The 113605-nt window shown below is 70.5% G+C and carries 93 protein-coding genes and 12 pseudogenes (2 of these 105 cut by a window edge); 55 read left to right on the forward strand and 50 right to left on the reverse strand.

The window, feature by feature from the left end:
- The 3 genes in view from lysS to ACHMXE_RS34630 are tightly spaced (at most 38 nt apart) and all read left to right on the forward strand, a layout consistent with a single transcriptional unit that may run on beyond the window.
- A protein-coding gene (gene lysS / locus ACHMXE_RS34620; protein WP_395348470.1) for a lysine--tRNA ligase crosses the window boundary here: on the forward strand, nt 1-1338 show its 3' portion. The gene continues 213 nt to the left of window position 1, outside the view; the window shows 1338 of its 1551 coding nt (coding positions 214-1551); its start codon lies beyond the left edge, outside the window; it ends in the stop codon at nt 1336-1338.
- Nucleotides 1335-2594, forward strand: a complete 1260-nt coding sequence (locus ACHMXE_RS34625; RefSeq protein WP_395348471.1) for an Hsp70 family protein — start codon at nt 1335-1337, stop codon at nt 2592-2594. Before lysS ends, ACHMXE_RS34625 begins: the two co-directional genes overlap by 4 nt.
- A 38-nt stretch (nt 2595-2632) precedes the next feature.
- A complete protein-coding gene (locus tag ACHMXE_RS34630; RefSeq protein WP_395348472.1) occupies nt 2633-3148 on the forward strand; it encodes a M48 family metallopeptidase in 516 nt (171 codons plus the stop codon).
- Nucleotides 3149-3175: 27 nt separating this feature from the next.
- Here the strand turns inward: ACHMXE_RS34630 and ACHMXE_RS34635 are convergent, their stop codons facing one another.
- The 13 genes and pseudogenes from ACHMXE_RS34635 to ACHMXE_RS34695 form a co-directional block, all read right to left on the reverse strand.
- On the reverse strand, nt 3176-3985 hold the full coding sequence (locus ACHMXE_RS34635; protein ID WP_395348473.1) for a galactosyltransferase-related protein: 810 nt from the start codon (nt 3983-3985) through the stop codon (nt 3176-3178).
- Between the two features lie 132 nt (nt 3986-4117).
- Nucleotides 4118-5473 (reverse strand): galactosyl transferase GMA12/MNN10 family protein, encoded by a 1356-nt coding sequence (locus ACHMXE_RS34640; RefSeq protein WP_395348474.1) that lies wholly within the window; start codon nt 5471-5473, stop codon nt 4118-4120.
- Nucleotides 5474-5512: 39 nt separating this feature from the next.
- Nucleotides 5513-6601, reverse strand: coding sequence for a beta-N-acetylhexosaminidase (gene nagZ / locus ACHMXE_RS34645; RefSeq protein WP_395348475.1), 1089 nt, complete (start codon nt 6599-6601; stop codon nt 5513-5515).
- Complete coding sequence (gene acpS, locus ACHMXE_RS34650; protein WP_057592281.1) at nt 6598-7005, reverse strand: holo-ACP synthase; 408 nt, start codon at nt 7003-7005, stop codon at nt 6598-6600. Before acpS ends, nagZ begins: the two co-directional genes overlap by 4 nt.
- The gene (locus ACHMXE_RS34655) at nt 7002-7778 is read right to left on the reverse strand and encodes a pyridoxine 5'-phosphate synthase (protein WP_395348476.1); all 777 of its coding nucleotides are present in this window, start codon (nt 7776-7778) and stop codon (nt 7002-7004) included. The genes acpS and ACHMXE_RS34655 overlap by 4 nt, the downstream gene beginning before the upstream one ends.
- Nucleotides 7775-8548 (reverse strand): DNA repair protein RecO, encoded by a 774-nt coding sequence (gene recO, locus ACHMXE_RS34660; protein ID WP_203204863.1) that lies wholly within the window; start codon nt 8546-8548, stop codon nt 7775-7777. The genes ACHMXE_RS34655 and recO overlap by 4 nt, the downstream gene beginning before the upstream one ends.
- A 1-nt stretch (nt 8549) precedes the next feature.
- Nucleotides 8550-9524, reverse strand: a complete 975-nt coding sequence (gene era, locus ACHMXE_RS34665; protein WP_395348477.1) for a GTPase Era — start codon at nt 9522-9524, stop codon at nt 8550-8552.
- A gap of 8 nt (nt 9525-9532) precedes the next feature.
- On the reverse strand, nt 9533-10219 hold the full coding sequence (gene rnc, locus ACHMXE_RS34670; protein ID WP_057592285.1) for a ribonuclease III: 687 nt from the start codon (nt 10217-10219) through the stop codon (nt 9533-9535).
- Between the two features lie 17 nt (nt 10220-10236).
- The gene (locus ACHMXE_RS34675) at nt 10237-10605 is read right to left on the reverse strand and encodes a DUF4845 domain-containing protein (RefSeq protein WP_057592286.1); all 369 of its coding nucleotides are present in this window, start codon (nt 10603-10605) and stop codon (nt 10237-10239) included.
- A 30-nt stretch (nt 10606-10635) separates the two neighbouring features.
- Nucleotides 10636-11601 carry a signal peptidase I gene (lepB, locus tag ACHMXE_RS34680; RefSeq protein WP_203204859.1) on the reverse strand — a complete coding sequence of 322 codons (966 nt, stop codon included), beginning with the start codon at nt 11599-11601 and terminating at the stop codon, nt 10636-10638.
- A gap of 5 nt (nt 11602-11606) precedes the next feature.
- Complete coding sequence (gene lepA, locus ACHMXE_RS34685; protein ID WP_093348681.1) at nt 11607-13418, reverse strand: translation elongation factor 4; 1812 nt, start codon at nt 13416-13418, stop codon at nt 11607-11609.
- Nucleotides 13419-13940: 522 nt separating this feature from the next.
- Nucleotides 13941-15417: pseudogene (locus ACHMXE_RS34690) on the reverse strand (DegQ family serine endoprotease).
- Between the two features lie 106 nt (nt 15418-15523).
- Complete coding sequence (locus tag ACHMXE_RS34695; protein WP_395348479.1) at nt 15524-16450, reverse strand: MucB/RseB C-terminal domain-containing protein; 927 nt, start codon at nt 16448-16450, stop codon at nt 15524-15526.
- On the opposite strand from ACHMXE_RS34695, the gene ACHMXE_RS34700 reads away from it, so the two are divergent.
- A complete protein-coding gene (locus ACHMXE_RS34700; RefSeq protein ID WP_395348480.1) occupies nt 16449-16592 on the forward strand; it encodes a hypothetical protein in 144 nt (47 codons plus the stop codon). The genes ACHMXE_RS34695 and ACHMXE_RS34700 overlap by 2 nt on opposite strands.
- A gap of 36 nt (nt 16593-16628) precedes the next feature.
- Here the strand turns inward: ACHMXE_RS34700 and ACHMXE_RS34705 are convergent, their stop codons facing one another.
- The 11 genes and pseudogenes from ACHMXE_RS34705 to ACHMXE_RS34755 all read right to left on the reverse strand — a co-directional run bounded on the left by ACHMXE_RS34705 (nt 16629) and on the right by ACHMXE_RS34755 (nt 25036).
- Nucleotides 16629-17285 (reverse strand): sigma-E factor negative regulatory protein, encoded by a 657-nt coding sequence (locus ACHMXE_RS34705; protein ID WP_395348481.1) that lies wholly within the window; start codon nt 17283-17285, stop codon nt 16629-16631.
- A 19-nt stretch (nt 17286-17304) separates the two neighbouring features.
- Entirely contained in the window at nt 17305-17976 is a 672-nt protein-coding gene (gene rpoE, locus ACHMXE_RS34710; protein ID WP_093348670.1) for an RNA polymerase sigma factor RpoE, read from the reverse strand.
- Between the two features lie 13 nt (nt 17977-17989).
- Entirely contained in the window at nt 17990-18469 is a 480-nt protein-coding gene (locus ACHMXE_RS34715; RefSeq protein WP_395348482.1) for a hypothetical protein, read from the reverse strand.
- A gap of 31 nt (nt 18470-18500) precedes the next feature.
- Nucleotides 18501-19744 (reverse strand): annotated as a pseudogene (gene fabF, locus ACHMXE_RS34720) (beta-ketoacyl-ACP synthase II).
- Nucleotides 19745-19843: 99 nt separating this feature from the next.
- Entirely contained in the window at nt 19844-20083 is a 240-nt protein-coding gene (acpP, locus tag ACHMXE_RS34725; protein WP_007830471.1) for an acyl carrier protein, read from the reverse strand.
- Between the two features lie 100 nt (nt 20084-20183).
- Nucleotides 20184-20926 (reverse strand): annotated as a pseudogene (fabG, locus tag ACHMXE_RS34730) (3-oxoacyl-ACP reductase FabG).
- A 32-nt stretch (nt 20927-20958) separates the two neighbouring features.
- A pseudogene (gene fabD, locus ACHMXE_RS34735) lies at nt 20959-21912 on the reverse strand (ACP S-malonyltransferase).
- A 62-nt stretch (nt 21913-21974) separates the two neighbouring features.
- A pseudogene (locus ACHMXE_RS34740) lies at nt 21975-22953 on the reverse strand (beta-ketoacyl-ACP synthase III).
- Nucleotides 22954-22965: 12 nt separating this feature from the next.
- Nucleotides 22966-24054 (reverse strand): phosphate acyltransferase PlsX, encoded by a 1089-nt coding sequence (gene plsX, locus ACHMXE_RS34745; RefSeq protein ID WP_395348483.1) that lies wholly within the window; start codon nt 24052-24054, stop codon nt 22966-22968.
- Between the two features lie 61 nt (nt 24055-24115).
- Nucleotides 24116-24298 carry a 50S ribosomal protein L32 gene (rpmF, locus tag ACHMXE_RS34750; RefSeq protein ID WP_057592299.1) on the reverse strand — a complete coding sequence of 61 codons (183 nt, stop codon included), beginning with the start codon at nt 24296-24298 and terminating at the stop codon, nt 24116-24118.
- Between the two features lie 177 nt (nt 24299-24475).
- The gene (locus tag ACHMXE_RS34755) at nt 24476-25036 is read right to left on the reverse strand and encodes a DUF177 domain-containing protein (RefSeq protein WP_203204851.1); all 561 of its coding nucleotides are present in this window, start codon (nt 25034-25036) and stop codon (nt 24476-24478) included.
- Nucleotides 25037-25119: 83 nt separating this feature from the next.
- On the opposite strand from ACHMXE_RS34755, the gene ACHMXE_RS34760 reads away from it, so the two are divergent.
- The 3 genes from ACHMXE_RS34760 to ACHMXE_RS34770 are packed head-to-tail and all read left to right on the forward strand — an operon-like array spanning nt 25120 to nt 27619.
- The gene (locus tag ACHMXE_RS34760; RefSeq protein ID WP_395348485.1) at nt 25120-25701 is read left to right on the forward strand and encodes a Maf family protein; all 582 of its coding nucleotides are present in this window, start codon (nt 25120-25122) and stop codon (nt 25699-25701) included.
- Nucleotides 25698-26462, forward strand: a complete 765-nt coding sequence (locus ACHMXE_RS34765; RefSeq protein ID WP_395348487.1) for an SAM-dependent methyltransferase — start codon at nt 25698-25700, stop codon at nt 26460-26462. The genes ACHMXE_RS34760 and ACHMXE_RS34765 overlap by 4 nt, the downstream gene beginning before the upstream one ends.
- Nucleotides 26463-26464: 2 nt before the next feature.
- A complete protein-coding gene (locus tag ACHMXE_RS34770) occupies nt 26465-27619 on the forward strand; it encodes an MFS transporter (protein WP_395348488.1) in 1155 nt (384 codons plus the stop codon).
- 13 nt (nt 27620-27632) lie between these two features.
- Here the strand turns inward: ACHMXE_RS34770 and ACHMXE_RS34775 are convergent, their stop codons facing one another.
- The 4 genes from ACHMXE_RS34775 to ACHMXE_RS34790 are packed head-to-tail and all read right to left on the reverse strand — an operon-like array spanning nt 27633 to nt 30841.
- Nucleotides 27633-28676 carry a S49 family peptidase gene (locus tag ACHMXE_RS34775; RefSeq protein WP_203204847.1) on the reverse strand — a complete coding sequence of 348 codons (1044 nt, stop codon included), beginning with the start codon at nt 28674-28676 and terminating at the stop codon, nt 27633-27635.
- A gap of 41 nt (nt 28677-28717) precedes the next feature.
- Complete coding sequence (locus tag ACHMXE_RS34780; RefSeq protein ID WP_395348489.1) at nt 28718-29086, reverse strand: Rieske (2Fe-2S) protein; 369 nt, start codon at nt 29084-29086, stop codon at nt 28718-28720.
- Between the two features lie 17 nt (nt 29087-29103).
- Nucleotides 29104-29784, reverse strand: coding sequence for an HAD family hydrolase (locus ACHMXE_RS34785; RefSeq protein ID WP_395348490.1), 681 nt, complete (start codon nt 29782-29784; stop codon nt 29104-29106).
- On the reverse strand, nt 29777-30841 hold the full coding sequence (locus ACHMXE_RS34790; protein ID WP_209541311.1) for an RluA family pseudouridine synthase: 1065 nt from the start codon (nt 30839-30841) through the stop codon (nt 29777-29779). Before ACHMXE_RS34790 ends, ACHMXE_RS34785 begins: the two co-directional genes overlap by 8 nt.
- Before the next feature lie 559 nt (nt 30842-31400).
- On the opposite strand from ACHMXE_RS34790, the pseudogene ACHMXE_RS34795 reads away from it, so the two are divergent.
- Nucleotides 31401-34656: pseudogene (locus ACHMXE_RS34795) on the forward strand (Rne/Rng family ribonuclease).
- A 46-nt stretch (nt 34657-34702) separates the two neighbouring features.
- On the opposite strand, the gene ACHMXE_RS34800 reads toward ACHMXE_RS34795, so the two are convergent.
- Nucleotides 34703-35551, reverse strand: coding sequence for a LysR family transcriptional regulator (locus tag ACHMXE_RS34800; protein WP_395348491.1), 849 nt, complete (start codon nt 35549-35551; stop codon nt 34703-34705).
- 144 nt (nt 35552-35695) lie between these two features.
- On the opposite strand from ACHMXE_RS34800, the gene ACHMXE_RS34805 reads away from it, so the two are divergent.
- Nucleotides 35696-37246 (forward strand): MFS transporter, encoded by a 1551-nt coding sequence (locus ACHMXE_RS34805; protein WP_395348492.1) that lies wholly within the window; start codon nt 35696-35698, stop codon nt 37244-37246.
- Nucleotides 37247-37273: 27 nt separating this feature from the next.
- On the opposite strand, the pseudogene ACHMXE_RS34810 reads toward ACHMXE_RS34805, so the two are convergent.
- The 4 genes and pseudogenes from ACHMXE_RS34810 to hemC all read right to left on the reverse strand — a co-directional run.
- Nucleotides 37274-38543: pseudogene (locus ACHMXE_RS34810) on the reverse strand (heme biosynthesis protein HemY); the annotation flags it as partial.
- 16 nt (nt 38544-38559) lie between these two features.
- Nucleotides 38560-39669, reverse strand: a complete 1110-nt coding sequence (locus ACHMXE_RS34815; RefSeq protein WP_395348493.1) for a uroporphyrinogen-III C-methyltransferase — start codon at nt 39667-39669, stop codon at nt 38560-38562.
- Nucleotides 39666-40442 (reverse strand): uroporphyrinogen-III synthase, encoded by a 777-nt coding sequence (locus ACHMXE_RS34820; protein ID WP_395348494.1) that lies wholly within the window; start codon nt 40440-40442, stop codon nt 39666-39668. The genes ACHMXE_RS34815 and ACHMXE_RS34820 overlap by 4 nt, the downstream gene beginning before the upstream one ends.
- 14 nt (nt 40443-40456) lie before the next feature.
- Complete coding sequence (hemC, locus tag ACHMXE_RS34825) at nt 40457-41383, reverse strand: hydroxymethylbilane synthase (protein WP_395348495.1); 927 nt, start codon at nt 41381-41383, stop codon at nt 40457-40459.
- Between the two features lie 95 nt (nt 41384-41478).
- Between hemC and ppc the strand changes: the two genes are divergently transcribed.
- The 3 genes from ppc (at nt 41479) to ACHMXE_RS34840 (ending at nt 46175) form a co-directional block, all read left to right on the forward strand.
- Nucleotides 41479-44325 carry a phosphoenolpyruvate carboxylase gene (gene ppc / locus ACHMXE_RS34830; protein ID WP_395348497.1) on the forward strand — a complete coding sequence of 949 codons (2847 nt, stop codon included), beginning with the start codon at nt 41479-41481 and terminating at the stop codon, nt 44323-44325.
- 10 nt (nt 44326-44335) lie between these two features.
- The gene (locus tag ACHMXE_RS34835; protein WP_093348620.1) at nt 44336-44740 is read left to right on the forward strand and encodes a GFA family protein; all 405 of its coding nucleotides are present in this window, start codon (nt 44336-44338) and stop codon (nt 44738-44740) included.
- Nucleotides 44741-44951: 211 nt separating this feature from the next.
- Nucleotides 44952-46175 (forward strand): MFS transporter, encoded by a 1224-nt coding sequence (locus tag ACHMXE_RS34840; RefSeq protein WP_208507499.1) that lies wholly within the window; start codon nt 44952-44954, stop codon nt 46173-46175.
- 15 nt (nt 46176-46190) lie between these two features.
- Here ACHMXE_RS34840 and ACHMXE_RS34845 read toward each other — a convergent pair whose 3' ends face one another.
- Nucleotides 46191-47156, reverse strand: coding sequence for a LysR family transcriptional regulator (locus ACHMXE_RS34845; RefSeq protein WP_395348498.1), 966 nt, complete (start codon nt 47154-47156; stop codon nt 46191-46193).
- A 48-nt stretch (nt 47157-47204) separates the two neighbouring features.
- Between ACHMXE_RS34845 and ACHMXE_RS34850 the strand changes: the two are divergent.
- Nucleotides 47205-47736, forward strand: a pseudogene (locus tag ACHMXE_RS34850) (GNAT family N-acetyltransferase).
- Nucleotides 47737-48069: 333 nt separating this feature from the next.
- Nucleotides 48070-48981 carry an MFS transporter gene (locus ACHMXE_RS34855; protein ID WP_395352925.1) on the forward strand — a complete coding sequence of 304 codons (912 nt, stop codon included), beginning with the start codon at nt 48070-48072 and terminating at the stop codon, nt 48979-48981.
- Between the two features lie 7 nt (nt 48982-48988).
- Here ACHMXE_RS34855 and ACHMXE_RS34860 read toward each other — a convergent pair whose 3' ends face one another.
- From ACHMXE_RS34860 to ACHMXE_RS34870, 3 genes are read right to left on the reverse strand one after another with little or no spacing between them, the layout of a single operon-like run.
- Complete coding sequence (locus ACHMXE_RS34860; protein WP_395348499.1) at nt 48989-50263, reverse strand: AI-2E family transporter; 1275 nt, start codon at nt 50261-50263, stop codon at nt 48989-48991.
- Entirely contained in the window at nt 50260-51000 is a 741-nt protein-coding gene (locus ACHMXE_RS34865; protein WP_203204831.1) for a LytTR family DNA-binding domain-containing protein, read from the reverse strand. The genes ACHMXE_RS34860 and ACHMXE_RS34865 overlap by 4 nt, the downstream gene beginning before the upstream one ends.
- Nucleotides 51001-51027: 27 nt before the next feature.
- Nucleotides 51028-52092, reverse strand: a complete 1065-nt coding sequence (locus tag ACHMXE_RS34870) for a sensor histidine kinase (RefSeq protein ID WP_395348500.1) — start codon at nt 52090-52092, stop codon at nt 51028-51030.
- Between the two features lie 50 nt (nt 52093-52142).
- Between ACHMXE_RS34870 and argH the strand changes: the two genes are divergently transcribed.
- Nucleotides 52143-53540, forward strand: a complete 1398-nt coding sequence (gene argH / locus ACHMXE_RS34875; protein ID WP_395348501.1) for an argininosuccinate lyase — start codon at nt 52143-52145, stop codon at nt 53538-53540.
- Nucleotides 53541-53573: 33 nt separating this feature from the next.
- A complete protein-coding gene (locus tag ACHMXE_RS34880; RefSeq protein ID WP_395348502.1) occupies nt 53574-55067 on the forward strand; it encodes a rhomboid family intramembrane serine protease in 1494 nt (497 codons plus the stop codon).
- Between the two features lie 248 nt (nt 55068-55315).
- Here the strand turns inward: ACHMXE_RS34880 and ACHMXE_RS34885 are convergent, their stop codons facing one another.
- Nucleotides 55316-55564, reverse strand: coding sequence for a hypothetical protein (locus ACHMXE_RS34885; protein WP_395348503.1), 249 nt, complete (start codon nt 55562-55564; stop codon nt 55316-55318).
- Nucleotides 55565-55597: 33 nt separating this feature from the next.
- A complete protein-coding gene (locus ACHMXE_RS34890; RefSeq protein ID WP_395348504.1) occupies nt 55598-55732 on the reverse strand; it encodes a hypothetical protein in 135 nt (44 codons plus the stop codon).
- A 113-nt stretch (nt 55733-55845) separates the two neighbouring features.
- Between ACHMXE_RS34890 and ACHMXE_RS34895 the strand changes: the two genes are divergently transcribed.
- From ACHMXE_RS34895 to ACHMXE_RS34905, 3 genes are read left to right on the forward strand one after another with little or no spacing between them, the layout of a single operon-like run.
- Nucleotides 55846-56538, forward strand: a complete 693-nt coding sequence (locus tag ACHMXE_RS34895; protein WP_395352927.1) for an efflux RND transporter periplasmic adaptor subunit — start codon at nt 55846-55848, stop codon at nt 56536-56538.
- 9 nt (nt 56539-56547) lie between these two features.
- Entirely contained in the window at nt 56548-59721 is a 3174-nt protein-coding gene (locus ACHMXE_RS34900; RefSeq protein WP_395348505.1) for an efflux RND transporter permease subunit, read from the forward strand.
- Nucleotides 59721-61172, forward strand: a complete 1452-nt coding sequence (locus ACHMXE_RS34905) for an efflux transporter outer membrane subunit (protein ID WP_395352930.1) — start codon at nt 59721-59723, stop codon at nt 61170-61172. Before ACHMXE_RS34900 ends, ACHMXE_RS34905 begins: the two co-directional genes overlap by 1 nt.
- 6 nt (nt 61173-61178) lie before the next feature.
- Here ACHMXE_RS34905 and ACHMXE_RS34910 read toward each other — a convergent pair.
- The 3 genes and pseudogenes from ACHMXE_RS34910 to ACHMXE_RS34920 form a co-directional block, all read right to left on the reverse strand.
- A pseudogene (locus tag ACHMXE_RS34910) lies at nt 61179-62517 on the reverse strand (hypothetical protein).
- 10 nt (nt 62518-62527) lie between these two features.
- Nucleotides 62528-63067, reverse strand: a complete 540-nt coding sequence (locus ACHMXE_RS34915; protein ID WP_203204823.1) for a hypothetical protein — start codon at nt 63065-63067, stop codon at nt 62528-62530.
- A gap of 161 nt (nt 63068-63228) precedes the next feature.
- Nucleotides 63229-63786, reverse strand: coding sequence for a DUF3455 domain-containing protein (locus ACHMXE_RS34920; protein ID WP_203204822.1), 558 nt, complete (start codon nt 63784-63786; stop codon nt 63229-63231).
- A 200-nt stretch (nt 63787-63986) separates the two neighbouring features.
- Here ACHMXE_RS34920 and ACHMXE_RS34925 point away from each other — a divergent pair, with 200 nt between their 5' ends.
- The 8 genes from ACHMXE_RS34925 to ACHMXE_RS34960 all read left to right on the forward strand — a co-directional run bounded on the left by ACHMXE_RS34925 (nt 63987) and on the right by ACHMXE_RS34960 (nt 71563).
- The gene (locus tag ACHMXE_RS34925; protein ID WP_281081170.1) at nt 63987-64562 is read left to right on the forward strand and encodes a sigma-70 family RNA polymerase sigma factor; all 576 of its coding nucleotides are present in this window, start codon (nt 63987-63989) and stop codon (nt 64560-64562) included.
- Between the two features lie 22 nt (nt 64563-64584).
- The gene (locus tag ACHMXE_RS34930; RefSeq protein ID WP_395348506.1) at nt 64585-65343 is read left to right on the forward strand and encodes an anti-sigma factor domain-containing protein; all 759 of its coding nucleotides are present in this window, start codon (nt 64585-64587) and stop codon (nt 65341-65343) included.
- Nucleotides 65344-65440: 97 nt separating this feature from the next.
- Nucleotides 65441-66313, forward strand: a complete 873-nt coding sequence (locus tag ACHMXE_RS34935) for an SGNH/GDSL hydrolase family protein (protein WP_395348507.1) — start codon at nt 65441-65443, stop codon at nt 66311-66313.
- Nucleotides 66314-66432: 119 nt separating this feature from the next.
- Nucleotides 66433-68658, forward strand: a complete 2226-nt coding sequence (locus ACHMXE_RS34940; RefSeq protein WP_395348508.1) for a type VI secretion system Vgr family protein — start codon at nt 66433-66435, stop codon at nt 68656-68658.
- Entirely contained in the window at nt 68651-69988 is a 1338-nt protein-coding gene (locus ACHMXE_RS34945; RefSeq protein ID WP_395348509.1) for a DUF2169 domain-containing protein, read from the forward strand. The genes ACHMXE_RS34940 and ACHMXE_RS34945 overlap by 8 nt, the downstream gene beginning before the upstream one ends.
- Nucleotides 69904-70161 carry a PAAR-like domain-containing protein gene (locus tag ACHMXE_RS34950; RefSeq protein WP_395348511.1) on the forward strand — a complete coding sequence of 86 codons (258 nt, stop codon included), beginning with the start codon at nt 69904-69906 and terminating at the stop codon, nt 70159-70161. The genes ACHMXE_RS34945 and ACHMXE_RS34950 overlap by 85 nt, the downstream gene beginning before the upstream one ends.
- Nucleotides 70161-71306 carry a hypothetical protein gene (locus ACHMXE_RS34955; protein WP_395348512.1) on the forward strand — a complete coding sequence of 382 codons (1146 nt, stop codon included), beginning with the start codon at nt 70161-70163 and terminating at the stop codon, nt 71304-71306. The genes ACHMXE_RS34950 and ACHMXE_RS34955 overlap by 1 nt, the downstream gene beginning before the upstream one ends.
- A complete protein-coding gene (locus ACHMXE_RS34960) occupies nt 71303-71563 on the forward strand; it encodes a hypothetical protein (RefSeq protein WP_209541334.1) in 261 nt (86 codons plus the stop codon). Before ACHMXE_RS34955 ends, ACHMXE_RS34960 begins: the two co-directional genes overlap by 4 nt.
- Nucleotides 71564-71587: 24 nt before the next feature.
- On the opposite strand, the gene opgC is transcribed toward ACHMXE_RS34960, so the two are convergent.
- Nucleotides 71588-72730 (reverse strand): OpgC domain-containing protein, encoded by a 1143-nt coding sequence (opgC, locus tag ACHMXE_RS34965; protein WP_203204816.1) that lies wholly within the window; start codon nt 72728-72730, stop codon nt 71588-71590.
- Between the two features lie 184 nt (nt 72731-72914).
- On the opposite strand from opgC, the gene ACHMXE_RS34970 reads away from it, so the two are divergent.
- From ACHMXE_RS34970 to ACHMXE_RS34980, 3 genes are all read left to right on the forward strand, one after another.
- Nucleotides 72915-78935, forward strand: coding sequence for an alpha-2-macroglobulin family protein (locus ACHMXE_RS34970; RefSeq protein ID WP_395348514.1), 6021 nt, complete (start codon nt 72915-72917; stop codon nt 78933-78935).
- Nucleotides 78936-79039: 104 nt separating this feature from the next.
- Nucleotides 79040-79798, forward strand: a complete 759-nt coding sequence (locus ACHMXE_RS34975; RefSeq protein WP_395348515.1) for a hypothetical protein — start codon at nt 79040-79042, stop codon at nt 79796-79798.
- 127 nt (nt 79799-79925) lie between these two features.
- Nucleotides 79926-80297: a nuclear transport factor 2 family protein gene (locus ACHMXE_RS34980; protein ID WP_281081167.1), complete on the forward strand. Its 372-nt coding sequence runs from the start codon at nt 79926-79928 to the stop codon at nt 80295-80297.
- Nucleotides 80298-80318: 21 nt separating this feature from the next.
- On the opposite strand, the gene ACHMXE_RS34985 is transcribed toward ACHMXE_RS34980, so the two are convergent.
- Nucleotides 80319-81347 (reverse strand): LacI family DNA-binding transcriptional regulator, encoded by a 1029-nt coding sequence (locus tag ACHMXE_RS34985; RefSeq protein WP_395348516.1) that lies wholly within the window; start codon nt 81345-81347, stop codon nt 80319-80321.
- 69 nt (nt 81348-81416) lie between these two features.
- Here ACHMXE_RS34985 and ACHMXE_RS34990 point away from each other — a divergent pair, with 69 nt between their 5' ends.
- The 14 genes and pseudogenes from ACHMXE_RS34990 to ACHMXE_RS35055 all read left to right on the forward strand — a co-directional run bounded on the left by ACHMXE_RS34990 (nt 81417) and on the right by ACHMXE_RS35055 (nt 95212).
- Nucleotides 81417-82238 carry an SDR family NAD(P)-dependent oxidoreductase gene (locus ACHMXE_RS34990; protein ID WP_395348517.1) on the forward strand — a complete coding sequence of 274 codons (822 nt, stop codon included), beginning with the start codon at nt 81417-81419 and terminating at the stop codon, nt 82236-82238.
- A gap of 36 nt (nt 82239-82274) precedes the next feature.
- Nucleotides 82275-83252, forward strand: a complete 978-nt coding sequence (locus tag ACHMXE_RS34995; RefSeq protein WP_395348518.1) for a tripartite tricarboxylate transporter substrate binding protein — start codon at nt 82275-82277, stop codon at nt 83250-83252.
- A gap of 4 nt (nt 83253-83256) precedes the next feature.
- A complete protein-coding gene (locus ACHMXE_RS35000) occupies nt 83257-84813 on the forward strand; it encodes a class I adenylate-forming enzyme family protein (RefSeq protein WP_395348519.1) in 1557 nt (518 codons plus the stop codon).
- Entirely contained in the window at nt 84810-85547 is a 738-nt protein-coding gene (locus ACHMXE_RS35005) for an SDR family oxidoreductase (RefSeq protein WP_395348520.1), read from the forward strand. The genes ACHMXE_RS35000 and ACHMXE_RS35005 overlap by 4 nt, the downstream gene beginning before the upstream one ends.
- 9 nt (nt 85548-85556) lie before the next feature.
- The gene (locus tag ACHMXE_RS35010; protein ID WP_395348521.1) at nt 85557-86342 is read left to right on the forward strand and encodes a citryl-CoA lyase; all 786 of its coding nucleotides are present in this window, start codon (nt 85557-85559) and stop codon (nt 86340-86342) included.
- Between the two features lie 92 nt (nt 86343-86434).
- A pseudogene (locus tag ACHMXE_RS35015) lies at nt 86435-87388 on the forward strand (serine hydrolase domain-containing protein); the annotation flags it as partial.
- 214 nt (nt 87389-87602) lie between these two features.
- A complete protein-coding gene (locus ACHMXE_RS35020; protein WP_395348523.1) occupies nt 87603-88520 on the forward strand; it encodes a LysR family transcriptional regulator in 918 nt (305 codons plus the stop codon).
- 144 nt (nt 88521-88664) lie between these two features.
- A complete protein-coding gene (locus ACHMXE_RS35025) occupies nt 88665-89348 on the forward strand; it encodes a hypothetical protein (protein WP_395348524.1) in 684 nt (227 codons plus the stop codon).
- Nucleotides 89349-89392: 44 nt separating this feature from the next.
- On the forward strand, nt 89393-90709 hold the full coding sequence (locus tag ACHMXE_RS35030) for an MFS transporter (RefSeq protein ID WP_395348525.1): 1317 nt from the start codon (nt 89393-89395) through the stop codon (nt 90707-90709).
- 4 nt (nt 90710-90713) lie between these two features.
- Nucleotides 90714-91436: a DUF2848 domain-containing protein gene (locus ACHMXE_RS35035; protein WP_395348527.1), complete on the forward strand. Its 723-nt coding sequence runs from the start codon at nt 90714-90716 to the stop codon at nt 91434-91436.
- Nucleotides 91437-91453: 17 nt separating this feature from the next.
- Nucleotides 91454-92800 carry an amidase gene (locus ACHMXE_RS35040; protein ID WP_395348528.1) on the forward strand — a complete coding sequence of 449 codons (1347 nt, stop codon included), beginning with the start codon at nt 91454-91456 and terminating at the stop codon, nt 92798-92800.
- A gap of 925 nt (nt 92801-93725) precedes the next feature.
- A complete protein-coding gene (locus ACHMXE_RS35045; RefSeq protein WP_395348529.1) occupies nt 93726-94004 on the forward strand; it encodes a DUF2277 domain-containing protein in 279 nt (92 codons plus the stop codon).
- Between the two features lie 148 nt (nt 94005-94152).
- On the forward strand, nt 94153-94554 hold the full coding sequence (locus tag ACHMXE_RS35050) for a GFA family protein (protein ID WP_395348530.1): 402 nt from the start codon (nt 94153-94155) through the stop codon (nt 94552-94554).
- A 31-nt stretch (nt 94555-94585) separates the two neighbouring features.
- Nucleotides 94586-95212: a LysE family translocator gene (locus tag ACHMXE_RS35055; RefSeq protein WP_203204800.1), complete on the forward strand. Its 627-nt coding sequence runs from the start codon at nt 94586-94588 to the stop codon at nt 95210-95212.
- A 13-nt stretch (nt 95213-95225) separates the two neighbouring features.
- On the opposite strand, the gene ACHMXE_RS35060 is transcribed toward ACHMXE_RS35055, so the two are convergent.
- Nucleotides 95226-95444, reverse strand: coding sequence for a hypothetical protein (locus ACHMXE_RS35060; protein ID WP_395348531.1), 219 nt, complete (start codon nt 95442-95444; stop codon nt 95226-95228).
- A gap of 410 nt (nt 95445-95854) precedes the next feature.
- Here ACHMXE_RS35060 and ACHMXE_RS35065 point away from each other — a divergent pair, with 410 nt between their 5' ends.
- From ACHMXE_RS35065 to ACHMXE_RS35090, 6 genes are all read left to right on the forward strand, one after another.
- Nucleotides 95855-98089 (forward strand): transglycosylase domain-containing protein, encoded by a 2235-nt coding sequence (locus tag ACHMXE_RS35065; RefSeq protein WP_395352932.1) that lies wholly within the window; start codon nt 95855-95857, stop codon nt 98087-98089.
- Entirely contained in the window at nt 98086-99585 is a 1500-nt protein-coding gene (locus ACHMXE_RS35070; RefSeq protein WP_395348532.1) for a TPM domain-containing protein, read from the forward strand. Before ACHMXE_RS35065 ends, ACHMXE_RS35070 begins: the two co-directional genes overlap by 4 nt.
- A 222-nt stretch (nt 99586-99807) precedes the next feature.
- Nucleotides 99808-100524, forward strand: coding sequence for a FadR/GntR family transcriptional regulator (locus tag ACHMXE_RS35075; protein ID WP_395348533.1), 717 nt, complete (start codon nt 99808-99810; stop codon nt 100522-100524).
- Nucleotides 100521-101828, forward strand: coding sequence for a CynX/NimT family MFS transporter (locus ACHMXE_RS35080; RefSeq protein ID WP_395348534.1), 1308 nt, complete (start codon nt 100521-100523; stop codon nt 101826-101828). Before ACHMXE_RS35075 ends, ACHMXE_RS35080 begins: the two co-directional genes overlap by 4 nt.
- A gap of 188 nt (nt 101829-102016) precedes the next feature.
- On the forward strand, nt 102017-102397 hold the full coding sequence (locus ACHMXE_RS35085) for a hypothetical protein (protein WP_203204794.1): 381 nt from the start codon (nt 102017-102019) through the stop codon (nt 102395-102397).
- A 128-nt stretch (nt 102398-102525) separates the two neighbouring features.
- The gene (locus ACHMXE_RS35090; RefSeq protein WP_203204793.1) at nt 102526-104520 is read left to right on the forward strand and encodes a bifunctional diguanylate cyclase/phosphodiesterase; all 1995 of its coding nucleotides are present in this window, start codon (nt 102526-102528) and stop codon (nt 104518-104520) included.
- A gap of 110 nt (nt 104521-104630) precedes the next feature.
- Here ACHMXE_RS35090 and ACHMXE_RS35095 read toward each other — a convergent pair whose 3' ends face one another.
- From ACHMXE_RS35095 to ACHMXE_RS35105, 3 genes are all read right to left on the reverse strand, one after another.
- Complete coding sequence (locus ACHMXE_RS35095) at nt 104631-105158, reverse strand: ATP-binding protein (RefSeq protein ID WP_395348535.1); 528 nt, start codon at nt 105156-105158, stop codon at nt 104631-104633.
- A 17-nt stretch (nt 105159-105175) separates the two neighbouring features.
- On the reverse strand, nt 105176-105463 hold the full coding sequence (locus ACHMXE_RS35100) for a hypothetical protein (protein ID WP_395348536.1): 288 nt from the start codon (nt 105461-105463) through the stop codon (nt 105176-105178).
- Between the two features lie 81 nt (nt 105464-105544).
- Nucleotides 105545-106699, reverse strand: coding sequence for a porin (locus tag ACHMXE_RS35105; protein ID WP_395348537.1), 1155 nt, complete (start codon nt 106697-106699; stop codon nt 105545-105547).
- A gap of 177 nt (nt 106700-106876) precedes the next feature.
- Between ACHMXE_RS35105 and ACHMXE_RS35110 the strand changes: the two genes are divergently transcribed.
- Genes ACHMXE_RS35110 through ACHMXE_RS35120 form a run of 3 tightly spaced genes read left to right on the forward strand, consistent with a single transcriptional unit; the run spans nt 106877 to nt 110703 of the window.
- On the forward strand, nt 106877-107563 hold the full coding sequence (locus tag ACHMXE_RS35110; protein WP_395348538.1) for a nuclease-related domain-containing protein: 687 nt from the start codon (nt 106877-106879) through the stop codon (nt 107561-107563).
- A gap of 51 nt (nt 107564-107614) precedes the next feature.
- Nucleotides 107615-110014 (forward strand): outer membrane protein assembly factor BamA, encoded by a 2400-nt coding sequence (gene bamA / locus ACHMXE_RS35115; RefSeq protein ID WP_395348539.1) that lies wholly within the window; start codon nt 107615-107617, stop codon nt 110012-110014.
- A 5-nt stretch (nt 110015-110019) separates the two neighbouring features.
- Nucleotides 110020-110703 (forward strand): response regulator, encoded by a 684-nt coding sequence (locus ACHMXE_RS35120; protein ID WP_203204787.1) that lies wholly within the window; start codon nt 110020-110022, stop codon nt 110701-110703.
- 3 nt (nt 110704-110706) lie between these two features.
- On the opposite strand, the gene ACHMXE_RS35125 is transcribed toward ACHMXE_RS35120, so the two are convergent.
- Together ACHMXE_RS35125 and ACHMXE_RS35130 are read right to left on the reverse strand one after the other, a co-directional pair.
- The gene (locus ACHMXE_RS35125; protein ID WP_395348540.1) at nt 110707-111018 is read right to left on the reverse strand and encodes a hypothetical protein; all 312 of its coding nucleotides are present in this window, start codon (nt 111016-111018) and stop codon (nt 110707-110709) included.
- Complete coding sequence (locus tag ACHMXE_RS35130) at nt 111015-111167, reverse strand: hypothetical protein (protein WP_395348541.1); 153 nt, start codon at nt 111165-111167, stop codon at nt 111015-111017. The genes ACHMXE_RS35125 and ACHMXE_RS35130 overlap by 4 nt, the downstream gene beginning before the upstream one ends.
- A 179-nt stretch (nt 111168-111346) precedes the next feature.
- Between ACHMXE_RS35130 and ACHMXE_RS35135 the strand changes: the two are divergent.
- Both ACHMXE_RS35135 and ACHMXE_RS35140 read left to right on the forward strand, forming a co-directional pair.
- A pseudogene (locus ACHMXE_RS35135) lies at nt 111347-112922 on the forward strand (ATP-binding protein).
- An 18-nt stretch (nt 112923-112940) separates the two neighbouring features.
- Nucleotides 112941-113605 (forward strand): annotated as a pseudogene (locus tag ACHMXE_RS35140) (response regulator) (it continues 45 nt past the right edge of the window).

A 113605-nucleotide genomic window follows, 5' to 3' on the forward strand; every position in this document is an offset into this window, starting at 1 on the left:
GAGGCGCAGAACGTCGCCGTGAGCGTGGGCGGCCGCATGATGCTCAAGCGCGTGATGGGCAAGGCCAGCTTCGCGACCCTGCAGGACGCCACCGGCCGCATCCAGCTCTACGTCACGCGCGACGCGGTCGGCGAAGAGGTCTATGCCGAGTTCAAGCGCTGGGACCTCGGCGACATCCTCGGTGCCGAAGGCACGCTGATGAAGACCAAGACCGGCGAGCTGTCGATCAAGGTCACCGCGCTGCGCCTGCTCACCAAGAGCCTGCGCCCGCTGCCCGACAAGTTCCACGGCATGGCCGACCAGGAACAGAAGTACCGCCAGCGCTACGTCGACCTGATCACCGACGAGTCGGCGCGCGTGCGCTTCACCGCGCGCAGCAAGGCCGTGAGCGCCTTGCGCGAATTCATGGTGGCCAACGAGTTCCTCGAGGTCGAGACGCCGATGCTGCACCCCATTCCGGGCGGCGCCAACGCCAAGCCCTTCAAGACGCACCACAACGCGCTCGACCAGGAGATGTTCCTGCGCATCGCGCCCGAGCTCTACCTCAAGCGCCTGATCGTCGGCGGCTTCGAGCGCGTGTTCGAGATCAACCGGAGCTACCGCAACGAGGGCATCTCGGTGCGGCACAACCCCGAGTTCACGATGATGGAGTTCTACGCGGCCTACTGGAACTACCGCGACCTGATGGACTTCACCGAGACGCTGATCCGCACCATCGCCGACAAGGCCGTGGGCACGCAGCAGCTCACCTACCAGGGCAAGCCCGTCGACCTGACGCAGCCCTTCGAGCGCCTGACGATCCGCGAGGCGATCCTCAAGCACACCGATGCGGGCGATGGCGTCGACGACAGCGCCTGGCTCGTCAATGCCCTGCGCAAGCTCGGCCTGAGCGAGGAGAAGGACAAGCTCTCGCAGCGCAGCCTGGCCAGCCTCCAGGTGATGTACTTCGAGGAGACCGTCGAAGAGAAGCTCTGGCAGCCGACCTTCATCATGGAGCACCCGACCGAGATCTCGCCGCTGGCGCGCGCCAACGACGAGCGCCCCGAGGTCACCGAGCGCTTCGAGCTCTACATCACGGGCCGCGAGTTCGGCAACGGCTTCAGCGAGCTCAACGACGCCGAGGACCAGGCCGCGCGCTTCAACGCGCAGGTGGCGGCCAAGGACGGCGGCGACGACGAGGCCATGTACTACGACCACGATTTCGTGCGCGCGCTCGAGTACGGCATGCCGCCCACCGGCGGCTGCGGCATCGGCATCGACCGGCTGATGATGCTGCTGACCGACTCGCCGAGCATCCGCGACGTGATCCTGTTCCCCGCGCTGCGCAGGGAATCTTGAGCACCGCGACCGCGAACGCCACCGCGATCGGCATCGACTTCGGAACCTCGAATTCGGCCGTCGCCTGCCGCATCGCGGGCGCCACCCGGCTGCTGCCGATCGAAGGCACGGCCACCACCCTGCCCACCGCGATCTTCTACAACGCCGAGGACCGCAGCACGCACTTCGGCCGCGACGCGATCGCGCTCTACCTGGCCGGCGTCGAAGGCCGGCTGATGCGCTCGCTCAAGAGCCTGCTGGGCAGTCCGCTGATGCAGGAGAAGACCGCGATCTTCGACGGCCTCGTGAGCTTCGAGGACATCATCGCGCGCTTCCTGCGCGAGATGGCCGAACGCGCCGCGCGCGAGATGGGCCGCCTGCCCGAGCGCGTGGTGATCGGCCGGCCGGTGCATTTCGTCGACGACGACAGCAAGCGCGACGAGCGCGCCGAGCAGAGCCTGCGCGCCGCCGCGCGCGCCGCGGGCTTCCGCGACATCGCCTTCCAGCTCGAGCCGATCGCGGCCGCCTTCGACTACGAGCAGCGCGTGCGCAAGGAATCGCTGGTGCTGATCGTCGACATCGGCGGCGGCACCTCCGACTTCACCGTGGTGCGCCTGGGCCCCGAGCGCGCCGCGCGCGAGGAGCGTGGCGACGACGTGCTGGCCACCACCGGCGTGCACATCGGCGGCACCGACTACGACCAGCGCCTCAACCTCGACCGCGTGATGCCGCTGCTGGGCTTCGGCCACCACGGACCGCAGGGCCGCGAGGTGCCGAGCAAGGTGTTCTTCGACCTCTCGTCGTGGCACCTGATCAACTGGCTGTACCTCGCCAAGGCCACCCGGCAGGCGCGCGAGCTGCGCACCAGCTATGCCGACACCCGGCTGCACGACCGGCTCATGGCGGTGCTCGACGAGCGCCATGGCCACCGCGTGCTCGGCGCGGTGGAGCAGGCCAAGATCGAAGCCTCGGTCAGCGACGCACCCGCCGTCATCGACCTCGACTGCGCCGAGCCCGGCCTCACGGCCAGCCTGTCGCCCGCCGACATGGCGCAGCAGCTCGCGGCGCAGTTCGAGGCGGTGATCGCCTGCGCCCATGCCTGCGTCAAGCGCGCCGGCCTGCGCAGCAACGAGCTCGACGCGATCTACCTCACCGGCGGCTCCTCGGCGCTGCGGCCCTTCCAGCAGGCGCTGCGCAAGAGCTTCGCGGGCGTGCCGCTGGTCGAGGGCGACCTGTTCGGCGGCGTGGCCTCGGGGCTGGCCTTCGCGGCGCGCTGAGCGCCGGGCCCTCCACGTCATCGGTCGCGCCATCGCGCATGAAGTACCTCTCGGCCTATCCGACGACGCTGCAGGCGCAGGTGCGCAAGCTGCTCGACGAGGAGCGCCTGGGCAGTTGGCTGCGCGAGCGCTACCCCGAGGGCGCGCACACCGTGCAGACCGACCAGGCGCTCTACCTCTACACGACCGGACTCAAGAACGAGTTCATGCGCAAGGCCGGGCCGCTGTCGAAGGTGGTCTTCGACAGCAAGCTGCACGTGATCCGCCATGCGCTGGGCACCCACACCACCGTGTCGCGCGTGCAGGGCAGCAAGCTCAAGACCAAGCAGGAGATCCGCGTCGCGAACCTGTTCAAGGCCGTGCCGGCGCCCTGGCTGCGCATGATCGTCGTGCACGAGCTCGCGCACATGAAGGAGCGCGACCACGACAAGGCCTTCTATGCGCTGTGCACGCACATGGAGCCGGACTACCACCAGCTGGAGTTCGACCTGCGGCTGTACCTGACGCACATCGACGCGGGCGGTGCGCGCCTGTGGGAAACCGCCGCGACCTGACCGGCGGCGGCCGCGGGCATCCTTCGCTCAGCGAAAGAAGGCCGACAGCTCGGCGGCCAGCGCTTCGACCTCCTGCTGCGACATGTCGGCGATCGCGTCCGGTGCGCGCGCGTTCTCGGTGCCGCGGATGCGCTCGACGTGCTCGCCGCGCGAGGCCGAGTCGTGGTGCAGGTGGAACATCGGCACGTTCATCGAGTGCCAGCGCACACCGAGCCGCGAGGCGCGGCGCAGCAGTTCGTCGTCCTCGCCGCCCCAGCCCTCGAGCCGCGCGTTGTAGCCGCCGACGCGGATGTACTCGTCGCGCTTGAACAGCACGATGCCGCCATTGGCATTGGGGTAGAGCACGATCGCGTCCTCGGGCAGCTGCTGCGGATCGATGGCGGCCAGGCGGCCATAGTCGGGGTCGGCCATGAAGTCCTGCTTGAGCGCGCCGGCGACGTTGATCACCGACCAGTAGGGGCACAACGCATCGCTGTCCTGCCCTTCCATCAGCGCGTCGACGCAGGCCCGCAGCGACTGCGGCTGGGCGATCGAGTCGGCATCGTGGAAGCAGACCACCGGACTGCGCGCGAGCCGCACGCCGGTGTTGTAGAGCATCGACTTGGGGAACGGGCCGTCGTGCGGAACGAAGACATGCCGGATGTTCGGATCGCCGAGCCGGCGCCAGTCGAAGCTCGGGGTGGCCGCGGCCTCGAGCAGCCACAGCCGGTAGTCGGTGTAGGTGTGCCGCAGGTGCGCGAGCACGGTGTAGAGGTTCTCGCGCCGCTCCTCGTTGGCCTCGCGGTACGACACGACGAGGTCGATGTCGCGCAGGGAGATCTTGTTCGCTTCGGCCATGGCGCTGCTGCTGCTCGCTGCTGTTCCGGGGCGTACGACTGCTACAGGAGCCCCCCTTGCGAGGCGGGCGCCGCGCTGTCAGGTACTGCACGGTTGCGCGGGCTTTGATCGCCCACGGCCCACGGCCCGCGGCTAGCGGCTCTTCTGCGAGGCGGCGTCCATGGCCGCCATGTACACCGACCGGTAGGGCTCGGACAGGCTCACGAAATGGACCAGCAGCGTGTCCTCGTCGGCCAGCGGCGGCGGCGTGTTGAGGCTCAGGTTGTCGAGCACGCTGTGCTCGCCGAGCAGGCCCTCCTCCTTCAGCACCTCGTTGGTGTAGTGCTGGTCGCCGAGGCTGCTGTAGACCTGGGACTTGTCGGCCACCTCGCCGATGCGCGCCCAGATGCGCTGCAGCAGCGCGAGGTTGGCCGGCGTGTTGCGAAAACCCATGACGCCCGAATTGAACTGCCAGGCGCCGACGTCCTTCGCCAGCAGCAGCTCGCGGCCTTCCAGCAGCGGCTCGATGGGGCGTGCCTGATTACGGAAGATCACGTCGGCATCGATCCAGATCACCCAGTCGTGCTGTTGCAGGTGCTGTTGCAGCAGCCAGGTGCGCACCCACGAGCCGTTGATGCCGGGCCCGATCGCCTCGGGCAGCGCGCGGTACACGTGGTACGCGTGGCCGTGGCGCTCGCAATAGCGACGCACGTTGTGCTCCGACACCCGTGCGTAGGTGGCGATGTGATGGGTGTAGAGAGTGACGAAGGCGACGCGCGCCTGCGGGTTGAGGCTCGTGAAGGCGTCGTCGGACAGCGCCGGATAGGCGGGCGGCTGCAGCACCGGCCGGCCCTGCATCAGGGCGCCGTTGACCTCGCGCACCAGCAGCGCCTGCAGGTTCAGGTCGTGCAGGATCTCGTCGCGCCAGCCGCCACCGGGCAGCGGCACCGGCAGCGCGGCGAGGTTCACCACGAAGACCCGCGCCTCGTGCCACTGCGAGACGCGCCACGAGACGTTGACGTAGGCCTCGGCCAGCACGCTGTTGCAGGGCAGCAGGCCCGCCGGCGCCAGGCGCGCGGTCTCGTCGAGGCGTGGCGATTCGAGCGCCACCACGTGGCCCGCGTCGACGATCAGCTGGTGCAGCAGCGCGCGGTTGCCCGGCGTGTTGCGCAGCACCAGCAGGTTGGTCATGGCCGGACCGGCGCGGTCGCCGGTCGACGGCCCCTCGAGCGCGACCAGGTCGCGCCCCTGCATCAGCGCCTCGACCGCGACCGGATGGAACACCACCGAATCGCCATCGAGGAACAGCAGCCAGTCACCCTCGGCCAGCGTGCGCAGGTGGCGCAGGATCTGGCTGTACCGGGCGCTCGCGCGCAGCGCCGGATGGGCGATGCGCTCGATGTCGACCCACTGGTGCGGATAGCCGAACAGGCGGCAGTAGTGCGCGTGGTTGCGCAGCACCGCCTCGTCCGCGCGCTGGAACAGGCTGAGGCACGGGGCATGGGTCACTCCGGGCGGCGGACCTCTGTGGGCGCCGATGATGTGGCGCTAGCTGTCGAGCAGGCGGCGCGCATCGAGGTACCCGCGCGAGCTCGTGAGCGCTTGCCAATCGATGGCCTCGCCCTGCGGCAGCAGGCCGCGGCGCCGTGCCTCGCTGGCGCGCGCCTCGGCACCGGGCTGCCAGCGGCCGGCGCGTTCGGCGGCCTCGAAGCCGTCGAGGAATTCGTCGAGCGGCCGGCCCTCGCCGATGCTCTGGTTGCACAGCAGCGCGAGGTCGCAGCCGGCGCCCAGCGCGGCCAGCGCCGCGTCGGCGAAGCTCAGCAGTTCGCCGTCGATGTAGCGGCCGGCCTCCATGCTGAGGTCGTCGCTGAAGATGGCGCCGTCGAAGCCGAAGCGGCCGCGCAGGATCTCGCGCAGCCAGCGCGGCGAGAAACCCGCGGGCCGGCTGTCGACCTTCGGATAGATCACGTGCGCCGGCATGACCGCCGCCAGCGCGCCGCCGAGCCAGTCGTAGGGCCGCGCGTCGTCGGCCAGGATCGCCTTGAGGCCGCGCTTGTCGACCGGGATCTCGACATGCGAATCGGCATTGACCCAGCCGTGCCCCGGAAAGTGCTTGCCGCAGTTGCGCATGCCCGCGAGCAGCATGCCGTGCATCAGGCTCTTGGCCAGCAGCGCGACCACGCGCGGATCGCGGTGGAAGCTGCGCGTGCCGATCACGGTGCTGCGGCCATGGTCGAGGTCGAGCACCGGCGCGAAGCTGAAGTCGACGCCGCAGGCGCGCAGTTCGCCGGCCAGCACCTGGCCCGCCGCGGTCGCGACCTGGGTCGCCTGCATGGCGTCGCGCATCCAGAGCTCGCCCAGCGACTGCATCGTCGGCAGGTGGGTGAAGCCGTCGCTGCGAAAGCGCTGCACCCGCCCGCCCTCGTGGTCGACGCAGATCAGCAGGTCGGGCCGGATCGCCTTGATCTCGGCATTGAGCGCGGTCATCTGCGCCCGGCTCTCCCAGTTGCGCGCGAAATGGATCACCCCGCCCACGCGCGGATGCGCGAGACGGCGGCGGTCGTCGTCGGTCAACGCCGTGCCGGCCACGTCGACGACCAGCGGCGAAAGAAGCAGTTCCTCGGTCTTCGCACTCATGGCGCGGGCCCATCCTTGCGTTCGACCACCACGAAGCTCGCGGCGTATTCGGTTTCGTCGGTGACGGTGACGTGGGCCGTGAGGTTCTGCGCCTCGAACCAGGTCTTGAGCTCGCCGTGCAGCACGATCACCGGCTTGCCGCTGCGCAGGTTGGCGATCTCGCACAGCCGCCAGCTCATCGGCATGCGCATGCCCATGCCGATGGCCTTGCTGAACGCCTCCTTGGCCGAGAAGCGGGTGGCGAGGTAGCTAAGGCCGCGCTTGGGCCAGCGCTCGCTGCGCGCCTTCCAGACCGCGAATTCGGCGTCGCTGAGCACCCGGCGCGCGAAGCGCTCGCCCTGGCGCTCGAAGGTCGCGGCGATGCGGCGGACGTCGCAGATGTCGGTGCCGATGCCGTAGATCATGCGGCGGCATGGGCCTCGGCGATGCAGCGCAGGTAGTCGCGCGTGGCGGCCTCGTAGCCGAGCTCGAGCGCGTCGGCCACGAAGGCATGGCCGATCGAGACCTCCTGCACGCCGGGCACCGCCGTCAGGAAGGGCGTGAGGTTGTCGCGGCTCAGGTCGTGGCCGGCATTCAGGCCCAGGCCGGCGGCGAGCGCGGCGCGCGCCGTGGCCGCGTAGCGCTCGAGCACGGCCTGCTCGTCGGGCGTGCCGCGCGAGGCCGCGAAGGATTCGGTGTAGAGCTCGACGCGGTCGGCACCGACGGCCTTGGCCGCGGCCATCATCTCGGGGATCGGGTCCATGAACAGGCTGACGCGCACGCCCAGCGCCCTGGCCTCCGCGATCAGCGGGCGCAGGCGCTCCGCGTCGTCGGGGAAGGTCCAGCCATGGTCGCTGGTCGACTGGGTCTCGCTGTCGGGCACGAAGGTGGCCTGGTGGGGGCGCAGCTCGCGCACGAAGTCCATCAGGTTCTGGAACGGGTTGCCCTCGATGTTGAACTCGATGCCGGGCCAGTCTTTCGCCAGCAGCGCCGACAGGTCGTGCACATCGTGCGTGCGGATGTGGCGCGCGTCGGGGCGCGGATGCACGGTGATGCCCTGGGCGCCGGCCTGCAGGCACAGGGTGGCGGCCCGCGTCACGCTCGGAATGCCGAGGTGGCGCGTGTTGCGCACCAGCGCGACCTTGTTGAGATTGACCGACAGCGCGGTGGTGCCGGCCGAGGCAGAGGAAGTGCTCATAGTGCTTGAATATCTCTCATCAACTGCCGCGTGCGCAGCGTGGACACGCCGCAATGGTAGTTGAGCAGCACGCGCAGCTGGTTGCGCAGCGCGCTGTTGCTGCCGTTGCTCAGGGTCGCGACCAGCCGCAGCGTGGCCGTGAACGGCGCGCGGTCGTCGAGCGCGGCCTGCAGCCGCTGCCAGTCGGTGCCGGCCAGCGCGGCTTCGTCGTCGGCCGCGGCGCGCAGGCCGGCCTCGGCGACCAGGGCGTAGCGGGTGCCGGCTTCGAGCGCCTCGAGCGTGAGGGTCTGCACGTCGAGCTGCGGCAGCAGGCCGACCTCGCGCAGCAGCAGCAACTCGAAGGCGCGCAGCGCGGCGGCCTGGGTGGCGGCCTGGGCACCGCCGTGGTCGCCGGCCAGCACCTGCACCACGCCGCCGTAGGCATCGAACAGGGCCTCGTGCGCGTCGTCGCGCGCCAAGAGGCGCAGCAGCAGCTCGTTGAGGTAGTAGCCCGACAACAGCGCGTCGCCGGTGGGCATGACGTGGCCGCCCATCCACTCGGCGCCCTTCAGGGTGCGGATCTCGGCGTCGCCGCCGTAGTTGATCTCCAGGGGCTGCAGCGGCAGCAGCACCGGGCGGAAGTTGGAGCTCGGCCGCTTCGCCCCCTTGGCCACGAGCGCGATGCGCCCGTGGTGGCGGGTGAAGACCTCGAGGATCAGGCTCGACTCGCTCCAGTCGTAGCGATGGAGCACATAGGCCGGTTCGTGCGAAACGCGGTGGGCGGCGGCCACTTCATTCGTAGCCGAACGAGCGCACGCGGGCCTCGTCGTCGGCCCAGCCCGAGCGCACCTTGACCCAGAGTTCGAGGAACACCTTGGCGTCGGCCAGCTTCTCGAGCTCGACGCGGGTTTCCATGCCGATGCGCTTGATGCGCTCGCCCTTGTCGCCGATCACCATCGCCTTGTGGCTGTCGCGCTCCACCACGATGGTGGCGGCGATGCGCAGCAGGCGCTTGTGGCCCTTCTTCTGCGGCGCTTCCTCCTCGAACTTGTCGATGACGACGGTCGAGGTGTAGGGCAGCTCGTCGCCGGTGAGGCGGAACAGCTTCTCGCGCACCAGCTCGCCGGCCAGGAACTTCTCGCTGCGGTCGGTGAGTTCGTCCTCGTCGTAGAACCAGGGCTGCTCTGGGAGGTACTTCTCGCAGATGCCGAACAGGCGCTCGACGTCCTTCGCGTTCTTGGCCGACATCGGCACGAACTCGGCGAACTCGTGCTTGGCCTGCATCTGCTGCAGCCAGGGCGCGATGTCGCCGCGGCGCCCGACGTTGTCGAGCTTGTTGGCCAGCAGGATCGTCGGGATGCCCTTGCCGAGCAGCTTGAGCACGCGCTCGTCGGCCGGCGTGAAGCTGCCGGCCTCGACCACGAACAGGATCAGGTCGACGTCGCCGACCGCGCCCTGCACGGTCTTGTTGAGCGACTTGTTCAGCGCGTTGCCATGCAGGGTCTGGAAACCCGGCGTGTCGACGAACACGAACTGCGTGGCGCCGAGCGTGCGCATGCCGGTGATGCGGTGCCGCGTGGTCTGCGCCTTGCGCGAGGTGATGCTGATCTTCTGGCCGACCAGCGCGTTGAGCAGCGTGGACTTGCCCACGTTGGGCTTGCCGACGATGGCCACCAGACCGCAGTGCTGCGGGCCCGTGGCTTCCGATGCTTTGGATTCGCCCGCCGGGTCCTGGGGTTGTGCTGCTGATTTGATAGCGTCGTTCATTTCGTGTGTCACGCGCCGCCGCGTGCCTTGAGGCGGATCAACATGGCGGCGGCTGCCGCCTGCTCGCCGGCGCGGCGCGAACCGCCGATGCCGCGTTCGCGAAGGCCCAGCTCGGGCACTTCGCACTCGACGTCGAAGGTCTGCTTGTGCGCTGCCCCCAGTGTCCCCGCGACGCGGTAGACGGGCAGCTTCATTTTGTGACCCTGCAGCCATTCCTGCAATTCGGTCTTCGGGTCCTTGCCCACCGCCTCCATGCGCGGATTGATCTCGACCGCTTCGTAGAGCCGGTGCACCAGCGCCTGCGCGGCCGCGAAGCCGGCATCGAGATAGACCGCGCCGATCAGCGCCTCGAGCGCGTCGGCCAGGATCGAGGGCCGGTTCGGGCCGCCCGAGCGCGCTTCGCCCTCGCCCAGCCGCAGCAGCGGCGAGAGCGCGAGGCCCACGGCCAGCCGGTGCAGCGTGTCCTGCTTCACGAGGTTGGCGCGCACGCGCGACAGGTCGCCTTCGGGCAGGGCCGCGAGGCGGGTGTAGAGCAGGTGCGAGACCGCCAGATTCAGCACCGAGTCGCCGAGGAACTCGAGGCGCTCGTTGTGGTCGGCGGAGAAACTGCGGTGCGTGAGCGCGAGCTGCAGCAGCCGCGGGTCGGCGAACGTGTACTTCAGGCGCGACTGGAGCGCCGTGAGGCCGCCATCCACCTTGCTTCCCTGGGCGTTCAGTTGGTCTCGCCCTTGTACTTGAGCACGAGGTAGGCGGGGCCGAACAACGGAATCTCGCGCTCGTACGAGAAGGCCACCACGACCTTGTCGTTGACCTTCTTGATGTCGAGGTCCTTGCCCGTGACCGACGTGAAGTCGTCGATGGCCTGGGCGCGGTCGAAGATGGCGCGGATCTCGGGCACGGTGCTGCCCTCCTTGGCCTTGTTGGCGGCCTTGTAGATCGCCTGGTACTCGATCAGCGTCGGGATGACCTGGGCGACGACGACGCCCACGCAGGCCAGCACGACGGCCACGAACACCAGCCCGATGAACGAGATGCCGCGCTGGCGCGCCGCACTGTTCCGGATCGACCGAACAGCTCTCATACCCTCATACCCCTCGAACGATTTGCTGACTTATTGGAATGGACCGATGCGTCCCAGGTCGCCGAAGTTCATCCAGACGAAGAAGGCCCTGCCCACGATGTTCTTGTCCGGCACGAAGCCCCAGAAACGGGAGTCGGCCGAATTATCGCGGTTGTCGCCCATCATGAAGTAGTTGCCGGCCGGCACCTTGCAGGTGACGCCTTCGACCGAATAGCGGCAGTTCTCGCGGAACGGGAAGTCGCTGGCGCCGGGCACGAAGGCCGGGCCGGCGTCGTCGTTGAGGATCTTGTGCTGCCTGCCCGCGAGGTTCTCGTCGAACTGCTTGAGCAGGCGCATCGACTCGCCGTCGAGGTAGTCGGGCGCGGCCTCCTTCGAGACCGGCTGGCCGTTGATGGTCAGCTTCTTGTTCAGGTAGGCCACCTCGTCGCCGGGAATGCCGACCACGCGCTTGATGTAGTCCTGGCTCGGCTTGGGCGGGTAGCGGAACACCACCACGTCGCCGCGCGCCAGCGGCGTGCCGTCGGTGATCTTGGTGTTGATCACCGGCAGCCGCAGGCCGTAGGTGAACTTGTTGACCAGGATCAGGTCGCCGGTGAGCAGCGTGGGCATCATCGAGCCCGAGGGAATCTTGAACGGCTCGTAGAGGAAGGAGCGCAGCAGGAACACCACCAGGATCACGGGGAACAGCCCGGCGGTCCAGTCGAGCCACCAGGGCTGCATCAGCAGCCGCTCGCTGGCCTTGGCGTCGGCGGTGTCGACCTGCTTGATGCCCTGGCCGGCCAGCCGCGCATTGCGCTCGGCCAGCGAGCTCTCGAGCGCGGCGGCCGCGCGCTCGCGTCGCGGCAGGAAGTAGAAGCGCTCGGCCAGCCAGTAGAGGCCGGTGACCACCGTGGCCAGGAACAACAGCAAGGCGAAGTTGCCCTCGATCGCTCCGAAGTACCAGGCGCCGATGTAGCCGGCGAATGCCGCGAGGATGAGGGAGGTGATGAATGCCATGTTGATCAGTCTTCGACTTGCAGGATCGCGAGGAAGGCCTCTTGCGGGACCTCGACCGAGCCGATCTGCTTCATTCTTTTCTTGCCCGCCTTCTGCTTCTCGAGCAGCTTCTTCTTGCGGGTGATGTCGCCGCCGTAGCACTTGGCCAGCACGTTCTTGCGCAGCGCCTTGATTGTCTCACGCGCAATGATGTTGACCCCGATGGCGGCCTGGATCGCCACGTCGAACATCTGGCGCGAGATGATCTCGCGCATCTTCGACACCACCGCGCGGCCGCGGTACTGCGACTGGGTGCGGTGCACGATGATCGAGAGCGCGTCGACCTTCTCGCCGTTGAGCAGGATGTCGACCTTGACCACGTCGGAGGCACGGTACTCCTTGAACTCGTAGTCCATGGAGGCATAGCCGCGGCTGACCGACTTCAGCTTGTCGAAGAAGTCGAGCACGATCTCGCCGAGCGGCATCTCGTAGGTCAGCATGACCTGGCGGCCGTGATAGGCCATGTTCATCTGCACGCCGCGCTTCTGGTTGGCGAGCGTCATGACGGCGCCGACGTATTCCTGCGGCATGTACAGATGCACGGTCACGATCGGCTCGCGGATCTCGCTCATCTTGCCGACGTCGGGCATCTTGGACGGGTTCTCGACCATGATGACCTCGCCGTCGCTGCGCACCACCTGGTAGACCACGCTCGGCGCGGTCGTGATCAGGTCCTGGTCGAACTCGCGCTCGAGGCGCTCCTGCACGATCTCCATGTGCAGCAGGCCGAGGAAGCCGCAGCGGAAGCCGAAGCCCAGCGCCTGGCTCACCTCGGGCTCGTAGCGCAGCGACGAGTCGTTGAGCTTGAGCTTCTCGAGCGCGTCGCGCAGCGAGTCGTACTCGCTGGCCTCGGTCGGATAGAGACCGGCGAACACCTGCGGCTGGATTTCCTTGAAGCCCGGCAGCGCCTCGGTCGCGGTGGCGGCCGCGCCGCCGGTGCCCGGCTTGATCAGCGTGACGGTGTCGCCGACCTTCGCGGCCTGCAGCTCCTTGATGCCCGCGATGATGTAGCCCACCTCGCCCGCCTCGAGCGAAGCGCGCGGCTCGTTGGCGGGCGTGAAGACACCGACGTTGTCGGCGTTGTAGCTGGCGCCCGAGGCCATCATCTTGATGCGGTCGCCCTTCGCGAGCCGGCCGTCGACCACGCGCACCAGCATCACGACGCCGACGTACGGATCGAACCAGCTGTCGACGATCATCGCGCGCAGCGCGGCGTCGGGATTGCCGCGCGGTGCCGGCATCTTGTGCACGATCGCTTCGAGGATGTCGTCGATGCCCAGGCCGGTCTTCGCCGAACAGGGAATCGCATCGGTCGCGTCGATGCCGATCACGTCTTCGATCTCGGTGCGTGCGTTGTCGGGATCGGCGTTCGGCAGATCCATCTTGTTGAGCACGGGCACCACTTCGACACCGAGGTCGAGCGCGGTGTAGCAGTTGGCCACCGTCTGCGCTTCCACGCCTTGCGATGCATCGACGACGAGCAGCGCGCCTTCGCATGCCGACAGCGAGCGACTCACTTCATAAGAGAAGTCGACGTGGCCTGGCGTGTCGATCAGATTGAGGTTGTAGACCTGTCCATCGCGTGCCTTGTAGTGCAGTGCCGCGGTCTGTGCCTTGATGGTTATCCCACGCTCTTTCTCGATGTCCATCGAGTCGAGCACCTGCGCTTCCATCTCGCGTTCCGCGAGGCCGCCGCAGCGCTGGATCAAACGGTCTGCGAGCGTCGACTTGCCATGGTCGATGTGCGCAATGATCGAAAAATTTCTGATGTGATTCATCAACGGGAACGCTTAAGTACTTGAATTGGCTCGTGCACAGAGGGCAACAGGCAAGAAAAAGGGCGCGTCTCCTGGAGACGCGCCCTGAACCAACAAGCAATGGCAACTGCAGTAGTTGGAACTTCATTGTAGGCAAAAAGGGAAGCGCGTACATCCGGGAACAGGGTCCAAACGGGTCGTTGCGGGTCAACAACAAGCAACTTATAAACAACTTATCAACAGGCTTGGTGGAGCACTCTCTGAACAACTTGTGGGCGATCTGTGGAGCGTCGGTGGACTGTCACCTGACATCTCGCATGGTGGAGGAGACTGTCCCGCTTATGCGCCGACTCGCCGCCGAGAGGCCGCTATTCTACCGAAAACGGTCCTTAGCCCTTCTTTAAGTTAGTGAACGCCAACAAATCGCCGGCTCCGAGCCGATGCAGATTTTTTTAGAGCCGCGCACCGAAGCGTCGCAAACAGCTCAAAAAAATGGCCCCAAACCCGACTGACGGGTGGGGCCACTTGACGGCACCGCCGGGATCAGCGTGCGGGCCGGATGAGCGCGTACTGCGCCCATTCGCCACGGCGGAACAGCACGCTGACCGGCTTGCTCTTGTCGGCCTTGGAAACCGCGGCCTCGAATTCCTTGACGCTGCCCACCTCGGTGTTGGCGATCGACAGGATCACGTCGCCCTCGCGCAGGCCAGCCTTGGCGGCCGCTTCGCTGGCCGCGTCGATGCGCACGCCGCGGACCTTGAGCTCCTTCTTCTGCGCCTCGGTCAGGTCGCTGACCGCGAGGCCGAGCGACTTGCCCGCCGCCGACGGCTTCGCCTGCGGCTCTTCGCGATCGGCGGGCTTCTTCGCGGGCTTGGCCTCGGCATCGCCCTCGGCCACGGTGATGGAGAGCTCGGCGCGAAGCGCCGTTGCGGAACACGGTCAACGTGCTCTTCACGCCCGGCTTGGTGCTGGCCACCGAGCGCGACAGGTCGCTCGGCGTCTCGATGACCTTGTCACCGTACTTGGTGATGATGTCGCCCTCGCGCACGCCGGCCTTCTCGGCCGCCGAACCCGGCACCACGGCGCTCACGAGCGCGCCGCGCGCCTTGCCCAGGCCGATGGATTCGGCCACGTCCTTCGAGACCGAACCGATGGACACGCCGATCAGGCCGCGCGACACGCGCCCGGTGGTGCGCAGCTGGTCGCTGACGCGGATCGCCTCGTCGATCGGGATCGAGAACGAGATGCCCATGTAGCCGCCCGAGCGCGAGTAGATCTGGCTGTTGATGCCGATCACCTCGCCGCGCAGGTTGATCAGCGGGCCACCCGAGTTGCCCGGGTTGATCGCGACGTCGGTCTGGATCAGCGGCACCAGCTCGCCGGTGTCGCGCTGCTTGGCACTCACGATGCCCGCGGTCACGGTGTTCTCGAGGCCGAACGGCGAACCGATGGCCATCACCCACTCGCCCACGCGCAGCTTCGAGATGTCGCCGATCTTCACCACCGGCAGGCTCGTGGCCTCGATCTTCACGACCGCGACGTCGCTGCGCTTGTCGGCGCCGACGAGCTTGGCCTTGAACTCGCGCTTGTCGGTCAGCGTGACGATGATCTCCGATGCGTCCTCGATGACGTGCGCATTGGTCATGACATAGCCGTCGGCCGTCAGGATGAAGCCCGAGCCCACGCCGCGCGGGCGCTCTTCTTCCTGGGGCTGCTGTTGCGGACGGTTCTGGCGCGGACCCGGACGCGGGTTGCCGGGCAGTGGCTGGCCGAAGAAGCGACGGAAGAAGTCCTGCATCTCCTCGTCCATCTCGCCGCTGCCGCGCGTCGACACCTTCTCCACGGTGCGGATCCCGACCACCGCGGGCCCGACCTGCTCCACCAGGTCGGCGAAGTCGGGCAGCCCGCGCGTCTGCGCGACGGCCGGCGCGGCCGGCAGGAACCCCACGGCGACCGAACACGCCAGGCCGAATGCGAAGAGGCAGGAACGGAGCTTGTGTCCCTCGACTTTGAACATCATGGGTTTTCTTTCAAAAGATCAAAGAGCAGATGCAACAACATTGACTATGAGTCGAACCACGGACTTGGTTCCATGCAATTCGCGTCCATCCACCCTCGAAGGCCGATCAGCGCGTGCGTGCAAGGCTCTGGGCGAAGGCGTCGAGCGTCGATTGCGGCACTTCGCCGACGGCGGTCAGCCACCAGTCGTTGGCCGGTTCGGGCAGGCGCCTGCGGATCGCATTGGTCGCGCCGATGGTCAGCACGCCATCGCGCGGCGCGCGCTTGGCGTCGTAGCGCTCGATGAAGAGGGACACCGAGGCGAGACCATCGGAGAAGATCCATTGCACGGTGCGGTCTTGCATCGCGGCATTCTTGTCGCCGCCCGCGGCCGGCCGCCGGAAGAAGCTGCGCGGCTTGAACCCGGCCACCGGCGCGCTCAGGGTCCAGCCCTCGTCCTGCGCGCTGGTGCGTTCGAGCTCCAGCTTCTCGATGCGGTAGCCCGCGGTGTTGGCCATCATCTGCGCCAGCGCCTGCGCCTTCACGGGCACGTCGAGCTGCAGCTCGGAGAACGCCGATTGCTCGACCACGCGCGACTGGTCGTCGAGCGTCTGCAGCTTGACGACCAGGCCCGTGCGGCGCTCGCTCCAGATGCGATAGCCGAAGCGCAGGCCGTCGTGCGGAGTCAGCTGCACCACGTCGGCGTCGAAACCGGCCACGCGGTCCTTGCCGATGGAGCGCACGTCGTAGAACTCGCCGATCGACGAATCCTGCTTGTCGGGCAGGTTGGGAAAGAGGTCCAGGTTCTCGCGCTTCTCGACCTTCACCACCTTGGCTTCGGGCAGGAAGGTCATCACGCTCTGGTTGCGGCGGAAGGTCGAGCGCTGCGGGCCGCTCAGCGCCTCGATGCGCTCGATCTGCTGCTCGCCGTCGCGCACATGCCAGATGCGCGCGCTCGACAGGTCGCCGCCGGGCGCGGACACCACGAAGGTGCCGACGTAGTTGCGCTGCCGCGCCCCCGCATGCATGCGCTGCAGCCACTCGGTCACGCTCATGACGGGCGCTTCGCCCGCCGTCTGGGCCGATGCCGCGCCCCGGGTGTTCGCCGCGCTGGAACGGGTCTGCGCGGACGCGATCTGCGCAAGGCAAAAGGCGGCAAGCACGAGCACGAACGCGCGTGCGGAGATCGGCATCTGAACGGTCATTGGCAGGGAAGGCGGCGGTGTCGCGCGCTCAGCGCGTGGGTCCTTCGAAGGTGGCGTTGCGCAGGAAACCGGAAGGCATCTGCGAGGCGCCGCCCGCCTGCTGGTGTGCCTCGAGCAACTGGTCCAGGCGCGGGTCGCGCAGCATCACCTGCGGCTTGCCGTTGCCCACGATCACGCGCGTGGGCGTGAGCGTCGAGGCCTGCTGCGCGCCAGTGGGCGCCGCCGATGCGAGCACCGGGCCCGACACGGGTTGTTGCTGCGCCAGTTGGGCACCGGCCTGGCCGTTGACGACACCGCTGCCGACCCAGCTCCAGCTGATGGCGGCCACGGCCACCAGCGAGGCGGCACCGGCCACCAGCTTCCAGCGGAAGACCGGCTCGTTCGCCGCGTCGGCGCGGCGCTGGAGCGGCACCACCTGCGCTTCGGGCACGGCTGCCACGGGCCGGATCGTCACCGGCTCGGCCGCCAGCCGCTGCTGGAAGCGGGCCAGGAAAGCGCTGCTGTCGCTGCACGCCACGTTGGAGTTCGAGCGCAGCACGTCGCCCACCACATGGTAGGCCTGCCACGCCGCGCGGTATTCCTCGTCGCCGCAGACCTTGTCGATGGCCTGCGCGAACTCGTCGCCCTGCAAATGACCATCCGCGAGCGCCGACACCTGTTCTCGAACCGTCATCGTCTGATTCATTTCGTTCACCTGATTTTGCTTACCAACGCTTGCCCGACTGGTTGTCGAGCAGCGGTTTGACCCTGGCCGAAATGGCCTCGCGCGCACGGAAGATCCGGGACCGCACGGTGCCGATAGGGCAATCCATGACTTCGGCAATCTCTTCGTAACTCATGCCCTCGATCTCGCGCAGCGTGACCGCCTGGCGCAACTCCGCGGGGAGCGCTTCCATGGCGGACTCGACCGCGGCCGCGATTTCGTTGGCCGCCATGACGGATTCGGGGGTTTCGTCGGTGGTTGGTTCGTTTCCCGGACGGTAAGTTTCATCGTCGTCCTCGGAAGACGGCCTCAGGGCGCTTTCCGAGATCGTCGGGTCGCGCTTCATGTCGACCAGCGCCTTCTTCGCGGTGTTCACCGCGATCCGGTAGAGCCAGGTGTAGAACTGCGCCTCGCCGCGGAATTGGTGCAGTGCACGATAGGCGCGGATGAAGGTTTCCTGCGCGATGTCCTCGACCAGGTCGACGTCGCGCACCATGCGGCCGATCAGGCGCTCGATGCGGCGCTGGTACTTTATGACCAGCAGTTCGAAGGCCTTCTGGTCGCCCGCCACCGTGCGCTGCACGAGCTGGAAGTCGATCTCGCCCGGACGCGGCGCCGCCGCGGCGTCGGTCAGGCCGGAATCCGGCGGCACGGGCGGCGGGGACGTGGTCATCGAGAGGGGGATTTCAGGGTGCGTCGGCGGGTGCGGTCGCGCGCCAGACATCGCCGCCGGTCTCGGCAGCGGGGGGGCGCGAATATACCGCACGGCGCAGATCGCGCCAGCGCTCAGGCATCGCCTGCCGCTCGACGCAGAGCCAACGATTCGGCCGACCCGGTTCGCTCAGGCGCAGCAGCAGCAGCGATTGCAGGTCGAGCGCGACGAAAGCACGCGCGGCCAGCACCGATCGCGCCGGATCCGAAGCGTCGGAGGCCGCGGTCGCCAGCGACCAGAGGCGGCCGTCGAAATGAAGAAAGCCGGCACCGTCGCGGCGCAGGCCGATGCCGGCGGCCGCTCCGGCGAACAGCACGCTGAGCAGCAGCAGCGCATGGCGCCAGCCGACACTATCGAAAAAGTAGCAGGACGCCCCCGCGCAGAGCGCGCCGAGGGCCCAGACCACGGTCAGCAGGCGGGCCGCGCCACGCGAGCGCCCCACCGGGTAGGTCACCGACGGTGCGCCGTGCATGGGAGATGAAGACTCAAGCGCGCTTGAACACCAGCGTGCCGTTGGTGCCGCCGAAGCCGAAGTTGTTCTTGACCGCGACATCGATCTTCAGATCGCGCGCCTCGTTGGCGCAGTAGTCGAGATCGCACTCCGGATCCTGGTTGAAGATGTTGATCGTCGGCGGGCTCTTCTGGTGATGCAGCGCCAGCACCGTGAACACCGATTCGATCCCGCCCGCGCCGCCCAGCAGGTGGCCGGTCATGGACTTGGTCGAATTGACGACCAGCTTCTTCGCATGGTCGCCGAAGGCGTTCTTGATCGCGTTCGTCTCGTTGAGGTCGCCGAGCTGCGTCGAGGTGCCGTGCGCGTTGAGGTACTGCACCTGGTCGGGGTTGACGCCCGCATTGGCGAGCGCCATGACCATCGAGCGGCGCGGGCCGTCGACGTCGGGTGCCGTCATGTGGTACGCATCGCCCGTCAGGCCGAAGCCCGCGACTTCGGCGTAGATCTGGCACCGCGTGCCTTGGCATGCTCGTATTCCTCGAGCACGACCACGCCCGCACCCTCGCCGAGCACGAAGCCGTCGCGATCCTTGTCCCACGGGCGCGAGGCCGTGGCGGGATCGTCGTTGCGCGTGCTGAGCGCGCGCGGCGCGGTGAAGCCACCGATGCCGAGCGGAGAGATCGTCGACTCGGCGCCGCCCGCGATCATCACGTCGGCGTCGCCGTACTCGATCATGCGCGCCGAGGTGCCGATGGCATGCAGGCCGGTGGTGCAGGCGGTGACCACGGCGATGTTCGGGCCCTTGAAGCCGTACTTGATCGACACGTGGCCCGAGATCATGTTGATGATCGACGCCGGCACGAAGAACGGCGACACGCGGCGCGGGCCGCGGTTCACCAGCTCGCCGTGCGTGGCCTCGATCATCGGCAGGCCGCCGATGCCCGAACCGATGTTGCAGCCGATGCGGACCGCTTCCTCGTACGGGAGTTCCTCGCCGGTCTTGAGCCCGCTGTCCTGCACCGCCTGGATCGCGGCGGCCATCCCGAGATGGATGAAGCGGTCCATGTGGCGCGCTTCCTTCTCGGAGATGTATTGGGCGATGTCGAAACCCTTCACCTCGCCCGCGAACTTGCAGGCGAAGGCGCTCGCATCGAACGCGGTGATGTTCGCGATGCCCGAATTTCCCGCCAACAGGTTGGCCCAGGAATCGGCCACCGTGTTTCCGACGGGAGCGATGCAACCGAGTCCGGTCACGACGACGCGGCGTTTGGTCATGCCGGCAAACCTTTCTGGAAGCGCTGGACGACGTGCGCTCGGCGCATGCGGTTCTGGAAGAAGACCGCCGGCCGCCGCAGTGTCGTCAGTTGGGGCCGATCAGGCCTTTTGATTCTTGGTGGCGTAGTCGACGGCGTTTTGCACCGTGGTGATCTTCTCGGCGTCTTCGTCGGGGATCTCGATGCCGAATTCGTCTTCGAGTGCCATCACGAGTTCGACCGTGTCGAGCGAGTCAGCGCCGAGGTCGGCCACGAAAGCCTTTTCGTTCGTCACTTGGGACTCTTCCACGCCGAGCTGCTCGGCGATGATTTTCTTGACACGTGCTTCGATATCGCTCATTTGATTCCCTCTGAGGGTTGTAGGTAACCGGTGGATTTTAGCCGGGCGGATTGCGAGCTTCCCCGCAGGCCCGGCACGACGAAAAGCTTGCGCCTTGCGGCTACATGTGCATGCCGCCGTTGACGTGCAGTTCCTGCCCCGTCACGTAGGCGGCCTGGGAGATGCGAGGTACGCCACCGCATGCGCGATGTCGGCGGGCTTGCCCAGATGGCCCAGCGGGATTTGCTGCAGCAGCGCCTGCTGCTGCGCTTCGGGCAGGCTGGCCGTCATGTCGGTCTCGATGAAACCGGGGGCGACGCAGTTGACCGTGATGTTGCGGCTGCCGAGCTCGCGCGCCAGTGCGCGCGTCATGCCGGCCACGCCGGCCTTGGCGGCCGCGTAGTTGGCCTGGCCGGCATTGCCGGAGGCGCCGACCACGCTGGTGATGCTGATGATGCGGCCGTAGCGCTGCTTCATCATCGGGCGGATCACGGCGCGCGACAGGCCGAAGACGGCCTTCAGGTTGGTGTCGAGCACCGCGTCCCAGTCGTCGTCCTTCATGCGCATCGCGAGCGTGTCGCGCGTGATGCCGGCGTTGTTGACCAGCACGTGGATCGCGCCGTAGGCCTTCACGATCTCGTCGATCAGCGCCTCGACGGCCGCGCCGTCGTTCACGTTCAGCGCGCGGCCGCGGCCGTCGTAGGCGCTGAGCATGGCGGTGATCTTGGACGCGCCCTCTTCCGTGGTGCCGGTGCCGACCACCTTGAGGCCGCGCTGCGCGAGCTCCAGGGCGATGGCCGCGCCGATGCCGCGCGATGCGCCGGTGACCAGGGCGACTTGCCCTTCGAATTTGGGAATGCTCATAGGAAGAAGGAGGTCTTGGGGCCTGGCACCGGTCAGCCGGCGAGCGATTGTCGAACGTCGGCGAGCGTGGCCGGGTCGTACACCGACGCGGCTTCGAGCTCGGGGGCGATGCGCTGGCCATGCCGGCCAGAACCTTGCCCGGACCGCACTCGATGATGGCGGCTACACCGCGCAGTTTCAAGGCCTGAACGCTTTCGACCCCAGCGAACCGGGCCGGCGGCCTGGCGCACGAGCGCGTCGCGGATGCGGTCGGCATCGGTCTCGACCGCCACGTCGATGTTGTTGAGCACCGGAATCTGCGGCGCGGCCAGCGGCACCGAGGCCAGCTTCTCGCGCAGCGCCTCTGCCGCGGGCTTCATCAGGCTCGAATGGAACGGGGCCGACACCGGCAGCGGCAGCGCGCGCTTGGCGCCGTTGGCCTTCAGCGTCTCGCAGGCCTTCTCGACCGCCGCCTTGCTGCCCGCGATCACGGTCTGCATCGGATCGTTGAAATTCACGGCCTCCACCACCTCGGCGCTGCCGGCGCCGAACGAGGCGGTGACTTCCTGGCAGTTGGCGATGACCTTGGCAGCCTCCATCCCGAGGATGGCGGCCATGGCGCCGGTGCCGACCGGCACGGCCTGCTGCATCGCCTGGGCGCGGAAACGCACCAGCGGCGCCGCCTGCGCGAGCGTCAGCACGCCCGACGCCACCAGCGCCGAATACTCGCCGAGCGAATGGCCGGCCACCACCGACGGCGTGGCGCCGCCTTCGGCCAGCCAGGCACGCCAGGCGGCGACACCGGCCACCAGCATCACGGGCTGGGTGTTGGTGGTCAGCGCCAGCGCTTCCTTCGGGCCGGTCTTGATCAGCGCGGCGATGTCTTCGCCGAGCGCCTCGGAGGCTTCGCGCAGCGTTTCGGCCACGGCCGGGTGATCGCCCCAGGCGTCGAGCATGCCGACCGCCTGCGAACCCTGACCCGGAAAGACAAAAGCAAAGGATTTCATTGTTGTATGCGTTGCATCGCGCGGCCCGCCTAGGCAGGACCGGCTGTCTCGCCCACTAATTACTACAGATTCAGCAGCACCGCGCCCCAGGTGAAACCGCCACCCACGCCTTCGAGCATGAGGGTTTCGCCCTTCTTCACCTTGCCGGAACGCACCGCTTCGTCGAGCGCCAGCGGAATCGAGGCCGCGGACGTGTTGCCGTGCTCGTTGACCGTGACGACCAGCCGCTCGCGCGGCAGCTTCAGCTTCTTGGCCGTGCCTTCCATGATGCGGATGTTGGCCTGGTGCGGGATCAGCCAGTCGATGTCCGCCTCGGTCTTGCCGGCCTTGGTCAGGGTGGCGCGCGCGGCTTCCTCGAGCACGCGCACCGCGAGCTTGAAGACCGCCTGGCCGTCCATGTGCAGCAGCGGCGTGCCCAGCACGTTGCCGCCCGACACGTGGCCGGGTACGCAAAGAATGCCGACGTGCTTGCCATCGGCATGCAGATCGGTCGCCAGGATGCCGGGCTCGTCGCTGGCTTCCAGCACCACCGCGCCGGCGCCGTCGCCGAACAGCACGCAGGTGGTGCGATCGTTGAAATCGAGAATGCGCGAGAACACCTCGGCGCCGATCACCAGCGCGCAGCGCGCGCTGCCGGTGCGGATCATGGCGTCGGCCACGGTCAGCGCATAGACGAAGCCGCTGCACACGGCCTGCACGTCGAAAGCCGGGCAGCCGGCGATGCCGAGCTTGTTCTGGAGGATCGCCGCCGACGAGGGGAACACCATGTCGGGGGGTCGAGGTGGCGACGATGATCAGGTCGACATCGGTTGCCTTGCGTCCGGCCGCCTCGAGGGCGTGGCGGGCGGCATGCAGGCCGAGGTCGCTGCTGCCCACGTCGGGCGCCGCGAAATGGCGCGCATGGATGCCGGTGCGCTCGACGATCCATTGATCGGAGGTCTCGATGCCGCGCGCCGCCAGTTCCTTGGCGAGATCGTCGTTGGTCACCCGGCGCGGCGGCAGATAGCTGCCGGTGCCGGTGATGCGTGAATATGGGCTCATCAAAACGTGAAGCTAGACCGCGTCGGCCGTCGCCGCCGATTCCTGCCGTGCGAGCAAAGGCGCGGCATGGGCGATGCGGGCCCGAACGCGATCGAGCAGGTTGTTGCGAGCGGCATCATAAGCGCGATCCAGCGCATGGCCGAAAGCCGTCTCGTCGGCCGATCCATGGCTCTTGAACACCAGCCCGCGCAGGCCCAACAGGGCCGCGCCGTTGTAGCGACGGTGATCCAACCTGCTTTTGAAAGCTTTTAGAACCGGATAAGCAACGATGGCGGCAATCTTCGTGAAGATGCTCCGCGAGAATTCGACGCGAATGAACTCGCCGATCATCGAAGCCACGCCTTCGCTGGCCTTCAAGGCCACGTTGCCGACGAAACCGTCGCAGACCACGATGTCGGTCGTGCCCTTGAAGATATCGTTGCCTTCCACGTTGCCGTAGAAGTTCAGATCCTTGGAATTGGCAGCCGTACGCAGCAGTTGACTGGCTTTCTTGATCGTTTCACTGCCCTTGATCGCTTCCTCGCCGACGTTGAGCAGGCCGACCGAGGGCGACTCGTTGCCCGTCAGCGCCGACACCAGCGCCGAGCCGAGCACGGCGAACTGAAGCAGGTCCTCGGCATCGCAATCCACGTTGGCGCCAAGGTCAAGCACCGTGGTGGCACCGCCCTTCACGTTGGGCAACTGGGGCGCGATGGCGGGCCGGTCGATGCCGTCGAGCGTCTTGAGCAGGTAGCGCGCGATCGCCATCAGCGCGCCGGTGTTGCCGGCGGAAATCGCGGCCTGGGCCGCGCCGTCCTTCACCTGCTGGATCGCGACCCGCATCGACGAGTCTTTCTTCTTGCGCAGCGCGATCTCGATCGGATCGTCCATGCCGACCACTTCGCTGGCCGGAACGATCCGGGCGCGAGGATGCGCGGCAAAGCCAGCCAGCGCATCGGGCGCGCCGACCAGCAACAGCGAGGCCTCGGGATGGCGCTCGAGAAAAGCACGGCAGGCCGCGAGCGTGACGCGCGGGCCATGGTCGCCCCCCATGCAATCGACGGCGAGCGTGATTGCCGAAGGCGCAGCAGTGGAAGCCGGGGAAGAAGAAGGCGTAGCCATCAAAACAAAGGCCCGATGCTACAAAAAAAGTAGCTTCGGGCCTTGGCCTTGGAGTGCGAAATCAGGCTTCGGACTTGTTCTTGAGCACCTGACGGCCACGGTAGAAACCGTTGGGGCTGATGTGGTGACGCAGGTGCGTTTCGCCGGTGGTCGGCTCGACGGCGATGCCGGGCACGCCCAGGGCATTGTGGGAACGGTGCATGCCGCGCTTGGAAGGCGACTTCTTGTTTTGCTGGACGGCCATGATGGCTCCTGGACGGTAAGGTGGGTGAGAGGATGCGGGCTCAGGCTGAAGCAGTGAGGCGGCATGAAGGACATGCCCAGATTCCGAAAGCTCCGAAAGTCTTTTCCGAAATCTGCACTGCTGCGTACGGCGGCGCGCGCGAAGCCCATGATTATAGCCCAGACTGCCCGGATCGGGCTAGTCGCCCTGCCCGGGCTTGCGCGAACGCAACGCACCCAGCACGGCGAAGGGGTTTTCGCGCGCCTTGTCGGGCGACTCGAAATCCGGATCGACGGCCGAGAGCTGGACCGGCGCCGGGCACACGTCGTGCACCGGCATGACCGGAATTTCCATCAGCAACTCGTCCTCGATCAGCGCGTGCAGGTCGAAATCGCGGCTGGCGACCAGCAGGTCCTCCTCGGACTCCTCGTCCTGAACCGCGGCGGTCTCTTCATCGGCCACGAAGCGGAACCAGCGGTCGACCTGGACCGGCGTGTCGACCGGCGACAGGCAGCGCTGGCAGACCAGCGGCACCGTGGCCTCGGCCGTCAGGTGCAGCCAGGGCTCTTCGCGGCCGTCGGCGCCGACGCGCTGCTCGCCGTCGGCTTCCCAGTGCACCACGGCATCGGAAGCAGCCTCGGCCGCCATCTCGTCGACCAGCCGGGTGTAGTTGCGCACCGGATCGTCGGCGGACAGGGTGGCCGCCGCGGCGGCAAAACCGGCGACATCGAGTCGGCCGGGGGCAAATTCTCTCTTCATCCGCCCCAGTCTAGCGCGCCGACGCCGGCTTGCCCGCCGGGCCGACCCCGAAAGGGTTGCGACGCCTCCCTCACAATCGACGCATGCAACGCACCGTGATCCTCGCCTCCACCTCGCGCTACCGCCGCGAGTTGCTCACCCGCCTGCGCCTGCCCTTCGAGGTGCATGCGCCCGAAGTCGACGAAACGCCGCGGGCCGGCGAAACCCCGCAGGCCCTGGCCCAGCGGCTCGCGCTCGAGAAAGCCAACGCCGTGGCCACCCGCTTCCCCGACGCCGTGGTGATCGGCTCCGACCAGGTGGCCGACCTGGCCGGCGAATCGCTCGGCAAGCCCGGCGACCACGCGCGCGCCACCGCCCAACTGCGGCGCATGCGCGGCCAGACGCTGGTCTTCCAGACCGCGGTGGCGGTCGTCTGCCAGGCGACCGGCTTCGTCCAGCGCGACCTGGCGCCCGTGCGCGTGGTGTTCCGCGAGCTCAGCGACGCCGCGATCGAGCAGTACCTGCTGGCCGAGCAGCCCTACGACTGCGCGGGCAGCGCCAAGAGCGAGGGCCTGGGCATCGCGCTGCTCGAGGCCATCGACAGCGACGACCCCAGCGCGCTGGTGGGCCTGCCGCTGATCCGCACCGCCCGCATGCTGCGCGCCGCCGGGATCGACCTGCTGTGAGCCGCGGCAAGCTCTACCTCGTGCCGGCGCCGCTCGATTTCGGCTGCGACAGCCAGGCCCCGCTGCAGGACGCGCTGCCGCTCGGCACGCTGCAGACGGCCGCCGGCATCACGCACTGGATCTGCGAGAACGCCAAGTCCGCGCGCGCCTATCTCAAGCGCATCGACGCGGTGGCCCCGCTGGCGGCACCGCTGCAGGCGCAGGCGATCCAGGAACTGCCGCGCGAAGTACACAAGAAAGGCGACCACGCCGGCCAGTTCGACGCCCGCCCGCTGCTGGCGGCGGCCCTCGAGGGCCACGACATCGGCCTGCTCAGCGAAGCCGGCATGCCGGCCGTGGCCGACCCGGGCTCGTCGGTGGCACGCGCGGCGCACGACCTGGGCATTTCGGTGGTGCCGCTGATCGGCCCGGTCTCGCTGCTGCTGGCGCTGGCCGCCAGCGGCCTCAACGGCCAGAACTTCGCCTTCGTCGGCTACCTGCCGCAGGACGCCGACGAGCGCCAGCGCCGCATCCGCGAGCTCGAGGCGCTGGCCCTCAAGACCGGGCAGACCCAGTTGTTCATCGAGACGCCCTACCGCAACGCCGCCCTGCTGCAGGCCCTGGTGCAGACGCTGCAGCACAACACGCGGCTGGCGGTCGCGCGCGGCCTCACGCTGGCCGAGGCGAACCTGCGCAGCGAGACCATCAAGGGCTGGCGCGCCAACAAGCCGCAGGCCGGCGTCGACGAACGCCTGCCCGCCGTGTTCGCGATCGGGCGCTGACGATGGCCGTGACCGCGGCCACGCGCTGGGCCTCGCGCGCGCAATTCTTCGCCTCGGGCTTCATCTTCGCGACCTGGGGCGTGCACGTGCCCACGGTCAAGGGGCACTACGGCATCGACGAGGCCCAGCTCGGCCTCGCGATGCTCGCGGCCGGCGCCGGCGCGATGTACGGCCTGACCAGCGCCGGCCGCTGGATCGGCCGCCACGGGCCGCGCCGCATGGCCGCGCTGTGCGGCTGCGTCTACGCGCTGCTGCTCTGCGGCCTGGTCGCGATGCCGGGCTATGCCGCGCTGCTGGGCCTGCTGGCGGTGTTCGGCCTGGTCACGAGCGTGTTCGACGTGGCGATCAACACCGAGGCCGCGCAGCTCGAGCTGCGCGATGGCAAGCCGCTGATGAGCGGCATGCACGGCATGTTCAGCCTCGGCGGCATGGCCGGCGCGGCCAGCGGCAGCGCGGCGCTCGCGGCCGGGCTGGCCCCGCAGAACCATCTGCTGCTGGTGTCGGCGGCGATGGTGGCGCTGGTCGCGTTCTCGGCCACGCGCATGCTGCCGAAGCCGCCCGCGACGCCCGGCGCGGCCGAGGCCGATCACGGCTTCCGCCTGCCGCGCGGCGCGCTCGCGGTGCTGGGCGTGCTCGCGGCGCTGGGGCTGATCGCCGAAGGCGCCATCTACGACTGGAGCGTGCTCTACCTGCAGCAGGAGCTGGGCAGCCCGCAGAAGCAGGCCGCCCTCGCCTATGCCAGCTTCTCGGCCGCCATGGCGGCGGCGCGCTTCGGCGGCGATGCCCTGCGCGCGCGTTTCGCGCCCGCCGTGCTGCTGCGCGGCAGCGGCCTCTTGGCCGCGGCGGCGATGACGCTGGCGCTGCTCACCGACTGGCCCTGGCTCGCGCTGGCGGGTTTCGCGGGCGTGGGCGTGGGCTTCGCGAACGTGGTGCCGATCCTGTTCGCGGCCTCGGCCAAGGTGCCGGGCGTGGAGCCGGCGCGCGGCATCGCGGCCGTCTCGGCGATCGCCTACCTGGGGTTCATGGCGGGCCCGGCGGTCATCGGGCTGATCGCGCGCGCCACCTCGCTGACGGCGGCGCTCTACGTGGTGGTGGTGTTCGCGGTCGCGCTGGCGGCCTCGGCGCGCTACGCGGCGGCCGACCGGCCGGCCGGCTGAGGCGGCGCGGGCCTCAGCGCAGCGCCGGCACCGACTTCAGCGAACGGATCGAGGCGTCGCCCATGGCGGCGCCGAACTTCTTGGCCAGCTTCTCGGCCACGTTGTCGCGGCGGGTGTAGTCGATGACTTCCTCGGCCTTGATCACCTCGCGCGCCACGTAGTCGACGTTGCCGAGCTGGTCGGCCAGGCCGTAGCTCACGGCCTGCTCGCCGCTCCAGAACAGGCCGCTGAACAGGCCCGGGGTGTCGAGCTTGAGGCGGTCGCCGCGGCCGGCCTTCACCACGTTGATGAACTGTTCGTGGATCTGGTCGAGCATCTTCTGCGCATGTTCGCGCTGGGCGTCGTTCATCGGGCTGAAGGGATCGAGGAAGCCCTTGTTCTCGCCCGAGGTCAGCAGGCGGCGCTCGACGCCGACCTTTTCCATCACGCCGGTGAAGCCGAAGCCGTCCATCAGCACGCCGATGCTGCCCACGATGCTGGCCTTGTCGACGTAGATCTTGTCGGCGCCGGCGGCGATGTAGTAGGCCGCCGAGGCACAGGTTTCCTCGACCACGGCGTAGACCGGCTTCTTGTACTTGGCCTTCAGGCGCTTGATCTCGTCGTTGATGATGCCGGCCTGCACCGGGCTGCCGCCCGGCGAGTTGATCAGCAGCACCACGCCCTTGGCACCCTCGTCCTCGAAGGCGGACTTCATGGCCGCCACGACGAACTCGGCGCTGGCGTCGCCGCCGTTGGCGATCTCGCCCTTGATCTCGACCACCGCGGTGTGGGCCGTGGTCTTGGCGGTGCTCGGCGCGCCGCGCGACAGCGCGAACCAGGCCAGGAAGATGAAGAAGGCCAGCCAGGCCAGCCGGGTGAAGGTCTTCCAGCGCCGCGTGGCCTTCTGCTCGTTGAGGGCCGCGAAGGCCAGCTTCTCGAGCGTGGCGCGTTCCCAGCCGGGACGCTGAGTGGGATCGTTGGACATGGTGCGTTGGGGATCGGTCGAGGACGAAAGCGAGGGCGGGGTCGGCTCGAAAGGCTCGAAACCCCGGGGGTCGGTGCGGTTCTGGTCGTTCATGGGAGCGGCGGGCGAACAGGCAGTCGCGAAGCGCGGCGCTGCTAGAAATTGAAGGGTTGGAGGTTCCAGGCAGTATGCCAGTGCACCACGCCGTCGCGCTCGCTCAGCGCGATCTTGACGAGGCCGCCGCGGCACGGCCCGCCCGCGCATTCGCCGGTGTCGGGCCGGTACACGGCGCCGTGGGTGGCGCACAGCAGCCATTGGCCGGTGTCGTCGAAGAAGCGGTCGGGCTGGAAGTCCATTTCCATCGCCACGTGGCTGCAGCGGTTGAGATAGGCATGCGGCTGGCCCTCGAAGCGCACCGCGAAGGCGCGGCAGGTCTCGCCGCCGTAGACCACGTCGAAGGCCACGGCCCGGCCGCCCTCGGCGAGGTCGGCCGCATTGCACAGGGGAATGCTGTCGTCGCTCATGGCAGGCGATTGTCGTTTCAGGCGTTGCCGAGGAGCCAGGCCTCGAGGTCGGCGATCGAATGCGCGATGTGCAGCGGCTTGAACTCGGCGAAGCTGTCGGGCTCGTGCGCGCCGTAGCTCACGCCGACGCTGGCGCAGCCCGCGTTCACCGCCAGCTGCAGGTCGTGCGTGGTGTCGCCGATCATCAGCGTGCGCTCGGCGGGCACTTCCAGTTCCTCCATCAGCTCGAGCAGCATGCGCGGATGCGGCTTGCCGAAGGTCTCGTCGGCGGTGCGCGAGGCGTCGAAGCGGTCGCGCAGCGCCACCGTCTTGAGCGCCTCGTTGAGGCCGCGGCGCGACTTGCCCGTGGCCACCGCCAGCTTGTGGCCGCGCGCGCGCAGCGCATCGAGCATCGGCAGCACGCCGTCGAACAGCACGATGTCGTCCTGGTGCTGCAGGTAGTGGTAGCGGTAGCGGGCGCCGAGCTCGGGGTACTTCTCCTTCGGCACGTCGGGCGCGGCGCGCGCCAGCGCCTCGGCCAGCCCGAGGCCGATGACCCAGGCGGCATCGTCCTCGCTGGGCTTGGCGCCGCCGACGTCGACCACCGCCGCCTGGATGCAGCGCACGATCAGCCGCGTGGAGTCGTAGAGGGTGCCGTCCCAGTCGAAGGCGATCAGGTCGAAGCGCGGGGGGCGGGCGGTTTCTGCAGAGTCAGTCATGGGTCGTGGGCGTGGGGTGTCGTGTCATCGCGTCGAGCGCGGCGGGCGGCATCAGCGAGCGCAGCTCGGGCGGCAGCTCGGCCTGCAGCGCGACACGCTCGCCGGTGGCGGGATGGTTGAACTGCAGCCGCCAGGCGTGGAGGAACATGCGCTTGAGGCCCAGCTTCTGCAGCGCGCGCCGGCGCTCGGATTCGCCGTACTTGTCGTCGCCGGCGATCGGATGGCCGGCCGACGCCAGGTGAACGCGGATCTGGTGCGTGCGGCCGGTCTTGATGGTGACGGCCAGCAATGACATCGGCGTGGCATCGCCGGGCAGCGACAGCGTGGCGAGCGGACGCACCAGCGTCACGGCGCGCATCGCATCGGGATGGTCCTTGGCGACCACGCGCACGCGGCGTTCGCCGGCACCGGCGCCGCCGTCGGGCAGCAGGTACTTGGCGAGCGGCGCGTCGAGCACCTTCTTGTTGGCGGGCCAGGCGCCCTCGACCAGCGCCAGATAGGTCTTGCCGGTCTCGCGCTCGCGGAACTGCTCCTGCAGCGCCACCAGCGCGCTGCGCTTCTTGGCGACCAGCAGGATGCCCGAGGTCTCGCGGTCGAGCCGGTGCACGAGCTCGAGGAACTTCGCGCCCGGGCGCGCGGTGCGCAACTGCTCGATCACGCCGAAGCTCACGCCGCTGCCGCCATGCACCGCCACGCCGGCGGGCTTGTCGACGGCCAGCACGGCCTCGTCCTCGAGCAGCAGCGGGAATTCGCGCGCCGGCGCGGCGCTGGCGGCCTCCTCGGCGCGTTCGGCCACGCGGATCGGCGGCAGGCGCACCACGTCGCCGGTCTCGACGCGGGTCTCGGCCTGGGCGCGTCCCTTGTTGATGCGCACCTCGCCCGACCGGATGATCCGGTAGACGTGGGTCTTCGGCACGCCTTTCAGATGGCGGAAGAGGAAGTTGTCGAGGCGCTGCCCGGCCGACTCGGCGTCGATCGTGAGGAAGCGGATGGCCGCCGGCCCTCCGGCAAACTCCTTAGCCGCGGGGGCTTGCTTCGCACCTATAATGTTTTTCACCAGCGCGGTCGTGTAAGTGCTTGATTAGACAGAAGTTTAGAGCACTGCTGTCAAACACCCCGGCGGCGCTGCGAGGTCGATGCCGCTTTGGCGACGAGCCTGCAAACCCCGCGCAACTGCGCAAAGTGGCAGGCCAGACGTCCAAGTCAAGCCGACACCCACGAAACACCGATACGGAATACCAGCCTACAGCCTTCAGCTGCCGGCGGATCGAAGCGAGTCCCTTTGTGCTGATGCTGCTGATTCAAATGTGCCTGCGCTGGCTGACCTGGTCCCGACCAGCGGCCTCGGGCATCGAATCGCCAGAACCGCGCGCCACCCTTGCGCAACGAGTTGTCGAACAGACAGCTTCTCAGCACCACGAAGGGCTCGCCCCCATCCACGCGCCCCCACTCCGGCTGTCGTCACCGAGCTGACGCTCGAGACGGCCGCTCGCGCTCGCGCGCCGCGGCACCCAGCATCCGGAGCCAAGCGGCAATTCCCCAAGTTTCGCGGGCGTCGTCCGTGCATCGTTGGCCCTCCAGGGCCGGTAGAACGATACATATAAGGACAACGCATCATGAAGCGGATGCTGATCAATGCCACGCAGGCCGAAGAACGCCGCCTGGCCATCGTCGACGGGCAGAAGCTCCTCGACTACGAAATCGAGATCGAGGGACGCGAACAGCGCAAGGGCAACATCTACAAGGCCGTCGTGACCCGCGTCGAGCCCAGCCTCGAAGCCTGTTTCGTCGACTACGGCGAGGACCGCCACGGCTTCCTGCCGTTCAAGGAAATCTCCAAGCAATACTTCACCGAAGGCGTCTCGGCCAGCCAGGCCCGGATCCAGGACGTGATCAAGGAAGGCCAGGAACTGGTCGTCCAGGTCGAGAAGGAAGAGCGCGGCAACAAGGGCGCGGCCCTCACCACCTTCATCTCGCTGGCCGGCCGCTACGTCGTGCTGATGCCGAACAACCCGCGTGGCGGTGGCGTCTCGCGCCGCATCGAGGGCGACGACCGCGCCGAGCTCAAGGAGGCGATGGACCAGCTCGAGTACCCGAAGGGCATGAGCATCATCGCGCGCACCGCCGGCATCGGCCGCTCGGCGCCCGAACTCCAGTGGGACCTGAACTACCTGCTCAAGCTCTGGACCGCCATCGACGGCGCGGCCAAGGGCGGCAAGGGCGCCTTCCTGATCTACCAGGAATCCTCGCTCGTGATCCGCGCGATCCGTGACTACTTCAATCACGACATCGGCGACATCCTGATCGACACCGACGACATCTACGACCAGGCGCAGCAGTTCATGGCGCACGTCATGCCCGAGCATGCCGCCCGCGTGAAGCGCTACCGCGACGACGCCGCCCTGTTCAGCCGCTTCCAGATCGAGCACCAGATCGAGTCGGCCTACGCCCGCACCGTGCAGTTGCCCTCGGGCGGCGCCATCGTGATCGACCACACCGAGGCGCTGGTCTCGGTCGACGTGAACTCGGCCCGCGCCATCAAGGGCGGCGACATCGAGGAAACCGCGACCCGCACCAACCTCGAAGCCGCCGACGAAGTGGCGCGCCAGATGCGCCTGCGCGACCTCGGCGGCCTGATCGTCATCGACTTCATCGACATGGACGAGTCGAAGAACCGCCGCGAGGTCGAGAGCCGCCTGCGCGACGCGCTGCGCCAGGACCGCGCGCGCGTGCAGTTCGGTTCGATCAGCAAGTTCGGCCTGATGGAAATGAGCCGCCAGCGCCTGAAGCCGGCGCTGAGCGAAGGCTCGTCGATCCCCCTGCCCCCGTTGCGGCGGCTCGGGCCACATCCGCGACACCGAATCGAGCGCGCTGCAGATCCTGCGCATCATTCAGGAAGAGTCGATGAAGGACAACACCGCCGCCGTGCACGTGCAGGTGCCGGTGGAAGTCGCTTCGTTCCTGCTCAACGAGAAGCGCACCGAGATCGCCAAGATCGAGCTCAAGCAGCGCGTGAGCGTGCTGATGGTGCCGAACAAGACGCTCGAGACGCCCAACTACAAGCTCGAACGCCTGAAGCACGACGACCCGCGCCTCGACCACATCGAGGCCAGCTACAAGATGGCCGACGAGATCGAGGACCCGACCTCGGTCACGCGCCGCTCGCAGGAGCCCACCAACAAGCAGACGCCGGTCATCAAGGGCGTGCTGCCCGACGCGCCGGCGCCCGTGGTGCCGGTCAAGCCCGAGCCGGTGCGCGCGCCCGTCGCCGCACCCGCGCCGGTCGCACCGCCCGTGGCGGTGGCGCCCGCGCCGGCCGAGCTGGGCTTCTTCGCCCGCATCAAGAGCTGGTTCGGCGGCGGTACGCCGGCAGCCGCGCCGGCACCCGCGCCCTCGGCCATTCCGGTCGAGCCGCCGAAGCCGACGCGCCGCGAAGGCCGTGACGGCCGTCCGGGCCGCGATGGCGAAGCGCGCGGTGGACGCGACGGCGAACAGCGCCGTGGCGGCCGCGGCGGCGAAGGCCGCAATGCCGAAGGCCGTGGCGAGAACGGCGCCCGTTCGGGCAACCGCGACGGCGAACGCCGTGGCGGCGGCCGCAATGGCGAGCGCCGCGAAGGCGGTCGCGAGGGCCGTGAAGGTCGTGAAGGCCGCGACAACCGCGGCGCCGAGCTGCGCGCCGATGGTCAGCCGCGCGAGAACAACCGCGAAGGCCGTCCGCCGCGCGAAGGCGATCAGCGCCGCGGTCGTGGCGAACGCCGCGAGGGCGAAGGCCGCAACGTGCCGGCCGAAGCGCTCGAAGGCGTCAGCCTCGAAGCCCAGCAGCTCGCACCGAACGCGGTGCCGGGCGAGGAAGGCACCACTGCCGGCGAACGCGCACCGCGCGCCCGCCGCGAACGGGGTGAACGCGGCGAGCGCGGTGAACGTGGCGAGCGCAACGGCGAACGCGGCGAGCGCAACCTGAACGGCGACGCGCCGCGCGGCGAAGCCGCCGCCGGCGAAGACGGCAACGCCGCGCAGGGCGAACGCACCGAGCGTGCACCGCGCAACGGCCGCGAAGAGCGTGGCCCGCGTGGCGAACGCAACGACGGCCGCCGCGAGCGCCGCAACGACGGCCAGCCGCGCTTCAACGAGGAAGGCGAAGCCGCCACCACCGCATCGGCCGACGCCGAAGCCGGCCGCGAAGCCGCGCCGCAGGACGGCGCCGAGCAGGCACCGCGCCGCGACGGCGAAGAGCGCCGCGGCCGTTCGCGCGACCGCTACGGCCGTGACCGCCGCGAACGCGCACCGCGCGAAGAAGGCGAAGCGCAACCCGTGGCCGCCTTCGACGGCGCGCCCGCCGAAGCGCAGAACCTGCAGGACGCACCCGTCGCGCGCCAGCCGCAGCCGTTCGCGGAGCAAGCGGTGGCCCCGGTCGCCGAAGCTGCCGAAAGCGTCGCGGTCGTCGCCGAAGCCCCGGCCGCCGCGCCGCAGGTGCGCGAGCCCGCGCCGCAAGCGCGCTTCGAGCAGCCGCAGCAACCCGCGGCGCCCGCGGCACCCATCGTGGTCGAACGCGCGAGCGCGCCCCAGCCGGCCGCCAACGGCCGTGCGCTGCCGAAGGTCCAGTCCTTCGAGCTGCCGCTCGACGAGCTCGCGCAGATCGCGCAGAGCTCGGGCCTGCAGTGGGTCAACTCCGACGCCGAACGCATCGCGCAGGCGCGCGCCGCGATTGCCGCCGAGCCGAAGCCGGTCCACGTGCCGCGCGAACGCCCGCCGGTGATCGTGCTCGACGAAGGCCCGCTGGTGCTGGTCGAAACCCGCCGCGAACTGGCCGCGATGACGCTGCCGTTCGAGCAACCGGCTGGCGAGGCGCAGCCGGAGCAGCGCACGCTCTGAGCATCCGCTCGACTGCAATGAAGACGGCGCCCTCGGGCGCCGTTTTTCATGGGGCCGGCATCTCGAGGATCAGCTCCCCGAAGCGGCAGGCACAGGGCGTGCGGCCGTTCTCGCTCCAGATCAGCGAGAAGTCCACGCTCGGCAAGGGCCGCAGTCCATAGCGGCCGTCGACGATCTTCATGCCCGGCTCCACGTCCTCGCGCGTGATCACCGTTGCCGCGAGCCCCGCGAGCACCGCCGCGCGAATGCCCTGTGGACTGGCCGAGGTGAACACCACGTGCCAGTCGATCGGCGCGAGGTCGAGCGCCGAGCCGGCCACCTGCCGGTAGACGCAGGGCTTCGGAAAGAAGGCCAGCGGCAGCGAGCCGCCCCGGGGCGGCTCGAAGGTTCTGGCCGCGGCCCAGACCAGTTGCGTGCGCCGCAGCCGCGTGCCCTCCTCCACCTCGGGCGGCGACATCACGACCGCGAGGTCCAGCTCGCCGGCCCTGATCGCCGCGCGCAGGTCGACATGCATGCTCACGCAGACCTCCATGCGCACCGACGGGAAAGCGCGCGCGAACTGCGACAGCAGCGGCGCCAGGCGCTCGCCCAGGAAGTTGTCGGGCGCGCCGAAGCGCACCACACCCGAGATCGGCGAGGGCTGGAAGCGCTGCGTCATGGCGTCGAGCGTCGTCAGGATCTGCTCGGCATAGCGCAGGAAATCCTCGCCGTCCTCGGTCACCGTGAGGCGGCGCGTCGTGCGGTGCAGCAGCGCGCGGCCCACCTGCTCCTCGAGCCGGCGGATCTGGTGGCTGATGGCCGACTGCGTCAGGTGCAGGCGCTGCGCGGCGCGCGTGAAGCTGCCGGTCTCCTTCACGGCGACGAAGGCGCGCAGCAGGATGGGATCGAAGTCCATGGCGAAGGTGGGCGGGTCGTTCGAGTAGTGACGGAGATTAATGAATCTCACGAAATTAAATCATTTCCCTCATGAAGACCCTTTGCCCAGAATCGCGCTCCTCACGGCCGGCCTGCTCGCCGCGCCGCTTCAACCGGACGCCCCATGACCCTCTCACCCACCGCACGCAACCGCCTCGCGCTGGTCGCCCTCTGCCTCGTCGCCGCGATGTTCGGCCTCGAGATCTCCAGCATTCCCGTGATCCTGCCCACGCTCGAGAAGACGCTGCACGCCGACTTCGAGGCCATGCAATGGATCATGAATGCCTACACCATCGCCTGCACCACGGTGCTGATGGCGGCCGGCACGCTGGCCGACCGCTACGGCCGCAAGCGCGTGCTGGCGATCAGCCTGCTGCTGTTCGGCCTCACCTCGCTGGCCTGCGGCCTGGCGCCGAGCGCACCGCTGCTGATCGGCGCGCGCTTCCTGCAGGGCCTGAGCGGCGGCACCATGCTGATCTGCCAAATCGCCATCCTCTCGCATCAATTCCAGGAAGGCCGCGAACGCAGCCGGGCCTTCGCCATCTGGGGCGTGGTGTTCGGCGTCGGCCTGGGCTTCGGGCCGATCGTCGGCGGCGCGATCGCCGCGCTGTGGCGCTGGGAATGGGTGTTCCTGGTCCATGCGCCGCTGGCCGCCATCGCCTGGCTGCTGGCGGCCGTCGGCATCGGCGAGCCGCGCGACCCCGAGGCGAAGCGGCTCGACCTCGCGGGCATCGTCACGCTGTCGCTCGCGGTGCTCGGCCTCACGGGCTACATCACGCAGGGGCCCGGGCTCGGTTTCGCGAGCGCGGCGGGGCTGAGCCTCATCGGCGCCGCGGCCGCGAGCTTTGCCGCCTTCGTGGCGATCGAGCGCAGCCGCGCCCATCCGATGTTCGACTTCTCGGTGTTCCGCATCCGCGCGTTCTCGGGCGCGATCCTCGGCTCGGTCGGCATGAACTTCAGCTTCTGGCCCTTCATGATCTACCTGCCGATCTACTTCCAGGCCGGCCTGGGCTACGACGCGGTGCAGGCCGGCACGGCGCTGCTGGCCTACACGCTGCCGACCCTGCTCGCGCCGCCGCTGGGCGAGCGGCTTGCCGCGCGCTTTCGCGCCGGCGCCGTGATCCCGGCCGGCCTGTTCGCCATCGGCGCGGGCTTTTTGCTGATGCGCTGGGGCAGCGGCGTCGCCGAGGCGAGTTGGCTCACGCTGCTGCCGGGATGCCTGCTGGCGGGCCTCGGCCTGGGCGTGATCAACACGCCGGTGACCAACACCACCACCGGCTCGGTGCCCGCGAGCCGCGCCGGCATGGCCTCGGGCATCGACATGAGCGCGCGACTCATCACGCTGGCGATCAACATCGCGCTGATGGGTTTTCTGCTGCTCGCGGGCATCGTGGCCGCGCTGCGCGGCGCGCTGCCGGAACTGGCGCCCTCGCTGCCCGCGCTCGCCGAGCGGATCGCGGCCGGCCATCTCGCGACGCTGCACCGGGAGTTCCCGGCGCTCGCCGCGCTCGATCCCTCGGGTGCGATCGCCCACGGCGCGCTGCTGCAGGGCTTCGGCGGGGTGATGCTCTACGGTGCGCTCGGCGTGTGGGTGCTCGCGGCACTGAGCGCGCTGGCCTTCCACGGCGGGGGCAGGCGGCCCCCCGGTCGCCTGCGCCTCTCGCCCCTGAGCTAGCGCAGCGAGACCGGGGTGGTTCTCGATCTGCGCCGCGTTGCGCCAGGCCAGCGCGGCCTGCTCGGCATCGCCGCGGTCCTCGGCCAGCTGCGCGAGCGCGAGCCAGGCGCGGCGGTAGAGCTCGGGGTCCTGCAGCCCCATGCCGGCCTGCGACAGCAGCTGCTGCGCCTTGCCCCGAGAGCTGGCGCTTCATGCAGGCCATGCCCGCGAGGTACTGCAGGTTGGCGTCGCGCGGGTTGTTGCGCTGCGCGCTTTCGATGCGCGCGAGCCAGTCGGCATCGACCGAATCGAGCCCCGCCTCGAGCGCCAGCGCGAGCTTCACGCGCAGCGCGTCGCCGAGGCCGCGCGGCACCGACACCATGCGCTCCCACGCCGGCAGCAGCCAGCCGCGCGCCACCGGCAGGTCGCCCTTGAGCAGCACCATGCGCTGCGCGGCGTGGATCGCGACCTCGGGCATCTCGCGCTCGGCCGTCTCGAGTTCGGACCAGGCGCGCAGCAGCTGCGCCGGATCGTGCGCGCCCGACAGCAGCTCGGTCGCGAGCCCGCGCACGATGCTCTGCGCGGCGGCTTCCGAGAAAGCACGGTGCTTGGCCAGCAGCCGCGCGGTCTCGAGCGCCTCGAGCGTGCGGCGGTCCTGGCGCGCGGCCTTCAGCCGCAGCCGCAGCGCCAGCGTGCGGCGCTGCGCGCCCTGCGGCAATTCCTCCAGCCGCGCGAGCGCTGCCGCCGGATCGCGGTCCTCGAGCGCCCAGCGCGCGGCGCGCAGCTGCACGCCCTCGCGGGTCTCGGGACTGGCCAGCAGGTTGCGGTCGGCGCTCTCGTTGAGCGCCTGCTGCAGATGGGCGTCGCGCGCCGGGCGGTCCTGCAGCGCCTGCGCGCTCTCGGCCGCGAGCAGGTGCGACAGCACGCGCACCTGCTGCGCCTGCGGCAGGCTGGCGCCGAGCGCGGCCAGTGTCTTCTCCTGCGTGAGCGCGGCCTGCGCGGCCTTGCGCGCGCGCGAGAAGCGGCCCGAGATCAGCTGCACCATCGCATCGAGCAGCGCCGAATGCAGCATGCGTTCCTTCTGCTGCATGCGCCACTGGCGCGCCTGGGTCGGCAGCGAGAACAGCGCGGCCAGCGCGCGCAACGCCGCGTGCAGCAGCACGAACAGCGTCAGCAGGATCACCAGCACGAGGTTGAGCGAGAGGTCGACCCGCCAGGGCGGCCAGAACACGGTGATCGTGCCCTGGTTGTTGCCGGCGAACAGCGCGACCGCCGCGGCGACGGCGAACAGCGCGAGGAGCCAGAGTGCGGCGCGCATGAAAAGCCCTGCCCTCTCAGCGGCCGGCCGCGGCGGTGGCCAGGGCGGCGAGCGTGTCGTCGATGCGCGGCGGCTCGGTGGTCTTCACCAGCGCCTGCAGCTGCTGCAACTGCGTCGCAGCCGTCTGGGTGCGGCGCGAGGCGGGATCGAAATAGCGGTTGAGCGAGGCCGCCACGTTGGCGAGCTCGGTGCGCGTGACGTCGACCTGGCGCGACAGCAGCGACAGGCGCGCGTTGAGCAGCTTGAGCTTGAGGTTCTCGCGCAGGAAGTAGGTCTGGTCGGGCGCCAGCAGGATCGCCTCGGGCCGCTCGATGCGGCCCACGCGCACCAGCGAGCGCGCCTCGTTGCGCACCATGAGCAGCGCGCGCTCCCACCAGGGCGCGTCGGCCGGCACCGGGTCGGCCTGCCAGGCGTTGAGGCCGGTGCCGCGCATCGCGACCGCGTTGAGCGGCGGCAGGTCGTCCACGCCGCGCATCAGTTCGTCGAGCTTCTGCAGCGCCTCGCCGCCGTCGGCGCTGGCGGTGCTGCGCAGCCGGTCGGCATCGCGCTGCATGGCGCGCTGCAGCGGCGCCAGCCGCGGCTGCGCGGCGCGCGCGATGCGCAGGTCGCCGGCCTTGAGCGCGGCCAGCAGCGGCTCGACGCTGCCCGTGACCTGCGCCTGCTGCAGCGCGAGCCGCAGCGTGGATTCGATGTCGACCACCAGGTTCTCGTCGCGCGAACGCGAGAGGCTCTGCATCAGTTCCTCGAGCTGCGAGCGCTGCAGCGCGACCTCGGCGACGCGGGTCTCGGTGAGCGCCACGCGCGCGGCGGCGTCGCGCACCGTGTCCTTGGCCTCGCGCGCCAGGGTGCGCGCCTCGAGCGACTGCATAAGCGCCTCGCTGCTCTGGCGCGCGAGCTGCTCCTTCATGTTGCCGACCTTCTGCCACAGCGCGATCGACGTCAGCAGTGCGCCCAGAGAGACCAGGGCCAGCAGGCCGAGGCCGATGCGCGTCAGGGTGGTGGCGGCCGCGGCGAGGGCGGCGGGCGATTGGGAAGACGTGGAAGAAGTCGTCAGCGGAGCCGGCACGGGTGCCTGGGGTGCGGCGGAGGCGGAAGAAGACTCGTCGGACGGAGGCACGGCGCTCATGCGAGGGATTCTATAGACGCGACCAGCGCTTCCAGCAGCGGCGCGCTCTCGCGCACCGTTCCGAAACCCGCGCCACGCGCGGCTTGCGCGATGCGCGGGTGGGTGGCGATGGCGCGCGCGGCCCGCCAATCGATGGCCGGCAGCGCGGCGCGCAGGTTGGCGATCGCCTCCGAACTGCTGAAGAGCCAGAGCGCGCGGCCCGTCGCGCCCTCCTCTGCCAGCCGGCGCTGCGCCTCATCGAGCACGGGCGCGAGCCGGCGGTAGGCCACCACGGTCTCGCGCCGCGCGCCCGCGGCGTCGAGCGCCTGCGCGAGCCAGTCGCGGCCCGCGGGCTGGCCCTGTGCATCGCCGCCGCGCACGATCAGCACCCGCAATCCGGGCACGACCCGCGGCCCCACGATCGCCCACAGGGCTTCGGAATCGAAGCGGCCTTCGTCGGCCGCCGGCGTGTCGATGTCCTCGGGCGGAACGCCGTTGCGTTGCAGCGCGCGCGCGGTGCCGGGGCCGGTGGCCCAGAAGCGGCAACCTGCTTGCAGCGCGGTGCCGGCGTTGGCTTCGAAGAAGCGGTCGACCGCCGCGGCGCTCACGAACATCCGCGCCGCGTGGTGTTCGTTCCAGGCCGCGCGCAGCGGCGCGGCATCAGCGACCGGGGCGATCTCGATCAGCGGCAACGCGCGCGCATCGAAGCCCGCGTCGCGCAGTGCATCGATCCACGGCGGCGCCTCGCGCGCCGGTCGCGTCACGAGGACGGTCGGCGCTGCGGTCGTCGCCACGGTCCCCACGCGCTTCAGTGGGCGCCCGCGTCGCGCAGCAGCGAGGCCGCGTGCAAACCGAGCGCATCGGCCTGCGCATGATCGCCGGCCTCGGCGCGCGCGCTCACCTGCAGCATCGGCTCGGCGCCCTCGGGGTCGCCCCAGGCGGCGTCGATGCGCAGGCTGCCGTCGGGTTGCCAGCGCGCATGCGCGGCCAGCGGCATCGAGCAGCTGCCGCCCATCGCGCGGCTCACGGCGCGCTCGGCGGCGGTGGCGAGCCAGTCGCCGCGGTGCGACAGCGGCGCCAGCAGTGCGATCAGGTCGGCGCGATCGGCGCGCACCTCGATGCCCAGCGCGCCCTGGCCCGCGGCCGGCAGCATGGTCTCGGGCTCGAAGGCGATGCGGATGCGGTCCTCGAGGCCCAGGCGCTTGAGGCCCGCGGCGGCGAGCACGATGGCGTCGTACTGGCCCTCGTCGAGCTTGCGCAGGCGGGTGTCGAGGTTGCCGCGCAGCGGTTCGATGCGCAGGTCGGGCCGGCGCGCGCGCAACAGCATCACGCGGCGCAGGCTCGAGGTGCCGACCACGGCGCCCTGCGGCAGTTCGTCGAGCGAGGCATAGCGCGGCGACACCAGCGCGTCGCGCGGGTCCTCGCGCTCGAGCACGCAGGCCAGCACGAAGCCCTCGGGCAGCTCCATCGGCACGTCCTTGAGCGAGTGGACCGCGATGTCGGCGCGCCCTTCCTCGAGCGCGAGCTCGAGCTCCTTCACGAACAGGCCCTTGCCGCCGACCTTGCTCAGGGTGCGATCGAGGATCTGGTCGCCACGCGTGGTCATGCCCAGCAGGCGGACCGTGTGGCCCTTGTCTTGCAACAGCGCTTGCACGTGCTCGGCTTGCCACAAGGCCAGCCGGCTTTCGCGCGTGGCAATCACGATATTGCTCAAAACCGCCCCCGAAAAGTACATGAACAGAAACCGGCGGGATGCTAGCATGTTGCGCCGCAGCAACGGCGGCGACGCTCCATTCCAACAGCACTCCAAGTCTCCAGGAACACCATCGAATGAAAGCCAGCAAGACCCCTGTCGCCCCACCGAAGCGCAGGCAAGCCGAAGACCAGCCGCTGATCGACGACATCCGCCTGCTGGGCCGCATCCTCGGCGACGTGATCCGGGAGCAGGAGGGCAAGGAGAGCTATGAACTGGTGGAGAAGATCCGCACGCTGTCGGTGGCCTTCCGCCGCGATGCCGACCAGACCGCCGACCGCGCGCTCAAGAACCTGCTCAAGAGCCTGACCGCGGCCGAGACGGTGCGCGTGATCCGCGCCTTCAGCTACTTCAGCCACCTGGCCAACCTGGCCGAAGACCGCCACCTGATCCGCCGCCGCACCGAGGCCGAGCGCGCCGGCGAGAGCGCCGACGGCGACCTGCAGACCGCGCTGGCGCGCATCCGCAAGGCCGGCGTGAAGCCCGACGAGATCGTGGCCACGCTGGCCCACAGCTACCTGTCGCCGGTGCTCACCGCGCACCCGACCGAGGTGCAGCGCAAGAGCATCCTCGACGCCGAGCGCGCGATCGCGCTGCTGCTGACCACGCGCGACGAGATCCGCCTGCGTCAGCAGGCCTATGCCGGCGGCACCGACGCGCTGTCGCCGCTCGAATTCGCCGACAACGAGGCGCAGATCCGCATCCGCGTCACGCAGCTGTGGCAGACGCGCCTGCTGCGCTTCTCCAAGCTCACCGTGGCCGACGAGATCGAGAACGCGCTGAGCTACTACGAGGCCACCTTCCTGCGCGAGATCCCGCGCGTCTATGCCGACCTCGAGAAGGCGCTGGCGCAGGGCGGCCAGACGCCCTCGGTCGCGACCTTCCTGCGCATGGGCCAGTGGATCGGCGGCGACCGCGACGGCAACCCCAACGTCACGGCCGAGACCCTCGAGTACGCGCTGCGCCGGCAGGCCGAACTGGCGCTGCGCCACTACCTCACCGAGGTGCACTACCTGGGCGGCGAGCTCTCGCTGTCGGCCACCCTGATCGACGTGTCGGTCGAGATGCAGGCGCTGGCCGAGCGCTCGCCCGACACCAGCGAGCACCGCAAGGACGAGCCCTATCGCCGCGCACTGACCGGCGTCTATTCGCGGCTCGCGGCCACGCTGCGCGAGCTCACGGGCGGCGAGGCCGCGCGCCACGCGGTGGCGCCGCAGAACCCCTACGCCACGGCCGAGGAGTTCCTCGCCGACCTGCGCACCATCGAGGACTCGCTCGGCGAGAAGCACGGCAGCCTGCTGGCCGCGCCGCGCCTCAAGCCGCTGATCCGCGCGGTCGAGGTGTTCGGCTTCCACCTCGCCACGGTCGACCTGCGCCAGAGCTCCGACAAGCACGAGGCCGTGATCGCCGAGCTGCTGGCCACCGCGCGCATCGAGCCCGCCTACGCCTCGCTGGCCGAGGAGGCCAAGCAGACGCTGCTGCTCAAGCTGCTCGACGACGCGCGCCCGCTGCGCGTGCCCGATGCAGCCTACTCGCCGCTCGCGAAGAGCGAGCTCGCGATCTTCGCGGCCGCGCGCGTGGCCCGCGCGCGCTACGGCAACGCGGCGATCCGCCACTACATCATCAGCCACACCGAGACCGTGAGCGACCTGCTCGAGGCGCTGCTGCTGCAGAAGGAAGTGGGCCTGCTGCGCGGCGCGATGGACAAGGACGCGACCTGCGACCTGATCGTGGTGCCGCTGTTCGAGACCATCGAGGACCTGCGCAATGCCGCGCCGATCGTGCGCGCCTTTTACGCGCTGCCGAACATCCAGGCGCTGATCGAGCGCTCGGGCGCCGAGCAGGACGTGATGCTCGGCTACAGCGACAGCAACAAGGACGGCGGCATCTTCACCAGCAACTGGGAGCTCTACCGCGCCGGCATCGCACTGGTGGCGCTGTTCGACGAGCTCAACAAGAAGAAGGCCAACCCCATCCGGCTGCGCATGTTCCATGGCCGCGGCGGCACGGTGGGCCGCGGCGGCGGCCCGAGCTACCAGGCGATCCTCGCGCAGCCGCCCGGCACGGTGCGCGGCCAGATCCGCCTGACCGAGCAGGGCGAGGTCATCGGCTCGAAGTACGCCAACCGCGAGATCGGCCGGCGCAACCTCGAAACCCTGGTGGCCGCCACGCTCGAGGCCACGCTGCTGCCGCAGGGCAAGTCGGCGCCCGCCACTTTCCTGTCGGCGGCCGGCGAGCTCTCCACCGCGAGCATGGCCGCCTACCGCAAGCTGGTCTACGAGACCCCGGGCTTCGGCGAGTACTTCTTCAGCGCCACGCCGATCCGCGAGATCGCCGAGCTCAACATCGGCTCGCGCCCCGCCTCGCGCAACCCCAGCCACAAGATCGACGACCTGCGCGCCGTGCCCTGGAGCTTCAGCTGGGGCCAGTGCCGCCTCACCATCCCGGGCTGGTTCGGCTTCGGCTCTGGCGTGGAGCAGTTCCTCGCGGCCGCCGGCAATGCCGCGGGCCGCAAGGAGCGCCAGGCGCTGCTGCAGCGCATGTACGCGCAGTGGCCCTTCTTCCGCACGCTGCTGTCGAACATGGACATGGTGCTCGCCAAGAGCGACCTCGCGCTGGCCTCGCGCTATGCCGAACTGGTGAGCGACCGCAAGCTGCGCCAGAAGGTGTTCTCGATGATCGATGCCGAATGGCACCGCACCTCGGACGCGCTCACGCTGATCACCGGCGCCAAGCAACGGCTCGAGGGCAATGCAGAAATGCAGCGCTCGGTGCGCCACCGCTTCCCCTACATCGACCCGCTGCACCACCTGCAGGTCGAGCTGATGCGGCGCTACCGCGCGGGCGACGGCGGCGAGCGGCTGCAGCGCGGCATCCACATCTCGATCAACGGCGTGGCCGCGGGCCTGCGCAACACCGGCTGAGGAGGCGCGCATGCAAGGCTCCTGTCTCTGCGGCGCCGTGGCCTACGAGGCCGCGAAGCTCGCGGGCCCGATCGGCCACTGCCATTGCCGGACCTGCCGCAAGGCGCATGCGGCCGCCTTCGCGAGCACGGCGCGCGTGGACCGTGCCGACTTCCGCTGGCTGCGCGGCCAGGACGACGCGCTCGCGGCCTTCGAATCGACGCCCGGCAAGCTGCGCCACTTCTGCCGCCGCTGCGGCAGCCACCTCGTGGCGGAGTGGGTCGCGCAGCCGCAGGTGATCCTGCGCGTGGGCTCGCTCGACGACGATCCGGGCGTGCGGCCGAGCCAGCACATCTGGCGCTCGCACGACGTGCCATGGATGGCCTGCGGCGAGGACCTGCCCTCGTTCGCCGAGGCCGCGCCGCCCAAGCCCTGAGCGCGCCCTTGCCGTCGATGGACGGCAAAGTGCCGCTCCCGGGCGCCTGCGTGCAGCCGAAAGCACGCAAACCCCTCGATTGTTCGCCCTGGGGAAACTGACAACTGCCGCGCGCCCCCTTTGTCGCGGGCGCCCCGGCGACCACACTGCGAAGCCCCTTGCAACAAGCATCGACCGCCGTGCCGGCCGATGCCCACCGGACTTCCTCCTCATGATGAACGCACCCAGCGGCGCCCCCTGCATCGACGCGCTGCCGCCCGATTCCGCGAAGACCTCGCGCTCGACCTGGCTCGCGGTCGGTTCGCTCTCGGTCGGTTCCTTCGCCATGGTCTCGACCGAGTTCATGCCGATCGGCCTGCTCACCGACATCGCCAGCACCCTCAACGTCTCGAACGGCACCGCGGGCCTGATGATCACCATGCCCGGCATCCTCGCGGCCTTCGCGGGACCGGGCCTGATCGTGGCCTCGGGCCGGCTCGACCGCCGCACCCTGCTGATCGGTCTCACGGTGGCGCTGATCGCCTCGAACCTGCTCGCGGCCTTCGCGCCCAACTTCGCCACCATGCTGATCGCGCGGCTGATCCTCGGCCTGTGCGTGGGCGGCTTCTGGACCTTCGCGCCGCCGGCCGCCACGCAACTGGTGCCGCCGGCCCAGCAGGCGCGCGCGATGTCGCTGGTGCTGGCCGGCGTGTCGGCCGCCACCGTGCTCGGCGTGCCGGCCGGGGCCTTCCTCGGCACCACCTTCGGCTGGCGCGCCTCCTTCGCCGCCACCGGCGCGCTGGCCGGGGCCGTGCTGCTGGTGCAGCTGTGGCTGCTGCCGCCGCTGCCCTCGGCACGCGCCATCGGCGCGCGCGACCTGCTGATCCCGCTGACGCGGCGCATGGCGCAGGTCGGGCTGCTCGCGGTGCTGTTCTTCATCGCCGGCCACTTCGCCGCCTACACCTACCTCAAGCCGCTGCTGCAGCAGGTCTTCGGCCTCGACCCCAACGGCGTGACCACGCTGCTGCTGGTCTACGGCGCCGTGGGCTTCTTCGGCACCTTCCTCGGCGGCAGCATGGTGGCGCGCAGCGTGCGCGGCACCACCCTGCTGGCCGCGCTGCTGCTGGCCACGGCGCTGATCCTGTCGACGCTGCTCGGCACCGGCATGGTGGCCGGCGCGGTGGTGGTCGTGATCTGGGGCGTGGCCTTCGGCCTGATCCCGGTGGCGCTCACCGGCTGGATGCTCGAGGCCGTGCCCGATGCGCCCGAGGCCGGCCAGGCGCTGCTGGTCAGCGGCTTCCAGGTGGCGATCGCCTCGGGCGCGCTGCTCGGCGGCCGCGTGGTCGACGGCTGGGGCATCTCGAGCACCATGGTGATGAGCGGCGGACTGGTGCTGGTCGCGGCGCTGATCGTGGTCACGCTGGGCCGTGCGCGCAGCGCCGCCGTGGCGGCCTGAGCGGCAGCTTCTCCCTCAACGGCCGGGACGCCCGCGTGGCGCGCCCGGCCTTTTGCTTTCGGCCCCGGCTCGCGCGATCGCATCGAGCACCACGCGCAGGCCCTTGCCCACCGGCTTGTCGCGCCGCAGCACGATCGCCAGGCTGCGCGACAGGGGCGGCACCAGCCGGCTGATCTTGAGTTCGGGATGGGCGCCGCGCCCGCGCATCGCCATGCCGGGCACGATGGCGTAGCCCAGCCCCGCGGCCACCATCTCCTTCATCGCCTCGACGCTGCCGAGTTCCATCACCGGCTGCGGCTGCAGCCCCTCGGCCGCGAACCAGCGGTCGACCAGCCGGCGCGTGTTGGCCGCGGGCTCGAACAGCACCAGCGGCAGCGGCGCCAGGTCGGCCGGTCCCACGCGTGCCTTCAGCGGCGCGAGGTCGGCGCGGCCGATGGCCACGAATTCGTCGTCGAGTACCGGCGTCACCTCGAGCGAACGCCCGGTCGCCGGCAAGGTGACGAGCGCGAGATCGATGCTGTTCTCCTCCACCTTGCGCACGCAGTCGTCGGTGTTGCCGGTGCTCACCACCACGCTGAGCGCCGGGTACTGCTCGCGCAGCGCGCGCAGCAGCGGCGGCAGCAGGTGCAGGCAGGCGGTGGCGCCGGTGCCCAGCCGCACGCGGCCCGCGACCGCGCTCGCATGGTCGGCCAGCGCCTCGATCGCGTTCTCGACCGCGGCATCGATGTGCTGCGCATGCCGCAGCAGCTCGCTGCCGGCCGCCGTGGCCCGCGCGCGCCGGCCCACGCGCTCCACCAGCCGCACCGCGAGGCGGCGCTCGAGCTGGCGCACCTGCAGGCTCACCGCGGGCTGGGTCAGGCCCAGGCGCTCGGCCGCGGCCGAGAAGCTGCCGGTCTCGACCACCAGGCCGAAGGCGCGCAGCTGGTCGAGGTTGAGCGAGCGCTGCAGCGGCTTGTCCAAAGTTTTTCTCATGGCTTGCATAGGTGATCTAAGCTTCATTTATCGATCGCCGCGCGTCAAGATCGCGCCATGCCTTCTTCCGACCTTTCTTCTTCTTTCGCCTCGCTCGCGATCGCCGACGCCGAGCCCCAGCATCTGGACCAGATCCAGGCCATCTACAGCCACTACGTGCTGCACGACCTCTGCTCCTTCGAGGAGCAGGTGCCGACGGTGGCGCAGATGCGGTCGCGCCGCGTCGAGGTGCTGCGCCTCGGCCTGCCCTACCTGGTCGCGCTGCGCCGAGGGCCGCGTGGTCGGCTATGCCTATGCCGGCGCCTACCGCGCGCGCTCCGCCTACCGCCACACGGTCGAGGATTCGATCTACGTCGCGCAGGGCGAGCACGGCCGCGGCATCGGCAAGGCGCTGCTCGCGGCGCTGATCGAACGCTGCGCCGCGCGGGGCCTGCGCCAGATGGTCGCGGTGGTCGGCCACAGCGGCAACGCGGGCTCGACGCGGCTGCACGAGAGTCTGGGTTTCGAACGGGTCGGCGTGCTGCGCGACGTGGGCTTCAAGTTCGGCCGCTGGGTCGACACCGTGCTGATGCAGCGCGCGCTGGCCTGATGGCGGCGCAGCCGTCCCTGCCCGCGCCGGGCTGGCTCGCGATGCTCTGCGCGAGCCGGCTGCTGCAGGCCATGATCGTGACGGCCTATGCCGGCGTGCTGCCCTTCACCCTGGTCGACTGGCGGATGAGCGCCGCGCAGGCGGGCTCGATCCAGAGCGCCTGGCACCTGGGCTACATGAGCTCGCTGTTCGCCGTGGGCCTCCTGGCCGACCGCTTCGGCGCGCACCGCGTGTTCCTGCTCGGCAGCGCGGTCAGCGCGATCGCGGCGCTGGGCTTCGCGCTGTTTCGCGAGCGGCCACCGCTCGGCGCTGCTGCTGTACGGGCTCGCGGGGCTGTGCGCCGGTGCCTCGTACACGCCGGGGCTGCAGCTGCTCGCGCGCAATGCCGAACTCGCCGTGCGCGGCCGCGCGATGGGGCTGTTCCTCGGCGCCTCGTCGCTCGGCTATGCGCTCTCGCTCGCGGTGGTGGCCGCGCTCGCGAGCCTCGCGCACTGGCGCCACGGCCTGATCGCGGCGGCGCTGTGCACCGCGGTGGGCGCGCTGCTCACCGTGCCCGCGCTGCGCCGCATGCGGCTGCCCGCGGCACCGCCGCCGGCCGCGCGCGAAGGCACGCTGCGCGCGCTGATCGAGACGGTGCGCGACAAGCCCGCGATGGCCGGCAACTGGGCCTATGCCTTCCACTGCTGGGAGCTGATGGCACTGTGGGCCTGGCTGCCCGCCTACCTCGTGGCCGCGTCGGGCGATGTGCCCGCGGCGTGGAAGGGCGCGGGCATCGCGCTCGCGGCGCTGGCGCACCTGGTCAGCGTGTTCGGCAGCATCGCGGGCGGCGCCGCTTCCGACCGCTGGGGCCGCGCGCGCGTGATGATGGTCGCCACCCTCGCGAGCCTGTGCATGTCCTTCGCCTTCGGCTGGATGTGGAGCTGGCCGCTGTGGCTGCTGGCGGTGGCGGCCGCGCTCTACAACCTGTTCGCCATCGCCGATTCCTCGGTCTACTCGACCGCGCTGGCCGACGTGGTGGCGCCGCATCGGCTGGGCGTGGCCTATTCGGTGCGCTCGGTGATGGGCTTCGGCGCGGGCGCGATCAGCCCCTGGGTGTTCGGCCTCGCGCTCGACTGGGGGCAGGCGCGCTTCGGCACGGGCAGCACGCACGGCTGGGTGGCGGCGTGGACCACGGTCGGCCTCGGCGCGCTGCTCGGGCCGCTGATGATCGCGCGCTTCGCGCGGCTGGCCCGGCCGGCGCGCTGAGCGGGCCCTACTCGCCCAGCAGCTCGCCGATCGGCTGCAGGTCCTCGACCCGGTCGCAGATGGCCTTGATCACCATCGTGATCGGAATGCCCAGCAGCAGCCCCCAGACGCCCCAGAGCCAGCCCCAGAAGATCACGCCGACGAACACTGCGACCGGGTTCATGCGGCTGGTGCGGCTGGTGAGCCAGGGCATCAGCAGGTTGCCGACCAGGGTGTGGATCAGCAGCGAGGTGCCGGCCACCGCGATGCCCATCTCGAGGGTGTTGAACTGCAGGAAGGCCACCAGCCCCGCGGCCGAGAGCACGATCACCGAACCGATGTAGGGGATCAGGTTGGTGACGCCGGCCACGATGCCCCAGACGGCCGCGTTCTGCAGCCCGAGCGCCCAGAAGGCCAGGCCGGTGGCGACACCCACGAGCACGCTGGTGAAGATCTGCACCAGCAGGTAGCGCTCGATGTTGCGCGTGATGTCGTCGAGCACGTGCACGGTGATCTTCTTCTTCTCGAGGCTCGAGCCCGAGATCTTGATCAGCTTGCGCCGGAAGGTGGAGCCCGAACACAGCGCGAAATAGGTGAGGAAGGCCACCAGCGTGAGCTGCCCGGCCGCGCCGAGCAGGCCGACGGTGCCGGTCCAGAGGTAGTCGCGCACGTTGAACGGCGGCCGCTCGATCACCACGCGCGCGACGCCGCGGCGTGCCAGCGCGCGCGAGTTCTCCTCGGCCGCGCGCTCGAGCTGCGAGGCGGCCTGCTGCACGCTGTCGAGCGTGCCGCTGCTGCCCTTGTCGGTGCGCGTGGCCTGGCGCAGCTTCTGCGCCGCGGCGGGCAGCGAGTCGAGCAGGGACGAGGCGCTGCCCGAGAGCGAATAGCCGGTCCAGCCGATGGCGCCGCACAGGCCGAGCAGGATGACGGCGGCGCCGATCCAGCGCGGCAGCCGCCAGCGCTCGAGCCGGTCGACCAGCGGCGACAGCGCATAGCTCAGCAGCAGGCTCAGCATCAGCGGGATGAACACCGACTGCGCCCACTGCAGCGCGAACACGCTGGCCAGCACCGCGAGCACCACCAGCGAGAAGCTGCGCACGTCGACCGGCACGCGCAGCACCGGCAGGTCGCGCTCGGCGTCGGCCTCGGACTTCGGCACGGGCGGCGGCTCGGGCTGCAGCGCGGGCGCGGGAACGGAGGCGGCCGCCACCACCTCCTCGGGCGGGGCAGGCTCGGGCGCGGGCGCCTCCTGCTGCGCGGCCGGCGGCCGCGGGGCGTCGTCGTCGCGCGCCTTGTCGTTCATCGTGCGTCCTTGATGACTTCGCGCACCGCCGCCAGCTGCCGGCGCGACACCGCGACCAGCTCCGGCACGGTCGACAGGCGCAGCGCCCAGCCCTCGGCGTCCTCGCCGTCGTCGTAGCGCTCGAGCGCGCGGATCGCGCTGCGCGCCACCAGCGCGTTGCGGTGCACGCGCAGGAAGCGCTCGGGATAGCGCTCCTCGAAATCGTTGAGCGAACCGTCGAGGATGTGGCTGCGCGCGGCCGTGCGCACCGTGAGGTACTTGTATTCGGACTTCAGGTAGACGATCTCCGCCAGCGGCACGCGCTCGGCGCGGCCGCGGTCCTGGATCAGCACGCTCTCCTGCGCCGCCTTGTCGCTGGCGCGCTCCTTGAGATAGCGCTCGGCCTTCTGCAGCGCCTGCTGCAGCCGCTCGGCGCGCACGGGCTTGGTGAGGTAGTCGACCGCGTCGAGCTCGAAGGCGGTGACCGCATGCGCCGCATGAGCGGTCACGAACACCACGGCCGGCGCGTCGGCGCGCTCGCGCAGCGCGCGCGCCACCTCGATGCCGTCGATGCCGGGCATGTGCACGTCGAGCAGCACCACGTCGAGCTTCATCGACGCCAGCTGCGCCTGCGCCTCGGCGCCCTGCGCGGCCTCGGCCACCACCTCGGCCGCGGGCGCGCTGCAGTCGCGCAGCAGGGTGCGCAGCCGCGAGCGGGCCAGCGCTTCATCGTCGACGATCAATGTCCTCAGGCTCATTCATGTCCCCCACGCAATCGCATGCGTTCATGATTCGGCGGGTATCGCGATGCGCACCCGGTAGCTCTTCTGATCCATGCCGGCGCTGAACTGCATGCGCATGTCGTGCAGCAGCCGCAGCCGGTCCCTCACGTTCGCCAGCGCGATGCCATGGCCGCGCGGCAGCGGTTCGTCGGCCCAGCGCAGCGGCGGCAGGCTGTTGACCACCTCGATCACCACCATCGAGCCGCGCCGCTCGGTGCGGATGCGCAGCCTGGCACCGTCCGGGCTCGGCTCCACGCCGTGCTTGATCGCATTCTCGACCAGGGGCTGCAGCAAGAGCGGCGGCAGCCGCGCGTCGCTGGCCGCGGCATCGAGGTCCCAGCGGATGCGCAGCCGCTCGCCGAAGCGCACCTGCTCGATCGCGAGGTAGCGCTCGGCCAGCGCGATCTCGTCGGCCAGGGTGCCCGATTCGCCGGGATCGGCCAGCGCCTGGCGGAACAACTCGCTCAGGTCCTCCAGCATGGTCTCGGCCTTGGCGGGCTCCTCTCGCACCAGCGCGATGGCGCTGTTGAGCGTGTTGAACAGGAAGTGCGGCCGGATCCGCGACTGCAGCTCCTCGAGCCGCGCGGTGGTGGCCGCCGGCGTCTGGCCGCGCGCGCGCAACACCATCGCCGCCATCACCATGCCCGCGAAGAAGGCGCCGGCCAGCGCGCTCGCGAACCAGGGCGCGCTGCCCAGCACGCCCGTGAGCCGCAGCAGCCCGCAGCCATAGAGCGCCGAGATGGCGCCCAGCAGCGCGCCCACCGCGTACTGCCACGGCACCGGCAGCCGCCGCAGCGGCTTCTTGAGCCCGCAGGCCGCGACCAGCCACAGCAGGGTGGCCGGCAGCGCGCCGCCCGTGACCGTGGCGGCCTGCACGAGCCACTCGCCAGGCGAGCCCGAGACGAACATCGCGGCCACGCCCACCACCGCCTCGACGAAGACCACGGTGCGCAGCACCACGCCGATCTGGCAGGCGTCGAACAGCACCGCCTGCGCGTGCGCGGACGTGCGCGTGCGGTCGGAGGACGCGGCATGTGGGGTGGCCGATAAAATCGCCGGCTTGCGCATTCGCAGATACATTGGGTAACCAGCCCATTATTGCCTCCCGAACGGCTCCCATGACCCAAAACCAACTCGACAAGAAATCCGAAGCCTGGTCCGCCCTGTTCTCGGAACCCATGAGCGACCTCGTGAAGCGCTACACCGCCAGCGTCTTCTTCGACAAGCGCCTGTGGCAGGCCGACATCCAGGGCTCGCTCGCCCATGCGGGCATGCTGGCCGCGCAGGGGATCATCAGCATGCAGGACCACGCCGAGATCGAGCGTGGGATGGCGCAGATCCGCGCCGAGATCGAATCCGGCGCCTTCGAGTGGAAGCTCGACCTCGAGGACGTGCACCTGAACATCGAGGCCCGCCTGACCCAGCTCGTGGGCGACGCCGGCAAGCGGCTGCACACCGGCCGCAGCCGCAACGACCAGGTCGCGACCGACGTGCGCCTGTGGCTGCGCGGCGAGATCGACCTGATCGCGGAGCTGCTGGTCACGCTGCAGAAGTCGCTGGTCGACATCGCCGAGAAGAACGTCGAGGTGATCCTGCCGGGCTTCACCCACCTGCAGGTGGCGCAGCCCGTGAGCTTCGGCCACCACATGCTGGCCTACGTCGAGATGTTCAGCCGCGACGCCGAGCGCCTGGCCGACGTGCGCCGCCGCGTCAACCGCCTGCCGCTGGGCGCCGCCGCGCTGGCCGGCACCAGCTACCCGCTCGACCGCGAACTGGTCGCGAAGACGCTGGAGATGGAAGGCGTGTGCCAGAACAGCCTGGACGCCGTGAGCGACCGCGACTTCGCGATCGAGTTCAGCGCCGCCGCCAGCCTGTGCATGGTGCACATCAGCCGCATGAGCGAGGAGCTGATCCTCTGGATGAGCCAGAACTTCGCCTTCATCCAGATCGCCGACCGCTTCACCACGGGCTCGTCGATCATGCCGCAGAAGAAGAACCCCGACGTGCCCGAGCTGGCGCGCGGCAAGACCGGCCGCGTGGTCGGCCACCTGATGGCGCTGATCACGCTGATGAAGGGCCAGCCGCTGGCCTACAACAAGGACAACCAGGAAGACAAGGAGCCGCTGTTCGACACCGTCGACACGCTCAAGGACACGCTGCGCATCTTCGCAGAGATGATCGGCGGCATCACGGTCAAGCCCGAGGCGATGGAGCTGGCCGCGCTGCGCGGCTACGCCACCGCCACCGACCTGGCCGACTACCTGGTGAAGAAGGGCCTGCCGTTCCGCGACGCGCACGAGATCGTGGCCCACGCGGTCAAGGCCGCGACCTCGCACAAGGTCGACCTGGCCGAACTGCCGCTGGCGGTGCTGCAGCAGTTCAACCCGAAGATCGAGAAGGACGTGTACGACGTGCTGAGCCTGCGCGGCTCGCTCAACGCACGCAACATCCTCGGCGGCACGGCGCCCGCGCAGGTCAAGGCGCAGATCGCGCGCCACCGCGCCCGCCTCGGCTGATCGCAGCGGCCCTCGGCAGCGCAGGGCCCCGCCATGTTCTACGCCATCCCGCTCGAGAACCGCCCGAGCTGGCGCAACCCGCCGTGGATGACGGTGCTGCTGATCCTCGTGAACATGCTGGTGTTCTGGGGCCCGCAGCGCAGCGAGGAGAACGCGCAGGAACGCGCCGCGCGCTACTACGCGAGGAGTTCGCTGCCGGCGCTCGAGCTGCCGGCCTTCGTCGACTGGCTCGAGCGCACCCGGTCGCCGCGCGCCGAGGCCGCGCGGCAGCTGCTCAAGCTCAAGCGCACCGACGAGCTGCTCGAAGGCCTGCAGCACGAGCGCGCGTTCCTGCGCCAGCTGCGCGCCGACGAGGTGATCACGCCCGCGCATCCGCGCTTCGACGAATGGAAGCGCGAGCGCCGGGCGTTCGATGCCCAGTGGCCCGCGCCCTTCACCGAGCGCTGGGCGCAGGACTACGCGAAGGACGCCGAGTCCAGGCCCTGGACCTGGATCACGGCCGCCTTCCTGCATGCCAGCACCGGCCACCTGCTGGGCAACATGCTGTTCCTGTTCCTGTTCGGCTTCTCGGTCGAACTCGCGCTCGGGCGCACCACCTTCCTGAGCTTCTACCTGCTGGGCGCCGTCGGTGCCTCGGCGCTGGCCGGCTGGTCCTATGCGGGCAAGGGCAGCTACGGGCTCGGCGCCTCGGGCGCGGTGTCGGCGCTGATGGGCATGTATGCCGTGATGTACCGGCTGCGGCGCATCCGCTTCTTCTACCAGCTGTTCTTCTATTTCAACTACGTCACCGCGCCGGCCCTGCTGCTGCTGCCGGCCTGGATCGCCAACGAGCTGCTGCAGCACCTGGCGGGCGGCCAGGGCATCGCCTACATGGCGCACCTGGGCGGCCTGCTGAGCGGCGCCGCGCTGATGACGCTGGCGCTGGCGCTCGGGCGCGTGAAGACGCCCGAGACCCTGGCGGCCGAGCGCACGAGCGCGCGCGACAACGACGGCGGCGAGGGCGAATTCCAGCGCCGCGTCGCCAACGCGCGGCGGCTGGGCGCGGCGATGAAGTTCGAGTCGGCCAGCAGCGAGTGGCGCGCCGCCGCGGCGCTGCGCCCGAACGACGCCGACACCCTGCGCGCCTGGTTCAACACCGCGCGGCTGCAGCCGGCCGGCGACGACTTCCATGCCGCGGCGCGGCGCATCTTCCGTCTGAGCGCCACCGACCCCGACACGCTGGCGCTGCAGCATGCGAGCTTCACCACCTACCTCGACCAGGCGAAGCCCGGCGTGCGCCTCAGGCCCGAGGACATGGCGCGGCTCGCGCGCCGCTTCGTGCGCATCCGGCAGTTCGAGGACGCGCGCCGGCTCTGCACCATCCTCTTGAAGACCGCGCCCGACCATCCCGAGCTGGCCGACACGCTGTCGGTGTGCGCCAACGGCCTGCTGCACGCGGGCGAGCGCGAAAAGGCGGTCGGCCTGCTGCCGCACCTGCTGCGGCTCGCGCCCGACGACATGGTCACGCGCGCGCTGCAGCGCGCCTGAGCCGTTCCGAGCTTTCCGGCCGCGAGTCGGAGACCCACACAGTTCGCAAGGACTTGCTCGGCAAACGCTAGCGATACTTAACTTTGCATTCCAGCCAAGCGGCTGTCACACGACTTTGTCATGGTTGGCATCGCACTTGCAGGGCTTTCTCTCTGTAAAGCTCGCTCCCGGTCTCCTCCTGCATTGAACTCGGGAGCGCCCGTTCGCTCCATTTGGGGCCTTCGTCACTTCCCCCCGCCCATGCCCGCTCACACACGCCGTCCCTTCCCGCTGCTCATCACCGCCCTCGCGCTGGCCGCCGCCATCACGCTCGCCGGCTGTTCGCGCAACGAGGCCGCCGCGCCCAAGGCGGCGGCGCCCGAACGGGAAGTCGGCACCGTCACGCTCAGGCACGAGACGCTGGCGCTGAGCACCGAGCTGCCGGGCCGCACCGCGGCCCCGGTCATCGCCGAGATCCGGCCGCAGGTCGGCGGCATCCTCAAGGAGCGGCTGTTCACCGAGGGCTCGCAGGTCAAGGCCGGCCAGGTGCTCTACCAGCTCGACCCGGCCTCGCTGCAGGCGGCCCATGCCAGCGCGCAGGCCAGCGTGCGCAAGGCCGAATCGGCGCTCGCCACCGCGCGCACCGTGGCGCGCCGCAATGCCGAGCTGGTGAAGATCGACGCCATCAGCCGCCAGGTGTTCGACGAGTCGCAGGCCGCCGAGCAGCAGGCCGAGGCCGACCTCGGCGTGCGCGCGCGCGGCCGAGCAGACCGCGCGCATCCAGCTCGGCTACACCCGCATCGTCTCGCCGATCAGCGGCTGGGCCGAGCTCTCGAGCGTCACGCCGGGCGCGCTGGTCACGGCCAACCAGACCACCGCGATGACGACGGTGCAGCAGCTCGACCCGATCCACGTGCACGTCACCCAGTCGAGCAGCGAGCTGCTGCGGCTCAAGCGCGAGCTCGCCAGCGGCCGGCTGCAGCGCGCCAGCGATGCCGAGGCGCGCATCCAGCTGGTGCTCGAGGACGGCAGCAAGTACCCGCACCCCGGTCGCCTGACCTTCAGCGGCGTCACCGTCGATGCCGGCACCGGCAGCGTGACCCTGCGCGCGGTGGTGCCCAACCCCGACCGGCTGCTGATGCCCGGCATGTACGTGCGCGCGGTGCTGCAGGAGGGCGTGAACGCCGCCGCGCTGCTGGTGCCGCAGCAGGCCGTGACGCGCGCGCCCGACGGCAGCGCCTCGGCGCTGGTGATCGATGCCGAGAACAAGGTCGCGAAGCGCCCGATCCAGGTCGGCCGCGCGATCGGCACGCGCTGGCAGGTGCTCGACGGCCTCGCGCCCGGCGACCGCGTGATGACCGAGGGCTCGCAGCGCGTGAAGGTCGGCGACAAGGTCAAGGTGGTCGACCTCGGCGCGCGCGCCGCGGCCGGCCCGGTGGCCGCCGTCGCGCCCGACGCGGCCGATGCCGCCACCAACCCCGTGGCGCGCTGAGGCCGGACCATGGCGCAGTTCTTCATCGACCGACCCATCTTCGCGTGGGTGCTCTCCATCGTCGTCATGCTCGCGGGCCTGATGGCGATCCGCACGCTGCCGCTCGAGCAGTACCCCGACATCGCGCCGCCGCGCGTGTCGATCAACGCCACCTACACCGGCGCCTCGGCCAAGACGGTCGAGGACTCGGTCACGCAGGTGATCGAGCAGCAGCTCAAGGGTCTGGACAACCTGCTGTACATGCAGTCGACCAGCAACTCCTCGGGCGTGGCCCGGCTGTCGCTGACCTTCGATCCCGGCACCAGCATCGACGTGGCGCAGATGCAGGTGCAGAACAAGCTGCAGCAGGCCATGTCGCGGCTGCCGCAGCAGGTGCAGAGCCGCGGCGTCACCGTCACCAAGGGCGGCAACGACTTCCTGATGATCGTCTCGATGTACTCGGGCGACGGCAGCGCCTCGGCCGTGGACGTGGGCGACTACATCAGCAGCAACCTGGTCGACGTGATCAGCCGCATCGACGGCGTGGGCGAGGTCCAGACCCTGGGCACCGGCTACGCCATGCGGCTGTGGCTCGACCCCGACAAGCTGCGCAAGTACGCGCTGATGCCCTCGGACGTCAGCGCCGCCATCACGGCGCAGAACGCGCAGGTCTCGGCCGGCCAGCTCGGCGCGCTGCCGGCGGCCGCGCAGCAGCAGCTCAACGCCACCATCACCGCGCGCAGCAAGCTGCAGACCGCGGAGCAGTTCGAGAACGTGGTGCTGCGCGTGACGCCCGACGGCGCCGTGGTGCGGCTCAAGGACGTGGCGCGCGTCGAGCTCGGCGCCGAGAACCTCACGGTGCGCTCGCAGCTCGACGGCCGGCCCGGCGCCGGCCTCGGCGTGGTGCTGGCCGACGGCGCCAACGCGGTGCAGGTGGCGCAGGCGGTGAATGCCAAGGTCGAGGAACTCAAGCCGCTGTTCCCGAACCAGTTGCAGACCTTCGTGAGCTACGACACCACGCCCTTCGTCAGCGCCTCGATCGACGAGGTGGTGAAGGCGCTGCTCGAGGCCATGCTGCTGGTGGTGCTGGTGATGTATGTGTTCCTGCAGAACTTCCGCGCCACGCTGATCCCCGCGATCGCGGTGCCGGTGGTGCTGCTGGGCACCTTCGGCGTGCTGTCGATGGCCGGCTACTCGATCAACACGCTCACCATGTTCGGCATGGTGCTGGCCATCGGCCTGCTGGTGGACGACGCCATCGTCGTGGTCGAGAACGTCGAGCGCGTGATGCACGAGGAAGGGCTCTCGCCCAAGGAGGCCACGCGCAAGTCGATGGCCGAGATCACGCCCGCGCTGGTGGGCATCGCGCTGGTGCTGTCGGCGGTGTTCGTGCCGATGGCCTTCTTCGGCGGCTCCACCGGCGTGATCTACCGCCAGTTCTCGATCACCATCGTCTCGGCGATGGCGCTGTCGGTGTTCGTCGCGCTCACGCTGACGCCCGCGCTGTGCGCCACGCTGCTCAAGCCGGTCGCCAAGGGCGGCCATGCCGCGCCGCGCACCGGCCTGCTGGGCCGGGTCGACCGTTTCTTCGCGGCCTTCAACCGCGGCTTCGACCGCAATGCCGCGCGCTACGAGGGCGTGGTCGGCGGCATCGTGCGGCGCGGCAAGCGCAGCCTCGTGGTCTACCTGCTGATCGCGGGCGTGATGGCGCTGCTGTTCATGCGCCTGCCGACCTCCTTCCTGCCCGACGAGGACCAGGCCTTCCTGCAGGTGCAGGTGACCCTGCCGCCGGGCGCCTCGAACGCGCGGCTGCAGCCCGTGGTCGAGCAGATGCAGCAGTACTTCGCGAAGCAGCCCGAGGTGGTGAGCGTGAACGTGCTCACCGGCCAGAACGGCGACCAAAGCTCGGCGCGCGCCTTCGTCAAGCTCAAGGACTGGGACGAGCGCACCGGCAAGGGCCAGTCGGCCGCCGAGCTCGCGCGGCGCGCCAACAAGGACCTGTCGACGGTGCGCGACGCGCGCATCTTCGTGCTGCTGCCGCCGGCCGTGCGCGGCCTGGGCGCCAACGCCGGCTTCAATTTCCACCTGAAGGACATCAACGGCCTGGGCCACGACGCGCTGGTGAAGGCGCGCGACCAGGCCATCGAGCTGCTGGGCCGTCGGCCCGAGGTGATGAACGTGCGCAGCAACAACCTCGACGACACGCCCGAGTTCGCGGTCGACATCGACGACGCGCGCGCCGGCGCGCTGAGCCTGGCCACCTCCGACATCGACAGCACGCTGTCGAGCGCCATGGGCGGCACCTACATCAACGACTTCCTCGACAAGGGCCGCGTGAAGCGCGTCTACATGCAGGGCGACACCGGCTTCCGCATGCTGCCCTCGGACATCGACCGCTGGAGCGTGCGCAACAGCCTGGGCCAGATGGTCTCGTTCCCGGCCTTCTCGAGCTCGCGCTGGAGCTACGGCTCGCCGCAGCTGCAGCGCTACAACGGCAGCCCGAGCTACGAGTTCGTGGGCGATGCCGCGCCGGGCGTGAGCTCGGGCGACGCGATGGCCGCGGTCGAGGAAGTGATGAAGCAGATGCCGCCTGGCATCTCCTACGAATGGACCGGCGCCTCGTTCCAGGAACGGCTGTCGGGCGCGCAGGCGCCGCTGCTCTACGCGATCTCGATCCTGTTCGTGTTCCTGTGCCTCGCCGCGCTCTACGAGAGCTGGTCGGTGCCGTTCTCGGTGATCCTGGTGGTGCCGCTGGGCATCGTGGGCGCGCTGCTGTTCACCAGCCTGCGCGGCCTGAGCAACGACGTGTACTTCCAGGTCGGCCTGCTGACCACCGTGGGGCTGTCGTCGAAGAACGCGATCCTGATCGTGGAGTTCGCCAAGCAGCTGCAGGAACAGGGCAAGAGCGTGCTCGATGCCACGCTGCAGGCGGTGCGCCTGCGGCTGCGCCCGATCCTCATGACCTCGCTGGCTTTCGGCTTCGGCGTGCTGCCGCTGGCCATCGGCACCGGCGCCGGCGCGGGCGGACGCCAGTCGATCGGCACCGCGGTGCTCGGCGGCATGGTGGTGGGCACCGCGCTCGGCATCTTCTTCGTGCCGCTGTTCTTCGCGCTGATCCGCGGCTGGCTCGCGGGACGGCGCAAGGCCGTGCCGAAGGACGAGCCGCTGGCGCCCGCGCAGACCGCCGAGCAAGGAGGCCACTGATGCGACACGCCCTCCCCTTGCGTTCGCTGACGCTCATCGCCGCCGCCGTGCTCGCGGGCTGCGTCAACCTCGCGCCCGACTACCAGGCGCCCGCGCTGCCGGTGCCGGCGACCCTGCCCTCGGCCAACGTCGAAGCCGCCACGCCGCTCGACGCGGGCTGGCGCGACTTCTTCGTCGAGCCGAAGCTGCGCGCGGTCATCGAGCTCGCGCTCGCCAACAACCGCGACCTGCGCGTGGCCGCGCTCAACATCGAGCGCGCGCGTGCCCAGTACGGCATCGCGCGCGCCGGGCTCTTTCCCACCATCGACGCCGGCGCCGGCGGCAGCCGCTCGCGCACGCCGGGCAGCCTCTCGACCGGCGGCGAGCCGCGCTACGCCACGCAGTACAGCGCCGACCTCGGCCTCACGAGCTACGAGATCGACCTGTTCGGCCGCGTGCGCAACCTCAGCGAAGCGGCGCTGCAGAGCTTCTTCCAGACCGAGGCCACGCAGCGCGGCACGCAGATCAGCCTGGTGGCCTCGGTCGCCACCGCCTGGCTGCAGCTCGCGGCCGACGAGCAGCGGCTGCAGCTCGCGCGCCACACGCTCGAGAGCCAGCGCCGCTCCTTCGACCTGATCCAGCGCGGCCATGGACTGGGCGCGCAGTCGGGCCTCGCGCTCGCGCAGGCCCAGAGCACGGTCGACGCGGCGCGCGCCGACGCGGCCGCCTTCGACAGCCAGGTCGAGCAGGACCGCAATGCGCTCGCGCTGCTGGTCGGCGCCACGCCACCGGCCGAGCTGCTGCCCACGCCGGCCGCGACCGACCCGGGCACCGCCACGGCGAGCGCCGCCACCGCCGAGCCCGCGCCCGCTGCGCGGCTGCTGGTGCCGCCGGCCGGCCTGCCCTCGAGCGTGCTGCAGCAGCGGCCCGACGTGCTCGCGGCCGAGCATGCGCTGCGCGCGAGCAATGCCGACATCGGCGCCGCGCGCGCCGCCTTCTTCCCGCGCATCGCGCTCACCGCCTCGGCGGGCACGGCCAGCAGCACGCTGTCGGGCCTGTTCGCCAGCGGCAGCAGCGCCTGGAGCTTCGCGCCCTCGATCAGCGTGCCGATCTTCGACGGCGGCGCCAACCGCGCCAACCTGCGCGTGGCCGAGGCACAGCAGAAGATCCAGCTCGCGAGCTACGAGAAGACGGTGCAGACCGCGTTCCGCGAAGTGGCCGACGCGCTGGCCGAGCGCCGCACCTTGGCCGAGCGGCTGGACGCGCAGCGCTCGCTGCTCGACGCCACCTCGCGCAGCTTCTCGCTGTCGCAGTCGCTGTTCCGCAGCGGCGCCAGCAGCTACCTCGACGTGCTCGATGCGCAGCGCGCCTACTACGCGGCGCAGCAGACGCTGATCGGCCTGCAGCTGACCGAGCAGACCAACCGGCTCACGATCTACAAGGTGCTGGGCGGGGGCTGGAAGGAGAGCTGAGGCGGCTCAGGCCGAAGCCGCCACGCCCGGCGCCGGCCGCAGCAGCCAGCGCACTTCCTTCGTCTGCTCGCTGTCCGGATAGCGGTTCTCGAGCGTGGTCAGGATCGGCTGCGCCATGTCCGAGCGGCCCAGCCCCTGCACCACGCGCGCGCGCGGCCAGTTCGTAGGCCTGCGGGATCGCGGCATGGCCGCGGAAGCGCCGGTCGAAGCCCGAGAGCAGCGCCAAGGTGCCGTGGGCATCGCCGCCGCGCCATTCGGCGCGTGCCATCGCGATCACCATCGCGGGGTCCTCGAGCACGAAGGCCTTGTCCTTCTCGCGGCAGGTCTTGAGCACCTTGAGCGCCTCGGACGCGAGGTCGCGCCGCATCAGCAACGGGATGAAGCGGCGCGCATGGTCGAGCAGGGTGTCCTTCTTGTCGGGCACCAGCGCCAGCACGCGGTGGTAGCGGCGCTGCGCCGCGAGGTCGTCCGAAGGCGCGGTGCGCTGCGCCTCGTAGGCCAGGCCCAGCGCGGCCGCGAGGTCGCCGTCGGTGATGCACTGCGCGACCTCGGCGTCCATGCGCTGCGCCGCGATCTGCTCGGGCGTGCGGCGGTCCACCGGCGCGCCGTCGTCCACGCCGCCGCCGGGCAGCAGGTCGATGCCCAGTGCCGCATGGTGCTGGTACATCACGTAGCCCAGCAGGCTCGCCATCACCCAGCCGAAGTAGATGAAGGCGAAGTTGATGATCGGCAGCGCGATGCGCCCGTCGATCACTGGCAGCAGCATGCCGATCGCGATCTGCGCGCCGGCGCTCAGCAGGAACAGGAAGAAGCACAGCAGTGCATAGGGCCAGCCGATGATGCGCATCGTCTCCCACACGTAGCCGGGGTTCATCGCCTGGAAGAAGCTGCACGACTGCACCAGCACGATCACCGCGGCCGGGAAGGTGAAGGACATGACGAACATGCCGACCGTGGCGAGCATCGGGTCGAGCTTGGCGAGCGCGCCGATCGCGACGCCCTGCACCAGCGAGATCGCGAACAGCTTCCACGGCAGGTTGACCCATTCGTCGTCGAGCGAGCGCGGGAAGTCGGCCGAGCGCCAGATGCCGCGCGAGCCCAGCGCGACCACCTTGAAGCCGTAGCGGCTCGAGGCCAGCACGATGCCCAGCTCGATCAAGAGGATCGCGAGCGCGTCGGGCAGGAAGAACACCGCCTCGTACAACAGGCTGCACAGCGCGAGCGCGAGCCCGTACATCAGCGGGCGCACCTGGAACGGAAAGGCGAAGAAGCTGTTGAGGCGGTGCCAGAACGGCGGCGGCGCGGGCCGGTCGTCGTCCTCGCGGAGGCGGTCTCGGGTGCTCATGGCACGGCCCTCATTTCTTGAAGAAATCGCTCTGCCGCATCGCGCCGGCGCCCTGCATGCGCACCAGCGTGCTCTGGTCGGAGCGCACCAGCCGCACCTGGCCCAGCTCGCGCTCGATGCGCTGCTCGAAGCTCGAGACGAACTGCATCGCCTGCTCGCCCATCTTGAGCCGGCTGGTGCCCTTGACGATGGCGCTCTTGCGGTCGGCGGCGAGCTCGACCGAGTCGAGGTGGTAGTCGTACTCGATGGTCAGGATGCCGCCCATCGCCTCGCCGATCGCCGCGAAGGTCTTGAAGCTGTCGCGCGCGGCATCGCAGGCCTGGGCGCGGTTCAGGGTGTTGTCCTGCGACTGGCCGAGCAAGGTGGTGCGGTCCTGCACCACGGCCCGGCTGCTGAGCTGCTTGCACAGCCGCTCGGGGTCGCGCGAGAGGATGGCGTGCGCCTCCTGCTCGTAGTACCGGTGGACCATCGGCTCGTCGAGCTTGCGACCGCCGATGAAGTAATACCACGCGCCCACGCAGAGCGCGATCACGATCGCGATGTTCCTCATGCTCCGCCCCGCGCGCCTCGGCGCTCCCGCTCCTGTTTTTGTGCGGGGCAGTATACGTTCACAAATGTTTCAAACGACCCACCCAAAAGGGGGGCCGGCAGGGGCGGCGGCGCAACGGAAAACCGGGGGCGAGCCCCCGGTCTTCAAGGCGCGCGAGCGACTCAGCCCGCGCGGTAGAAGATGTAGTCGGCCTGGTACTTCACGACCTGCTTCTGGCCCATGTTCGAGGCGCCGCAGGCCGCGGCCGGCGCGACGCCGCCCTGCGTCGCCACGCGCTGGATGTAGCTCACGTTCTGCATGGCGCCGGCGCCCGTGGCCGGGTTGGCCTTCACCAACTGGTGCGGGATGTTGCCCGTGCCGTTCGGCGCGACGGCGACCTGCGTGGCCGTGACCTTCGAGCCGTCGGCGCTTTCCCAGGTGGCGGGCGGGCCGTAGTACTTGCCGACCTGCTTGCCGCCGCGGTCCCACAGCTTCGCATCGGGGCCGACGAAGAACCACTCGTACTGGCCGGCGGCGTTGGCCTTCACGCGGCATTCGTAGGTGATGTCGCCGGTGCCCACGGTTTCCATGACCACCATGTGACCGGCCGGCACCTTCACCGCGTCGGGCAGGGAGGCCTGCGAGAACGTCGCGGCGGGCTTGGCGCCCATGCCGGAGCAGGCGGCGAGCCCAAGCACGGCCAGCGCGGCGGCCAGGGCGTTCAGGGTGCGGATGTGCATGATCGTTTCCTTTTTCAGATCGGCTTCGGGAGAGGAGAAAGAAAGAAGCGGTCCGTTGTTGTCGTGGATTTCGACGGCCTCTTGTGCCTGTACGCGCGCGATGCGGCAACGGATTCAGCCGCGGCGAAGAAAGCGGTTGAATCCGGCGCGCCCGCGCGGGCGTATTCCAGGGATGCGAAGCGATGCCCCACAATCGGCGAATGACCGCACCCAGCCCCGACGCCGAGCTGATGGCGCTGATCGACCGGATCGGCCATCGCGACGAAGCCGCCCTGCGCCTCCTGTACGACCGGACCGCCCCGAAGCTCATGGGCCTCGCGATGCGCGTGGTACGCCAGCGCGAATGGGCCGAGGATGTCCTGCAGGAAAGTTTTCTGACCGTCTGGCGCGTGGCCGGCGACTACCGTGCCAGCCTGAGTCCGCCGCTGGCCTGGCTCGGGCTGATCGTGCGCAGCCGCGCGCTCGACCTGCTGCGCCGCCGCACCGCCGACCGGGCCCAGCTCACGCAGGAATTCGACGAGCTGATGGCCGACACCCTCGAGTCGGATGCGCCGAATCCGGCCGACACGGCCGATGCAAGCGAGCAGGCCTGGGCGCTGCACCAGTGCCTGAGCCAGCTCGAGGCCCGGCAGCGCGAGGTGGTCAGCCTGGCCTACCTGCGCGAGCTCAGCCATGGCGAACTGGCCGACCAGCTCAAGCTGCCGCTGGGCACGGTCAAGACCTGGATCCGGCGCGGCCTGGAGAAACTGCGCGTCTGCATGGGACGCTTCGCGTAGGCGCAGAGAAAGTAGCCTTGCCATGAAACTCACCGCCCATCCCGAACTGCTGGAGCTCTTGGCCGCGAGCCACGCGCTCGGCACCCTGCGCGGCGGCGCGCGCCGCCGCTTCGAGACCCTCGCGCGCGAACAGGCGCCGGTGCGCGCCGCCGCGCTGGTCTGGCAGGGCCGCCTCGCCAGCATGACCGAGTTGCAGAGCCCGGTCGTGCCCGATCCGGCCGTCTGGACCCGCATCCGCAACATGATCGACGCCGAGCAGGCGCAGCTCGCGCTGACCCGCCAGCGCGAGGCGGCCACGGCCGCCCAGCAGCGCAAGCCCGCGGGCGGCTGGCTCGGCAGCCTCGCGCTGTGGCGCGGCGCGACCGCGGCCGGCGCGCTGGCCACGGTGCTCGCGGTCACGGTCGGCCTGAACCTGCGCGACCAGCTGCTCAATGCACCCGCGGTGCAGTACGTGGCCGTGCTGTCCGACGACAAGGACGCGGCCTCGATGCTCGTGACCTTCGATCCGAAGAAGCGCCAGCTGGTGCTGCAGCGCGTGGGCGGCTTCAGCGAAGGCGCCGACAAGTCGCTGCAGCTGTGGGCCCTGCCGCCGGGCGGCGCGCCGCGCTCGCTGGGCGTGCTCGACCGCGCGCCGGGCCTGCGGCTGCCGGCCAGCGAAGCCGACGTCCGCGCCGTGCCCACGCTCGCGATCAGCCTCGAGCCCAAGGGCGGCGTGCCGAGCGCCGGCGGGCCGACCGGCCCGGTGCTCTTCAAGGGCGCGCTGATCGAGAAGACAATCTGAGGCCTGGCGGGCGCCGCGCGCGGCGCCCGTTCCCTGCCCAGCTTCGGCTTTTCCGATGGTCCGCCCGCCCGCTTCTCCTTCCCGCTCCATGTTCTCGATGAAGACCGCGCTCGCCGCGCTGGCCCTGCTGGCGGCCTCGCTGGCCGCCCAGGCCCAGACCCCGTCCGCCGCGCCCGCCCTCGCCCCGCCCCCCGCCGCCAGCTTCGACCCGGTCGTCTCCTCGGCCGACTACCTCGCCGCGCGCGTGCGCTGGCACCGCGAGCTCGATGCCTTCGCGCGCGCCGACCAGGACGGGCTGCCGCCGCCCGGCGGCGTGGTGTTCGTGGGCAGCTCCACGGTGCGCATGTGGACCCGGCTCTCGCAGGACTTCGCCGGCGTGCCCGGCATCGTCAACCGCGGCTTCGGCGGTTCCACGCTGGCCGACTGCAGCCTGTTCGCGCACGACCTGGTGGTGCGCTACCGGCCGCGCCAGGTGGTCGTCTACGCGGGCGACAACGACCTCGCCGAGGGCCGCACGCCGCTGCAGGTGCTCGATGCCTTCGTGCGCTTCGCCAACGCGGTGCGCAACGAGCTGCCCGACGCGCGCATCAGCTTCGTCTCGGTCAAGCCCAGCCCCTCGCGCGAGCACCTGATGCCGCTGATCCGCGAGACCAACCACATGGTCTCGGCCTACCTCAACCGGCTGCCCAACAGCGAGTACATCGACATCTTCACGCCGATGCTCGGCGCCGACGGCAAGCCGCGCCCCGAGCTGTTCCGCGGCGACCGGCTGCACATGACCGACGAGGGCTACCGGCTGTGGCAGTCGGTGATCGCCTCGCACCTCGTCCCGGCGCCCTCGAGGCCGGCGCGCGCGGGCGCGACCCGAATCCTTTCGACTCACTTTTCCGGCCGACCTTCGCCCATTGCCGGCGTCGTCCTACGACGAGGCCCTGCCCGCGGTCATCGCGGCGCCCGAACGGACGTGTAAAAACACCGCATGGTCGTCAACACCCGCCGGGCAGCGCCATGCCACGCCGGGACGAAGAGGGAGAGCCCATGCCGAGCGCTTCGCGAGCCAACCGCGTCCTGCGAGTCACTTCGCCTGCGATGCCGCAATGGGGCGGCAGTCCCGCGCTGGAGCCGGTCGCGGTCGAGGGACACGAAGGACTGAGCCGGCTGTTCGCCTACACGGTCACGCTGAGCACGCGCGAGCAGCCCGGCCTCAACGAACGTCAGGCCGCCAACATCGCCATCAAGCAGCTCGTGGGCGAACCGCTGGCGGTGCACATCCTGCTCGACGGCCGTCCAGGCGCGAACGGCGAGTGGCGCCATCTCTCGGGGTTGGTCACGCGGGTGCGCTTCCTGCGGCTGGAGAACCGCCGCGCGCTCTACGAGGCCGAGATCGCGCCCTGGCTCACGCTCGCCACGCGCAGCAGCGACTACCGCATCTTCCAGCACAAGACGGTGCTGGACATCGTGCGCGAGGTGCTCTCGCCCTACGGCTTCGCGCTCGACCTCCGCGCCTCGCGCAGCTATCCGGCGCGCGATTTCCAGGTGCAGTACGGCGAGACCGATTTCGATTTCGTCGCGCGGCTGCTGCACGAATGGGGGCTGTACTTCCACTTCGAGCATGCCGAGGACAGGCACACGCTGGTGATCGTCGACGAGATGGACGCGCACCGGCCCTTCGCGAACGCGGGCTACGAGAAGATCCCGTTCCACGCCGCCGAGGACACGGTGCGCGAGGAGCACTGCGACAGCTTCTGTGCCTTCGAGGCGCTGCAGAGCGGTCGCTGGATCACCGACGACTTCGACTTCGAGCGGCCCAAGGCCCGGCTGCAGCAGGTCAGCGCGATGCCGCGCAAGACCGCGCAGAACGAGCGCGAGCGCTATGGCTGGCCCGGCGACTACACGGTCGAGTCCGAAGGCGAGCAGCTGGTGCGCCGCCGCATGGAGGAGACCGGCAGCCGCGGCGAGCGCGCGAACGGCTCGGGCAATCTGCGCGCGGTGGTGCCGGGCTGCACCCTGACGCTCGAGCGCCATCCGCAGAACGAGGCCAACCGCGAGTACCTCGTCACCGCCGCGCGGCTGCGCCTGCAGGAGCCCGGCGAGGCCTCGGGGCAGGAGCAGTTCGAGTGCCGCGTCGACTTCGAGGTGATCCCCACCAGCAAGGTCTACCGCGCCGACGCGCCCACCGTGCCGCGACCGCGCACCACCGGCCCGCAGACCGCGATCGTCACCGGCCCGGCCGGGCGCGAGCTCTGGACCGACCAGTACGGCCGCGTGAAGCTGAGCTTCCACTGGAACCGCACCTGCTCGAAGGACGAGAACAGCTCGTGCTGGGTCCGTGTCTCCTCGCCCTGGGCCGGCACCGACTTCGGCGGCATCCAGATCCCGCGCATCGGCCAGGAGGTGATCGTCGACTTCGAGAACGGCGACCCCGACCGGCCGATCGTCACCGGCCGGGTCTACAACGCCGACAACATGCCGCCGTGGGAGCTGCCCGCCAACGCCACCCAGAGCGGCTTGCTCTCGCGCAGCACGGAGGACGGCAGCGAAGCCAATGCCAACGCCTTCCGCTTCGAGGACAAGAAGGGCGCCGAGCAGGTGTGGCTGCATGCCGAGCGCAACCAGGACATCGAGGTCGAGCACGACGAGACCCACTCGGTGGGCCGCGACCGCAGCAAGAAGGTCGGCCGCAACCAGCTCGGCACCATCGGCATGGCCTACATGCACAACGTGGGTCTGGCCAAGATGGTCAACATCGGACTGGCCTACTCGTTCAATGTCGGCATGCTGCGCAACACCCTGGTGGGCATGGTCGACAACACCATGGTCGGCAAGACGCAGACCACCAAGGTGGGCGAGAAGTACCTGCTCTCGGTGGGCGGCGACAAGGGCAGCCACATCGAGATGGACGGCAAGACCATCTCGCTGCGCGTGGGCGCCTCGGTGGTGCAGCTCAAGGCCGACGGCTCGATCGCGGTCACCGGCAAGAAGATCAACATCACCGCGCAGGGCGACGACGTGACCGTCAACGGCGAGCACATCTGGCTCAACCCGGTCGGCGGCGCGGCGGCGCTGCAGCCCGCGGCGGTCCCGACCGCGCCGCCGGCCGAGCCGCCGGGCAGCCCGCTGGCCAGCCTCGGCGCGCTGATGGGCGGCAACCCCGCCGAGCTGCTCGGCAAGGCCGGGCAGCTCGCATCGATCGCCCAGCAGGTGGCCGCGGGCGGCGGCGACGCGGCGGCCCATGCGACGCAGGTCCTGGGCACGGTCACGAGCGCGGTCGCCGGCGGCGTCGGCGCGATCGATCCGTCGGGCGCCCATGGCTGAGCCCGCGCCGCCGATCCCCGTGCCGCGTCTGCGCCAGCTGCGCAACGCCACGTCCTTCGTGCACTTCCAGTTCGACAAGATGGCGCGGGGGCGGCGCTTCCACGACGTGGTGGTGCTGTGCGCGAGCTTCGTGCTCGCGCCGGGCCGGCTCGAGCCCGCGGCCTCGCACCGCGGCCCGGTCTTCGCCGACGAGGCCTGGGACGCCGCGCAGCCTGCGCTGTCGAGCCTGCGCACGGCCACCGATCTGCTGCTGGTCAAGCCCGGCGCCGACGTCTATCTGACGGGCACCGCGCACGCCCTGGACTGGACGCCGCGCGACGCCTGGCAGGCGCGGCTGCAGCTGCATCGCGACGCAACGCCGCTGCTGGACAAGACGCTGCGCCTGACCGGACCGCGCCATTGGGACTGGCAGCCCGAGGCCGCGCAGCGCACCCTGTCGGCGCCGCAGCCCGCGCTCGCGGTACCGCTGCGCTACGAGCTCGCCTATGGCGGCTGGGGCTTCGAGCCCGACGACGACGCATCGGCCGCGCCGCGCACCCACGCGGCCAACCCGTGCGGCAGCGGCTGGTTCGGCGGCGCGGCGCAGGGGCAGCATCCGGGCGCGCGCCATGCCTTCGAACGGCCCTTCCCCGGCCCGCAGATCGAGCACGCCGACGCGCCGCTCGCGCAGGCCAACCAAGAGGACGCGCGACCGGCCGGCTTCGCGCCGATCGCGCGCTTCTGGCAGCCGCGCCTCGCGCTGGCCGGGGCCTACGACGATGCCTGGCGCGAGCGCCAGCGCGACCAGCCCTACATGGACTATGCCGAGGACTTCGACGAACGCTTCTTCCAGTACGCCCCGGCCGACCAGGTCGTGGCCGGCGGCCTGCGCGGCGACGAATCCCTGCGGCTGAGCGGCTTCTTCGCCTCGACGCCCGGCCTCGAGGCCCGGCTTCCGCGGCTGTGGATCGAGGCGCTGTGCCGCGACGGCGACGGCGGCGAGCGCAGCACGGCGATGAAGCTCGACACCGTGCACATCGATCTGGACGAGATGCTCGTGCACCTGACCTGGCGGCTCACGCTCGACCAGGCGCTCGACACGGTCGCGGTCGACCTGTTCGAACGAACGCTCCCGCAAGACGTCGCCGGCGCACCGGCAGCCATGGAGACCACCGGATCAGCGCCGAGAAACACATCGCCGACGCGGAGTCGCGCTTCATGGTGGTCAACGTCGCGCCCGACTTCTGCATCGTCGGCAACCAGGTCGTGCCCTTCGACATCGTCTCGATGCTGCCGCCCGAGCAGGCCGCCTACTCGCACACCGTTTTCGCGCGCGGCGAGAAGGTGCTGATGGTCGACAGCATCGTCAAGGGCGTGGCGGGCAACGCGGGCAGCGGCGTGCGCTCGGGCGTCTCGCTCGGCGCGGGCAACGTGAAGATCGTCGCGGGTTCGCAGACGGTGTTCGTCGAGAGCCGCGCCGTAGCGCGCCATGGCGATCTCTGCGAGATGAACGGGGCCGCCTGATGAGCTCGATCCCGGAGGACGAGGAGAAGGCGCCGGGGCAGGCGGTGCCCGCGCCCTCGCTGTCCTCCCTGCTCACGACGCCGCCCTTCCTCGGCAACGGCACGCCCGGGCGCGTGCTGACCTTCGAGGTGCCCAAGGGGCCGATGGTGCGCCGCCGCCCCGGCATCTGCGGCGAGCCCTATGCGCGCGCCAAGGCCGAGTTCGACGCCAAGCCGTGGTACGTGCGCTGGACCGCCGGCACCGACCGGCCCGTCGGCGTGGAGCCGACTGACGAACTGATGCGCGCCAGGGAATTCCAGCGCGAGTGCGAGAAGTGGCCCGAGGAGGTGCCGCAATCGCTGATCGACGACAAGCGCCAGCGGCTGTCCGATCACCTGACCGGCAAGGCCCCGCTGTCGCCCGAGGAATCGCTGCGGGTGCGGCGCGACCTCGACTTCGTCAGCGACGTCTACACGCCCGGTCCCCGCTACAGCGCGCCGCTGACGCCGCAGGAGCAGGGCTGGCTCGACGAGCGCAACCTGCGCTGGGGCAACACCATGGGCATCGCCTTCCTCGGGCCGGTCTACGGCGGCCCGGGCGCGCTCACGCGTCTGCTCGGCGGCTCGGAGCAGGCGGTGGCGGGCGTGAACCAGCTCTCGGGCAGCCTCGTGGGGGTCGCCCGCACGCGCACCTTCGCCCGGCTCGCGGCGGAGCGCCGCGCGGCCTCGGGCGAGGCGCTCGCCAGGTCGCGCGAGATGAACCGCGGCGCGCCGCTGGAGCCGCTCGACCCCGCGGCCGCGGCGCGCGGCACGGTGGTCCAGCGCAAGTACGCGCCGCTCGACTGGGAGGCCGTGGTGCCGAAGAAGGGTCCGTACAAGGGCGAGAAGCGCGAGGACCATGTGCGCCGGCACAACCAGGACGTGCCGGGCAAGGACAGCCACGGCGTGTTCTACAAGGACGGCGTCGACACCACCAACCGGGCCTGGCAGCGGGCCCAGGACCTGGGCCTCAAGCCGGACGCCACCGGTATGCTCCGGGTTCCGATGGACGAGATCGTCGGCCGCGCGGGCGGGAACGCCGCGGCGACCGGCGAGCTCTTCCGCTCGGTCGAGATGAAGCTCGTGCCCGGCACCAACCAGATCATCACCTCCTACCCCGTCAAATGAGAACCCTCTACTGGTCCAGCACCTGCGCCAACTGCAACCAGGGCCGCCTCCTGTTTCAGAACGACATCACCAACGCGCGGGTGTACGTGCACTGCGAGGAATGCGAATGGGGCTGGCTGCATCCCGAAGGCCTGGGCGACGTGGCCCAGGGCTTCCTCACGCTGCTGAGCGACTACGAGACCACCGACCCGACGCGCGAGGAGATCGAGCGCAGCGAATGGCGCGGCCACATCGCGGGCTCCTTCGAGGAGGCCTAGGCGTCGGCGCGGCCGCCGCGCCCCTCAGGCGCGCGCCGGCTCGGTCGGCACCTCGTCGGCCGGCGGCGGCACGTCGGCGCCGCGCGAGACGCGCGCCACCAGGTACATGCCCGTGAACACCGCCGCCAGCAGCAGCGCGTCGCCCCACCAGGGCCGCGCGGTCTGGCTGTCGCCGTAGAAGGCCAGCACCAGCAGCACGGCCACCAGGTGCGCGCAGAACACCGGCAGCGAAGCCGAGCCCATGGCCTCGAGCCAGCCCAGGCGCGGCAGCTTGCGCATCAGCCAGGGGCCGAAGCGCACCGCGAGGATGCCCAGCGCCACGAGGTTGACCAGCCGCAGCGGCCCGAGCAGCCACTTGTCGAACAGCAGGTTGCGCTCCACGTCGCCGCCGAACGGTGCCTGGCCGTTGATGCCGGTGTGGCGCCAGTAGAAGCAGTAGAGCGCCACGGCCGCCGCCAGCAGCAGCAGCCAGGCCGGAAAGCGCAGCGGCTTCACGCCGGGCGTGTTGCGGCTGGCGCCGATGGCCAGCCCCGCGAACCAGAGGAACTGCCAGGCATAGGTGTTGAAGGCGCCCATCTCGTGGTACGGCACCGGCAGCCCGAGGTGGCGCACCGCCAGCCCGTAGACCCATTCGCTGAAGCCGAACTGCGCCGCCGCCCACAGCGCCGCGCTCAGCGCCATCACCGGCAGCCAGCCGTGGCGCATCGCGAAGGCCAGCACCCAGGGGCTCATGAGCATGAAAAAGATGTACATCGGCAGGATGTCGAGCAGCGCCGGTTCGTAGATCAGCAGCAGCCCGTAGAGGAAGCCGTCGCGCGGCGCCGCCAGGTAATAGGAGACAAGGTTCTTCACCGCCGGCTGGTCGATGTGCAGGCCCACGCCAGTGATCACGGTGAACAGGAACAGCAGCGTGGCCGCCTGGCACAGGTAGACCTTGAGCACGCGGCGCCAGAACGCGCTGCGCATCGACTCGACGCCGCGCACGTGGCCGATGCGGCTGTAGACCAGGCCGGCGACGAAGGCCGACAGCAGCACGAAGCCCTCGGCCGCCGAGACGAAGCCGAAGGGCTGGCCCAGCGGGTCCGTCAGCCGTGTCGGCAGGTGGGTGACGGTCATCAGCACGAGCATCAGCCCGCGCAAGGCGTCGATTTCCCAGTAGCGTTTCATCGGTTGGCGGCGGTTTCCTGACTTCGTCCGCGCGACGCTCGCCCGGGGTGAGCGATTGTAAGAAGAAGGGGCGACTTCGCAGGCTTCGGGCCCTCGGTCTATGACGGACGGCACTGCCGTGCCGCCATGCAAATCGGCTACCCTCGTGCGCTGTCCTCAGGAGGAGTTAGTTGTGAACAGTTCGATGAGTGCGCGATCCCTCTGGCTGGCCATCGGCGCGGCGGCACTGGCTGCTCCCGCGTTCGCGCTGCAGATCACCAGCCTCACGCCGCAGGGCGAGGTCTCGCGCGTGCGGCAGGTGGTCGCCAAGTTCGATCAGGCCGCGGTCAACTTCGGCGATCCGAAGGCACCGGCGCCACTGTCGGTGAGCTGCACCGACGCGCAGGCCGGCAAGGGCCAGGGCCGCTGGACCGACGCCAAGCAGTGGGTCTACGACTTCGAGAACGACCTGCCGCCCGGCGTGCGCTGCACGATCAGCCGCATCGCCTCGTTCAAGCCCGCCAGCGGCGAGCTGACCGGCCCCGAGCGCTACCAGTTCTCGACCGGCGGCCCGTTCGTGCGCAGCTTCCAGCCCGGCAGCTACGGCAAGATCGACGAGCAGCAGATGTTCGTGCTCGAGCTCAACGGCCCGGCCACGCTCGACAGCGTGCGCGAGAACGTCTGGTGCGCGGCCGACGGCATCGGCGAGCGCGTGCCCGTGAAGCTGATCGAGGGCGCCCAGCGCACCGAACTGCTCAAGGCCTACGGCCGCGACAAGGCCGCCGCCAAGGAGCCGCTGCGCTTCGTCACGATGCAGTGCAACCGCACGCTGACGCCCGGCAGCAAGCTGCAGATCGTCTACGGCAAGGGCGTGGCCACGCCCTCGGGCATCGCCAACAGCGTCGAGCGCCGGCTGAGCTTCGAGGTGCGCGAGCCCTTCGCGGCCTCGTTCACCTGCGAGCGCGAGAACGCGCAGGCCGCCTGCCTGCCGCTGCGCCCGATGACGCTGCAGTTCAACGCCCCGGTCACGCGCAAGATGGCCGCGGCGATCCAGCTCAAGGGCGGCGGCAAGACGCTTGCGCCCAAGTTCGACGACGAGGGCTCGGCCCAGAACGCCGACGATGTCGTGAGCTCGATCAACTTCGCGGCGCCGCTGCCCGAAAGCACCTCCTTCAGCATCGAGCTGCCCTCGAAGTTCGAGGACGCCTCGGGCCGACCGCTGGCCTCGCCCGACAGCTTCCCGCTCAAGGTCGCGACCGGTTCCATGCCGCCGCTGGCCAAGTTCGCGGCCTCGCCCTTCGGCGTGATCGAGCGCCTGGCCGAGCCCGACACCCCGGCCATGATGCCGGTGACGGTGCGCCGCGTGGAGCCGCAGCTGATGGTGCAGGCGCTCACGCCCGGCAAGGTCAGCGACATCAACCCGAAGACCGACGCCGAGATCATCGAATGGCTGCGCAAGGTGCGCCGCTACGACAGCTACACCATCGCGCGCACCGAGGCGCGCAAGGACCTGCGCACGCCGCTGCCGCCGGTGCTCGACAGCAGCGACAAGACCTATGTGCAGACCCGCACGCTGTCGCTGCTCTCGGGCCAGCCGGGCGTGAAGTCGCTCGACATGCCCAAGGCCGAGAGCGGCGACCCGCGCCCCTTCGAGGTCATCGGCATCCCGCTGACGCCGGGCTTCCACGTGCTGGAGATCGCCTCGCAGAAGCTCGGCGACGCGCTGCTCGACGAGCGCCTGGGCGCCAACCGCACGATGTACGTGCGCACCAGCGCGCTGGCCACCAACCTGGCGGTGCACTTCAAGCTGGGCCGCGAGAACTCGATGGCCTGGGTCACCACGCTCGACAAGGGCAAGGTGGTGGCGGGCGCGCAGGTGCGCGTGTCGGACTGCCGCGGCAAGGCCGTGGCCTCGGGCACCACCGGCGCCGACGGCACCGTGATGCTCGAGGGCGTGCCCTCGAAGGCGCCCAACTGCAACGGCGAGGACGAGTACGGCGAGGGCTTCTGGTTCGTCAGCGCGCGCGCCAAGGACGAGAAGGGCGTGGAAGACCTCGCCTTCACCCAGAGCGACTGGCAGCGCGGCATCGAGCCCTGGCGCTTCAACGTGCCCACCAGCCTGCAGCCCGAGCCCGACCGCATCGCCCACACCATCTTCGACCGCACGCTGCTGCGCGCCGGCGAGACGGTGTCGATGAAGAGCCTGATCCGCACCCAGACCCGCAAGGGCTTCGGCCTGCCCGACGGCACGCCCGACACGCTGGTCATCACGCACCAGGGCAGCGGCCAGCAGTTCACCCAGCCGCTGGCCTGGCGCAAGACCGCCACCGGCGGCCTCAGCGCCGAGAACAGCTTCGCCATTCCGGCCGCGGCCAAGCTCGGCGTGTACGAGGTGCAGCTGCGCAGCGGCGGCGCCAAGAAGAACAACAACGAGAGCGACGAGGACGAGGAGGACGGCGGCGGCCGCAGCTTCGCGACCGGCATCTTCCGCGTCGAGGAATTCCGCCTGCCGGTGCTCGAGGGCCGCATCGCGCCCAGCGACAAGAAGCCGCTGGTGGCGGCCACGGCCGTGCCCACCGACGTGCAGATCAACTACGTGGCCGGCGGCGGCGCGGCCAACCTGCCGGTGCGCGTGTCGGCCATGGTGCGCGGCAAGAGCCTGAGCTTCTCCGACTACGACGCCTTCAGCTTCAGCCCGCCGCGGCCGGTGGAGGCCGCGGGCCTGCAGGCGGCCACCGCGGCCGGCCCCGAGGCCACGGGTGGCGAGGAAGACCTCAACAGTGTCAGCGACACCCGCGTGATCGCCGACAAGCTGCCGCTCACGCTCAACAAGGACGGCGCCGGCAAGCTCACGATCGACAAGGTGCCCAAGGTCAAGGCCGCGCGCGAGCTGCTGCTCGAGGCCACCTACGCCGACCCGAACGGCGAGGTGCAGACCATCCGCAGCACGCAGACGCTGTGGCCCGCGGGCGTGATCGCCGGCATCAAGACCGAGGGCTGGGTCTCGACCGCGCAGAAGGTCAAGTTCCAGGCGCTCGCGCTCGACCTCGCGGGCAAGCCCCAGGCCGGCGTGACGCTCAACGTGCGCGCCGTGGCGCGCATCACCACCACCAGCCGCAAGCGCATGGTGGGCGGCTTCTACACCTACGACAACAAGACCGAGACCAAGGACATCGGCACCGTCTGCAGCGGCAAGAGCGACGCGCGCGGCCTGCTGCTGTGCGAGACCGAGCTCAAGGACGCGGGCGAGGTGGAGCTGGTCGCCAGCGCCACCGACGGGGAGGGCCGCGATGCCCGCGCCGCCAGCTCGGTCTACGTGACCAAGCAGGGCGAACTCTGGTTCGGGGGCGAGGACAACGACCGCATCGACGTGCTGCCCGAGAAGAAGAGCTACCAGCCCGGCGAGATCGCCAAGTTCCAGGTGCGCAGCCCGTTCCGCTTCGCGACCGCGCTGGTGTCGGTCGAGCGCGAGGGCGTGATCGAAACGCACGTGGTGCAGCTCAACGGCCAGGACCCGACGGTCACGCTGCAGGTCAAGCCCGAATGGGGCCCGAACGCCTACGTGAGCGTGCTCGCGCTGCGCGGGCGGCTGCGCGAGGTGCCGTGGTACAGCTTCTTCAGCTGGGGCTGGAAGGCGCCGCGCGAATGGTGGACCGCCTTCTGGTACGAGGGCAAGGAGTACGTGGCGCCGACCGCCATGGTCGACCTCAGCAAGCCTGCCTACCGCCTCGGCATGGCCGAGATCCGCGTCGGCACGCGCGCCCACCAGCTCGACGTGACGGTGGCCAGCGACAAGCCCAGCTACCCGGTGCGCGGCAAGGCGCAGGTCACGATCACCGCCAAGCTGCCCGACGGCAAGCCGGCCGCCGGCGCCGAGGTGGCGCTGGCCGCGGTCGACCAGGCGCTGCTCGAGCTGATGCCCAACGACAGCTGGGACCTGCTCAACGCGATGCTGCAGCGGCGCAGCTGGGGTGTCAGCACCTCGACCGCGCAGATGGAGATCGTCGGCCGGCGCCACTACGGGCGCAAGGCCGTGCCCGCGGGCGGCGGCGGCGGCAAGGGCCAGACGCGCGAGCTGCTCGAGACCCTGCTGATCTGGAACCCGCGCGTGGTGCTCGACGCCAACGGCCAGGCCGTGGTGACGGTGCCGCTCAACGACGCGCTGACCACCTTCAAGATCGTGGCGGTGGCCGACTCGGGCACCGACCTGTTCGGCACCGGCCAGGCCAGCATCCAGGCCACGCAGGATCTGCAGATCATCAGCGGCCTGCCGCCGCTGGTGCGCGAGGACGACCAGTTCCGCGCCCAGATCACGCTGCGCAACACCACGCAGAAGGCGATGAAGGTGGAAGCCACGCCGCGTGCCACGCTGCTCACCCTGCAGCCGCAGACGGTGGACATCCCTGCCGGCGAGGCGCGCGAGGTGGCCTGGAACGTGACCGCGCCGGCGCAGCTCGCGCAGACGCGCGCCGAGGCGATCCTGTGGGAGATCGAGGCCAGGGACACGCTGGGCGGCGCACGCGACGCGCTCAAGGTGCGCCAGCGCATCGTGCCCTCGGTGCCGCTCACGGTGCAGCAGGCCACGCTGGTGCAGGTCGACGGCCCGTTCACCATCGACGTCGCGCCGCCGGCCGACGCCCTGCCCGGCCGCGGCGGCCTGAAGCTGTCGCTGCAGCCCAAGCTGGCCGAAGGCCTGCCGGGCGTGCGCGACTGGTTCGCCAACTACCCCTTCATCTGCCTCGAGCAGAAGACCAGCAAGTCGGTCGGCCTGCGCGACGCGAAGATGTGGCAGGGCGTGCTCGCGCAGCTGCCCACCTACCTCGACAGCGACGGCCTGGCGAGCTACTTCCCGCCGCGCGACGGCGAGGCCAACGGCGGCAGCGACATCCTGACCTCGTACCTGCTGGCCGCCACCAACGAAGCGGCTTCGCTCGACCCCGCCTTCGCGCTCGCCGACGACGTGCGCGCGCCGATGGAAGCCGGCCTGATCGCCTTCGTCGAAGGCCGCCTCACGCGCGACTTCTGGAGCCCGCGCAAGGACCTGGACGTGCGCAAGCTGGCCGCGCTCGAGGCGCTGTCGCGCTACGGCAAGGCCTCGGGCGCCATGCTCGGCAGCATCACCATCGCGCCGAACCAGTGGCCCACCAGCGCGGTGATCGACTGGCTCAACATCCTGAAGCGCGTGCAGGACGTGCCGCAGCGCCAGCAGCGCATGGACGAAGCCAACAACGTGCTCAAGGCGCGGCTGTCCTACCAGGGCACCAAGCTGATCTTCAGCACCGAGCGCGACGACTACTGGTGGTGGCTGATGACCAACGGCGACGTGAACACCGCGCGCCTGCTGCTGACGGTGATGGACGACCCGGGCTGGAAGGACGACATCGGCAAGCTGGCCAACGGCTTCATCGGCCGGCAGCAGAACGGCGCCTGGCACACCACCACCGCCAACCTCTGGGGCGGGCTGGCGCTCGAGAAGTTCAGCAAGGTGTTCGAGAGCACGCCGGTGGCCGGCATCACCGCCGCCACCCTTGGCGCGGCCAAGGCGCAGGTCGACTGGAGCAAGGTCGAGCGCGTGAAGGCCAGCGACGCGACCGGCGCGCCGAACCAGACCACCTTCTTCGGCGCCCCGGCCTCGCCGGGCAACCTGCGCAACAACGGCATGTTCCTGCCCTGGGCGGCCTCGCCCGGCGGCGCGCCGGTGCGCGACACCCTGCTCGTGACCCAGCAGGGCACGGGCAAGCCCTGGCTCACGATGCAGTCGATCGCGGCGGTGCAGCTCAAGGCGCCGTTCGCGGCCGGCTACGCCATCAAGAAGACCGTGACGCCGGTGGAGCAGGCGGTGGCCGGCAAGTACACGCGCGGCGACGTGCTGCGCGTGAGCCTGGAGGTCAACGCCAGCGCCGACATGACCTGGGTCGTCATCAGCGACCCGGTGCCCGGCGGCGCCACCATCCTCGGCAGCGGCCTGGGCCGCGACTCGCAGATCGCCACCCAGGGCGAGAAGAAGTCGGGCGCCGGCTGGCCGGCCTTCGAGGAACGCAGCTTCGAGGCCTTCCGCAGCTACTACCAGTACCTGCCCAAGGGCGTGGTGAAGATGGAGTACACGGTGCGGCTGAACAACGTCGGCGACTTCGCGCTGCCGCCGAGCCGCGTCGAGGCGATGTACGCGCCCGAGATGTTCGGCGAGGTGCCGAACGAGCGCATCAAGGTCGAAGCGGCGCGCTGAAGCCGCCCGCGCGGATGACGGCCCGGCGCAACGCGCGGCCGGCCGTCATCCCGCCTTCATCTGGGTTCGTCACCATCGCCGCCACGAACCACGAGGAGTGATCCATGGGCCTGGCCATCTGCGTCGGCATGCTTGCCGAGCTGCTCGAAGACGACCCCGAGGGCGCCGAGGCGTTCGAGGAGGACCTGGCGGAAGTCAACCGCGTGCTGGCCGCCGCCGGCCTGCCGCCGCACACCGAGCCGCGCGAGGCGATCGAGTTCGACTCGCGCGCCTCGATCGAGAGCTTCCCCTACTCCTTCATCCATTACCTGCGCCGCGCCTACGCGCACCGCGTGCTCGCGCCCGACTGGGTGGCCACGCCGCTGGCCGACGACGTCGATCCCACGGCCGACCCGAAGATCCAGACCCTGCTCGACAGCGAGGACAGCCACCTGCTGTGCCATTCGGATGCCGAGGGCTTCTACGTGCCGGTGGACTTCAGGGAAGTGCTGTTCGACGAGCGCGAGGAAGACGACGAGATCGAGGAAGAGGAAGAAGAGGACGACGAGGACGTCGACCTCTCGCGCGGCCGCGAGGAGGACGACATCGAGGACGAGGAAGAAGACGAGGAGGACGACGAAGCCCTGGGCCTGCCCGGCGGCATGCTCGGCTCCTCGTACCGCCTGCTCGAGGAGCTGGTCTACGTGGCGCCCGCGCTGGGCATCCACCTGTCGAACGGCAAGCTCGGCGACGAGGAGGCCGAGCGCATCGACGCGCTGATCGAGGACGACAACGGCCTCTACCGCGAGTACGCGGCCTGGCTGCTGCTGTACGAGGCGGCGCGGCTGAGCATCGCGCACCGCACGGCGATCGTGTTCTGCTGAGACGCGGCGGCGAGCCTGTCATTCCCGGTCTTTCCCGATGGCGCCGCGCGGCGGGCGGCCTACACTGCATCGACACGCTCGCTTCCCTCCCACCCCGTTGCTGCGATCCGCAGAAAGGCCGCTACCCATGACCACGATGGACACGATGGAAATCGCCAACACGCTCGTCGAGCTGTGCCGCCAGGGCGCGTACGAGGAGGCGCTGGCGCTCTATGCGAGCGACGCGGTGAGCGTCGAGGCCGGCGGCCCGCCCGACATGGCGCGCGAGGTGCGCGGCATCGAGGCGATCCGCGGCAAGGGCGAATGGTGGACCTCGAACCACGAGGTGCACGGCATGATCGTCGCAGGCCCGTGGCCGCACGACGACCGCTTCATCGTCGGCTTCAGGATCGACGCCACCTTCAAGACCAGCGGCGAGCGCTTCACCATGGAGGAGATGGCGCTCTACACGGTGGAAGACGGCAAGATCGTGCGCGAGGAATTCTTCTACGCGGCCTGAGCGCCGCACCACCGCGCGTCGTCAGCGCGCGGGCGCCGCGCACGAGGCGCCGATGGTGAGCGCCAGCGGCACGTGCACGCTGCGCCGCGCCTCGGGCGCGCGCCCTTCCACCCGCTCGAGCATCAGTTCGGCCGCGGCATGCGCGGCGCCCTCGATGTCGAAGCGCAAGGTGGTCAGCGGCGGGTCCATCAGCGCGAAGGCGTCGTCGGTGCCGATGCCGACCACCGACAGCTGCGCCGGAATGCGCAGGCCGCGTTCGCGCGCGCTGCGCAGCGCGCCCGACAGCAGCCGCGTGCCGAGCGCGATCAGGGCGGTGGGCGGCGCCGCGAGCGCGAGCATCGCGTCCATCTGCGCGGCCGAGGACTCGATGGCCGAGCTCAGCATGCACACCAGCGCCTCGTCGTAGCCGATGTCCGCGCGCCGCAGGCCGTCGCGGTAGCCGAGCAGCTTCTCGCGCCCGGGCCGGATCGCGGGATTGGGGCCGAACAGCGCGATGCGCCGGTGGCCCAGCGACACCAGGTAGTCGACCGCCGTGGCCACGCCCTGGCGGTGGTCCTGGCAGATCGCGTCGGCCTCGAAGCCGGTCTCGCGGTCGAGCACCACCAGCGGCAGCTTGCAGCGCGCGAAGGCGTCCTGCGCCGCGGGCAGGTCCTCGCGGCTCGGCGAGACGAACACGCCCTCGAGCCGGCGGTTCTCGAACAGGTGCAGCAGCTGCGCCTCGCGCTGCGGCTGGTCGAAGGTGCTGCCGACCAGCACCGAGAAGCCCTCGGACTGCAGCCGCGCCTCGACCGCCGCGAAGAAGGCCGAGAGGAAGGGATTGGCCATGTTCGAGACCATGAAGCCGATCGCCTTGCTGCGCCCGGTCTTCAGGTGCCGCGCGCTGAAGTTCGGCACGTAGCCGATGCCCTGCGCGGCCTTCTCGACACGCTTGCGCACCTCGGCGCTGACGTAGCCGCTGTGGTTGAGCACGCGCGAGACGGTGGCCACCGAAGTCTCGGCGGCGTGCGCCACGTCGCGCAGCGAGACCGCCTGGCTGGGCGTTCGGCTCATAGTTTTCCCTTATGTAAACGTTCCATGGATTGCGGCCTCCCGGGCGCTCACTTTAACCTTGGAATCGATATGGAAACGTTCTCAGAAACAAGGCGCGATTTCGCCGGCCGCACGGTGCTGGTGGTGGGTGGCGGCCAGGCCGCCGGCGGCGATCCCCAACTCGTGGGCAACGGCCGCGCGATCTGCCTGCGGCTCGCGCAGCGCGGCGCGCGCGTGGCCTGCGCCGACCGCGATCTCGAGGCCGCGCGACACACAGTTGACGCGCTCGAGGCGCAGGCGCCCGGTGCGCAACACCTGGCCCTGGCCGCCGACATCGGCGACCCGGCCCAGGTGCGCGCGCTGTTCGCCACGCTGGCCGAAGGCGGCATCGTGCTCGCCGCGCTGGTGCTCAACGCCGGCATCAGCGACCGCCGGCCGCTGGCCGAGGTCACGCCCGAGAGCTGGGACGCGATCCTCGGCGTGAACCTGCGCGGCCACCTGCTGTGCGCGCAGGCGGCGCTGCCCGCCATGCAGCACGGCGGCGCGATCGTGTTCATCTCCTCGCTCGCCGCCCTGATGCCCGCGGGCCGCAACCCGGCTTACGAGAGCTCGAAGGCCGCGCTGTCGGCGCTGTGCCGCGCCGTCGCGCTCGAGGGCCATGGGCGCGACATCCGCGCCAACATCGTGCGCGCGGGCCTGATCGACACGCCCATGGGCCGCGCCGCCAGCGCCGCGCGCCCGGGCCGCGCGAGCGGGCCGCTGCCCTTCGGCCGCCAGGGCAGCGCCTGGGACATCGCCAACGCCGCCTGCTTCCTGCTCTCGGACGAGGCCGCCTACATCAATGCCGCCGAGCTGCCGGTGGACGGCGGCCTGCGCCACGGCATCGCGCGCGCACCCGGCGCTGCTGCCTGAGCCGCTTCTCTTTCTTCCCGCTTCCGGAGACAAGCCTTGAAACGACGTTCCCTGCTGGGCGCCGGCGCCCTCGCGCTGGCCGCCCTCGCCACCGGCGCCATGGCGCAGACACCCGCCTGGCCCGCCAAGCCGCTGCGCCTGGTCGTGCCCTTCCCGCCCGGCGGCGCGGCCGACCTGTTCGCGCGCCTCGTGGGCACCGAGCTCGCGCAGGCGCTGGGGCAGCCGGTGATCGTGGACAACCGCCCCGGCGCCGGCGGCAACATCGGCGCGCGCGAGGTCGCCAATGCGCCGGCCGACGGCTACACGATGATGCTGGGCACCGTCGGCACGCACGCCATCAATCCCACGCTCTACGGCAACCTGCCCTACGACACGCGCAAGGCCTTCGTGCCGGTGGCGATGGTGGGCTCGGTGCCCAACGTGCTGGTGGTGAATCCCGCGCTGCCCGCCAGGACCGTGGCCGAGCTCACGGCGCTCGCGAAGCGCTCGCCGGGCAAGCTCACGATGGGTTCCTCGGGCAACGGCAGCAGCATCCACCTGTCGGGCGAGCTCTACAAGCACCTCGCGCACGTGAGCATCCTGCACGTGCCCTACCGCGGCGGCGCGGCCGCGCTGACCGACCTGATCGGCGGCCAGATCGACCTGATGTTCGACAACCTGCCGACCTCGCTGCCGCACATCGCCAAGGGCTCGCTGCGCGCGCTGGCCGTGACCGGCGCGCAGCGCTCTCCGCTCTTGCCCGAGGTGCCGACCATGGCCGAGGCCGGCCTCTCGGGCTACGAGTCCACCGCCTGGTCGGGCCTGTTCGTTCCCGCGGGCGTGCCCGCGCCGGTGGTGGCGCGGCTGCACGACGAGGTCGACAAGGCGCTGCGCAGCGAGCGCGTGAAGGCGCGCTACCGCGACCTCGGCGCCGACATCCTGCCGATGCCGCAGCCGGCCTTCGACCAGTTCGTGCGCAAGGAGTACGACAAGTGGGCCGAGATCGTGCGCGTCTCGGGCGCGAAGGCGGAGTGAGCGGATGCGGCCGATCGATTTCCTGCTGCGCGCCGCGCGCCGCCATCCCGACAAGATCGCGCTCTCGGGCCCCGAGGGGGCGCTGAGCTACGCCGAGCTGCTGGCCCACACCGAGGCGCTGGCCGCCGCGTTCCAGGCACTGGTGCCCGATCCGCGCGGGCGCATCGCGATCTGCGCGGGCAACCACCTCGCGCACGTGGTGTCGCTGTTCGCGACCCTGCTCGCGGGCCGCATCTGGGTGCCGCTCAATCCGCGCGCCGGCGCCGACGAGCTGTGCCGCATCGTCGACTTCACCGAGGCCGCGCTGGTGATCGCCGAGCACGAGCAGGCGCCCGAGCTCGAGGCCACCGGCGCGCCGCGCATCGTCTACCGGCCGGGCGCGCTCGGCACGGCGCCCACCGGCTGCCAACTCTCGGCGCTGCTGGCCGCGCATGCGGGCAGCCGGCCCGCGCCGGTGCGCCACGACCTGGCCGAGATCCAGGCGATCAAGTTCACCGGCGGCACCACCGGCGCGCCCAAGGGCGTGATGCAGAGCTACCGCGCGTGGAACACCACCATCGTCTCGATCATGCAGGCGATGAAGCTCGACGCCGACGAGCGCTACCTCGCGGTGGCCTCGATCACGCACGGCACCTCGACCTTCCTGCTGCCGGTGCTCGGCAGCGGCGGCACGGTGCTGCTGCCGCGCTCGACCAGGCCGCGCGAGGTGCTCGACCAGCTCGAGCACGACCGCGTGACCGCGGTCTTCATGCCGCCCACGCTGATCTACAGCCTGCTCGAGGACCCGACGGCGCGCGGGCGCGACTGGCGCGCGCTGCGCCACTTCGTCTATGCGGCGGCGCCGATGCGCAGCGCGAAGATCGTGGAGGCGCAGCAGGTGTTCGGCCATGTGGAGACCGGCTACGGCCAGACCGAGGCGCCGGCCATCATCTCCTACATGCCGGTGGCGGACGCGCTCGATCCGCGCAACCTCGAGTCGGTGGGCCGCGCAGCGCTGATGACCGAGGTCGCGATCATGGACCCGGCCGGCGCGCTGCTGCCGCCGGGGCAGGGCGGCGAGGTGGTGGTGCGCGGCGACCTCGTGATGTCGGGCTACTGGAAGCAGCCCGAGAAGACCGCCGAGGCCTTCCACGACGGCTGGCTGCGCACCGGCGACGGCGGCTACCTCGACGAGCGCGGCTTCCTGTTCCTCAAGGACCGCATCCGCGACCTGATCATCACCGGCGGCTTCAACGTCTACCCGACCGACGTGGAGAACGTGCTGGGCCGCCATCCCGCCGTCTACGACTGCGTGGTGATCGGCGTCGACGACGACAAGTGGGGCGAGGCCGTGCATGCCGCGGTGCAGTTGCGCGAGGGCGCGGCCTGCGAGGCCGCCGAGCTCGTCGCCTGGGTGCGCGAGCGGCTCGACCCCGTCAAGACGCCGAAGGCGGTGCACTTCTTCGACGCGCTGCCGCGCACCGCGAACGGCAAGGCCTCGAAGAAGGACGCACGCATCGAAGTGCTGCGGCGCATGGGCGCCGGCAGCGAGACCTCCCCACCGCATCACGCCACGCCATGAACCCGACTCCGCCAAGCACCGACCGCCACGCCCTCGTCACCGGCGGCTCCTCGGGCATCGGTCTCGCGATCTGCCGCCGCCTCATCGAGAGCGGCTGGCAGGTCACCAGCCTCGACATCCAGCCGCCGCCCGACGCGCGCAGCGGCGAGCACCTGCGCGTGGACATGGGCGACCGCGAGGCGCTCGCGGCCGCGCTCGCCGAGGCCTGCGGCCGCCACCGCTTCACCGGCCTGGTGAACAACGTGGCAGCGATCCGCCCGGCGCCGCTGGAGACCACCTCGCTCGACGACTTCGACCTGCAGATCGGCGTGACCGCGCGCGCCGCGCTGCAGTGCGTGCAGGCCGTGCTGCCCGCGATGCGCGCGGCCGGCGGCGGACGCATCGTCAACATCACGAGCCGCGCCGCGCTCGGCAAGGAGCTGCGCAGCGGCTACTCGGCCGCCAAGGGCGCGCTCAACGCGCTCACGCGCACCTGGGCGCTCGAGCTTGCGGCGCAGGGCATCACGGTCAACGCGGTGGCGCCGGGGCCAATCGCCACCGAGGCCTTCAAGGCCGCGAATCCCGCCGACAGCCCGCGCACGCGGCGCATCGCCGAGGGCATTCCGGTGCAGCGCTTCGGCGAGCCCGCCGAGGTGGCGCACGCGGTCGACGCCTTCATGCACCCGATGGCCTCGTTCATGACGGGCCAGGTGCTCTACGTCTGCGGCGGCATCACGGTGGGCCTGGCAGGCTGAGGGCAGGCGATGACGATCACCACCGAGATCGGCTACACGACCCCCGACGCGATCCACGTGCGCGGCATGAACCTCGCCACCGAGATCATCGGCAAGCTCGACTTCGTCGAGATGCTGTGGCTGCTCGCGATGGCGCGGCTGCCCGAGCCGCGCGAGAAGGCGATGGTCAACATGCTGCTGGTGACCGCGGCCGACCACGGCCTCACGCCGAGCGCGATCGCCACGCGCATGACCTGGCTCGGCGCGCCCGAGTCGCTGCAGGGCGCGGTGGCCTCGGGCCTGCTGGGCGCGGGCTCGAACTTCCTCGGCACGGTGCAGAACGTCAGCGAGATGCTGCTCGCGGCTGCCGAGGGCCTCACCGACGACGCGAGCGATGACGAGGTGCGCGAACGCGCGGCCACGCTGGTGCGCGAGCGCCGGCAGGCCAGGCGCAGCATCCCGGGCATCGGGCATCCGATCCACGTCGACGGCGATCCGCGCGTGCCGACGCTCATGGCCGTGTCGAAGGCCAACGGCTACTTCGGACGCCACTGGCGGCTCGCGCTCGCGCTGGTCGAGGTGCTGCGCGAGGACCATGGCCGCCACCTGCCGCTCAACGCGGCCGGCGCCAACGGCGCGGTGCTCGCCGACATGGGCCTCGACCCGCTCTTGGGCCGCGGCCTCGCGCTGGTCGGGCGCGCGGCCGGGCTGGTCGCGCATGTCTGCGAGGAATCGCGCGCGCCCACGGGGCAGCAGCTCTGGGACCTGGTGCTGCGGCAGGACGCGCGCAACGTGCTGCCTGCCGAGAAGCGTTGAGAAACGGGCTGTCGTTACGCACGTTACGGCGGTGACGCGGCCACCGCCGCCGCGCGTTGCCGCGGCGCCCGCGCGCTTCGAAGATGCGCGCCATGCGACATCTTCCCGCCACCCTCCTCGCGCTGTCGGCGCTGCTGCTGCCGCTGGCCGGCCATGCGGCACCCGCCGGCTTCGACAGCCCTCCCGCATCGCTCGCCGCGCAGGTCCTCGGCGACCGTCCCGGCACCATCGTCGCGGGCACCTGGCACGACGGCGCGGCGCGCTACGCGATCCAGCGCAATGTGCCTGGGCACGTCGGCAAGGCGAAGGCGATGGCGCCCGGCGAGGCGCAACCGGTGTTCGAGATCGGCTCGATCAGCAAGGTCTTCACCGGCCTGCTGCTCGCACAGGCCGTGGAGCGCGGCGACTTCTCGCTCGACGACACGCTGGGCCGGTTGCTCGCCGACAAGGCCACGCTGCCGCCGCCCGTGGCCGCGATCACGCTGCGCCAGCTCATCACGCACACGGCCTGCCTGCCGAACCTGCCCACGCTGCCGGCGCGCCCGCCCGGGCCCGATTCCAATCCCTTCGCCAGGCCCGCGCGTGCGCACCTGATGGTGGCGCTCTCCACGCTCGAGCTCGCGCAGGCGCCGCCCTGCGCGCCGCGCTACGGCAGCCTGGGCATCGCGCTGGTCGGACAGCTGCTGTCGGAGCGCTATGGCCAGCCCTGGGATCAGCTGGTGCGCGAGCGCATTGCCGTGCCGCTGGGCATGAAGGACACGGTGCAGCACCTCGACGCGGCGCGCGCCAAGCGGCTGCCCCAGGGCTACGCGGGCAATGCGGCGCGCTCGCCCTGGGAATTCGGCGCGCTGGCCGCGGCCGGCGCATTGCGCAGCACCGCGCCCGACCTGCTGCTGTTCGCGCGCGCATTGATGGCCGGCCGCGCGGGACCGCTGGGCGCCGCGGCCGAACGGCTGCGCGAGCCGCTGTCGGCGCAGGGCGAATACGACGTCGGCTATGCGCTGCGCATGCGCGATCCGGCCGCGGGCGGCGCGCAGCGGCGCATCCATTTCCACACCGGCCAGACCGGCGGCTACCGCGCGCTGCTCGCGTTCTCGCCGGCCACGCGCGAGCGCTGGTGCTGCTCGCGAGCAACGACGCGGCCGCGGTGGTGCCGGTGCTGGACGCGCTCACGCTGCCCCTCGCCGCGAAGTAGCCATGCGGGCCGCCCCGGGTTGGCCGCCGCGCGATTGCCGGCACAATCCCCGCGGACACACCTGCATGAACACACGATTCGTCGAAGCCTTTCTCTGGGCCGCGCGGCTGGGCAGCTTCCGGGCCGCGAGCGACCGGCTGCACATCACGCAGGCGGCCGTGTCGAACCGCGTCGCCTCGCTCGAGGAAGACATCGGCGCGCGCCTGTTCGAACGCGACGCGCGCGAGCTGCGCCTCACGCCCGTCGGCGTGCGCCTCATGGACTACGGCGAGCGGCTGCTCGAGCTGCGCCGCGAGATCGTCTCGCTGGGCCGCCCGCGCGAGGACCTGCTGGGCCTGGTGCGCATCGGCGCGATCGAGACCGTGGTCCACACCTGGCTGCTGGGCTTCCTCACCAACCTGCGCTCCACCTATCCGGGCATCGAGGTGCAGCTCACCTCCGAGACCACGCTCGCGCTGCACCGCGGCCTGCGCGAGGGCGCGCTCGACATCGCGCTGCAGACCGACCACATCGCGGGCGCGGGCATCGTGAGCACGCCCTGCCTGCCGATGCCCATGGGCTGGGTCGGACAGATGAGCGCCGAGGGCACGCAGACGGTGGAGCAGCTGCTGCGCCAGCCGGTGCTGACCATGAGCCCGGGCTCGCAGCCGCACGAGGCGCTCAAGAACCTCTACCGCGCGGTGGGCATCCCGCTGGGCAAGGTGCATTGCGTGAGCTCGATCTCGGCGCTCGCGCGGCTGGTGAAGGCCGGCTTCGGCAATGCGCTGGTGCCGCTGCCGCCGGTCTACGAATACGTGGCGGCCGGCGACGTGCGCATCGTCGAATGCGATGCGCTGATCTCGCCGCAGCGGCTGGTGGTGAGCCATCTCGAGGCCGCCGACTCCGATGCGATCCGGCTCGTGGCCGAGCTGGCCTGCCGGGCCTCCGACCAGTTCACGGCCGCGGCAGTCGCACCAATCTGGAGCGGGACCCTAGAGGGTTAACCCTCGAAACAGCGCATTGGCGCCCCATCGAGGGGCCAGTAATTCTTGTGGCTGTCGCCCAGAAAAACTCGTTTGTGACAGCCTGACCCCGCGACGGAAGATCGCGCCTTCTTTTTTCGAAGGCCCGCTCCCGCTTCCGCCGCCATGACCTCCACCGCTTCCGTCACCGAACCTTCCGCCGCCGAGAACGGCCTGCTCTTCGTCGCCTGCGACGTCGATCCCGCGGCCGACGAGGCCGACTTCAACCGCTGGTACGACCGCGAGCACGTCGAGGAACGCGTGCGCATTCCGGGCTTTCTTTCCGGCGCGCGCTACTTCTCGCTCGAGGGCGGCCGCCGCTACCTCGGCCTGTACCGCACCGCTTCGCTCGAGGTGTTCCGCTCGGCCGGCTACCGCGCCGCCTTCGAGCGCCAGACGCCGTGGTCGATCGCCAACCTCGACCGCATGCGCGATCCGATCCGTCGCGTCTGCGCGGTGCGCGCCGTGACCGGCTTCGGCAGCGGCAGCCACATCGCGGTGCTGCCGCTGGCCGTGGCCAGCGATGCCGCCGCGATCGCCGAACGCGCCGCCGAGGCCGGCCGCCGCCTCGCCGAACAGCCAGGCTTCGTCCAGTCCTTCCTGCTGCAGCCCGACGTCGCCCTAAGCACGCCGCTGCCGCGCGAAAGCAGCGAAAGCCGCGTGCTGCAGCCGATGCTGGTGGTCGAGACCAGCGGCGCCGACGCCGCCCGCGCCGCGCGCGCCACGGCCGCCGCCGCGCTCGATGCCGATCCCGCGAGCGGCTGGCTGCTCGCGCTCGGCTGGAAGCTGCACGCCGGCGAGCTGGCCTGACCCACCGCCCCCTTCACGTTCCCCGTCACCCAGGACCTTCTCTCATGACCGAACACGCTCTCCCGGCCGCGCCCGCCGCGCACGGCGCCAAGCCCGCCAAGATGGGCCGCCTCGCGATGGCCAGCTCCATCGGCACCACGCTCGAGTGGTACGACTTCACCGTCTACAACATCATGGCGGCGCTGGTCTTCAACGCGATCTTCTTCCCCTCCTTCGATCCGCTGACCGGCACCATCCTCGCCTTCTCGACCTACGCGGTCGGCTACATCTCGCGCCCGCTCGGCGGCGTCGTCTTCGGCCACCTCGGCGACCGGCTCGGCCGGCGCTTCGTGCTGGTCGCCACGCTGGTGATCATGGGCGTGTCGACCGGCCTCATGGGCCTGCTGCCGACCTACGCGAGCTGGGGCATCTGGGCACCGGTGGCGCTGGTCGCGCTGCGCTTCGTGCAGGGCGTGGCGCTCGGCGGCGAATGGGCCGGCGCGGTGCTGCTGTCGATGGAGCACGGCAAGCCGAACGAGCGCGGCCGCAACGCCTCGTTCACGCAGGTCGGTCCCTCGGCCGGCACGCTGATCGGCACCGGCTTCATCGCCGCCGTCTCGGCCTGGCTCAGCCCCGAGGACTTCCAGTCCTGGGGCTGGCGCATCCCCTTCGTCTCGAGCGTGGCGCTGGTGCTGTTCGGCCTGTGGCTGCGCCGCGGCGTCGAGGAAACGCCGGTGTTCCGCGAGATGGAGCAGAAGCAGGAGACCGCCAAGACCCCGATCAAGGAAGTGCTGGGCCAGCACTGGCGCCGCCTGCTGGTGGCCGGCGGCTCGCGCATCGGCTCCGACGTGCTCTATGCGCTGGTGGTGGTGTTCACCCTCACCTACGTGACCACCGTGCTGCACCTGTCGCGACCGCTGGCGCTGACCGCGACCATGATCGGCGCGGCCTGCAACGCGATCTCGGTGCCGTGGTTCGGCAGCCTGTCGGACCGCATCGGACGGCGTCCCGTCTACATCATCGGCGCGCTCTGCGGCATCGTCTGGGCCTTCGTGTTCTTCGTGCTGATGGACAGCGCCCAGCCGCTCGCGATCTGCGCCGCGGTGGTGGTCGGCCTCGTGATCCACGCCATGATGTACGGCCCGCAGGCCGCCTTCGTCACCGAGCAGTTCCCGAACCGCGTGCGCTATGCGGGCTCGTCGCTGGCCTACACGCTGGCCGGCATCCTCGGCGGCGGCTTCGCGCCGCTGATCATCGCCAGCCTGTTCAAGTCCTACGGCAGCACGCTCGCGGTCTCGCTCTACGTGACCGGCGCGCTGTGCCTCACGCTGGTCGCGCTGCTGGTGGCGCGCGAGACCGCGCACGAACCGCTGGAGGCCTGAAGCGATGACGCGCAACACCCTGCACATCGCCTGCGAAAGCATCGCCGAGGACGGCACCCGCAGCAGCGCGCTGCACGCCGTCGCGCCCAGCGCGCTAGTGGTGGCCGGCTGGACCGGCCGCGACAGCGCCGCCATCGAGCACCACATCGAGGAGCTGGCCGCGCTCGGCGTGCCGCGCCCTTCGAGCGTGCCGCTGTACTACCGCATGGCCTCGCTGCTGCTCACGCAGTCTGCCGAGATCGAGGCGCTGGGCGACCAGAGCTCGGGCGAGGCCGAACCGCTGCTGTTCTTCTCGCAGGGCGAGTGGTGGCTCGGCGTGGCCTCGGACCACACCGACCGCCAGGTCGAGAGCTATTCGGTCGCCGTCTCCAAGCAGATGTGCGCCAAGCCGCTGGCCGCCTCGGCCTGGCGCTGGCGCGACGTGGAGGCGCACCAGGACGCCATCGAGCTGCGCTCGCGCATCCTCGAGGATGGCCGCTGGGTCGACTACCAGCGCGGCACCCTGGCCGCGATCCGGCCGCTGGCCGCGCTGCGCGACGGCCTGCCGGGTCTTGCCGAGGAACCCGAGGGACTTTTCATGACCTGCGGCACACTGGCGGCGCTGCCCAACGCGCGCGGCGAGGCCATCCGCCCCGCCGCGCAGATGGAAATCGAGTTGCATGACGCGCGCCTGCAGCGGCGCATCGTCCACCGCTATGCGGTGCGCGTCCTGCCCGTGATCGCCTGAACGCCCTCTCCTCCTTCATGACACAGAACGACTCCACCATCGGCGCGCTGCGCGCGCGCATCGCCCGCGGCGAACTCACGCACGAGGCGCTGATCGAGCAGGTGCTCGACGGCGCCGCGCAACCCGCGGCCGCGAACGTCTTCACCCGTCTCTACGCCGACGCCGCCCTGGCCGCCGCGCGCCATGCCGATGCCGCGCACCAGGCCGGCGTGCAGACCGCGCCGCTCGCCGGCCTGCCGGTCTCGATCAAGGACCTCTACGACGTGGCCGGCGAGACCACCCTGGCCGGCTCCATCGCCTGCCGCGGCGAGCCTGCGGCCGCGCGCGACGCGGCCGTGGTGACGCGGCTGCGCACGCAGGGCGCGGCCATCGTGGGCCGCACCAACATGACCGAGTTCGCGTTCTCGGGCGTGGGCATCAATCCGCACTACGGCACGCCGCGCAACCCGGCCGATGCCGAGGTCGCGCGCATTCCCGGCGGCTCCTCGTCGGGTGCCGCGGTGTCGGTGGCGCTGGGCCTCGCGGTCGCGGGCCTGGGCTCGGACACCGGCGGCTCGATCCGCATCCCGGCCGCGCTGTGCGGCATCGTCGGCTTCAAGAGCACGCAGTCGCGCGTGCCGCGCACCGGCGCCTTCGAACTCGCGCGTTCGCTCGACACGGTGTGCGCGATGGCGCGCAGCGTCGAGGACTGCCTGATCGCCGACGCCGCGATCGCCGACGCGCCGCTCGTGGTGCGGCGCCGGCCGGCGCAGGGGTTGCGGCTCGCGGTGCCGAAGACGCTGATGTTCGATGCGATCGAGCCTGGCGTGGCGCGGGCTTTCGAGCGGGCGGTGCAGGCGCTGTCCAAAGCCGGGGCGCAGATCGTCGAGATTGCGTTGAGCGAGTTGGCGGAGATCGGGACGGTCAATGCGCCGGGGGGGTTGTCGCCTATCGAGGCTTCGGCCGTGCATCGGGAACGGTTTGCTTCGAAGCGCGAGGCGTTCGATTCTCGGGTTGCGGCGCGGATCGCGTTGGGGACCGAGGTGCGGGCTGCCGATTACATCGCGCTGCTGGATCGGCGGCGGGAGTGGATCTCGCGGGTCGAAGGGCGGCTCGAGGGGTTCGATGCGTTGCTGTGTCCCACGGTGCCTATCGTGGCGCCTGCCATCGATTCGCTGGCTGAGGATTCGGCGTTCTTCCAGGCGAACGGACTGTTGTTGCGGAACACGTTTGCGATCAATTTGATGGATGGGTGTTCGTTCAGCTTGCCTTGTCATTCTTCTGGGGAACTGCCTGTTGGGTTGATGCTTTCGTCTGTTCGGGGGGATGACTCGCGGTTGGCTGGGGTTGCTTTGGCTGTTGAGGACGTGCTTCGGTTGAATTGAAGTTGGGTTCTTTTTTTAGGCTGTAGGCCGGGTCTCGCCCCGGCGGGCGACTTACTTTTCTTGTCTCGCCAAGAAAAGTAAGCAAAAGAAGGCGACCCCGCTGTCTGTGTCCCTCCGCTTCGCTGCGGGCAACCTGCGGTGCTCGGGGAAAGCGGGGGTCCGCAGAACTCGCTGCACTTCGTTCCGCTCAGACAGCTGCGGCCCTGATCCCGCTTTCCCCTGCGCTCCTCGGCACAGCCAGAGGGGGGTGATTCGGGCCTTTGCTTCGCTCGGCCTGGCATACCCAACGGGCCATCGCTGCGCTCGGCCGCGAGTAACTAACAGGCCATCGCTTCGCTCGGCATTGGTATTGCCCCCTCTCCCTCTGGGAGAGGGCTGGGGTGAGGGCACTGGGCGGTGGATACCGTCGCAACATCGGTGAGGCCCGGTGCCCTCACCTAACCCTCTCCCAGAGGGAGAGGGGACAATAAAAACACAAGGCCGAACGAAGCGATGGCCCGAGCGACATTGCCAGGCCGAGCGAAGCGATGGCCCGAGCGACATTGCAAGGCCGAGCGAAGCAATGGCCCGAGCGGCATTCCAAGGCCGAGCGAAGCAAAGGCCCGACCCACCCCCTCTGGCTGCGCCGAGGAGCGCAGCGTTTCGCGGATCAGGGCTCGCAGCTGTTTGAGCGGAACGCAGTGGAGCGAGTTCTGCGAGACCCCGCGAAACGCGAGCACCGCAGGTTGCCCGTAGCGAAGCGGAGGGTCGCAGACAGTGGGTCGCCTTTTCTTTGGTTACTTTCTTTTGGCGAAGCAAAAGAAAGTGACTCGCCCGCCGGGGCGAGTCCCGGCCAACAACCTAACCAAAAAACAGCATCTTCAATTCAACAAAGAGCGCTGGCAAACTGACCGAACCCAACAAGAGCCCGGAGACAAGAGACACCATGTGCAGAAGCATCAAGACCCTCTACAACTTCGAGCCCCCCGCCACCGAGCAGGAGATCCGCGCCGCCGCCCTGCAGTTCGTGCGCAAGCTCAGCGGCTTCAACGTCCCCTCACGCGCCAACGAAGCCGCATTCGAACGCGCCGTCGAAGAAGTCAGCGCCAGCGCCGCGCGCCTGCTCGAATCGTTGGTGACCACCGCCGAACCGCGCGACCGCGAAACCGAGGCCGAACGCGCCAAGGCCCGTTCGGCGGCCCGCTTCGGCACGCAGCCTTCGTGACCGCGGCAAGCACACGCGCCCAAACCCGCCGCGTTCGGCCCTCGCCGCGCACGGTTTTTGCGCCTGCCGCGGCGCAGGCCCAAAAGGCCTTTGGTATCGTGCCTTGCAAGCCGAAACACATTCAAAAGAAGACGCGGACATCGACCGAATGAGAAAGACCTATATCGGAGGCTGCCACTGCGGCGCCGTGCGCTTCGAAGCCGACATCGACCTGAGCCTGGGCACGCTGCGCTGCAACTGCGCGATCTGCACCCGCACGCGCTTCTGGCCGGCCATCGTCGAGCCCGAGGCCTTTCGCCTGCTCGAAGGCGAATCCGAGCTCAGCGACCAGATGCTCGACAGCCGCAACAGCCACTACATCGTCTGCAAGCTCTGCGGCGTGCGCTCCTTCGGCGTCGGCCATTCGCCCGAGACCGGCGCCCATGCCTACGGCGTGAACGTCACCTGCCTCGACGATGTGGACCTCGAGGACCTCGCCAACTCGCCGCTGCGCTACGTCGACGGCCACCGCGGCACCTGGCACGTGGCGCGCACGGCGATCGATCACTGACAGACGAACACAACCCCAGGAGAACCACCCCATGCCCTTCGAACTCTGGCTTGCCTTCGTGGCCGCCTCGGCCGTGCTGCTGATCATTCCCGGCCCGACCATCCTCACCGTCATCAGCTACTCGATGTCGCATGGCCGCCGCGCCAACGTGCCGCTGGTGGCCGCGGTGGCGCTCGGCGATTCGACCGCGCTGGTGGTGTCGCTGCTGGGCCTGGGCACGCTGCTCGCGGCCTCGGCCTTCTGGTTCAACGCGGTGAAGTGGGTGGGCGGGCTGTACCTGCTGTACCTGGGCATCAAGCTGCTGCGCGCGGGCGTGTCGAGCGCCGAGATCGCGACGCCGGAAGCGCCGGCCTCGCGCTGGCGGCTGTTCGCCAACACCTACCTGGTGACGGCGCTCAACCCGAAGGGCATCGTGTTCTTCGTGGCCTTCCTGCCGCAGTTCATCAGCCAGAAGGCCGCGGTCGCGCCGCAGATGTGGGTGCTGGCGCTGACCTTCGTTGCAATGGCCACGCTGAACGCCACGCTCTATGCGGTGTTCGCGGGCTCGGCGCGGCGCCTGCTGTCGTCGCCGCGCGCGCAGCGCCGCTTCAACCTCGGCGGCGGCGCGCTGCTGAGCGCGGCCGGCCTGTGGGCGCTGATGGCGCGCCGGCCGGCCTGAGCCGGCGCCTCGATCAGTTGCGGCGCGGATCGCCCGGACGGCTGTCGTAGCGGTTGGGCACGCCATCGCCATCGCGATCGCGGTCGTAGCGGTTCGGCACGCCGTCGCGGTCACGGTCGCCATGGCGCGGCGGCGGCGGCGGGCGGTCGTAGCCGGGGGCGACGACGCAGCCGGCCAGCACGGCCGAGGCCGACAGCACGACGGCCAGGGTGGCGAGTCTGTTGTTCTTCATGATGCATCTCTCCTAGGAATGGTTGTGGAACACCGCACCGGCTGGCCTCTGGGCGCCGCGGCGGTAGCGCATTGAAGGCCACGCAGGTCGGGCCTCGGTGTCTCGATGGCTGCGCCTCGGTGAAGTTGTGTGACCGGATGTGGCCGCCGCAGCCGACTGTCAGCGACGCGCCCGGCCCCCGCGTGGCGGCGCGCCCCGCGTCCGCGGGTAGGCGCAGGCCGCGCAGCGCTGGGTTCGAACTTCCGTCTACGTCTTTCGGCAGGACGGCAGCCCGACGCGCATGGCCGAGAATGGCTGCCGCTTTCCAGCCCGGCGCCTTCCCCGCGCGCACCCCTGCCCCGATGCCGACGCCCACCGCCCTGTTTCCTTTCTTCGCGCGCCCGCGCCTCGCGCTGGCGCTCGCCGCGCTGATGCTGACGGCGCAGGCCGCGGGGGCCATGCCGAGCTTCGAGGAGGTGAAGCGCGACTTCCGTTCGTCCGACACCGCGGTGCTCGACCGCAACGGCGAGCTGCTGCAGCGCGTGCGCACCGACGCCAGTGTGCGGCGCGGCCAGTGGACGGCGCTGGCCGACATCTCGCCCGCGCTGCGCACGGCGATGGTGCTCAGCGAGGACCGGCGCTTCTACGAGCACAGCGGCGTCGACTGGCGCGCGGTCTCGGCCGCGGCCTGGGGCAACCTCTGGAACACGCGCACGCGCGGCGCCTCGACCATCACGATGCAGCTGTCGGGCCTGCTCGACGAGGACCTGCGGCGCGGCGGCGGCGGCCGCAGCCTGACGCAGAAGCTCGGCCAGACCGTGGCCGCGGCCCAGCTCGAGCGCCAGTGGCGCAAGGACCAGATCCTCGAGGCCTACCTCAACAGCGTGCCCTTCCGCGGCGAGATCGTCGGCATCGACGCGCTCTCGCGCACCCTGTTCGGCAAGGCGCCGAGCGGCCTCGACGCGCGCGAGGCGGCGGTGGCCGCCGCGCTGGTGCGCGCGCCCAATGCGCGGCCGGCCCTGGTCGCGCAGCGCGCCTGCGAGGTGCTGCGCGCCATGGAGCCGCAGCGCAAGGCCGACTGCGAGGCGCTCGACATGTTCACCAGCGCCGCGGTGCAGCGGCGCGCCTTCGACGCCAGCGAGGGCATCGCGCCGCATGCCGCGCGGCGCGCGCTGCGCCAGGCACGCGAGGGCCGCGAGCCCGGGCAGGAAGACACGCAGCCGGGCGAGGCCAAGGCGGCCGCCAAGGACAGCGGCGACGGCAGCGTGCGCACCACGCTGCGCGCGCCGCTGCAGCGCTTCGCGCTCGGCACCCTGCAGCGCCACCTGCGCGAGCTGCGCGGCCGGCACGTGGAGGACGGCGCGCTGGTAGTGCTCGACAACGCCAGCGGCGAGGTGCTGGCCTGGGTCGGTTCCTCGGGGCCGCTGAGCCAGGCGGCCGAGGTCGACGGCGTGACGGCGATGCGCCAGCCGGGCTCGACGCTCAAGCCGCTGCTCTACGGCCAGGCGATCGCCGAGCGGCGGCTCACCGCGGCCTCGCTGATCGAGGACTCGTCGGCGCAGATCAACACCGCGAGCGGTCTCTACATCCCGCAGAACTACGACCGGCGCTTCAAGGGCCCGGTGTCGGCGCGCACCGCGCTCGCGGCCTCGCTCAACGTGCCGGCCGTGCGCACGCTGGTGATGGTGTCGCCCGAATCCTTCGCGCGCGGGCTGCGCGCGGCCGGCCTGCCGCTGCGCGAGAGCGGCGACTACTACGGCTACAGCCTCGCGCTCGGCAGCGCCGAGGTCACGCTGCTGTCGCTGACCAATGCCTACCGCATGCTGGCCAACGGCGGGCGCTACGGCACGACCACCTTGCTGGCGCCGGCCGCGCCGGACAAGTCGAAGAAGACCACCACCGCCGCCGCCACCGCGAAGAACACCCCGGCACCGGTGCTCGATCCCGCGCGCCGCCTTCATCGTCGGCGACATCCTGTCCGATCCCAACGCGCGCACCCGCACATTCGGCCTCGACAGCATCCTCTCGACCCGCTTCTGGAGCGCGGTGAAGACCGGCACCAGCAAGGACATGCGCGACAACTGGGCCGTGGGCTGGTCGCAGCGCTACACCGTCGGCGTGTGGGTCGGCAACGCGAGCGGCGCCTCGATGTGGACGTGAGCGGCACCAGCGGCGCGGCGCCGGTCTGGGCCGAGGTCATGCGCTTCCTGCACGCGCGCGAGCCGAGCCGCGCGCCGGCGCCGCCGCCGGGCCTGGTGCGCACGCACATCGACTTCGGCGCCGGCCCCGACGGCAACGCGCTCGAGGCCGCGCGCGACGAATGGTTCGTGCAGGGCACCGAGCAGCCGCTGTTCGCGCTCGCGAACGAACCCGGCGCCGCGAGCGCGGCCGCGGTCGCGCGCATCACCGCGCCGGCCGACGGCACGATCATCGCGCTCGATCCCGACATCCCGCCGCTGCGCCAGCGCGTGCGCTTCGAATCGGAAGGCCGCGGCGTGCAGTGGCGCATCGACGGCAAGCACTTCGCGCGCGGCAACAGCGCGCAGTGGCTGCCCTGGCCGGGCCGCCACCTGATCGAGCTGGTCGATGCCGGCGGCAAGGTGGTGGACCAGCGCCGGCTCGAGGTGCGCGGTGCGGGCGTCGTGACGAAGAGCGCGCAACGATGAAGGCGACGACCCTGGACTTCCGACCCGGCCCGCGCCTCTGGCTGTGTCTGGTGCTGCTGTTCGCCGCGGCATTCGGCGCGCAGGCCAGGCCCGTGCCGGTACCGGCGATGAAGTCGCGCGTGATCGACCAGAGCAGGACGCTCGACACCGCGCAGGCCGAGGCGCTGCGCGAGCGCATCGCCGACATCGAGCGCGAGACCCAGGCGCAACTCGCGGTGCTGATCGTGCCGACCACCGGCGAGGACAGCATCGAGCAGTACGCCACGCGCGTGTTCGCGCAGTGGAAGCTCGGGCGCAAGGACGAGGACGACGGCGTGCTGCTGCTGGTGGCGATCCGCGACCGGCGCATGCGCATCGAGGTCGGCCGCGGCCTCGAGGGCCGCATCACCGACATCCAGGCCGCGCGCATCATCGACCAGGAGATGACGCCGCGCTTTCGCGCCAGCGATTTCGACGGCGGCCTGCACGCCGCGGTCGATGGCATCGCGCAGCTGATCCGCGGCGAGCCGATGGCCATGGCCCAGGAGCTGCCGCTGATCGATCCGGGCGAGCCCGTCGAATCGACACCGCCCGAACCGCGCGGATCGCATGTCACGCCCGAGGGCTGGGCCTTCTTCGCCGTGATCGGCTGGTCGGCGCTGGTCGGCCTCTGGCAGAGCCGGCAGAAGAAGAGCGCGGCCGAACTGCGCACCGACGCCGACCGGCTCGCGCGCCGGCGCGCGCGGCAGGCCCGCAGCAGCGCGCGCCGCTCGACCAGGCGCGCGCGCCGCGCGCAGGCCGAGGTCGCGGCCGAACTCGAAAGCGCCTCGGCCGTGGCCGAGGCCGCGCCCGGCAGGACGCTGCGGCGCTGGCCCTGGACCTTCGGCGCGCTCGCGGTCGCGCCGGTCGCCGCGGCCGCCACGCTCGGCGAGCCGATGTTCGCGATCGCGCTCGGGATGATGCCGGTGCCGATGGGCTTCGGCATCGGCTATGGCTGCGGCCTGTGGCGCACCATGCGCCTCGTCGTCGCCGGCATCGCGCTGCTGATCGCGGCCGTGGTGATCGCGGGCCAGCAACTGGGCTGGGAGCGCGTGGGCTGGTCCCTGCTCGGCATGCTGGCGCTGGGCGCGGCGGTGCTGGTCGGCCTGCTGATCGTGACCGGCATGCGCAAGGCCTGGGGCAAGGGCGTGCGCAGCTTCGTCTCGCGCTGGATCGTGGTGTGCGTGCTGGTGGGCCTGTTCGTCGGGCTGGCGCACGACGAGCTCGACCCGCAGCTGTTCTGGATCGTGCTGGCGGCCGTCACGGTGGTGGCGCTGCTCGTGGCCTTCTTCCCGGCCGATGGCGGCGGGGGTGGGCACGACGGCGACTACGGCGACAGCGGATGGGGCAGCAGCAGTTCCTCCTCGTCCTCCTCTTCGTACGAGTCCTCGTCCTCCTCGTCGTCGGATTCCTCGTCGTCGTCCTCGTCGGACTCGGGCGGCTCGAGCAGCGGCGGCGGCGCCTCGGGAAGCTGGTAGCAGTAACCCCGAGCGAACTCCCCCGGCGGTGCCACGTGCGCAGGGCACCGGGTACTCCCCGCAGCGAAATCAAGGAGGAGCCCGAAGGGCGGGGGACATTCGCGGAGGGGAGTACCCGGTGCCCTGCGCACGCCCCCGAACGCCCCCAGTCAAGCCCCTCTCAAACAGCAGGTCTACGGAATCCAGACACAATTCATCCGATGATTCAATGAATTGGCCCAAATGCTAGCCCAAGCCCCCCGCACCTCCCTGGTAGAAGCCGCCGCCAACGGCATCCGCGCCGAGATCTCCGCCGGCCGCTGGCCGGTCGGCGCGCGCATCCCCATCGAACCGCAGCTCGCCCAGCTGCTCGGCGTGAGCCGCGGCACCGTGCGCGAGGCCGTCAAGACGCTGGTCTCGCGCGGCCTGCTCGAGGTGCGCCAGGGCTCGGGCACCTATGTGCGCTCGGGCTTCGATCCCGGCGCCAGCCTGCAGAAGCTGCGCCTGGCCAGCCTGCTCGACCAGTTCGAGGTGCGCTGCGCGCTCGAGGTGCAGGCCGCGCGGCTCGCCGCGCTGCGCCACACGCCCGAGGACCTGCGCCAGCTCCACACGCTGCTCGACGCCCGCGGCACGCCCGCGTCCGGCGACGGCGGCGCGGCCTTCATCGAGCGCGACCTCGCCTTCCACCTGGCCATCGTCGACATCGCGGGCAACCTCGCGCTCGCCGAAACTGTGCGCTTCATCGGCGGCTACATCAAGGACACCATCGCCAGCACCATGGGCACGCTGCTGCCCGAGCCCGACGACGCGGCCCACCGCGCGATCGTCGAGGCCATCGCCAGCCGCGACCCCGAGCGCGCCGACGCCGCCGTGCGCGCCTTCATGACGCCCATGATCGCGACCCTCGCCGCCGGCACCCACACCCCCACCGGCGACCCGCGCGCGCCGTCCTGCCCATGACCGCCACCACCACCTTCCCCGCCGCCGCGGCCACCCTGCGCCACGCGCCCGCCGCCGATGCCGGCCAGCTGCTGATCGACGCCGAGGTCGACAGCCAGCCCGCGCCGCCGCCCACCCCGGCGCCGAGCCGCGGCCGCCGCATCCTGCTGGGCGCCAGCGTGGTGCTGATCGCCTTCAACCTGCGGCCGGTGTTCGCCAGCCTCTCGGTGGTGCTGCCCGAGATCATCCGTTCCACCGGCCTGTCGGCCACCGCCGCCAGCCTGCTGACCACCCTGCCCGTGCTGTGCCTGGGCCTGTTCGCGCCGCTCGCGCCCGGCCTCGGCCGGCGCTTCGGCACCGAGCGCACCTTGCTCGGCTGCATGGCGCTGATCCTGGTCGGCACGCTGCTGCGCGGCACCGGGAACGTGCCGCTGCTGTTCGTCGCCTCGGCCATCGCCGGCAGCGGCATCGCGGTCGCCAACGTGCTGCTGTCGGGGCTGGTCAAGCGCGACTTCGCCGGGCAGGCGGCGCTGATGATGGGCCTCTACACCATGGCCGTGTGCGGCGGCGCCGCGAGCGCGGCCGGCCTCACGGTGCCAATCGAGCATGCGCTGGGCGGCGGCTGGACCGCGGCGCTCGCGGTCTGGGCGCTGCCGGCCGCGCTGGTCACGCTGCTGTGGGCACCGCAGGCGCTGGCGCGCAAGCCGATCGCCAGCGAGTCCGGCTTCACCGTGCGCGGCCTGTGGCGCGACCGGCTGGCCTGGCAGGTCACCTGCTTCATGGGGCTGCAGTCCGCGCTGGCCTACATCGTCATGGGCTGGCTCGCGCCGATCCTGCGCGAGCGCGGGCTGGCCAGCGACACCGCCGGCTACGTGGTCTCGGTCTCGGTCATCACCCAGGTCGTGACCTGCCTCGTGGTGCCCGCGCTCGCGGTCAGGCTGCGCAACCAGATCGGGCTGGCCGTGGCGCTCGCGCTGCTCACCGTGGCGGCCATGCTGGCCCAGCTGTTCGCGCCGCTCGGCGGCGTGTGGGTCTGGGCCGTGCTGCTGGGCATCGCGCAGGGCGGCACCTTCGCGCTGGCGCTCACCATGATCGTGCTGCGCTCGCCCGATTCGCACGTCGCGGCGCACCTGTCGGGCATGGCGCAGGGCGTGGGCTACGTCATCGCGGCCTTCGGCCCGCTGCTGGCCGGGCTGCTGCACGGCTGGACCGGCAGCTTCGGCGCCGCCTCGTGGCTGTTCGTCGCGGTCGGCGTCGCGCTGGTGATCGCGGGCATCGGCGCGGGCCGCACGATGCACGTGGGCGCGGTCACGGTCGCGCGCTAGAGACGCCCGGCGTGGTACTGGCGCGACGCGGCACGCAGTCCGCGCGCGCCTACAGCAAGAAGCTCGCGCGTCCGAACAGCGATGGGTCCGGAGCATGAGAAACTTCGTCCCATGCCGACGGTCAGACTGCGGCTAGCAGGCACCGCCCCGATCCACCCGCCTCACGGCTTCTCTTCGACGAGCGCACCATGAAGAAACTTGCCGCCCTGGCCTTGCTGGGCCTGATCCAGACCGCCCCCGCGCTGGCCCAGCGCGACATGGACGTCTACGAAGCCGACCGCCGCTACTGCGCGAGCGGCCGCTCGGGCATGGACTTCCACTCCTGCATGGACCGGCTGCGCTTCGACCGCCAGCGCGACCGCGATCGCTGGGAACGCAACCGCGACGACCGCGGCCGCTGGGAGTACGAGCAGCGCCCGCGCTATGCCGCGCCGCCGCCCCCGCCGGTCTACCGCGGCGAGCCCCCGAAGCTCAGCGACATGCAACAGCGCGCGCTCGACAACTGCATCCTGCTCGCGCCGCGCGATCAGCCGCGTTGCCGCGCGACCGTGATGTCGACGGTGCGCTGACAGCGTGCCCCCCCGCCTGATCCCTCGCGCGCGGTGACCCCGAGGGGAACCGCGCGGGCCGCCCACGGCGGCCGTGCCGCGCTGCGCGATGCGGCGGACCGGTGCATGATGCGTCGCCGATCCAATTCATGAACGCCTCCTCCGCCCCGCAGGAAGAAGAAGCCACCGGTTCACCCGACGGCCTTGCGCTGTCGCGCATGGTGCGCACCGAGCAGATGCTGGCGGTACGCCGCAGCGTGCTCGCCGCGATCCCGGTCAACCTGGTGCTGAGCCTCACGGTGGCGCTGCTGGCCCACCACGCGGACCTGACCGCGCTCGGCCTGGCCTGGCTGGCGCTCTCGCTGGCCGTCAATCTCGCGCGCATCTTCGTCTGCCGCCGGCCCTTCGTGCCCGCGCCCACCGCCGACGGCAGCGATCCCGCGGTCGACCAGGAGCTGCGGCTGGCCTGGCTGTTCGCGCTCCTGTCGGGTTCGGTCTGGGCCCTGATCCCGATCCTCTGCGAGGGCTACACCTCGCCCGAGACCCTGTTCTACCTGACCGTGGTCTGCGGCATCTGCGCCGGCTCGGTCACCTACGGCATCGCCTATGCGCCGGTGCCGATCAGCTTCATCACGCCGGCCCTGCTGTCGGTGATGGGCTGCCTGGTCTGGGCCGGCGGCTTCGACCGCCTGATGCTGGCCGCGATGGTGCTGGTCTATCTCGCGGCGCTGATGCGCGCGGCGCTGCAGAGCGCGCGCGGCTTCCGCGAGGGCAGCCGGCTCAAGAACGAGGCCGTGTCGATGGCCGCGCGGCTGCGGCAGTCGCATGCGCTGTCGCTCGAGTCGACGCGCCAGCTCGCCTTTCGCGTCGCGCACGACGCGCTCACCGGCCTGCTCAACCGCGAGGGCTTCACCCAGGCCTCGAGCCTGCGCATCGATGCCGGCGGCAAGGAGCGCGAGCACGGCCTGCTGATCCTCGGCATCGACGGCTTCAAGGCCGTCAACGACGCCTTCGGCCACAAGATGGGCGACCGCGTGCTGCAGGACGTGGCGCAGTGGCTGCAGCGCGAGCTGGCCGGGCGCGACGCCATCCTGGGCCGCTGGGGCGGCGACGAGTTCGCGGCCCTGTTCATCACCGAGGACGGCGGCGCCTCGCCCGAGCAGGTGGCGCAGTCGCTGATCGAATCGATCGCCTCGGCCACCGCGCACTACGGCGGCAAGCTGGGCGCGAGCGTAGGCATCTGCATCGAGCGCGGCGTGCCCATCGCCGACATGCTGAGCTCGGCCGACGAAGCGCTGCACGAGGCCAAGCGCGCGGGCCGCAGCCGCTACCGCCGCTTCGACGAGGCCCTGCGCGAGCGCCTGGTGACGCGGCGCGACGTCGAGCGCGACCTGCCCGGCGCGGTCGCCTCGCGCGCCATCGGCGTCTGGTACCAGCCGATCCTGGCCGACGGCGGCCGCCGGCTGCACAGCCTCGAGGCACTGCTGCGCTGGCAGCATCCGCGCCATGGCTGGATCCCGCCCGAGGACGTGATCCGCGCGGCCGCGAGCACCGGCCTGGCCGAATCGCTGCTGCGCCACATCCTGGCCGAGATCTGCGTCGGGCTGCAGGAGCTCGCCGCGGCCGACCCGCGCTTCGAGGCCGTGCCGGTGGCGATGAACGTCTCGCCGCGCGAGATGTCGCAGCTCGCGCTCGACCGCATCGTGCTCGGCGAGATCGCGCGCCACGGCATCGGGCCGCACCGCCTCCAGATCGAAATCACCGAGGAGATCGCGCTCGACACCTTCGCCGCCAGCGCGCGGCTGCATGCGCTGGCCGACGCGGGCGTGGCGATCGTGGTCGACGACTTCGGCGTCGGCTATTCCTCGCTGGCCTCGCTGCGCAGCAAGTACGTGCGGCAGGTCAAGATCGACCGCAGCTTCATCTTCGGCCTGGCCGCCTCGCCGGGCAACCGCGTGCTGGTCGAATCGGTGATCCGCCTGGGCCATTCGCTGCGCATCGACGTGGTGGCCGAGGGTGTGGAGACCGGCGAGGAGCTCGAGGCGCTCAACGCGCTCGGCTGCCCGCTGATGCAGGGCTATCACCTCGCGCGGCCGATGCCGCTCGACAAGGTTTTGCCCTGGGCGCAGCGCCTCCCAGGCTGACAAGGTATGAATAAACCTACTGCGCGCCCCGATCTCGCACCTGCGGTCCTCACCGTACAAGGTACGGCTCCGGTCCTCGGCGCGACCTCGGGGCGCTCGCTACGGTTTCTTCACACCTTGTGAAACTCGCCGCTGTGCAGCGGCAGCCGCAAGGTGAGCCCCAGCGGGCCGCCCGCATGCGAAGCCGCATAGAGCCGCCCGCCGAGGCTGGCCGCGATGCGTTCGCAGGCACGCGCGGGCGTGGCGCCCACGTCGCGCCAGTGCACCACCGCCTGCGCGCCCTCGATGCGCGCATGCACGCGCAGCCCATCGCGCGGCGCGGCGGGTAGCGCCTGCGCGGCGACCTGCGCGAGCAGCTCGCGCAATTCGCTCTCCACCGCCAGCACGGGCACGGCCCGCGGCGGCAGTTCGATGGCGGCGTGGTGCGGCAGCGCCGCGCCGAGGAGCGCGCGCAGGTCGTGCACCGTGCTGCGGTCGAGCCGCTGCAGCGCCTCGTCGCGCGCGCGTGCCGCGGCCTCGCGCGCCCGCGCCCCGTCGCGCAGGTTCGCGACCAGCAGCGAGCCCATGAGGCCGAAGACGCCCGCGAAGCCGAGCCCGACGGCGCCGGCGATGACGAGGCCGAGATTGCCGGTCTGCATCGGTGCCTGCGCCGGCTTCAGCGCGGCGCGCCGGGACGGTATTCGAGCGCGCCCGAGGGCGTGCGCTCGCAGCGGCCCGCGAGCGCGTCGCCACGCGGACCCGGCGGCGCGGGGCGCTCGCCCTCGCACATGTCCCAGGCCGGCGGCGCCGCCAGGCGCGCGGTCATCGGCCCGGGCATCGCCATGCGCGCGGCCATCGGCGGCGGTGGCGGACCGTAGGCCACGGGCGGCGGCAGCACGACGCAGCCGCCGAGGCTGGCCAGGGCCAGCGCGCCGGCCAGGCCATGGATGGGGTGGAAAGTCATGCAGGCTTCTCCTCTGTTCTTGTGGGGCTGCGCATCGGCCGCGCACCCGCGCGCCGCGAGGCACGCGGATGCGCGCCGGCGTCAGAACGCGTGGCGGATGCCGAAGTCGTAGCCGGTCGAGGACTTGGGCAGGCCGGTGTAGCCCACGCCCGTGGTGCCGTAGCCGGTGGTGCTGGCGGCCGTGAGGCTGCCGGTGTAGGCCGCGTCGTTGCGGTTGCTCACGCGCGCGATGGTGGCGTAGAGCGCGGTGCGCTTCGACAGGTTGTGCACGTAGCCCAGCGCGAGCTTGTTGACGCGCGGGTCCTCGCCGTAGAGGCCGGTGGCGCCCTCGTTGTAGCGCACCGCCGAGTACGAGGCGCGGATCAGGCCCGGGCCCACCGGCACCGAGGCGCCGATCAGGTAGCCCTTGTAGCTGTCGTGCGTGTTGGCCAGGCCGGTGTCGAACTTGTTCTGCACGTTCGAGAGCTCGCCGAACAGCTTGACCGGGCCGAAGTCGTACGAGGCGCCGAGGTTGACGGTCTGCACCTTGCGCGTGAGCGCGGTGGTGTCGACCGCCACGTTCTGGCCCGCGGCCAGCGCGATGTCGAGCGGCCCGTTGGCATAGCCGAAGCGCCCGCCGACGTAGCGGCCCGCGCTGCTGCTGCTGGTGGTGCCGGTGACATCGGTGCTGCGCACGTTCTCGTTCAGGCTGTACTGCACCTGGCCGTAGAAGCCGCCGAGGTTGGGCGGCAGGAAGTACGCGACCATGTTGCTGGCGCGCGTGTAATTGCTGTTGCCGATGCCCGTGCTGGCGCCGACGGTGCTGATGACGTTGGTGCCCGAGCCGTTGGTGCCGAAGGGATCGAACACGGTGTCGTTCCAGAAGGTGGCCGTGTAGTCGCGGCCCAGCCGCACTTCGCCGAAGCCGCCCGACAGGCTCACGGTGGAGCGCCGGTTGAAGTTGGCGATGCCGTTCGCGCCGTCGTCGTTGGTGATCGGCGCTTCGAGCCAGAAGCTCGCGGCCAGCCCGCCGCCCAGGTCCTCGGTGCCCCTGAAGCCGATGCGGCTGGAGTTGTAGCCCGAGTTGGCCAGGCTCCATTGGCTCTGCTTGCTGGTGATGCCGGTGATCGCGTTGCGCGAGGTGGCCGACTGGTAGCTCACGCCGGCGTCGACGACGCCGAACAGGGTGACGGACGATTGGGCACAGGCCAGGCCGGTGACGGTCAGCGCGGCCAGGGCCGTGAGGGATTTCTTCATTCAGGTTTCTCCGGTTTCGGCGCTCTTCATCGAGCGGCCGGAACGGATGCTCCCGTCCAAATTCGGAGGAATCTGGTGCATGGGGGCGAATGTTGTTTTTGCGCGCAATCCCCGATCGCTCGCCTTACCAGAAGTCTCCCAAAAGCAGCGCCATGCTCGCGCACCGAAGGAGCCACCATGACCATCGCATTGCAAAGCACCCTCGCCGCCTCGCTCGGCGTGCAACAGCTCGCCAGCGCATTCAGCCCGGCGTTCGACCACCTGCGCATTCTTCGCAACCTGATCATCCCGATGCCCGAGGGCTGTGCGGTGCGCACCGCGCGCATCGACGCGGTGGTCGTCTGCGAGACCGGCATCTACCTGTTCGAGATCAAGGCCTGGCGCAACGCCTTCGTCTACCGCAAGAAATCGGAGCAGGCACCGCCGCGCTGGTTCCTGCGGCTGCAGGGCTGCAACCGCGCGCGCGAGGTGAAGGACCCGGCGTGGCAGGGCGGGCGCAAGACCACGCAGCTGCGCAGCCTGTTGCCCGACGACCTGCGGCTGCAGTACTTCGTGCTGCTGCCCTGCGAGGGCGTGGAGCTCGAGGGCGTGATGCCCGCGGCCGTCATCACGCAGCAGGACCTGCCCTACATCGCGCGGCTGGTGCGCAACAACGGCCGCACCGCGCGCAGCTATCCGCTGCTCGACGCGCAGGCGGTCGAGCGCACGGTGCAGCGGCTGCTCGAGATCCAGGGCGACCTCGACCTCGAGGCGCACCTGCGCAACTGTCGCGCCTGCGGCGAGCCCGGCGCTCGGACCCCGCTGGCGGTCCCGGGCTCGGCTGTCCGCCAACGCCATCGGACTGCAATAGAGGAGAGAAAGTGAACTCGGCACGGCGTCCCAAATTTCTCCGACATTGGACGAAACCATGCGCCGATGAAATCTCCGAAGTCCCTCGCGGGCCTGGCGCTGCTCGCCGCGCTGATCGCACCTTCCACCCGGGCCGCCGAGCCCTTCGCCGTGCAGGACATCCGCCTCGAGGGCCTGCAGCGCGTGGAGGCGGGCACCGTCTTCGCGACCCTCGGCCTGCGCGCTGGCGACACCTACAGCGACGAACGCGGCAGCGAAGCGATCCGCGCTTTATTCGCGCTGGGCCTGTTCAAGGACGTGCGCATCGACGTCACGGGCCGCGTGCTGGTGGTGATCGTCGAGGAACGCCCGACCATCGCCGACGTCGACTTCGTCGGCACCAGGGAATTCGACAAGGCCGCGCTGCAGAAGGCACTGCGCGAGGTCGGCCTGGCCGAGGGCCGGCCCTACGACAAGGCGCTGGCCGACCGCGCCGAGCAGGAGCTCAAGCGCCAGTACCTGGGCCGCGGGCTCTACAACGCGCAGGTGGTCACCACCGCCACGCCGACCGAACGCAACCGCGTGAACCTGAGCTTCGGCGTGACCGAGGGCGAGCGCGCCCGCATCCGCTCGGTTCGCATCGTCGGCGGCCGGGACTTCAGCGAGAGCACCCTGCTCGACCTGTTCGACCAGGACAGCGGCGGCTGGCTCAGCTGGTACACCAAGTCGAACCAGTATTCGCGCGCCAGGCTCGACGCCGACCTCGAGACGCTCAAGAGCTACTACATCACGCGCGGCTACCTCGAGTTCCGCGTCGACTCGACTCAGGTCGCGATCTCGCCCGACCGCCAGGACCTGGCGATCACGGTCAACATCACCGAAGGCGAGAAGTTCACGGTGGCCGGCGTGAAGCTCGCGGGCGACTACCTGGGCCGCGACGACGAATTCAAGACGCTTGTCACCATCAAGCCCGGCCAGCCCTACGACGGCGAGCAGGCCGCGGCGACCACAAAGGCCTTCACCGACTACTTCGGCACCTTCGGCTATGCCTTCGCACGCGTGCGGGCCGAGCCCGAGATCGACCGCGCGAACAACCGCGTGACGATGGTGCTCAAGGCCGAGCCCTCGCGCCGCGCCTACGTGCGGCGCATCCACATCGGCGGCAACGCGCGCACGCGCGACGAGGTGATCCGCCGCGAGTTCCGACAGTACGAAGGCGCCTGGTACGACGGCAACAAGATCAAGCTCTCGCGCGACCGCGTGGACCGGCTGGGCTTCTTCACCGACGTGAACGTCGAGACGCAGGAGATCCCGGGCTCGCCCGACCAGGTCGACATCGCGGTGACGGTGGCCGAGAAGCCCACCGGCTCGCTGCAGCTCGGTGCCGGCTATTCGTCGACCGACAAGATCTCGCTGAGCTTCGGCATCACGCAGGAGAACGTGTTCGGCAGCGGCAACTACCTGGGCCTGCAGGTCAACACCAGCTCGTACAACCGCACGATCTCGGTGACGGCCACCGATCCCTACTTCAGCAAGGACGGGATCTCGCGCACCTTCAACCTGTTCCACACCACCACGCGGCCCTACTACGAGGCCGACGGCAACTACAAGCTCGCGAGCGACGGCGGCTCGGTGCGCTTCGGCATCCCGGTGGGCGAGCTCGACCGCATCTACCTCGGCATCGGCGTCGAGCGCTATGCGTTCACGCCCGGCAGCAACGGCACCTACACGCTGGTCAACGGTTCCTACGTCTATACCGGCACGCCGCAGGCCTACCTCGACTACTTCCAGTGCACCGGTACGGCACCGAGCGTGAGCTGCGCCAACCGCAGCATGGTGGCGTTTCCGGCCACGCTGGGCTGGTCGCGCGACGACCGCGACAGCGCGCTGATCCCGACCCGGGGCCGGCTGCAGAGCGCGAACCTCGAGGTGGGCGTGGGCGGCGCGCTGCGCTACCTCAAGAGCAACTACCAGTACCAGCAGTACTTCCCGCTGTCGAAGCAGTACACGCTGGCGCTCAACGGCGAGCTCGGCTATGCGCGCGCGCTCGGCGACGCGGCCTTCCCGATCTTCAAGAACTTCTACGCCGGCGGGCTGGGCTCGGTGCGCGGCTTCGAGCAGAACTCGCTCGGGCCGCGCGACGCGGTCAGCGAAGGCTCGCTGGGCGGCACGCGCAAGGCGATCTTCAACCTCGAGTTCAGCACACCGTTCCCGGGCGCGGGCAACGACCGTTCGCTGCGCCTGTACACCTTCCTCGACGCGGGCAACGTCTTCGCGAGCCGCACGGCCAGCATGAGCGATGCCCAATGGAAGGCGCAGAACCGGCTGCGCGCCTCGGCCGGCCTGGGCATCAGCTGGATCTCGCCGCTCGGGCCGCTGCGGCTGGCCTATGCGGTGCCGCTGCGCTATCAGAAGGAGGACACGGCCAACGGCATCGCGGCCGACCGCACGCAGCGGCTGCAGTTCCAGATCGGCACCTCGTTCTGAACGCCATGGCCCGCATCCTGCTGGTGGAAGACGCCCGCCACAGCAGCGCCGCCGCGCTGCATGGCCTGCTGCGCGAGGCCGGCCACGAGGTCGAGCAGATCGCCGACGGCGCGGCCGCGCTCGATCGCATCCTGCATGCGCCGCCCGCGCTCACGCTGCTCGAGGTGGCGCTGCCGCGCATCGACGGCCTGCGCGTGCTGGAGGCGGTGCGTTCGCTGAGCGACCATCCGATCATCATGCTGACGGCGCGCACGCGCGAGGCCGACCGGCTGCGCGGGCTCGACCTCGGGGCCGACGACTACGTCTGCAAGCCCTTCTCGCCGCGCGAGGTGGTGGCGCGCGTGAACACGGTGCTGCGCCGCCATGCGCAGCGCCGGCATGCGGCGCGGCCCTCGGCGGCCGTGGCCTTCGCCGATGCCGATGGCGGCGCGGTGCTCGAGGGCCGGCCACTGGCGCTGACGCGGCGCGAACTGCTGCTGCTGCGCGCGCTCTCGGGCGACCCGGGCCGGGTGTTCAGCCGTTCGACCTTGCTCGAGGCCGCGTTCCCCGAGGCGCTCGAGGTCAACGAGCGCGCGGTCGACGGCCACATCAAGAACCTGCGCCGCAAGCTCTCGGCCGCCGCGCCCGCGCACGACTGGATCCGCTCGATCTACGGCGTGGGCTTCAGCTTCGCGGAGCGGCCGGCCTGAGTTTCAACGTGCCTGGTAGCGGCAGGCCCCCGCGCCGCGGCGCGCGCCCGGCCTCGGCGCGCCGGGGCTGTAGCTGTCGAGGGGCTGGCCGGGCCGGGGCCGGGCCTGCTGCGGCAGTGCGGCTCGCTCGACGTCCATGATCGGCGCGAGCGTGGAGACCGGCATGCGCCGCGCCGTGCCGCGCCCGCCGGCCTCGGGCGGGCATTCGTCGCGCACCGCGACCACCGTGCCGGCCGCGAGGCCGCAGAAGGCCAGCGCGCCGGCCAGGCGCTGCATGCGCCGGGTGCGGCGCTCCGGCGGCGCCGCGAGGCTCATGCCGACTCCTCCTCGAGCGCCGTGCCGCCGGCGACGCAGGGCCGCGTGGCGCGGCCCTCGGCCCAGTGGATCGCGAAGATCCAGGCGGGCGCGAACAGCCCGAACAGCGCGAGGAGCGCGGGCCACAGGAGGTCGATGCACGGTGTCATGGCCGCCATGGTGCGTGCCGATTCGGGAGAAAAAAGGGAGACGGGGCCTCCCAGATTCCTCCACATTTGGCGGTCATGATCGGCGGCTTGCCGATGACGCCCCCGTTCGCCGCACCGTCCGCCCCGCCCGCGCCACCCGCATCGCCTGTCGCAGAATGCGGCCCTCACCTCCCGAGACCATGCCGCGCCTGCGCCTGACCCTCTCCCGCAAGATCTTCCTGGCGCTGGCCGCGCTGCTGATCGTGCTGCTGCTGAGCTTCGCGGGGCTGTCGATCCTCGCGCTGCAGCGCGGCCTCGGCGCCTACGTGGCCGAAATCGAGATCCGCCGCATGGACTGGCTCTCGCAGCTGGTGCTCAAGCACTACGTGCTCAACGGCGACTGGAAGAGCCTGCGCGACAACGACGACGCCTGGCACCGGCTGCAGATGGGCCGCGTGGCCACGGTGCTCGACAACGCGAGCACACCCGACGACCGCCGGCTGCCGCCCTGGTACGAGTACCGCACGCGCGGTGCCCCGCCCGATGGCTCGGCCGACAACGGCCCGCCGCCGATGCCGCCGGGCCAGCTCGAGCTGCTGCCGCGGCGCGCGATGCCGGCGATGCCGCCGCCCTTCTTCTTCGCCGATCCGCGCGCGATGGCCGACTCGATCTACCAGCGGCTCGCGGTGCTCGACGCGCAGGGCGCGCGCGTGGTCGGCGCGACCATCGATCCCGAGAACGCGGCGCGCCTGCCGATACGGCGCGGCCGGGCCGTCATCGGCTACCTCGCGCTGGCACCGCTGCAGGGCCTGGAGAGCGAGGCCGACCGCGCGTTCCTGGCACGCCAGTCGGGCGTGATCGTGCTCACCGGCCTCGCGGGCCTGGTGTTCGCGCTCGCGCTCTCGTGGCTGCTGGCGCGGCGCTGGTTCAAGCCGGTCGACGACCTGACGCAGGCGGCGCAGGACGTGGCGCGCGGCCGGCTGTCGACGCGCGTGGTGGTGCAGGGCTCGGACGAGCTCGCGCTGCTGGGGCAAGACCTTCAACGACATGGCGCAGCGGCTCGACACGGTGGAGGCCTCGCGCCGCGCCTGGCTGGCCGATGCCGCGCACGAGCTGCGCACGCCGCTGGCCGCGATGCGCGCCGAGATCGAGGCGCTGCAGGATGGCGTGCGCACCTTCGACGAACGCACGGCGCTGCGGCTGCACCGCCAGGTGATCCGGCTCGGCCAGCTGGTGGACGACCTGCGCAGCAGCATGCGCGCGCCGCAGAGCGACCTGCCGACCACGACGGTCTATCCGCTGTCGCTGCTCAAGGAGGCGCTGGACCACACGCGCGACCGCTTCGCGCAGCGCGGCATCGCGGTCGACCGCCGCGCCATCGACCTGATCGCGGCGCGCAAGCAGCCGGCGATCGAGGGCGACGCGCACCGGCTGCACCAGGTCTTCATGAACCTGCTCGAGAACACGCTGGCCTACACCGACCCCGGCGGCGTGCTGCGCATCGACGTCACGGTGGAAGGACCGTGGACCGGCCACAGCCTCACGCTGCTGTTCGACGACAGCGCGCCGGGCGTGCCCGAGAGCGAGCTGCCGCGCCTGTTCGACCGCCTGTTCCGCGGCGAGACCTCGCGCAGCCGCGAGCATGGCGGCTCGGGCCTCGGCCTCTCGATCTGCCGCGCCACCATCGAGGCGCATGGCGGCACCATCGACGCCTCGCCCTCGCCGATGGGCGGGTTGCGCGTCACCCTCACCCTGCCGCTGGCCAACTCGCCTTGACCTGCCCATGAGCTCCCCATGACCCGCATCGTGATCGTCGAGGACGAAGCCGACATCGCCTCGGTGGTGCAGGACTACCTGCGCCACGCAGGCTACGAAACCACCCACTTCGCCGATGGCCAGAGCGCGCTCGAGAGCATCGTGGCCGCGCCGCCCGACCTGACCTTGCTCGACATCATGCTGCCGCGGCTCGACGGCATCGAGGTGCTGCGGCGCGCGCGCGCGCACACGGCCCATCCGATCATCATGCTGACGGCGCGCATCGAGGAGGTCGACCGGCTGCTGGGCCTGGAGCTCGGCGCCGACGACTACGTCTGCAAGCCCTTCTCGCCGCGCGAGCTGGTGGCGCGCGTGCGCGCGGTGCTGCGACGCGCCGCGCCGGGCATCTCCGACCAGGGAACGCCGGGTCGCGCCGCGAACGAAGCGGCGCCCGGGCTGGTGCTCGACGACGTGCACTGGCGCGCCTCGCTCGAGGGCACGCCGCTGAACCTCACGCGGCGCGAGTTCGGCTGCTGCAGGTGCTGTCGCGCCATCCGGGGCGCATCTTCTCGCGCGCGCGGCTGCTCGAGCTGGCCTACGACGACACGGTGGACGTGACCGAGCGCGCGATCGACAGCCACGTGAAGAACCTGCGCCGCAAGCTCGGCGCGGTGACGCCCGAGCCCGACTGGATCCGCTCGGTG

This window comes from Variovorax sp. UC122_21 (genome assembly GCF_044056785.1).
In the GTDB taxonomy this organism is placed as follows: Bacteria; Pseudomonadota; Gammaproteobacteria; order Burkholderiales; family Burkholderiaceae_C; genus Variovorax.

Coding starts and splice junctions, on each gene's coding strand:
- ACHMXE_RS34630 (WP_395348472.1), top strand. CDS start 2,633: ATGAAGTACCTCTCGGCCTATCCGACGACGCTGCAGGCGCAGGTGCGC.
- ACHMXE_RS34635 (WP_395348473.1), bottom strand. CDS start 3,985: ATGGCCGAAGCGAACAAGATCTCCCTGCGCGACATCGACCTCGTCGTG.
- nagZ (WP_395348475.1), bottom strand. CDS start 6,601: ATGAGTGCGAAGACCGAGGAACTGCTTCTTTCGCCGCTGGTCGTCGAC.
- acpS (WP_057592281.1), bottom strand. CDS start 7,005: ATGATCTACGGCATCGGCACCGACATCTGCGACGTCCGCCGCATCGCC.
- ACHMXE_RS34655 (WP_395348476.1), bottom strand. CDS start 7,778: ATGAGCACTTCCTCTGCCTCGGCCGGCACCACCGCGCTGTCGGTCAAT.
- era (WP_395348477.1), bottom strand. CDS start 9,524: ATGAACGACGCTATCAAATCAGCAGCACAACCCCAGGACCCGGCGGGC.
- ACHMXE_RS34675 (WP_057592286.1), bottom strand. CDS start 10,605: ATGAGAGCTGTTCGGTCGATCCGGAACAGTGCGGCGCGCCAGCGCGGC.
- lepB (WP_203204859.1), bottom strand. CDS start 11,601: ATGGCATTCATCACCTCCCTCATCCTCGCGGCATTCGCCGGCTACATC.
- lepA (WP_093348681.1), bottom strand. CDS start 13,418: ATGAATCACATCAGAAATTTTTCGATCATTGCGCACATCGACCATGGC.
- ACHMXE_RS34700 (WP_395348480.1), top strand. CDS start 16,449: ATGACGGGCGCTTCGCCCGCCGTCTGGGCCGATGCCGCGCCCCGGGTG.
- ACHMXE_RS34695 (WP_395348479.1), bottom strand. CDS start 16,450: ATGAGCGTGACCGAGTGGCTGCAGCGCATGCATGCGGGGGCGCGGCAG.
- ACHMXE_RS34705 (WP_395348481.1), bottom strand. CDS start 17,285: ATGAATCAGACGATGACGGTTCGAGAACAGGTGTCGGCGCTCGCGGAT.
- rpoE (WP_093348670.1), bottom strand. CDS start 17,976: ATGACCACGTCCCCGCCGCCCGTGCCGCCGGATTCCGGCCTGACCGAC.
- acpP (WP_007830471.1), bottom strand. CDS start 20,083: ATGAGCGATATCGAAGCACGTGTCAAGAAAATCATCGCCGAGCAGCTC.
- plsX (WP_395348483.1), bottom strand. CDS start 24,054: ATGGCTACGCCTTCTTCTTCCCCGGCTTCCACTGCTGCGCCTTCGGCA.
- rpmF (WP_057592299.1), bottom strand. CDS start 24,298: ATGGCCGTCCAGCAAAACAAGAAGTCGCCTTCCAAGCGCGGCATGCAC.
- ACHMXE_RS34755 (WP_203204851.1), bottom strand. CDS start 25,036: ATGAAGAGAGAATTTGCCCCCGGCCGACTCGATGTCGCCGGTTTTGCC.
- ACHMXE_RS34760 (WP_395348485.1), top strand. CDS start 25,120: ATGCAACGCACCGTGATCCTCGCCTCCACCTCGCGCTACCGCCGCGAG.
- ACHMXE_RS34770 (WP_395348488.1), top strand. CDS start 26,465: ATGGCCGTGACCGCGGCCACGCGCTGGGCCTCGCGCGCGCAATTCTTC.
- ACHMXE_RS34775 (WP_203204847.1), bottom strand. CDS start 28,676: ATGAACGACCAGAACCGCACCGACCCCCGGGGTTTCGAGCCTTTCGAG.
- ACHMXE_RS34780 (WP_395348489.1), bottom strand. CDS start 29,086: ATGAGCGACGACAGCATTCCCCTGTGCAATGCGGCCGACCTCGCCGAG.
- ACHMXE_RS34785 (WP_395348490.1), bottom strand. CDS start 29,784: ATGACTGACTCTGCAGAAACCGCCCGCCCCCCGCGCTTCGACCTGATC.
- ACHMXE_RS34800 (WP_395348491.1), bottom strand. CDS start 35,551: ATGGACTTCGATCCCATCCTGCTGCGCGCCTTCGTCGCCGTGAAGGAG.
- ACHMXE_RS34805 (WP_395348492.1), top strand. CDS start 35,696: ATGACCCTCTCACCCACCGCACGCAACCGCCTCGCGCTGGTCGCCCTC.
- ACHMXE_RS34815 (WP_395348493.1), bottom strand. CDS start 39,669: ATGAGCGCCGTGCCTCCGTCCGACGAGTCTTCTTCCGCCTCCGCCGCA.
- hemC (WP_395348495.1), bottom strand. CDS start 41,383: ATGTACTTTTCGGGGGCGGTTTTGAGCAATATCGTGATTGCCACGCGC.
- ppc (WP_395348497.1), top strand. CDS start 41,479: ATGAAAGCCAGCAAGACCCCTGTCGCCCCACCGAAGCGCAGGCAAGCC.
- ACHMXE_RS34835 (WP_093348620.1), top strand. CDS start 44,336: ATGCAAGGCTCCTGTCTCTGCGGCGCCGTGGCCTACGAGGCCGCGAAG.
- ACHMXE_RS34840 (WP_208507499.1), top strand. CDS start 44,952: ATGATGAACGCACCCAGCGGCGCCCCCTGCATCGACGCGCTGCCGCCC.
- ACHMXE_RS34845 (WP_395348498.1), bottom strand. CDS start 47,156: ATGCAAGCCATGAGAAAAACTTTGGACAAGCCGCTGCAGCGCTCGCTC.
- ACHMXE_RS34860 (WP_395348499.1), bottom strand. CDS start 50,263: ATGAACGACAAGGCGCGCGACGACGACGCCCCGCGGCCGCCGGCCGCG.
- ACHMXE_RS34865 (WP_203204831.1), bottom strand. CDS start 51,000: ATGAGCCTGAGGACATTGATCGTCGACGATGAAGCGCTGGCCCGCTCG.
- ACHMXE_RS34870 (WP_395348500.1), bottom strand. CDS start 52,092: ATGCGCAAGCCGGCGATTTTATCGGCCACCCCACATGCCGCGTCCTCC.
- argH (WP_395348501.1), top strand. CDS start 52,143: ATGACCCAAAACCAACTCGACAAGAAATCCGAAGCCTGGTCCGCCCTG.
- ACHMXE_RS34880 (WP_395348502.1), top strand. CDS start 53,574: ATGTTCTACGCCATCCCGCTCGAGAACCGCCCGAGCTGGCGCAACCCG.
- ACHMXE_RS34890 (WP_395348504.1), bottom strand. CDS start 55,732: ATGGCGTCGATCTTCACCAGCTCGGCATTGCGGCGCGCCACGGTGCGC.
- ACHMXE_RS34900 (WP_395348505.1), top strand. CDS start 56,548: ATGGCGCAGTTCTTCATCGACCGACCCATCTTCGCGTGGGTGCTCTCC.
- ACHMXE_RS34905 (WP_395352930.1), top strand. CDS start 59,721: ATGCGACACGCCCTCCCCTTGCGTTCGCTGACGCTCATCGCCGCCGCC.
- ACHMXE_RS34915 (WP_203204823.1), bottom strand. CDS start 63,067: ATGAGGAACATCGCGATCGTGATCGCGCTCTGCGTGGGCGCGTGGTAT.
- ACHMXE_RS34920 (WP_203204822.1), bottom strand. CDS start 63,786: ATGCACATCCGCACCCTGAACGCCCTGGCCGCCGCGCTGGCCGTGCTT.
- ACHMXE_RS34925 (WP_281081170.1), top strand. CDS start 63,987: ATGACCGCACCCAGCCCCGACGCCGAGCTGATGGCGCTGATCGACCGG.
- ACHMXE_RS34930 (WP_395348506.1), top strand. CDS start 64,585: ATGAAACTCACCGCCCATCCCGAACTGCTGGAGCTCTTGGCCGCGAGC.
- ACHMXE_RS34935 (WP_395348507.1), top strand. CDS start 65,441: ATGAAGACCGCGCTCGCCGCGCTGGCCCTGCTGGCGGCCTCGCTGGCC.
- ACHMXE_RS34940 (WP_395348508.1), top strand. CDS start 66,433: ATGCCGCAATGGGGCGGCAGTCCCGCGCTGGAGCCGGTCGCGGTCGAG.
- ACHMXE_RS34945 (WP_395348509.1), top strand. CDS start 68,651: ATGGCTGAGCCCGCGCCGCCGATCCCCGTGCCGCGTCTGCGCCAGCTG.
- ACHMXE_RS34955 (WP_395348512.1), top strand. CDS start 70,161: ATGAGCTCGATCCCGGAGGACGAGGAGAAGGCGCCGGGGCAGGCGGTG.
- ACHMXE_RS34960 (WP_209541334.1), top strand. CDS start 71,303: ATGAGAACCCTCTACTGGTCCAGCACCTGCGCCAACTGCAACCAGGGC.
- opgC (WP_203204816.1), bottom strand. CDS start 72,730: ATGAAACGCTACTGGGAAATCGACGCCTTGCGCGGGCTGATGCTCGTG.
- ACHMXE_RS34970 (WP_395348514.1), top strand. CDS start 72,915: ATGAGTGCGCGATCCCTCTGGCTGGCCATCGGCGCGGCGGCACTGGCT.
- ACHMXE_RS34975 (WP_395348515.1), top strand. CDS start 79,040: ATGGGCCTGGCCATCTGCGTCGGCATGCTTGCCGAGCTGCTCGAAGAC.
- ACHMXE_RS34980 (WP_281081167.1), top strand. CDS start 79,926: ATGACCACGATGGACACGATGGAAATCGCCAACACGCTCGTCGAGCTG.
- ACHMXE_RS34985 (WP_395348516.1), bottom strand. CDS start 81,347: ATGAGCCGAACGCCCAGCCAGGCGGTCTCGCTGCGCGACGTGGCGCAC.
- ACHMXE_RS34990 (WP_395348517.1), top strand. CDS start 81,417: ATGGAAACGTTCTCAGAAACAAGGCGCGATTTCGCCGGCCGCACGGTG.
- ACHMXE_RS35000 (WP_395348519.1), top strand. CDS start 83,257: ATGCGGCCGATCGATTTCCTGCTGCGCGCCGCGCGCCGCCATCCCGAC.
- ACHMXE_RS35005 (WP_395348520.1), top strand. CDS start 84,810: ATGAACCCGACTCCGCCAAGCACCGACCGCCACGCCCTCGTCACCGGC.
- ACHMXE_RS35010 (WP_395348521.1), top strand. CDS start 85,557: ATGACGATCACCACCGAGATCGGCTACACGACCCCCGACGCGATCCAC.
- ACHMXE_RS35020 (WP_395348523.1), top strand. CDS start 87,603: ATGAACACACGATTCGTCGAAGCCTTTCTCTGGGCCGCGCGGCTGGGC.
- ACHMXE_RS35025 (WP_395348524.1), top strand. CDS start 88,665: ATGACCTCCACCGCTTCCGTCACCGAACCTTCCGCCGCCGAGAACGGC.
- ACHMXE_RS35030 (WP_395348525.1), top strand. CDS start 89,393: ATGACCGAACACGCTCTCCCGGCCGCGCCCGCCGCGCACGGCGCCAAG.
- ACHMXE_RS35035 (WP_395348527.1), top strand. CDS start 90,714: ATGACGCGCAACACCCTGCACATCGCCTGCGAAAGCATCGCCGAGGAC.
- ACHMXE_RS35040 (WP_395348528.1), top strand. CDS start 91,454: ATGACACAGAACGACTCCACCATCGGCGCGCTGCGCGCGCGCATCGCC.
- ACHMXE_RS35045 (WP_395348529.1), top strand. CDS start 93,726: ATGTGCAGAAGCATCAAGACCCTCTACAACTTCGAGCCCCCCGCCACC.
- ACHMXE_RS35050 (WP_395348530.1), top strand. CDS start 94,153: ATGAGAAAGACCTATATCGGAGGCTGCCACTGCGGCGCCGTGCGCTTC.
- ACHMXE_RS35055 (WP_203204800.1), top strand. CDS start 94,586: ATGCCCTTCGAACTCTGGCTTGCCTTCGTGGCCGCCTCGGCCGTGCTG.
- ACHMXE_RS35060 (WP_395348531.1), bottom strand. CDS start 95,444: ATGAAGAACAACAGACTCGCCACCCTGGCCGTCGTGCTGTCGGCCTCG.
- ACHMXE_RS35065 (WP_395352932.1), top strand. CDS start 95,855: ATGCTGACGGCGCAGGCCGCGGGGGCCATGCCGAGCTTCGAGGAGGTG.
- ACHMXE_RS35070 (WP_395348532.1), top strand. CDS start 98,086: ATGAAGGCGACGACCCTGGACTTCCGACCCGGCCCGCGCCTCTGGCTG.
- ACHMXE_RS35075 (WP_395348533.1), top strand. CDS start 99,808: ATGCTAGCCCAAGCCCCCCGCACCTCCCTGGTAGAAGCCGCCGCCAAC.
- ACHMXE_RS35080 (WP_395348534.1), top strand. CDS start 100,521: ATGACCGCCACCACCACCTTCCCCGCCGCCGCGGCCACCCTGCGCCAC.
- ACHMXE_RS35085 (WP_203204794.1), top strand. CDS start 102,017: ATGAAGAAACTTGCCGCCCTGGCCTTGCTGGGCCTGATCCAGACCGCC.
- ACHMXE_RS35090 (WP_203204793.1), top strand. CDS start 102,526: ATGAACGCCTCCTCCGCCCCGCAGGAAGAAGAAGCCACCGGTTCACCC.
- ACHMXE_RS35095 (WP_395348535.1), bottom strand. CDS start 105,158: ATGCAGACCGGCAATCTCGGCCTCGTCATCGCCGGCGCCGTCGGGCTC.
- ACHMXE_RS35100 (WP_395348536.1), bottom strand. CDS start 105,463: ATGACTTTCCACCCCATCCATGGCCTGGCCGGCGCGCTGGCCCTGGCC.
- ACHMXE_RS35105 (WP_395348537.1), bottom strand. CDS start 106,699: ATGAAGAAATCCCTCACGGCCCTGGCCGCGCTGACCGTCACCGGCCTG.
- ACHMXE_RS35110 (WP_395348538.1), top strand. CDS start 106,877: ATGACCATCGCATTGCAAAGCACCCTCGCCGCCTCGCTCGGCGTGCAA.
- bamA (WP_395348539.1), top strand. CDS start 107,615: ATGAAATCTCCGAAGTCCCTCGCGGGCCTGGCGCTGCTCGCCGCGCTG.
- ACHMXE_RS35120 (WP_203204787.1), top strand. CDS start 110,020: ATGGCCCGCATCCTGCTGGTGGAAGACGCCCGCCACAGCAGCGCCGCC.
- ACHMXE_RS35125 (WP_395348540.1), bottom strand. CDS start 111,018: ATGAGCCTCGCGGCGCCGCCGGAGCGCCGCACCCGGCGCATGCAGCGC.
- ACHMXE_RS35130 (WP_395348541.1), bottom strand. CDS start 111,167: ATGACACCGTGCATCGACCTCCTGTGGCCCGCGCTCCTCGCGCTGTTC.